This window comes from Limimaricola sp. (assembly GCF_016125575.1).
In the GTDB taxonomy this organism is placed as follows: domain Bacteria; phylum Pseudomonadota; class Alphaproteobacteria; order Rhodobacterales; family Rhodobacteraceae; genus WGLM01.
On sequence record NZ_WGLM01000007.1, the window covers coordinates 1 to 112,708 of the forward strand.

111 protein-coding genes, 2 tRNA genes and 3 pseudogenes (1 of these 116 cut by a window edge) are annotated in these 112,708 nt (G+C 66.6%); 75 read left to right on the forward strand and 41 right to left on the reverse strand.

What is annotated here, in order from left to right; all coding sequences use genetic code 11:
* A partial coding sequence (locus GC146_RS17065) for a CRTAC1 family protein (protein ID WP_291841305.1) occupies positions 1-554 on the forward strand: 554 nt, incomplete at its 5' end.
* 102 nt (positions 555-656) lie between these two features.
* Here the strand turns inward: GC146_RS17065 and GC146_RS17070 are convergent.
* Positions 657-2,015 carry a cytochrome c peroxidase gene (locus GC146_RS17070; protein ID WP_291841306.1) on the reverse strand — a complete coding sequence of 453 codons (1,359 nt, stop codon included), beginning with the start codon at positions 2,013-2,015 and terminating at the stop codon, positions 657-659.
* A gap of 138 nt (positions 2,016-2,153) precedes the next feature.
* Between GC146_RS17070 and GC146_RS17075 the strand changes: the two genes are divergently transcribed.
* The 8 genes from GC146_RS17075 to GC146_RS17110 all read left to right on the forward strand — a co-directional run bounded on the left by GC146_RS17075 (position 2,154) and on the right by GC146_RS17110 (position 13,603).
* A complete protein-coding gene (locus GC146_RS17075; RefSeq protein WP_291841307.1) occupies positions 2,154-2,915 on the forward strand; it encodes a hypothetical protein in 762 nt (253 codons plus the stop codon).
* A 64-nt stretch (positions 2,916-2,979) separates the two neighbouring features.
* Positions 2,980-4,851, forward strand: a complete 1,872-nt coding sequence (locus tag GC146_RS17080; RefSeq protein ID WP_363241802.1) for a DNA polymerase Y family protein — start codon at positions 2,980-2,982, stop codon at positions 4,849-4,851.
* Between the two features lie 194 nt (positions 4,852-5,045).
* The gene (locus tag GC146_RS17085; protein ID WP_291841308.1) at positions 5,046-8,375 is read left to right on the forward strand and encodes an error-prone DNA polymerase; all 3,330 of its coding nucleotides are present in this window, start codon (positions 5,046-5,048) and stop codon (positions 8,373-8,375) included.
* 183 nt (positions 8,376-8,558) lie between these two features.
* Positions 8,559-10,022, forward strand: a complete 1,464-nt coding sequence (locus GC146_RS17090; RefSeq protein ID WP_291841309.1) for a circularly permuted type 2 ATP-grasp protein — start codon at positions 8,559-8,561, stop codon at positions 10,020-10,022.
* Positions 10,023-10,967 carry an alpha-E domain-containing protein gene (locus GC146_RS17095; protein ID WP_291841310.1) on the forward strand — a complete coding sequence of 315 codons (945 nt, stop codon included), beginning with the start codon at positions 10,023-10,025 and terminating at the stop codon, positions 10,965-10,967.
* Between the two features lie 19 nt (positions 10,968-10,986).
* Entirely contained in the window at positions 10,987-11,787 is an 801-nt protein-coding gene (locus GC146_RS17100; RefSeq protein ID WP_291841311.1) for a transglutaminase family protein, read from the forward strand.
* A 12-nt stretch (positions 11,788-11,799) separates the two neighbouring features.
* Positions 11,800-12,531, forward strand: coding sequence for a proteasome-type protease (locus GC146_RS17105; RefSeq protein ID WP_291841312.1), 732 nt, complete (start codon positions 11,800-11,802; stop codon positions 12,529-12,531).
* A gap of 121 nt (positions 12,532-12,652) precedes the next feature.
* Complete coding sequence (locus GC146_RS17110; RefSeq protein WP_291841313.1) at positions 12,653-13,603, forward strand: hypothetical protein; 951 nt, start codon at positions 12,653-12,655, stop codon at positions 13,601-13,603.
* Between the two features lie 5 nt (positions 13,604-13,608).
* On the opposite strand, the gene GC146_RS17115 is transcribed toward GC146_RS17110, so the two are convergent.
* Entirely contained in the window at positions 13,609-13,848 is a 240-nt protein-coding gene (locus GC146_RS17115) for an Lrp/AsnC ligand binding domain-containing protein (protein ID WP_291841314.1), read from the reverse strand.
* Positions 13,849-14,009: 161 nt separating this feature from the next.
* On the opposite strand from GC146_RS17115, the gene hisB reads away from it, so the two are divergent.
* Complete coding sequence (gene hisB, locus GC146_RS17120) at positions 14,010-14,597, forward strand: imidazoleglycerol-phosphate dehydratase HisB (RefSeq protein ID WP_291841315.1); 588 nt, start codon at positions 14,010-14,012, stop codon at positions 14,595-14,597.
* A complete protein-coding gene (hisH, locus tag GC146_RS17125) occupies positions 14,594-15,235 on the forward strand; it encodes an imidazole glycerol phosphate synthase subunit HisH (RefSeq protein WP_291841316.1) in 642 nt (213 codons plus the stop codon). The genes hisB and hisH overlap by 4 nt, the downstream gene beginning before the upstream one ends.
* On the opposite strand, the gene GC146_RS17130 is transcribed toward hisH, so the two are convergent.
* Positions 15,232-15,624 carry a DUF2147 domain-containing protein gene (locus GC146_RS17130; RefSeq protein WP_291841317.1) on the reverse strand — a complete coding sequence of 131 codons (393 nt, stop codon included), beginning with the start codon at positions 15,622-15,624 and terminating at the stop codon, positions 15,232-15,234. The two genes, hisH and GC146_RS17130, sit on opposite strands and share 4 nt — an antisense overlap.
* Positions 15,625-15,759: 135 nt before the next feature.
* On the opposite strand from GC146_RS17130, the gene hisA reads away from it, so the two are divergent.
* The 3 genes from hisA to GC146_RS17145 are packed head-to-tail and all read left to right on the forward strand — an operon-like array spanning position 15,760 to position 17,609.
* Positions 15,760-16,479 carry a 1-(5-phosphoribosyl)-5-[(5-phosphoribosylamino)methylideneamino]imidazole-4-carboxamide isomerase gene (gene hisA, locus GC146_RS17135; RefSeq protein ID WP_291841318.1) on the forward strand — a complete coding sequence of 240 codons (720 nt, stop codon included), beginning with the start codon at positions 15,760-15,762 and terminating at the stop codon, positions 16,477-16,479.
* 60 nt (positions 16,480-16,539) lie between these two features.
* Positions 16,540-17,301, forward strand: coding sequence for an imidazole glycerol phosphate synthase subunit HisF (gene hisF / locus GC146_RS17140; RefSeq protein WP_291841319.1), 762 nt, complete (start codon positions 16,540-16,542; stop codon positions 17,299-17,301).
* Entirely contained in the window at positions 17,298-17,609 is a 312-nt protein-coding gene (locus GC146_RS17145) for a phosphoribosyl-ATP diphosphatase (protein ID WP_291841320.1), read from the forward strand. The genes hisF and GC146_RS17145 overlap by 4 nt, the downstream gene beginning before the upstream one ends.
* Positions 17,610-17,681: 72 nt before the next feature.
* Here the strand turns inward: GC146_RS17145 and GC146_RS17150 are convergent, their stop codons facing one another.
* The gene (locus tag GC146_RS17150; RefSeq protein WP_291841321.1) at positions 17,682-18,104 is read right to left on the reverse strand and encodes a CoA-binding protein; all 423 of its coding nucleotides are present in this window, start codon (positions 18,102-18,104) and stop codon (positions 17,682-17,684) included.
* 227 nt (positions 18,105-18,331) lie between these two features.
* Complete coding sequence (rlmB, locus tag GC146_RS17155; RefSeq protein ID WP_291841322.1) at positions 18,332-19,108, reverse strand: 23S rRNA (guanosine(2251)-2'-O)-methyltransferase RlmB; 777 nt, start codon at positions 19,106-19,108, stop codon at positions 18,332-18,334.
* A gap of 165 nt (positions 19,109-19,273) precedes the next feature.
* Between rlmB and GC146_RS17160 the strand changes: the two genes are divergently transcribed.
* Positions 19,274-19,357: transfer RNA gene (locus GC146_RS17160), tRNA-Tyr, on the forward strand.
* A 41-nt stretch (positions 19,358-19,398) separates the two neighbouring features.
* Positions 19,399-20,319, forward strand: coding sequence for a cytochrome c oxidase assembly protein (locus tag GC146_RS17165; RefSeq protein WP_291841323.1), 921 nt, complete (start codon positions 19,399-19,401; stop codon positions 20,317-20,319).
* Here the strand turns inward: GC146_RS17165 and GC146_RS17170 are convergent.
* From GC146_RS17170 to GC146_RS17185, 4 genes are all read right to left on the reverse strand, one after another.
* Complete coding sequence (locus GC146_RS17170; RefSeq protein WP_291841324.1) at positions 20,316-20,930, reverse strand: SCO family protein; 615 nt, start codon at positions 20,928-20,930, stop codon at positions 20,316-20,318. The genes GC146_RS17165 and GC146_RS17170 overlap by 4 nt on opposite strands.
* The gene (locus GC146_RS17175) at positions 20,923-21,093 is read right to left on the reverse strand and encodes a hypothetical protein (RefSeq protein ID WP_291841325.1); all 171 of its coding nucleotides are present in this window, start codon (positions 21,091-21,093) and stop codon (positions 20,923-20,925) included. The genes GC146_RS17170 and GC146_RS17175 overlap by 8 nt, the downstream gene beginning before the upstream one ends.
* Before the next feature lie 24 nt (positions 21,094-21,117).
* Complete coding sequence (locus GC146_RS17180) at positions 21,118-21,576, reverse strand: copper chaperone PCu(A)C (protein WP_291841326.1); 459 nt, start codon at positions 21,574-21,576, stop codon at positions 21,118-21,120.
* Positions 21,577-21,659: 83 nt separating this feature from the next.
* Positions 21,660-24,167, reverse strand: a complete 2,508-nt coding sequence (locus GC146_RS17185) for a heavy metal translocating P-type ATPase (RefSeq protein ID WP_291841327.1) — start codon at positions 24,165-24,167, stop codon at positions 21,660-21,662.
* Between the two features lie 185 nt (positions 24,168-24,352).
* Between GC146_RS17185 and GC146_RS17190 the strand changes: the two genes are divergently transcribed.
* From GC146_RS17190 to GC146_RS17250, 13 genes are all read left to right on the forward strand, one after another.
* On the forward strand, positions 24,353-24,553 hold the full coding sequence (locus tag GC146_RS17190) for a heavy-metal-associated domain-containing protein (RefSeq protein ID WP_291841328.1): 201 nt from the start codon (positions 24,353-24,355) through the stop codon (positions 24,551-24,553).
* 9 nt (positions 24,554-24,562) lie between these two features.
* The gene (locus GC146_RS17195) at positions 24,563-25,249 is read left to right on the forward strand and encodes a hypothetical protein (protein ID WP_291841329.1); all 687 of its coding nucleotides are present in this window, start codon (positions 24,563-24,565) and stop codon (positions 25,247-25,249) included.
* Between the two features lie 108 nt (positions 25,250-25,357).
* Positions 25,358-25,738 (forward strand): DsrE/DsrF/DrsH-like family protein, encoded by a 381-nt coding sequence (locus GC146_RS17200; protein ID WP_291841330.1) that lies wholly within the window; start codon positions 25,358-25,360, stop codon positions 25,736-25,738.
* Positions 25,739-25,766: 28 nt separating this feature from the next.
* Complete coding sequence (locus tag GC146_RS17205; protein ID WP_291841331.1) at positions 25,767-26,522, forward strand: 4Fe-4S dicluster domain-containing protein; 756 nt, start codon at positions 25,767-25,769, stop codon at positions 26,520-26,522.
* A gap of 53 nt (positions 26,523-26,575) precedes the next feature.
* Positions 26,576-27,952 carry a heterodisulfide reductase-related iron-sulfur binding cluster gene (locus tag GC146_RS17210; RefSeq protein ID WP_291841332.1) on the forward strand — a complete coding sequence of 459 codons (1,377 nt, stop codon included), beginning with the start codon at positions 26,576-26,578 and terminating at the stop codon, positions 27,950-27,952.
* Positions 27,949-29,001: an FAD-dependent oxidoreductase gene (locus GC146_RS17215; protein WP_291841333.1), complete on the forward strand. Its 1,053-nt coding sequence runs from the start codon at positions 27,949-27,951 to the stop codon at positions 28,999-29,001. The genes GC146_RS17210 and GC146_RS17215 overlap by 4 nt, the downstream gene beginning before the upstream one ends.
* Positions 29,001-29,888 carry a hypothetical protein gene (locus GC146_RS17220; RefSeq protein ID WP_291841334.1) on the forward strand — a complete coding sequence of 296 codons (888 nt, stop codon included), beginning with the start codon at positions 29,001-29,003 and terminating at the stop codon, positions 29,886-29,888. Before GC146_RS17215 ends, GC146_RS17220 begins: the two co-directional genes overlap by 1 nt.
* Complete coding sequence (locus GC146_RS17225) at positions 29,875-30,621, forward strand: 4Fe-4S dicluster domain-containing protein (protein ID WP_291841335.1); 747 nt, start codon at positions 29,875-29,877, stop codon at positions 30,619-30,621. Before GC146_RS17220 ends, GC146_RS17225 begins: the two co-directional genes overlap by 14 nt.
* A complete protein-coding gene (locus GC146_RS17230; RefSeq protein ID WP_291841336.1) occupies positions 30,621-31,559 on the forward strand; it encodes a CoB--CoM heterodisulfide reductase iron-sulfur subunit B family protein in 939 nt (312 codons plus the stop codon). Before GC146_RS17225 ends, GC146_RS17230 begins: the two co-directional genes overlap by 1 nt.
* Entirely contained in the window at positions 31,556-32,029 is a 474-nt protein-coding gene (locus tag GC146_RS17235; RefSeq protein ID WP_291841337.1) for a hypothetical protein, read from the forward strand. The genes GC146_RS17230 and GC146_RS17235 overlap by 4 nt, the downstream gene beginning before the upstream one ends.
* A gap of 1 nt (position 32,030) precedes the next feature.
* The gene (locus GC146_RS17240) at positions 32,031-32,471 is read left to right on the forward strand and encodes a glycine cleavage system protein H (protein ID WP_291841338.1); all 441 of its coding nucleotides are present in this window, start codon (positions 32,031-32,033) and stop codon (positions 32,469-32,471) included.
* A 40-nt stretch (positions 32,472-32,511) separates the two neighbouring features.
* Positions 32,512-33,006, forward strand: a complete 495-nt coding sequence (locus GC146_RS17245) for a DsrE/DsrF/DrsH-like family protein (RefSeq protein ID WP_291841339.1) — start codon at positions 32,512-32,514, stop codon at positions 33,004-33,006.
* Positions 33,007-33,021: 15 nt separating this feature from the next.
* On the forward strand, positions 33,022-33,249 hold the full coding sequence (locus tag GC146_RS17250; RefSeq protein WP_291841340.1) for a sulfurtransferase TusA family protein: 228 nt from the start codon (positions 33,022-33,024) through the stop codon (positions 33,247-33,249).
* 127 nt (positions 33,250-33,376) lie between these two features.
* Here GC146_RS17250 and GC146_RS17255 read toward each other — a convergent pair whose 3' ends face one another.
* Positions 33,377-33,616, reverse strand: a complete 240-nt coding sequence (locus tag GC146_RS17255) for a HypC/HybG/HupF family hydrogenase formation chaperone (RefSeq protein ID WP_291841341.1) — start codon at positions 33,614-33,616, stop codon at positions 33,377-33,379.
* Positions 33,617-33,763: 147 nt separating this feature from the next.
* Here GC146_RS17255 and GC146_RS17260 point away from each other — a divergent pair, with 147 nt between their 5' ends.
* The 11 genes from GC146_RS17260 (at position 33,764) to GC146_RS17310 (ending at position 45,231) form a co-directional block, all read left to right on the forward strand.
* Positions 33,764-34,267: a hydrogenase maturation protease gene (locus tag GC146_RS17260; protein WP_291841342.1), complete on the forward strand. Its 504-nt coding sequence runs from the start codon at positions 33,764-33,766 to the stop codon at positions 34,265-34,267.
* Positions 34,257-34,664, forward strand: coding sequence for a hydrogenase expression/formation C-terminal domain-containing protein (locus tag GC146_RS17265; RefSeq protein ID WP_291841343.1), 408 nt, complete (start codon positions 34,257-34,259; stop codon positions 34,662-34,664). The genes GC146_RS17260 and GC146_RS17265 overlap by 11 nt, the downstream gene beginning before the upstream one ends.
* A complete protein-coding gene (locus tag GC146_RS17270) occupies positions 34,657-35,748 on the forward strand; it encodes a hydrogenase small subunit (RefSeq protein WP_291841344.1) in 1,092 nt (363 codons plus the stop codon). Before GC146_RS17265 ends, GC146_RS17270 begins: the two co-directional genes overlap by 8 nt.
* A complete protein-coding gene (locus GC146_RS17275) occupies positions 35,745-36,419 on the forward strand; it encodes a nitrate reductase (RefSeq protein ID WP_291841345.1) in 675 nt (224 codons plus the stop codon). Before GC146_RS17270 ends, GC146_RS17275 begins: the two co-directional genes overlap by 4 nt.
* Before the next feature lie 16 nt (positions 36,420-36,435).
* Positions 36,436-38,172, forward strand: coding sequence for a nickel-dependent hydrogenase large subunit (locus GC146_RS17280; protein ID WP_291841346.1), 1,737 nt, complete (start codon positions 36,436-36,438; stop codon positions 38,170-38,172).
* Positions 38,173-38,183: 11 nt separating this feature from the next.
* On the forward strand, positions 38,184-39,440 hold the full coding sequence (locus tag GC146_RS17285; RefSeq protein WP_291841347.1) for a (Fe-S)-binding protein: 1,257 nt from the start codon (positions 38,184-38,186) through the stop codon (positions 39,438-39,440).
* Between the two features lie 119 nt (positions 39,441-39,559).
* The gene (locus GC146_RS17290; RefSeq protein ID WP_291841348.1) at positions 39,560-40,693 is read left to right on the forward strand and encodes an acetoin utilization protein AcuC; all 1,134 of its coding nucleotides are present in this window, start codon (positions 39,560-39,562) and stop codon (positions 40,691-40,693) included.
* Positions 40,677-41,717, forward strand: coding sequence for a radical SAM protein (locus GC146_RS17295; RefSeq protein ID WP_291841349.1), 1,041 nt, complete (start codon positions 40,677-40,679; stop codon positions 41,715-41,717). The genes GC146_RS17290 and GC146_RS17295 overlap by 17 nt, the downstream gene beginning before the upstream one ends.
* Positions 41,714-42,808: a geranylgeranyl reductase family protein gene (locus GC146_RS17300; protein WP_291841350.1), complete on the forward strand. Its 1,095-nt coding sequence runs from the start codon at positions 41,714-41,716 to the stop codon at positions 42,806-42,808. Before GC146_RS17295 ends, GC146_RS17300 begins: the two co-directional genes overlap by 4 nt.
* A gap of 10 nt (positions 42,809-42,818) precedes the next feature.
* Positions 42,819-44,111, forward strand: a complete 1,293-nt coding sequence (locus tag GC146_RS17305) for a radical SAM protein (protein ID WP_291841351.1) — start codon at positions 42,819-42,821, stop codon at positions 44,109-44,111.
* 31 nt (positions 44,112-44,142) lie between these two features.
* Positions 44,143-45,231, forward strand: a complete 1,089-nt coding sequence (locus GC146_RS17310) for a hypothetical protein (RefSeq protein WP_291841352.1) — start codon at positions 44,143-44,145, stop codon at positions 45,229-45,231.
* 4 nt (positions 45,232-45,235) lie between these two features.
* Here the strand turns inward: GC146_RS17310 and GC146_RS17315 are convergent, their stop codons facing one another.
* On the reverse strand, positions 45,236-48,373 hold the full coding sequence (locus GC146_RS17315) for an efflux RND transporter permease subunit (RefSeq protein WP_291841353.1): 3,138 nt from the start codon (positions 48,371-48,373) through the stop codon (positions 45,236-45,238).
* A 14-nt stretch (positions 48,374-48,387) separates the two neighbouring features.
* Positions 48,388-49,770 (reverse strand): efflux RND transporter periplasmic adaptor subunit, encoded by a 1,383-nt coding sequence (locus GC146_RS17320; protein WP_291841354.1) that lies wholly within the window; start codon positions 49,768-49,770, stop codon positions 48,388-48,390.
* A 156-nt stretch (positions 49,771-49,926) separates the two neighbouring features.
* Between GC146_RS17320 and GC146_RS17325 the strand changes: the two genes are divergently transcribed.
* The 6 genes from GC146_RS17325 to GC146_RS17350 all read left to right on the forward strand — a co-directional run bounded on the left by GC146_RS17325 (position 49,927) and on the right by GC146_RS17350 (position 57,785).
* Complete coding sequence (locus GC146_RS17325) at positions 49,927-50,493, forward strand: 2-oxoacid:acceptor oxidoreductase family protein (protein WP_291841355.1); 567 nt, start codon at positions 49,927-49,929, stop codon at positions 50,491-50,493.
* A complete protein-coding gene (porA, locus tag GC146_RS17330; RefSeq protein ID WP_291841356.1) occupies positions 50,486-51,661 on the forward strand; it encodes a pyruvate ferredoxin oxidoreductase in 1,176 nt (391 codons plus the stop codon). Before GC146_RS17325 ends, porA begins: the two co-directional genes overlap by 8 nt.
* A complete protein-coding gene (locus GC146_RS17335; RefSeq protein ID WP_291841357.1) occupies positions 51,661-52,719 on the forward strand; it encodes a thiamine pyrophosphate-dependent enzyme in 1,059 nt (352 codons plus the stop codon). Before porA ends, GC146_RS17335 begins: the two co-directional genes overlap by 1 nt.
* Position 52,720: 1 nt before the next feature.
* Entirely contained in the window at positions 52,721-54,412 is a 1,692-nt protein-coding gene (locus tag GC146_RS17340; protein WP_291841358.1) for an FAD-dependent oxidoreductase, read from the forward strand.
* 244 nt (positions 54,413-54,656) lie between these two features.
* Positions 54,657-57,047, forward strand: coding sequence for a phosphoenolpyruvate synthase (gene ppsA / locus GC146_RS17345; protein ID WP_291841359.1), 2,391 nt, complete (start codon positions 54,657-54,659; stop codon positions 57,045-57,047).
* A 75-nt stretch (positions 57,048-57,122) separates the two neighbouring features.
* Positions 57,123-57,785, forward strand: coding sequence for a hypothetical protein (locus GC146_RS17350; RefSeq protein WP_291841360.1), 663 nt, complete (start codon positions 57,123-57,125; stop codon positions 57,783-57,785).
* Here GC146_RS17350 and GC146_RS17355 read toward each other — a convergent pair whose 3' ends face one another.
* From GC146_RS17355 to GC146_RS17365, 3 genes are read right to left on the reverse strand one after another with little or no spacing between them, the layout of a single operon-like run.
* Positions 57,786-59,375: a DHA2 family efflux MFS transporter permease subunit gene (locus GC146_RS17355; protein WP_291841361.1), complete on the reverse strand. Its 1,590-nt coding sequence runs from the start codon at positions 59,373-59,375 to the stop codon at positions 57,786-57,788.
* 10 nt (positions 59,376-59,385) lie between these two features.
* Positions 59,386-60,570, reverse strand: coding sequence for an HlyD family secretion protein (locus tag GC146_RS17360; RefSeq protein WP_291841362.1), 1,185 nt, complete (start codon positions 60,568-60,570; stop codon positions 59,386-59,388).
* The gene (locus GC146_RS17365; RefSeq protein WP_291841363.1) at positions 60,567-61,040 is read right to left on the reverse strand and encodes a MarR family transcriptional regulator; all 474 of its coding nucleotides are present in this window, start codon (positions 61,038-61,040) and stop codon (positions 60,567-60,569) included. The genes GC146_RS17360 and GC146_RS17365 overlap by 4 nt, the downstream gene beginning before the upstream one ends.
* 179 nt (positions 61,041-61,219) lie before the next feature.
* Between GC146_RS17365 and GC146_RS17370 the strand changes: the two genes are divergently transcribed.
* Entirely contained in the window at positions 61,220-62,365 is a 1,146-nt protein-coding gene (locus GC146_RS17370; protein ID WP_291841364.1) for a serine hydrolase, read from the forward strand.
* Position 62,366: 1 nt separating this feature from the next.
* Here GC146_RS17370 and GC146_RS17375 read toward each other — a convergent pair whose 3' ends face one another.
* On the reverse strand, positions 62,367-62,801 hold the full coding sequence (locus GC146_RS17375; RefSeq protein ID WP_291841365.1) for a DUF2306 domain-containing protein: 435 nt from the start codon (positions 62,799-62,801) through the stop codon (positions 62,367-62,369).
* A 269-nt stretch (positions 62,802-63,070) separates the two neighbouring features.
* Between GC146_RS17375 and GC146_RS17380 the strand changes: the two genes are divergently transcribed.
* From GC146_RS17380 to GC146_RS17395, 4 genes are all read left to right on the forward strand, one after another.
* Positions 63,071-63,493 (forward strand): GtrA family protein, encoded by a 423-nt coding sequence (locus tag GC146_RS17380; protein WP_291841366.1) that lies wholly within the window; start codon positions 63,071-63,073, stop codon positions 63,491-63,493.
* 161 nt (positions 63,494-63,654) lie between these two features.
* Positions 63,655-64,689 carry an NAD-dependent epimerase/dehydratase family protein gene (locus tag GC146_RS17385; RefSeq protein ID WP_291841367.1) on the forward strand — a complete coding sequence of 345 codons (1,035 nt, stop codon included), beginning with the start codon at positions 63,655-63,657 and terminating at the stop codon, positions 64,687-64,689.
* A complete protein-coding gene (locus tag GC146_RS17390) occupies positions 64,670-66,469 on the forward strand; it encodes a hypothetical protein (protein WP_291841368.1) in 1,800 nt (599 codons plus the stop codon). Before GC146_RS17385 ends, GC146_RS17390 begins: the two co-directional genes overlap by 20 nt.
* Positions 66,466-67,437: an SUMF1/EgtB/PvdO family nonheme iron enzyme gene (locus GC146_RS17395; protein WP_291841369.1), complete on the forward strand. Its 972-nt coding sequence runs from the start codon at positions 66,466-66,468 to the stop codon at positions 67,435-67,437. The genes GC146_RS17390 and GC146_RS17395 overlap by 4 nt, the downstream gene beginning before the upstream one ends.
* 99 nt (positions 67,438-67,536) lie before the next feature.
* On the opposite strand, the gene GC146_RS17400 is transcribed toward GC146_RS17395, so the two are convergent.
* Positions 67,537-69,240, reverse strand: coding sequence for a hypothetical protein (locus GC146_RS17400; protein WP_291841370.1), 1,704 nt, complete (start codon positions 69,238-69,240; stop codon positions 67,537-67,539).
* Between the two features lie 440 nt (positions 69,241-69,680).
* On the opposite strand from GC146_RS17400, the pseudogene GC146_RS17720 reads away from it, so the two are divergent.
* From GC146_RS17720 to GC146_RS17415, 4 genes and pseudogenes are all read left to right on the forward strand, one after another.
* Positions 69,681-69,854: pseudogene (locus GC146_RS17720) on the forward strand (helix-turn-helix domain-containing protein); the annotation flags it as partial.
* Between the two features lie 39 nt (positions 69,855-69,893).
* Positions 69,894-70,265 (forward strand): BCCT family transporter, encoded by a 372-nt coding sequence (locus tag GC146_RS17405; RefSeq protein ID WP_291841371.1) that lies wholly within the window; start codon positions 69,894-69,896, stop codon positions 70,263-70,265.
* A 167-nt stretch (positions 70,266-70,432) separates the two neighbouring features.
* A pseudogene (locus GC146_RS17410) lies at positions 70,433-70,635 on the forward strand (transposase); the annotation flags it as partial.
* A 326-nt stretch (positions 70,636-70,961) separates the two neighbouring features.
* Positions 70,962-72,107 carry a hypothetical protein gene (locus tag GC146_RS17415; RefSeq protein WP_291841372.1) on the forward strand — a complete coding sequence of 382 codons (1,146 nt, stop codon included), beginning with the start codon at positions 70,962-70,964 and terminating at the stop codon, positions 72,105-72,107.
* A gap of 90 nt (positions 72,108-72,197) precedes the next feature.
* On the opposite strand, the gene GC146_RS17420 is transcribed toward GC146_RS17415, so the two are convergent.
* The 3 genes from GC146_RS17420 to GC146_RS17430 form a co-directional block, all read right to left on the reverse strand.
* Positions 72,198-72,845 (reverse strand): helix-turn-helix transcriptional regulator, encoded by a 648-nt coding sequence (locus GC146_RS17420; RefSeq protein ID WP_291841373.1) that lies wholly within the window; start codon positions 72,843-72,845, stop codon positions 72,198-72,200.
* 236 nt (positions 72,846-73,081) lie between these two features.
* Complete coding sequence (locus tag GC146_RS17425; RefSeq protein WP_291841374.1) at positions 73,082-74,035, reverse strand: hypothetical protein; 954 nt, start codon at positions 74,033-74,035, stop codon at positions 73,082-73,084.
* 134 nt (positions 74,036-74,169) lie between these two features.
* On the reverse strand, positions 74,170-75,201 hold the full coding sequence (locus tag GC146_RS17430; RefSeq protein WP_291841375.1) for an ROK family protein: 1,032 nt from the start codon (positions 75,199-75,201) through the stop codon (positions 74,170-74,172).
* Between the two features lie 420 nt (positions 75,202-75,621).
* On the opposite strand from GC146_RS17430, the gene GC146_RS17435 reads away from it, so the two are divergent.
* The 5 genes from GC146_RS17435 (at position 75,622) to GC146_RS17455 (ending at position 81,269) form a co-directional block, all read left to right on the forward strand.
* Positions 75,622-78,210, forward strand: a complete 2,589-nt coding sequence (locus tag GC146_RS17435; protein WP_291841376.1) for an ATP-binding cassette domain-containing protein — start codon at positions 75,622-75,624, stop codon at positions 78,208-78,210.
* Positions 78,210-79,199, forward strand: coding sequence for an ABC transporter permease (locus tag GC146_RS17440; RefSeq protein WP_291841377.1), 990 nt, complete (start codon positions 78,210-78,212; stop codon positions 79,197-79,199). The genes GC146_RS17435 and GC146_RS17440 overlap by 1 nt, the downstream gene beginning before the upstream one ends.
* Before the next feature lie 95 nt (positions 79,200-79,294).
* Positions 79,295-80,254, forward strand: coding sequence for a rhamnose ABC transporter substrate-binding protein (locus tag GC146_RS17445; RefSeq protein WP_291841378.1), 960 nt, complete (start codon positions 79,295-79,297; stop codon positions 80,252-80,254).
* 62 nt (positions 80,255-80,316) lie between these two features.
* A complete protein-coding gene (locus tag GC146_RS17450) occupies positions 80,317-80,967 on the forward strand; it encodes a nucleoside/nucleotide kinase family protein (protein ID WP_291841379.1) in 651 nt (216 codons plus the stop codon).
* 228 nt (positions 80,968-81,195) lie between these two features.
* Positions 81,196-81,269: transfer RNA gene (locus tag GC146_RS17455), tRNA-Gly, on the forward strand.
* A gap of 87 nt (positions 81,270-81,356) precedes the next feature.
* Here the strand turns inward: GC146_RS17455 and GC146_RS17460 are convergent.
* From GC146_RS17460 to GC146_RS17490, 7 genes are all read right to left on the reverse strand, one after another.
* Entirely contained in the window at positions 81,357-82,778 is a 1,422-nt protein-coding gene (locus tag GC146_RS17460; RefSeq protein WP_291841380.1) for a HAMP domain-containing sensor histidine kinase, read from the reverse strand.
* Between the two features lie 145 nt (positions 82,779-82,923).
* Positions 82,924-83,643 carry a hypothetical protein gene (locus GC146_RS17465; protein WP_291841381.1) on the reverse strand — a complete coding sequence of 240 codons (720 nt, stop codon included), beginning with the start codon at positions 83,641-83,643 and terminating at the stop codon, positions 82,924-82,926.
* Between the two features lie 90 nt (positions 83,644-83,733).
* A complete protein-coding gene (gene modC, locus GC146_RS17470) occupies positions 83,734-84,822 on the reverse strand; it encodes a molybdenum ABC transporter ATP-binding protein (protein WP_291841382.1) in 1,089 nt (362 codons plus the stop codon).
* Positions 84,819-85,505, reverse strand: a complete 687-nt coding sequence (modB, locus tag GC146_RS17475) for a molybdate ABC transporter permease subunit (protein ID WP_291841383.1) — start codon at positions 85,503-85,505, stop codon at positions 84,819-84,821. The genes modC and modB overlap by 4 nt, the downstream gene beginning before the upstream one ends.
* Positions 85,502-86,242 carry a molybdate ABC transporter substrate-binding protein gene (modA, locus tag GC146_RS17480; RefSeq protein ID WP_291841384.1) on the reverse strand — a complete coding sequence of 247 codons (741 nt, stop codon included), beginning with the start codon at positions 86,240-86,242 and terminating at the stop codon, positions 85,502-85,504. The genes modB and modA overlap by 4 nt, the downstream gene beginning before the upstream one ends.
* A 65-nt stretch (positions 86,243-86,307) precedes the next feature.
* Positions 86,308-87,468 carry an acetoin utilization protein AcuC gene (locus GC146_RS17485; protein ID WP_291841385.1) on the reverse strand — a complete coding sequence of 387 codons (1,161 nt, stop codon included), beginning with the start codon at positions 87,466-87,468 and terminating at the stop codon, positions 86,308-86,310.
* A complete protein-coding gene (locus GC146_RS17490) occupies positions 87,422-87,982 on the reverse strand; it encodes a glutathione peroxidase (protein ID WP_291841386.1) in 561 nt (186 codons plus the stop codon). Before GC146_RS17490 ends, GC146_RS17485 begins: the two co-directional genes overlap by 47 nt.
* A gap of 84 nt (positions 87,983-88,066) precedes the next feature.
* On the opposite strand from GC146_RS17490, the gene GC146_RS17495 reads away from it, so the two are divergent.
* The 4 genes from GC146_RS17495 to GC146_RS17510 all read left to right on the forward strand — a co-directional run bounded on the left by GC146_RS17495 (position 88,067) and on the right by GC146_RS17510 (position 91,172).
* Positions 88,067-88,540 carry an NUDIX hydrolase gene (locus tag GC146_RS17495; protein WP_291841387.1) on the forward strand — a complete coding sequence of 158 codons (474 nt, stop codon included), beginning with the start codon at positions 88,067-88,069 and terminating at the stop codon, positions 88,538-88,540.
* 65 nt (positions 88,541-88,605) lie between these two features.
* The gene (locus tag GC146_RS17500; protein WP_291841388.1) at positions 88,606-89,025 is read left to right on the forward strand and encodes a DUF1178 family protein; all 420 of its coding nucleotides are present in this window, start codon (positions 88,606-88,608) and stop codon (positions 89,023-89,025) included.
* Positions 89,026-89,036: 11 nt separating this feature from the next.
* Entirely contained in the window at positions 89,037-89,687 is a 651-nt protein-coding gene (locus GC146_RS17505) for an SDR family oxidoreductase (RefSeq protein ID WP_291841389.1), read from the forward strand.
* 246 nt (positions 89,688-89,933) lie between these two features.
* Complete coding sequence (locus GC146_RS17510; protein ID WP_291841390.1) at positions 89,934-91,172, forward strand: aspartate kinase; 1,239 nt, start codon at positions 89,934-89,936, stop codon at positions 91,170-91,172.
* On the opposite strand, the gene GC146_RS17515 is transcribed toward GC146_RS17510, so the two are convergent.
* Positions 91,169-92,101 carry a LysR substrate-binding domain-containing protein gene (locus GC146_RS17515; protein ID WP_291841391.1) on the reverse strand — a complete coding sequence of 311 codons (933 nt, stop codon included), beginning with the start codon at positions 92,099-92,101 and terminating at the stop codon, positions 91,169-91,171. The two genes, GC146_RS17510 and GC146_RS17515, sit on opposite strands and share 4 nt — an antisense overlap.
* Positions 92,102-92,205: 104 nt before the next feature.
* Here GC146_RS17515 and GC146_RS17520 point away from each other — a divergent pair, with 104 nt between their 5' ends.
* Positions 92,206-92,484, forward strand: a complete 279-nt coding sequence (locus GC146_RS17520) for a DUF4242 domain-containing protein (RefSeq protein WP_291841392.1) — start codon at positions 92,206-92,208, stop codon at positions 92,482-92,484.
* Between the two features lie 42 nt (positions 92,485-92,526).
* On the opposite strand, the gene GC146_RS17525 is transcribed toward GC146_RS17520, so the two are convergent.
* Positions 92,527-93,192, reverse strand: coding sequence for a TetR/AcrR family transcriptional regulator (locus GC146_RS17525; RefSeq protein ID WP_291841393.1), 666 nt, complete (start codon positions 93,190-93,192; stop codon positions 92,527-92,529).
* A gap of 89 nt (positions 93,193-93,281) precedes the next feature.
* Between GC146_RS17525 and GC146_RS17530 the strand changes: the two genes are divergently transcribed.
* The 3 genes from GC146_RS17530 (at position 93,282) to GC146_RS17540 (ending at position 96,825) form a co-directional block, all read left to right on the forward strand.
* Positions 93,282-93,980: an NAD(P)H-binding protein gene (locus tag GC146_RS17530; RefSeq protein ID WP_291841394.1), complete on the forward strand. Its 699-nt coding sequence runs from the start codon at positions 93,282-93,284 to the stop codon at positions 93,978-93,980.
* Positions 93,981-94,074: 94 nt separating this feature from the next.
* A complete protein-coding gene (gene ptsP / locus GC146_RS17535; RefSeq protein ID WP_291841395.1) occupies positions 94,075-96,318 on the forward strand; it encodes a phosphoenolpyruvate--protein phosphotransferase in 2,244 nt (747 codons plus the stop codon).
* A gap of 123 nt (positions 96,319-96,441) precedes the next feature.
* On the forward strand, positions 96,442-96,825 hold the full coding sequence (locus GC146_RS17540) for a DUF4260 domain-containing protein (protein ID WP_291841396.1): 384 nt from the start codon (positions 96,442-96,444) through the stop codon (positions 96,823-96,825).
* Here the strand turns inward: GC146_RS17540 and GC146_RS17545 are convergent.
* Complete coding sequence (locus GC146_RS17545) at positions 96,803-97,609, reverse strand: EcsC family protein (protein WP_291841397.1); 807 nt, start codon at positions 97,607-97,609, stop codon at positions 96,803-96,805. The two genes, GC146_RS17540 and GC146_RS17545, sit on opposite strands and share 23 nt — an antisense overlap.
* A gap of 4 nt (positions 97,610-97,613) precedes the next feature.
* Positions 97,614-98,129 (reverse strand): N-acetyltransferase, encoded by a 516-nt coding sequence (locus GC146_RS17550; protein WP_291841398.1) that lies wholly within the window; start codon positions 98,127-98,129, stop codon positions 97,614-97,616.
* 82 nt (positions 98,130-98,211) lie between these two features.
* Here GC146_RS17550 and GC146_RS17555 point away from each other — a divergent pair, with 82 nt between their 5' ends.
* Together GC146_RS17555 and arr are read left to right on the forward strand one after the other, a co-directional pair.
* Positions 98,212-98,817, forward strand: a complete 606-nt coding sequence (locus tag GC146_RS17555) for a flavin reductase family protein (protein WP_291841399.1) — start codon at positions 98,212-98,214, stop codon at positions 98,815-98,817.
* Positions 98,818-98,962: 145 nt separating this feature from the next.
* Positions 98,963-99,383, forward strand: a pseudogene (gene arr / locus GC146_RS17560) (NAD(+)--rifampin ADP-ribosyltransferase).
* A 15-nt stretch (positions 99,384-99,398) separates the two neighbouring features.
* On the opposite strand, the gene GC146_RS17565 reads toward arr, so the two are convergent.
* Positions 99,399-100,982, reverse strand: coding sequence for a SulP family inorganic anion transporter (locus tag GC146_RS17565; RefSeq protein ID WP_291841401.1), 1,584 nt, complete (start codon positions 100,980-100,982; stop codon positions 99,399-99,401).
* Between the two features lie 131 nt (positions 100,983-101,113).
* On the opposite strand from GC146_RS17565, the gene GC146_RS17570 reads away from it, so the two are divergent.
* From GC146_RS17570 to GC146_RS17580, 3 genes are all read left to right on the forward strand, one after another.
* Positions 101,114-102,625, forward strand: coding sequence for a hypothetical protein (locus tag GC146_RS17570; protein ID WP_291841402.1), 1,512 nt, complete (start codon positions 101,114-101,116; stop codon positions 102,623-102,625).
* Positions 102,626-102,723: 98 nt separating this feature from the next.
* Complete coding sequence (locus tag GC146_RS17575) at positions 102,724-103,608, forward strand: S-methyl-5'-thioadenosine phosphorylase (RefSeq protein ID WP_291841403.1); 885 nt, start codon at positions 102,724-102,726, stop codon at positions 103,606-103,608.
* Positions 103,605-104,135, forward strand: a complete 531-nt coding sequence (locus GC146_RS17580; protein WP_291841404.1) for an adenine phosphoribosyltransferase — start codon at positions 103,605-103,607, stop codon at positions 104,133-104,135. Before GC146_RS17575 ends, GC146_RS17580 begins: the two co-directional genes overlap by 4 nt.
* 143 nt (positions 104,136-104,278) lie before the next feature.
* Here the strand turns inward: GC146_RS17580 and GC146_RS17585 are convergent, their stop codons facing one another.
* A complete protein-coding gene (locus tag GC146_RS17585; protein WP_291841405.1) occupies positions 104,279-105,685 on the reverse strand; it encodes an FAD-binding oxidoreductase in 1,407 nt (468 codons plus the stop codon).
* Between the two features lie 134 nt (positions 105,686-105,819).
* Between GC146_RS17585 and GC146_RS17590 the strand changes: the two genes are divergently transcribed.
* Positions 105,820-106,401 carry a YceI family protein gene (locus GC146_RS17590; protein WP_291841406.1) on the forward strand — a complete coding sequence of 194 codons (582 nt, stop codon included), beginning with the start codon at positions 105,820-105,822 and terminating at the stop codon, positions 106,399-106,401.
* 3 nt (positions 106,402-106,404) lie between these two features.
* On the forward strand, positions 106,405-106,947 hold the full coding sequence (locus GC146_RS17595; protein WP_291841407.1) for a cytochrome b/b6 domain-containing protein: 543 nt from the start codon (positions 106,405-106,407) through the stop codon (positions 106,945-106,947).
* A 15-nt stretch (positions 106,948-106,962) separates the two neighbouring features.
* Here the strand turns inward: GC146_RS17595 and GC146_RS17600 are convergent, their stop codons facing one another.
* From GC146_RS17600 to cyoE, 8 genes are all read right to left on the reverse strand, one after another.
* Positions 106,963-107,547: a GNAT family protein gene (locus GC146_RS17600; protein WP_291841408.1), complete on the reverse strand. Its 585-nt coding sequence runs from the start codon at positions 107,545-107,547 to the stop codon at positions 106,963-106,965.
* On the reverse strand, positions 107,547-108,815 hold the full coding sequence (locus GC146_RS17605) for a pitrilysin family protein (RefSeq protein WP_291841409.1): 1,269 nt from the start codon (positions 108,813-108,815) through the stop codon (positions 107,547-107,549). Before GC146_RS17605 ends, GC146_RS17600 begins: the two co-directional genes overlap by 1 nt.
* Positions 108,812-110,200, reverse strand: coding sequence for a threonine synthase (thrC, locus tag GC146_RS17610; RefSeq protein ID WP_291841410.1), 1,389 nt, complete (start codon positions 110,198-110,200; stop codon positions 108,812-108,814). The genes GC146_RS17605 and thrC overlap by 4 nt, the downstream gene beginning before the upstream one ends.
* Positions 110,201-110,205: 5 nt before the next feature.
* Entirely contained in the window at positions 110,206-110,877 is a 672-nt protein-coding gene (locus GC146_RS17615) for an SURF1 family protein (protein ID WP_291841411.1), read from the reverse strand.
* Between the two features lie 92 nt (positions 110,878-110,969).
* Positions 110,970-111,773, reverse strand: coding sequence for a cytochrome c oxidase subunit 3 (locus GC146_RS17620; RefSeq protein WP_291841412.1), 804 nt, complete (start codon positions 111,771-111,773; stop codon positions 110,970-110,972).
* Positions 111,774-111,793: 20 nt separating this feature from the next.
* On the reverse strand, positions 111,794-112,435 hold the full coding sequence (locus GC146_RS17625; protein WP_291841413.1) for a cytochrome c oxidase assembly protein: 642 nt from the start codon (positions 112,433-112,435) through the stop codon (positions 111,794-111,796).
* Positions 112,435-112,662, reverse strand: a complete 228-nt coding sequence (locus tag GC146_RS17630; RefSeq protein ID WP_291841414.1) for a hypothetical protein — start codon at positions 112,660-112,662, stop codon at positions 112,435-112,437. Before GC146_RS17630 ends, GC146_RS17625 begins: the two co-directional genes overlap by 1 nt.
* 3 nt (positions 112,663-112,665) lie before the next feature.
* Positions 112,666-112,708, reverse strand: partial view of a heme o synthase gene (gene cyoE / locus GC146_RS17635; RefSeq protein WP_291841415.1) — the final stretch only. Its footprint extends 890 nt past the window's final position; the window shows 43 of its 933 coding nt (coding positions 891-933); its start codon lies beyond the right edge, outside the window — the gene reads right to left on this strand; it ends in the stop codon at positions 112,666-112,668.

Genomic DNA, 112,708 nt, shown 5'->3' on the forward strand with positions numbered 1-112,708 from the left:
ATGCCCAGTTCGGCGATATCGACAACGACGGGCGCGCCGATCTCTTCATCGCCAAGGGCAATGTCGACCAGATGCCCTCCAACGCCATCCATGATCCCAACAACCTGCTGATGCAGCAGGCCGATGGCAGCTTCGTGGAAAAGGCCGATGTCGCGGGCGTGGCCACCATGGCGCGCTCGCGCGGGGCGGCGCTGGCCGATTTTGACGGCGACGGCCTGCTGGATCTGGTCGTCGTCAACCGCCGCGCCCCGATGGAGCTTTACCGCAACATCACGCCGGCCACCGGCCACTGGCTGGGCATCGCGCTCACCCAGCCCGGCGGCAACCGCGATGCGATCGGCGCCGTCGTCACCGTCACCGCGGGCAATCTCGTGCAGGACCAGCAGATCAGCATCGGCGGCGGCCATGCCGGCGGCCAGGCGATCCCGCTGCATTTCGGCCTTGGCGGCGCCACGGCGGCCAGCATCACCGTGCGCTGGCCCGACGGCACGACCAGCCCCGCGATCCCGGCCAGGCTCGACAGCGTGATGAGCATCGCGAAACCGGCGGGCTGACCGACCGACCTGCCGCCTTTGCCTTGCAAATATCCTCGGGGGGTGAATGCCGAAGGCAGAGGGGGGCAGACAGCCCCCATGCCCGGCCAGTCTCTGGCCAGCTTAGTCCTTGCGCGCCACCGTCAGCCCGCTCGGCACCGCGTCGGGCACGCCCAGCCGGCTGACGCCCGGATCGTCCAGCGCGCCCAGGAAGGCCACGATATCGGCCACCTGCGCATCGCTCAGCTTGACCGGCGTCACCTTCACCGCCGCCGCGATCGCGGCGACCTCGTCGGGATTGTCCATCGCCGTCCAGTCCTTGACCGGCAGCGCCGGCAGGATCGCCTGGCTGCGATCGTAATCGGCCAGCGCGGCGACCGGGTCGGCATGGGCGCGCACGAAGGCCGCGAGGTCGCGATAGGCGCCGTCATGGCCCCAGGGCCCGGTCTCGGTGACGTTGCGCAGGCTGGGGGTGCGGAAGGCGTAGAGGTCTTCCGGCCGCCCGGTCACGCGGTAGCGCCCCTCGTCGCGCACGGTGGTTTCGAAACGCGCGCCCTTGCCGGGGCCGAATTGCGGCATGCCCATCGCGTGAAAGGCCTGATCGGACTGGAACTTGCCCGAATGGCAGGCCGAACAGCCCGCCTCGCCGTAAAACAGGCCCATCCCCCGCGTCTGCGCCGGATCAAGCGTGCCGGTCCCGCGCAGGTAGGCATCGAACGGACTGGCATCGGCCCGCCATTCATAGGCCACGAAGGCCGCGATGGCGTTGGAGATGTCGGTGAAGGCGATATCGCCCGCCCCGTGGACCTTGTCGGGATAGACCGCCTCGAACTGGCTGACATAGGCCGGGATCGCGGCGACGCGCCGCGCGATCAGGTCCCATGCGCCGCCCGGCCCGGTGAAGATGCCCTGCCGCACGACGGTGGAAATCTCGTTTTCCTGATAGTGTCCCGCCATCTCGTCGGGGCTGACCTCGGGGAACATTGCCTGGGCGGACAGGACACTGGCAAAGCCCTGCACCATATCGTCGTCAAGCGGCGTGCGCAGGCCGCTGGGCTTGGAAGGGTCCGCCTCGATCCGGCCATCGGCGAAGAGCACGGTGAATTCCTTGGCGCCGAGGTTGAACAGCGCCTGCGCGTTGCGCGGCACCCGCTGCTCGGGCATGTTCTCGGGGTCGGCCACGCGCGCGGGGCCAAGGCCCTTGCCGCCGTCGCCGATGCCCAGCGACACGCCGTCGGACGTGCCGAAGGCGGGGTTGTGGCAGGTCGCGCAGGAGACCTCGCGGTTGCCCGACAGGATCGGGTCGTAGAACAGAAGCTGGCCCAGCTTCGCCTCGTCCAGCCGGACCGGCGCGTAATCGGCATCGGTGATCGGCGGCGGCAGGTTGGCGGGGCGCGCGGGCGCGGGCGCATCGGCGGCCAGCGCCGCGCCTGCGGCGAGGGCCAGTGCCACCGCGCCGGCCAGTTGTCCGATCCGCTCCATCCCGATGCCCTCCACGACGTTCGGGGCAAAGCATGACACCGCCCCAGCGGCACCGCAACAGCCCTGAAGGGATTTGACGCGGGCCGGGGTGCGGGCTAGAACAAAAGAAGAACATAAACCAGATCGAGACTCGCCCCCGTGCCGCCTTCCGCCGCCCTTCCCCCCGCGCTTCGCGCCAGCCTGCAGGCCCGTCCCGGCCCGGCCGCCGTGACGGAAGAGGCCGCGACGCTGGCCCCGACGCTGGCCGAAGTCTTTGCCGTCACCGCCGCCGATGCCGCCGTGACCGGTTTCGTGCTGGCGCGGCTGACAGCACAGGCGGCGCAAGAGGCACGGGGCGGGGCAAGCGGCGGCCACCCCGAGCCCCGGCCCGAGACCCGGCCCGAGGCCCGCCCGATCCTGTGGGTGCAGGACCGCCTGTCGCGGCGCGAGGCGGGGGTGCCCTGCCTTGCCGGCCTTGGCACCACGCGGCTGTTGCTGGTCGAGGCGCGCCAGCCGCGTGCGGCGCTCTGGGCGATGGAAGAGGGGTTGGGGTGCGGCGCGCTGGCCGGCGTGGTGGGCGAGATCTGGGGCGACCCGGCCGTGCTCGACTTCACCGCGACCAAGCGGCTGGCGCTGCGCGCCGAGGCGCAGGGCGTGCCGGCCTGGCTGATCCGCCGTGCCGCCACGCCCGCCCTGAGTGCTGCGCGCGAGCGCTGGCGGGTGGCCGCACTGCCCGCCGAAGCTGATCCCGATGACCTGCGTGCGCCGGGGGCGCCGCTGTGGCGGGCAGAGCTGTTTCGTGCCCGCTGGCGCCGCCCCGGCGCATGGGTTGCCCGGCCGGTATCCGGCGGGCTGGTGATGGAACACGGCACCGACGCGGGCGCGGCGCAGACCGCCGCCCCGCAGGCCGCGCGCGCCTGAGGCCCGCGATGCCGCGCCGCGCGCCCCTATGCTGGCCCAAGCCCTGGTCCGGAGGCCGCCCGCGATGAGCGCCGAGGACAAGCTGCCGGTCCTCGCCTTTGCTCGGCCCGCCCGGCCCGCCGCATCTGCCACACCACCCCCCGCAGCCGCCCCGCAGCGGCAGCGCCGCGCAGCCCTGCCCGCAGACCTCGCCCGCGCCATCGCCGCGCTGCAGGGTGCGCTCGAGGCCGAGCTTTGCCGCCCGCGCGCGCAACCCGACCTGCCCGCGCGCGCCAGCAGCGATGAGGCGGAGGAAGACAGCTTTTCCCCCGTGGGCGAACCCCGCGCCCGGCCCGGCATGCCACGGCCGCATGCCATCACCCGGCGCGGCGAGGACGAGGACAAGGATCCGCTGGCCCGCCGTCTCACCGCTATCCACCTGCCGCGCTTTGCCATCGAACGCTGGCTGCGGCTGGCCGAGCGGCAGGGCGAGGCGGTCAGCGACGAGGCACCGCTGGCGCTGGCCGTCGAGGGGCCGCACGGCCCGGTGATCCACGACATGACCCGCGCCGCGGCGCAGGCGGGCGTGGTCCATGGCGCGCGCGTGGTGGACATGCGCGCACTTTGTCCCGGCCTGCGGGTGGAGTTCGCCGATCCCGGCGCCGAGCGCGCGGCGCTGGCGCGGCTGATGCTCTGGGCCCGGCGCTGGTGCCCGTGGAGCGCGGTCGACGGCATGGCAGGCGGTGCGGCCGGGCTGATGCTCGACACCACCGGGTCCGACCACCTGTGGGGCGGCGAGGCGGGGATGCTGCGCGAGATCGAGGCGCGGCTGGCCACGCTGGGCCTCGGCGCGCGGCTGGCCTGTGCGCCCACGCAGGGCGCGGCATGGGCGCTGGCGCGGCTGTCGGGCCCGCGCGCGGTCTGCGGCGCGGCGGAACTGCCCGCGCAGGTGGCGCCGCTGCCGGTCAGGGCGCTGCGGCTGGGCCCCGACACGGTGCTGCTGCTGCAGCGGCTGGGGCTGAAGACGGTGGGCGATCTGGCCGCGGTGCCGCGCATCTCGCTGGCGCGGCGGTTCTCGCGCGCGGCCCCGGCAGAAAACCCGCTGATGCGGCTCGACCAGATGATGGGGCGGCTGGCCGAACCGCTGGCCTCGCCCGACGACCCGCCACGCTTTGCCGTCGAGGCGCGGCTGGCCGAGCCGGTGCAGGATCCGGGTGCATGGCTGCCGGGCCTGTGCGAGGAATTATGCGCGGCGCTGGCCGCGGCGGGGTTCGGCGCAAGGCGGCTGACACTGACGGTCTATCGCAGCGATGGCGAGGTCTCGTCGCTGGGCGTGGCCACCGCCCGGCCCAGCCGCGACCCCGCCCACCTGCGCCGGCTTTTCGATGACCGGCTGGAGCGGATCGAGCCCGGCTTCGGCTTTGACCTGATCACGCTGGACGCGCCGGTGGCCGAGGACATGAGCGCGGTGCAGCGCCGCCTTGACGGCGGCGTCGATGCCGAGGCCGACCTTGCCCGGCTGATCGACCGGCTGAGCGCGCGGCTGGGCGCGGGCGCGGTGCGGCGCCCCGCCCCCGGCCTCAGCCACATTCCCGAACGGCGCGAGGGCTGGCAGCCCGCGTTGGCGGGCGGAACCACGCTGCCCCCCACCCCGGCCCCGCCCGGCCGCCCGCTGCGCCTGTTCAGCCCGCCCGAGGAGGTGCGCGTGGTCTATGCCGTGCCCGAGGGCCCGCCCGCCCAGTTCATCTGGCGCCGGGTGACGCACCGTGTCGCCCGCTTCGCCGGGCCCGAGCGGATCGCGCCGGAATGGTGGGCCGACCGCCCCGGCACCCGCCTGCGCGACTACTGGCGGATCGAGGACGAGGCAGGCCGCCGCTTCTGGATCTACCGCGAGGGCGTGCTGGGCGACGGGCGCGGGGACGTGCCGCGCTGGTTCGTCCACGGGGCTTTCGCATGACGGCGCGCCGCGGCCAGACAGGGCAGAGGGGGCGCTGCCCCCGCGCGCGTGCCGCGCGCCCCCCGGAGTATTTCCGGCCAGAAGAAGCCCGGGCCGGCACGCCCCTTCTTCTGGCGTCAAATACTCCGGGGGGAGGCGCCGGCACGGGGCCGGGGGGCAGCGCCCCCCTGCGCCGGCCATGACGGGAGGCGACGATGCCCGAGAATGACCACCAGGTGCCACGCCGAACTTTGCCGGAGGATGGCAGCTTTACCCCCAACCCGCGCGCGCCCTTCGTCGAACTGGGGCTGGCGAGCTGCTTTTCCTTCCTGCGCGGGGCGTCGGACGCGGTGGACCTTGCCCGGACGGCCTGGGCGCTGGGCCATGACGCGCTGGGCATCGCCGACCGCAACAGTTTCGCCGGCGTGGTGCGGCTGCATGTCGAGGCGAAAAAAGCGCACATCCGTCCACTGATCGGCTGCCGGCTGGTGCTGACCTCGGGCGAGGCCTTTCTTGCCTATCCGCGGGACCGTGAAGCCTATGGGCGGCTCTGTCGCCTGCTGTCGAAGGGCAAGATGCACAACCCCGACGGGCGCTGGCAGGCCAAGGGGGTCTGCGACATCACGCTGGCCGATCTGGCCGCCCATGCCGAGGGGGTGATGCTGATCGCGCTGCCGCCCGACGATCTGCAGGGGTTCGCTCGCGCCTTGCCGGGGCTGGTCAAGCAGTTGCCGGGGCTGGGCTGGATCGCCGCGGCCTATCTCTACCGCGGCGATGACCGGGCGCGGATCAACCGGCTGGACCGGTTGGCCACACGGCACGGGCTGGCGCTGCTGGCCACCAACGACGTGCTCTATCATGCACCCGAGCGGCGGCCGCTGCAGGATGTGATGACCTGCATCCGCGAGCATTGCACGCTGGCCACCGCCGGCGCGCGGCTGGAGCCCAATGCCGAGCGGCACCTCAAATCGCCCGCCGAGATGGTGCGCCTCTTCTCCGAATGGCCGCACGCGATCCGCGCCACCCGCGCTGTGGCCGACCAGTGCCGTTTCGACCTTGAGGAATTGCGTTATGAATACCCGCGCGAGGTGGTGCCGGGCGGCCGCAGCCCGCAGGATTACCTGGAAGAGTTGACATGGGCCGGCGCCGCCCGGCGGTACCCCGAGGGGGTCCCCCCCGCCACGCATGCAGTATTGAAAAAAGAACTCGCGATGATCGAAAAGCTCGACATTGCGCGGTATTTCTTGACGATTCACGACATCATCCGGTTTGCCCGCCACGAGGTCAGCCCACCGATCCTGTGCCAGGGCCGTGGCTCGGCGGCCAATTCGGCGGTCTGCTACGTGCTGGGCATCACCGCGGTCGATCCCGCCCAGCACCAGCTGCTGTTCGAGCGTTTCATCTCGGAAGAACGCAAGGAGCCGCCCGATATCGACATCGACTTCGAGCATGAGCGGCGCGAGGAGGTAATCCAGCATATCTACGCGAAATACGGCCGCGACCGGGCGGGTCTTTGCGCCACGGTGATCCATTACCGCCCCCGCTCGGCGATCCGCGAGGTGGGCAAGGCGATGGGCCTCGGCGAGGACGTGACGGCAGCGCTGGCGAAAACCATCTGGGGCTCTTGGGGGCGCGAGGTCGGGGCCGACCACGTGGCCGAGGCGGGACTGGACCTGACCGACCCGCTCTTGCGCCGCACCATCCTGATCGCGCAGCAGATGATCGGCATGCCGCGTCACCTTGGCCAGCACGTGGGCGGCTTCATCCTGACCGAACGGCCGCTGACCGAGACGGTGCCGATCGGCAATGGCGCCATGGCCGACCGCAGTTTCATCGAATGGGACAAGGACGACATCGACGCGCTGGGCATCCTGAAGGTCGACATTCTCGCGCTGGGGATGCTGACCTGCATCCGCAAGTGTTTCGACCTGATCGAGGCGCATTACGGGCGCCGCTACGACCTTGCCACGACACCCAAGGAAGATCCGCGCGTCTATGACATGCTGTGCAAGGGCGACAGTATCGGCGTCTTTCAGGTGGAAAGCCGGGCGCAGATGAACATGCTGCCGCGGCTGCGCCCGCGCCAGTTTTATGACCTGGTGATCGAGGTCGCCATCGTGCGGCCGGGGCCAATCCAAGGCGACATGGTGCATCCCTACCTGCGCCGCCGCGCGGGCGAGGAGGCGGTGGACTACCCCAGCCCCGCCCCGCCGCACGACCCGGCCGAGCTCAAGACCATCCTCGGCCGCACGCTGGGCGTGCCAATCTTCCAGGAACAGGCGATGAAGATCGCCATCGACGCCGCACAGTTCTCGCCCGCCGAAGCCAACGAGTTGCGCAAGGCGATGGCGACGTTCCGCTCGACCGGCACCATCGGCAAGCTGGAGGAGAAGATGGTCGGCCGGATGGTGGCGCGCGGCTATGACCCGGATTTTGCCAAGCGCTGCTTTGACCAGATCAAGGGCTTTGGCGAATACGGATTCCCCGAAAGCCACGCGGCAAGCTTTGCCTTGCTGGTCTATGTCTCAAGCTGGCTGAAATGCCACTACCCGGCCGCCTTTGCCGCAGCGCTGCTGAATTCCCAGCCGATGGGGTTTTACGCGCCGGCGCAGATCGTGCGCGACGCGCGCGACCATGGCGTGACGGTGCATGGTCCCGACGTGAATTTCTCCGACTGGGACAACACGCTGGAACCACAGGCCGAAGGCGGCTTTGCCCTGCGCCTTGGCCTGCGGCAGGCGGGCGGGCTGCGGGCAGATCACGCGGCGCGGATCATGGCGGCGCGCGAGGCACCCTTCCGCGACATGGACGACCTCAAGGCGCGTACGCACCTCACGGCGCCCACCCTGCGCCGGCTGGCCGAGGCTGATGCGCTGCGCTCGATGTTTCTCGACCGCAGGCAGGCATTGTGGGAGGCCAAGGCCCTGCGTGACGCGCCCGACCTGCCGCTTTTCACCACCACCCGCGACGAGGGGGCCGAGGTGCCGGTGGCCCTGCCCGCGATGCCGCGCGCCGAGCAGGTGGTGGCCGATTACCAGACGCTGCGCCTCAGCCTGAAGGCCCACCCGATGGCCTTCCTGCGCAAGAGCCTTGCCGCGCAGGGCTACATCCCCACCGCCGCGCTCAGACAGGCGCGCCCGTTCCAGAAGGTGCGGCTGGCGGGCCTCGTGCTGGTGCGCCAGCGCCCCGGCAGCGCCAAGGGCGTCTGCTTCATCACGCTGGAGGACGAAACGGGCGTCGCCAACCTCGTGGTCTGGCCCAAGGTGATGGAGGCGTTCCGCAAGGCCGTGATGCAGTCGCGCCTGCTGGTGGTCGAGGGCTATGTCCAGCGCGATGTCGAGATCATCCATGTCGTGGCGACCCGTCTGAAGGACCGCTCTGACGCGCTGGTGCGGCTGGCGCCAGAGGGGCTGGCCCCGCCGATTGCGCGTGCCGACGAGGTGGCCCGCCCGCTGGCCTCGCCGCTGGCCGACCCGATGTCCACCGCCCATGCCCGCCACCCGCGCGATGTCCGCGTCATCCCGAAATCCCGCGACTTTCACTAGGCCCCCGGGCATCGGCCCTTGCCGCCAACCTCTTCATCTTGGCCCAAATACCTCGGGGGAGGCCCGGCACGGGCCGGGGGCGGAGCCCCTGCAGCGCCTGAAAAACAGGCAAACGCCCCAAATCGCGCGCAGCACGACAATCTTCCGATTGTGCTGGCGACACCGGGCCATATGATCGGGGGCATGGAACAGTCGCAATCCAGTCAGGGCCAAACCCAGTCACAGTCGCAATCGCAGACTTTCGACGAGATGTGGGGCCGCGAGAACCTGTTGCGCCCGCCCTATGCCGATCTTGCCGACTGGATCGAGCATGAGGACCCGCGGCGCCTGCGCAAGAAACAACGCGAGGCCGAACAGGTGTTCCGGCTGACCGGCATCACGTTCAACGTCTACGGACAGGCCGCCGCGGCCGAACGGCTGATCCCGTTCGACATCATCCCGCGCATCATCGCCGGGCGCGAATGGGCGCGGCTGGCCCGCGGGATCGAGCAGCGGGTGCGCGCGATCAACGCCTTCCTGCACGACATCTACCACCGGCAGGAGATCGTCCGCGCGGGCCGCCTGCCCGCCGAGATGGTGGCGCGCAACGACGCGTTCGAGCCGAAGATGATCGGCGTCACACCGCCCGGCGGTGTCTACACCCATATCGTCGGCACCGATCTGGTGCGCACGGGTGACGATTCCTTCTACGTGCTGGAGGACAACGCGCGCACGCCTTCGGGTGTCAGCTACATGCTGGAAAACCGCGAGACGATGCTGCACATGTTCCCCGAGCTTTTCAGCCGCAACCATGTTCAGCCGGTGTCGAACTATCCCCGTGCGCTGCGCCGGTCGCTGGCGGCCTGCGCGCCGCCGGCCTGCACCGGCACCCCGCGCGTCGCGGTCCTGACGCCCGGCATCTACAACTCGGCCTACTACGAGCACAGTTTTCTTGCCGACAAGATGGGCGTCGAACTGGTCGAGGGCCATGACCTGCGGGTTGTCGATGGCCGCGTTGCGATGCGCACGACCCAAGGCTACCAGCCGATCGACGTGCTCTATCGCCGGATCGACGACGCCTATCTAGACCCGATGAATTTCAATCCCGAAAGCGCGCTGGGCGTGCCGGGCATCATGGATGTCTACCGCGCAGGCGGCATCACAATCGCCAACGCGCCGGGCACCGGCGTGGCCGACGACAAGGCGATCTACAGCTACATGCCCGATATCGTCGAGTTCTATACCGGCGAGAAGGCGATCCTGCAGAACGTCCCCACCTGGCGCTGTTCAGACCCGTCCTCGCTGCAATACGTCCTCGACAACCTTGCCGAGCTGGTCGTCAAGGAGGTGCACGGCTCGGGCGGATACGGGATGCTGATCGGCCCGGCGGCCTCGAAAAAGGAACTGTCGGAGTTCCGGCGCAAGCTGATGGCGCGGCCCGGCAACTACATCGCCCAGCCCACGCTGGCGCTGTCGACGGTGCCGATCCTGACCAACGCGGGCCTTGCGCCGCGCCATGTCGATCTGCGGCCCTTCGTGCTGGTCAGCCCTGCGGGGATCGACATTACGCCGGGGGGGCTGACGCGGGTGGCGCTGAAGAAGGGCAGCCTCGTGGTCAACTCCAGCCAGGGAGGTGGCACCAAGGATACCTGGGTGCTGGAAGAATAGATGCTGGGAAAAACCGCCGGCGGGCTCTACTGGATGTTCCGCTACCTTGAAAGGTCCGAAAATACCGCGCGCCTGATCGCGGCGGGCCAGCGCATCGCGCTGACGCGCTCGTCCAGCGCCGACGACGAATGGATGTCTGTACTGCAGACCGCCGCCGTCGAGCAGGGATACCTCGCCGCCTATGACGGAGAGGTCAGCCGCGACAACGCCATCGACTGGCTTCTGCGCGATCGCGACAACTCTTCAAGCGTGATGTCCGTGATCGAGGCCGCGCGCAACAATGCCCGCGTCGTGCGCACCGCGCTGACCCGCGAAGTCTGGGAAAGCGTCAACGAGGCATGGATGACGCTGAAGGCGGCGCTCGCGCGCAAGGTCCCTGAACGCGACCTGCCGGAGGTGCTGGCGCTGATCCGGCAACGCACCGCCTTCGTGCGGGGCGCGATGACCGGCACAATGCTGCGCAACGACATTTACAACTTTGCCCGCATCGGCACGTTCATCGAGCGCGCCGACAATACCGCCCGGATTCTCGACGTGAAGTATTACGTCCTGCTTCCCTCGGCCATCGGCGTGGGAAGTGCCGTCGACAACGTGCAGTGGGAATCGATCCTGCGTTCGGTTTCTGCCGAAGGCGGGTTCCGACTGACCTATGGTCAGGACGCCCGCCCGCGCGAGATTGCCCAGTTCCTGATCCTCGACAAGCGGATGCCGCGCAGCCTGTCGTTCTGTGCCGACAAGATTCGCGACAACCTCGGTTATCTGGTGGCTGATTACGGCGACCGGATGAAAAGCCACGACATGGCCGACAAGATGTGCCTGAACGTCATGTCCCACGGCGTGGACGAGATATTCGAGCTTGGCCTGCACGAGTTCATCCAGGGTTTCCTCGGCAACGTTGCCGAGTTGGGCGGGCAGATCGAGATCGACTATCGGTTCTCGGCGTGAGTGAGCGGGGGAAATCACGATGCGCCTGACGATCAGCCATGTCACCAGTTACAACTACGATCAGCCTGTGCCCTATGCGCTGCAGCAACTGCGCCTGACGCCCAAGACGACGCCCGCCCAGAAGGTGGTGGACTGGCGTATCGAGGTGAGCGGGGGCACGAAGGAGCTGAGCTTTGAAGACGCGCATCGCAACACCGTCACGCTGATTGGCTATGAGCCGGGCGCCACTGCCGTGTCGATCCGGTGTTCGGGCGAGGTGGAACTGAGCCAGACCCATGGCGTGGTGGGCGCCCATGGCGGCTTCATGCCGCTGTGGATGTTCGACCGGACGACCGCACGCACCCGACCCGGGCCGCTGGTGCGCAAGTTGGTGCAGGGGCTGGACCCGGATCTGGAGCCGCTCCCGCGTCTGCACGCGCTGATGGGTGCCGTGCATGGGGCAATCGAGTATGTGCCCGGGGCCAGCCATGTCGACACGACCGCGGAAGAGGCGCTGGCCGAGGGCCGCGGTGTCTGTCAGGACCATGCCCATGCCTTTATCGCCGCCGCCCGCGCCATGGGCGTGCCTGCTCGCTATGTTTCGGGCTATCTGATGCTGACCGACCGGGTCGAACAGGACGCGACCCACGCCTGGGCCGAGGCGCATGTACCGGGACTGGGCTGGGTCGGTTTCGACGCCGCCAACGATGTTTGCCCCGATACGACCTATGTCCGTGTCGCAACAGGGCTGGACTATGCCGAGGCTGCGCCTGTATCAGGAATGCGCTTTGGCGCGGCAGGCGAGAAGCTGTCGGTGCAAGTGCAGGTTCAGCAGCAGTAGCAGGCGGATCAGATGACCTATTGCGTCGGTATGCGGCTGGACCGCGGCCTTCTTTTCATGTCCGACACCCGCACCAATGCGGGGCTCGACAACATCTCGACCTATCGCAAGATGTTTTCCTTCGAGACACCGGGCGAACGGGCGATCACGCTGCTGACGGCTGGCAACCTTGCCACGACGCAATCCGTCATCTCGATGCTGGAAGAACGCACCAAGGCGCCGGGCGACCGGGCGCCGTCGATCCTTGAATCACCCTCGATGTTTCAGGTCGCGCGGCTGGTCGGTCAGACGCTCCGCGACGTGATCGCCGACAATGCGCAAAGCGGCGCACGTGCGGATTCGTCGTTCAACGCCTCGATCATCCTTGGCGGGCAGATCAAGGGCACGCCCCCGCGACTGTTCATGATCTACCCTGAGGGCAACTTCATCGAGGCAGGCGATGCCACGCCCTATTTCCAGATCGGCGAAACGAAATACGGCCGCCCCATTCTAGTCCGCGCTTACGAGCCATCGATGAGCTTTGAGAAGGCGGTCAAATTGCTGCTTGTCAGCTTTGACTCGACGATCAAGGCCAACCTGTCGGTGGGTCTGCCGCTTGATATGCAGATTTACGAGACTGACAGCTACAAACTTGGCCTGTCGCGCAGGATCGGGGCGGAAGACGCCTATTTCCAGACGATTTCCAACGGTTGGGGCGCTGCGCTGAACATGGCCTTCGACAGCCTACCGGACGTGACTCTGTAGCCTGACCCGCCCACCGGGGAAATCCTTGCGTGCAGCGGCCATGCAGGTCACTCTGGGGCGGTAAACGTCGAACAGGGTATGCGACATGTGGGACTTCAGCGTAGCAACAGCCATGGGCGTCATGCGGCGGACGGCACCGTACCTGATGTTCCGGATCATCGTCTATTTCGCCATCGCGGTCGCTTACGTCCTTGCCACCGGCACCGGCGCCGGTCTGGGCTGGGGCATTGGCCATTTCGGTGACGAGGGCGTCGTTGCAACCTCGACCTTCTATGGCGGCCTTTTTGGCTTCGCGGTGGTCGCGGGCGTGCTTTATTTCCTGCGCGAATACATCCTTTACGTTGTGAAGGCCGGGCATATCGCCGTCATGGTCGAGTATCTCGATGGCCGTGACCTGCCCGATGGTCAGGGCCAGATTGCCTATGGTCGGCAGATCGTGACCGAGCGATTTGGCGAGGCTTCGGTCCTTTTTGGCGTCGACCAGTTGGTCAAGGGCGTGATCCGCGCGATCACCGGACTGGTGCAGGGGCTGATGAATTTCCTGCCGATTCCTGGCCTTCAGAACGTGATGGGCGTGGTACGGGCCTATCTGCGGCTTGCCGTGGGGCTGGTCGACGAGGTGATCCTTGCGCACGGGATCCGTACACGGGCCACAAATCCGTGGGCCTCGGCGAAAGAGGCGCTGGTGCTTTACGGCCAGAATGCCGGGCCGATGTTGCGCAACGCGGCTTGGCTGACCCTGTTCACCTACGGGCTGGCCTTCATCGTGTTTCTCGTGATGCTCGCGCCGGCGGCAGCACTGGTCTACCTGATTCCCGGGGCATGGTCTGCGGGTGGCGTGATCTTCGCCATCGTCTTTGCATGGGCGGTCAAGGTCGCGCTGATCGAACCGTTCGCGATTGCCTGCTTGTTGCAGGCCTACTTCAAAGTGACAGCGGGCCAGACGCCGAACCCCGAATGGGAGGCCAAGCTGGACAGCGCCTCGTCCAAGTTCAAATCGCTTGGTGAGCGGGCCGTGAACTGGGCCTCGGGCGGCCGGGCAGCGGCCGCGCCCTCCGGGAACGAGGGCTGAGCAGCTCAGAACGCCTTGAACGTCAGCGTCGTCAGAGACCTTTCGATCCCTTCGATATCAAGCAGGTGGTCGTTGATGTACTTGCCGATATCCTCGCCCGCCGGGATGTAGAGCTTCATCAGCAGGTCATATTCGCCGCTGGTCGAGTAAAGCTCGGAATGGATTTCCTTCAGCGCGATGGCATCGGCCACGCGGTAGGTGGTGCCGGGCCGGCAACGGATCTGGACGAAAACGCAGGTGGTCATGGGGGCCTCGCAGGTTCTTGGCGCCACAAGACCACGGACCGCGCGCCTCCGCAATCTTTCGTGCCGAAAGGGCACAAGGCCCCCGATTTCGCCGCGCCGCCGCTTGGCCCCGCGCGCGCTTGGCCCTAGAAGGGCTGCGCAATCCTGAAGGAACAATGCCGATGCGGACCGCCACCGTCACCCGCACCACCGCCGAAACCGAGATCACCGTCAGCGTGAACCTCGACGGCACCGGAACCTACGACAACGCCACCGGCGTGGGGTTCTTCGACCATATGCTGGACCAGTTGGCGCGCCACGCGCTGATCGACATGACCGTGCGCGCCAAGGGCGACCTGCATATCGACGATCACCACACGGTGGAGGATACCGGCATCGCGCTGGGCCAGGCGCTGGCGCAGGCGCTGGGCGACAAGCGCGGCATCCGGCGCTACGGCGAATGCGCGCTGCCGATGGACGATGCGCAGGTGCGCTGCGCGCTCGACCTGTCGGGCCGGCCCTACTTTGTCTGCAACCTCGCCCTGCCCACGCCCAAGATCGGCACCTTCGATACCGAACTGGTGCGCGAATTCTTCCAGGCGCTGGCGACGCATGGCGGCATCACCCTGCACCTCGACCAGGTGCACGGGTTCAACAGCCACCACATTGCCGAAGCCGCGTTCAAGGCGGTGGCGCGCGCGCTGCGCATGGCGGTCGAACCCGATCCGCGCCGCGCCGACGCGATCCCCTCGACCAAGGGCGCGCTGTGAGCCTGACGGTCCTTGTCGATTACGACAGCGGCAACCTGCACTCGGCGCAAAAGGCGTTCGAGCGGATGGCCGCCGAAACCGGCGCGGGGAGCGTGCTGGTCTCGTCCCGCCCCGAGGACGTGGCCCGCGCCACCCGCGTGGTGCTGCCCGGCGACGGTGCCTTTCCCGCCTGCCGTACCGCCCTGCATGCCGTGCCGGGGCTGGCCGAGGCGATTGTCGAGGCCGTCACGGTGCGCGCCGTACCGTTCCTGGGCATTTGCGTCGGCATGCAGATGCTGGCCACCACGGGCCATGAATTCACGCCCACGCCCGGCTTTGGCTGGATCCCCGGCGACATCCGCCGCATCACGCCCGCCGACCCCGCGCTGAAGGTGCCGCATATGGGCTGGAACGATCTGGTCATCGACCATCCGCACGCGGTTCTGGAGGGCCTTGAGACCGGCGATCACGCCTATTTCGTGCATTCCTACGCCATGACGGTGGACAACTCCGCCCACCGTCTGGCCCATGCCGACTATGCCGGGCCCGTCACGGCCATCGTGGGCCGCGACAACATCCTCGGCACCCAGTTTCACCCCGAGAAAAGCCAGGCGACCGGCCTGCGCCTGATCGCCAACTTCCTGCGCTGGCGGCCCTAGTTCACCCGCGTCCAGGTTCCGCCATCACGGCAGATGAAGAAGACGCAGCCCGAGACGGACAACGTGTTGCCTTCCAGGTGCAGCTTGGAATCGTAGGTCTTGTTGCGGTCGGGCGCCCAGATCTTGCCGTTTCCATAGTTGCCGTTGCCTTGGGCCACCATGTTCCAGATGATCTGTTTGCCGATATTGTCCGAGGCCATCGGCTTGCCATCCGGGCCGAAGGATTGCGTCAGCACACCGCAAAACTTGTCGCCGCAGGGCGCCACCTGAATATAGCCGAAATTGCCATTGTCATCGGGCTTGGTCTGCCAGGTTCCTTCCAGCGGATCGGCAAAAGCTGCACCCGCCATCGCAACCAGCGTCAGCCCCGCAAACACGATCTTCTTCATTGCAATCTCCTCCCTGAGATGGTCCCCAATCTGCGCGCACGACCCCGTCACGATCAAGCATGACGTGACGGCGCGCCATTTGCATCCGCGCCCGGCCCGTGCAAAACCGGCCCAGCACCGGACAGGAAAGCCAAGATGATCCTCTACCCCGCCATCGACCTCAAGGACGGCCAAGCCGTGCGCCTGCTGCGCGGCGAGATGGAGGCCGCAACCGTGTTCAACGACGATCCGGCCGCACAGGCGTGCAGCTTTGTCGCGGCGGGCTGCCAGTGGCTGCACCTTGTCGATCTCAACGGCGCCTTCGCGGGCCACCCCGTCAATGCCGCAGCGGTCGAGGCGATCCTCGCCGCCTGCCCCGGCACGCCCGCGCAGCTGGGCGGCGGCATCCGCGACATGGCCACGATCGAGGGCTGGCTGGCCAAGGGGCTGACCCGCGTCATCCTCGGCACCGTCGCAGTGGAAGATCCCGACCTCGTGCGCGAGGCGGCCATGGCCTTTCCCGGGCAGGTGGCCGTGGGCATCGACGCGCGCGACGGCAAGGTCGCCACGCGCGGCTGGGCCGAGGAAACCAGCCTTGGCGTCACCGACCTTGCCCGCCGGTTCGAGGATGCGGGCGTCGCCGCGCTGATCTACACCGACATCGGCCGCGACGGGGCGATGGGCGGGCCCAACATCGCCGCCACCGCGGCGCTGGCCCGCGCGGTCGCCATCCCGGTCATCGCCTCGGGCGGCGTCGCCTCGCTGGACGACCTGACGGCGCTGCGCGACACCGGCGTCATCGCCGGGGCGATCTCGGGCCGGGCGCTTTACGATGGCGCCATCGACCTGGCCCAGGCGCTGGAGGCGCTGGGCTGAGGCCGCCCCTTCCCCCGTCGCCGCGCAGCCGCTAAGGGAAAGGCCAAGGAGCGCGCCACCATGCTCAAGACCCGGATCATTCCCTGCCTCGACGTGGCCGATGGCCGCGTCGTCAAGGGTGTCAACTTCGTCGATCTGATCGACGCGGGCGATCCGGTCGAGGCGGCGCGCGCCTATGATGCTGCCGGCGCGGACGAGCTGTGCTTTCTCGACATCCACGCCACGCATGAAAACCGCGGCACGATGTATGACCTTGCCACCCGCACGGCCGAGCAATGCTTCATGCCGCTGACGATCGGCGGCGGGGTGCGCACGCCGGAGGACGTACGCGCGCTGCTATTGGCCGGCGCCGACAAGGTCAGCTTCAACTCCGCCGCCGTGGCCGACCCGGACGTGATCGCGCGCGCCGCTGACCGCTTTGGCAGCCAGTGCATCGTCTGCGCGATTGACGCGAAAACCGTGGCCCCCGGCCGGTGGGAGATTTTCACCCATGGCGGCCGGCGGGCGACAGGCATCGACGCGGTAGAGTTTGCCCGGCTGGTGGCCGAAAAGGGCGCGGGCGAGATCCTGCTGACGTCGATGGACCGCGACGGCACCAAGGCGGGCTTCAACCTTGGCCTGACGCGCGCGGTGGCCGACGCCGTCGACATCCCCGTCATCGCGAGCGGCGGCGTCGGCACGCTCGACCACCTCGTCGAGGGCGTGACAGAGGGGCATGCCAGCGCCGTGCTCGCCGCCTCGATCTTTCACTTCGGCACGTTTTCCATTCCCCAGGCCAAGGCCCACATGGCCGCCGCCGGCATCCCCGTGAGGCTGACATGAGCATCAATGCCCTCGCCGCCACCATCGCGGCCCGCAAAACCGCCGACCCCGCCAGCAGCTGGACCGCCGCGCTGCTGGCCAAGGGCCCCGAGAAATGCGCCGAGAAATTCGGGGAAGAGGCGGTGGAGGCAATCATCGAGGCGGTCAAGGGCGACCGCGCCCGCCTGACCGCCGAGGCGGCCGACGTGATCTATCATTTGCTGGTGATGTGCGCCGCCCGCGATGTCACGCTGGCCGAGATCGAGGCGGAACTGGCCCGTCGTGATGGAACGTCTGGGCTAGCCGAGAAAGCCGCGCGGACCCCCTGATCGCTTCATCTTGGCCCGAAATACCTCGGGGGGCGCGCAAAGCCGCGCGGGGGCAGCGCCCCCTCTACGGTCTCAGCCGATCAAACGCGGATACTCGATGGCCGGGCAGCGGTCCTGCACCACGGTAACGCCTCGCGCGCGCGCTATTTCAGCACCCTCTTTGCTGACCACGCCCAGTTGCATCCAGACAGTGCGCAGCCCGGGCCAGCGCGCCAGCGCGGCCGTTACCACGCCGGGCACAGCATCGGACGCGCGGAAGATGTCCACCATATCAACTTCTTGGGGCACTTCGGCAACACTGGCATATACCGCCTCGCCCAGCAGATCTTGCCCTGCCAGACCGGGGTTCACAGGGATCACGCGATACCCTTTCGATTGCAGGAACCGCATCACACCGTGACTGGGCCGGGCGGGGTTGGCCGATGCGCCGACAAGGGCGATCAGCCGGGTTTCAGTCAGGATATCGCGGATCGCGGCGTCATCGGGATTCTGCATCCTTGCCCTTCTGCGGATAAAAAAGCGCCCGGGGGTTAGCCGGGCGCAAGGTGTGGAACGAGGGACAGTGAACCGAGGACGCGCAGGTTCCAACGCGCGCCCTCACGTGACAATTTAGACACTCGCCTTGAGAAAAGAAGAGGGTGTGACAGATTCGTGATTGATCTGCTTTCGCCGGCAAAAAGCCGCTCGGTCGAAAACCTCCTCATCCTCCGCATCACCCTGGCCTACCCCCGTGCGGCATAAAGCGCGACCGCCGCCGCATTCGAGACGTTGAGCGAGCCGAATCCCCCCGCGGCCGGGATCCGGACCAGAGCGTCGCACGTGTCGCGCGACCGTTCGCGCAGCCCCGGCCCCTCGGCCCCCATGACCAGCGCAACGGGCCGGTTGCGGCGGCCCTCCAGCGCCTGCTCGATCGTCTGTTCCGCCTCACCGTCGAGGCCCAGCACGACAAATCCCATCGCCTTGAGCTCTTCCATCGTGTCGGCAAGGTTGCGCACCCGGACGTAAGGTTGCCGTTCCAATGCCCCGCTGGCGGTCTTGGCCAGCGCCCCGGTTTCGGGCGCGGAATGGCGCTGCACGCCAACCACCGCACGGGCACCGAACACCTCGGCGGAGCGCAGGATCGCGCCAACGTTATGCGGGTCGGTCACACGGTCAAGCAGCACGATCCGCGGCGGCATCGGACCCGGACCAAGCGCGATATCCTCGATCTTGCCCCAGTCCAGCGGCTTGACCTCCAGCGCCGCTCCCTGATGGACAGAGCCGGGGTCAAGCGGCACCGGGAACTTGCGCGCATCCGCGATCTCGGGCGTCATGCCGCTGGCGGCCACCGCATCGGCCAGCTTGTCGGCGGCGTTTTGTGTCAGCACCAGCCGCAGCCGCGTGCGGCGCGGGTTCATCAGCGCGTCGCGCACCGCGTGCAGCCCGAAAAGCCACAGCGTTTCGGCCGCCGCCGCGCGCCGGGCCTGTTCCTTTTCGATGACCCATTTGGGCTTCTGCATCGGGCCGATCTCCTTGTCATCCGCCCCCTTGATGGGCCGTGCCGCGGTCAAGCGCAAGCCGCGGCGCACCGGCCGCCCCGGGCGGGGATTTTCCTGTTGACGCCTTCTGACCCCCCGAGTATCCAGCGCCACGTCTCGCGCCCCCCTCGGGCCGGCGCGCAGGATGGGCGACGAGCTGCAAGGTGCGGCAGCGGACTGTAACTCCGCCGGGGAGACCCACGCCTGGTTCGATTCCAGGGTCGCCCACCACTGCCCCGCAAATGAGTGTCGTCTGACCGCGAGGGACTTCAATGGGCCCGACTGTCACCGCTACCCCCGCTACCGGCACGCCCGATCGTGGTGCCACAATTGCCTACGCGCTGATTGCACTGCTGGGCTGCGCGCTGTGGCTGGTCTCGACGCGCTATCCCGGGCACATGCCGGTCATCGGGCCCTACGAATTTTCATGGCCGATCTATCTTTGCGTGACACTGTCAGGCCTCTGGTTTCAGCGCGGCCTTGGGCGGCTGGCCCCGGCCTCACGGCCCGGATGGCTGCGGCAGGTGGCGTTCTGGGCGGGTCTCGCAGTGATCTGGATCGCCACGCAGACCGGGTTCGAATACCTCGCGCAGCGGATGTTCTTCATCAACCGCATCCAGCATGTCGGCATGCACCATGTCGGCCCGCTGCTGCTGGCCGTCAGCGCCGGCGGCCCGGCGATCATGGCCGGCGCGCCGGCGTGGCTGGTCAGGATTGTCGCAGCGCGTCCGGTAGCGGCCGCTTACCGCGTGCTGCAACAGCCCGTTCTGGCCGCGGTCCTTTTCGTGGGCCTGTTCTGGTTCTGGCTGATCCCGCCGGTGCATTTTCAGGCCATGCTGGACCCGCGGCTTTACGCGCTGATGAACGCCTCGATGATCGTCGACGGCATCCTGTTCTGGGCGCTGGTGCTTGATACCCGGCCCGCGCCGCCCGCGCGCGTGCGGTTCGGCTATCGCGCGGCGCTGGCTGTGGCGGTGATGTTCCCGCAGATGATCCTTGGCGCGCTGATCACCTTCGCCACGACCGATCTCTTTCCCTACTACGCCTATTGCGGGCGCTATTTTGCCTCGGTCAGCGCGGTGGCCGACCAGCAGATCGGCGGCATCGTGATCTGGATCCCTCCCGCGATGATGAGCGTGATCGCCCTGCTGGCCGTGCTGGGCAACATGCGCCGCGCGGGGGCCGACCTTTAGGCCATCGCGGCGATGCGGCGCACGTCGCCCGCGGCGCCGTCGATATCGGCCGTGGCGTCGGCGAATTCCGTCCAGATCACCCGCGCCTTGCCCTGCCCGTCGAAGACATAAACGGTCTTGCCATGTGACACCGCGTAATCCGTCGCGCCCGGCGCGTGCGGCGCTACCTTGTAGGTCACGCGGTAGCGCCGGGTGACATCGGCCAACTGGTCGGGCGTGCCGATCAGCCCCGTCGCGCGGGGCGTGAAGGCCGCGACGAACTGCGACAGGGCCGCGGGCGTGTCGCGGTCGGGGTCCACGGTCACGAAAAGAACGGACAGCTTCGCGGCATCGCCGCCCAGCTTGTCGGTCAGCGCGACCATGTTGGCCAACGTCAGCGGGCAGATGTCGGGGCAATAGGTATAGCCGAAGAATAGCGCCACGACCTGCCCGCGAAAATCGTCCTGGGTCAGGCCCTTGCCGTCACGCGCGCGGCTGAGGGAAAAGCGCAGGTCGGGCAGCGCGCCCGACACGTCGGTGCCGTACCAGTCCTGCGGCTTGCAGCCCGCAAGCGCCAGCGCGCCACCGCCCAGCAGCGCCAGCGCGGCCCGGCGGCTGGGCCCCTCAGACATGGCCGTAGGCGACCAGCACCGCCACCCCGACCGCGCCCGCGAGAAAGACCAGCGCCACGCCCACCAGCACCAGCGCCAGAGTACGGTTCGAGGCGCGGGTATCGGCGCGCATCTCGGTCGCGGTGCGGGGGGCCGCCTCGGCGGTGGTGTCGGTCTCGGTCATCTCAGGGCTCTCCGGGTGTTGGGTTCAGCCGCCGGGGCCGCGCGCGGTGGCGGCCAGCACCGGCACCTCGACATCCAGCGTGCCGCCGCCCGCGAAAAGCAGCGTCAGCGGAAAGCTGGTGCCTTCCTTCAGCGGCTGGGCAAGGTTCATCAGCATGACGTGGATGCCCCCCGGCGCGATCTGCAGCGTGGCGCCCGGCGCAATCACCAAATCACCCGCGGGGCTCATCGAGGTGGTGCCGCTGGCGTCGGTCTCGGTCTTGTGGATCATCGCCATGGCGGCGGCGGGCGTGCGTGCGCCGGTCAGCGTGACAGGCTCGGTCCCGGTATTCTTCAGCACCATGTAGGCGGCCGCGGGGCGTCCCGCGATCAGGCTGGCGCGCGCCCAGGGCGCCTCGACCGTCAGGTCGGCGACACCGGCCTTGGCCAGCGCCGGCACAAGCAGCGAAAGGGAAACAAGCAACAGGGCAAACAGGCGTTTCATGGCAGCCTTCACGGGGTTGGTTCGATCGGGGCGGACCGAATACCCGCAGGCGCGCAGTGTCAACCGGCAGATTGTCGCGCGGGTCAGGCCGGGCGATGGGCAGGCGCGGCGCGGCGGGCGGGCGCGGGGCGGTCCGGCGGCGATCCGGGTAGCGCACCCGCCCGGCGCAAGCGCAGCGCGTTCGAAACCACCAGCACGCTCGATGCCGCCATCGCCCCCGCGGCCAGCGCGGGGCTGAGCATCAGGCCGAAGGCCGGGAACAGCGCACCCGCCGCGACCGGGATCAGCACCACGTTGTAGCCGAAGGCCCAGCCGAGGTTCTGGCGGATGTTGCGCATCGTCGCGCGGCTGACGGCGGCGGCGCGCGCCACGCCGCGCAGGTCGCCCGCCATCAGCACCACGTCGGCGCTGTCGATGGCGATGTCCGTGCCGGTGCCGATGGCCAGCCCCACGTCGGCCGCGGCCAGCGCCGGGGCGTCGTTGATGCCATCGCCCACGAAGGCCACCGCGCCGAACTCGTCCTGAAGGGCCTTCAGCGCCGCGACCTTGCCCTCGGGCAGCACGTCGGAGACGACCCGGTCGATGCCCAGCCGCGCGGCCACGGCCTCGGCCGGGGCGTGGCCGTCGCCGGTGATCATCGCCACCTTCAGCCCCAGCGCGTGCAGCGCGGCGATGGCCTCGGGCGTGGTGGACCGGATGCGATCGGCGACGCTGGCCACCGCCACCGCCTGCCCTTCGACCGCGATGAAGAGGGGCGACTGGCCCTGCGCCTCGATCTCGGCCGCGGCGGCGGCAAGGCTGTCGGTGGCGATGCCCTCCTGCGCCATCAGCCGCGCCGCGCCGACCAGCACCTTCTGCCCCTCGACCTCGGCGGCGACGCCGAAACCGGGGCGCGCGGCAAAGCCCGTGGCGGCAGGCAGGGCGATGTCCCGCGCCGCGGCCGCGCGCACCAGCGCCTGGGCGACGGGATGTTCCGAGGCGGCCTCGGCCGCGGCGGCAAGCCGCAGCGCGCGGCCCTCGTCCTGCCCCGGCGCAGGCGTCAGCCGGGCCAGTTCGGGGCGCCCCTCGGTCAGCGTGCCGGTCTTGTCGAGCGCGACGGCGCGCACGCCCGCCAGCGCCTGCAAGGCATCGCCCTTGCGAAAGAGAACGCCCAGTTCCGCCGCGCGGCCCGTGCCCACCATGATCGAGGTGGGCGTGGCCAGCCCCATCGCGCAGGGGCAGGCGATGATCAAGACCGAGACACCGGCCACCAGCGCGTGGCCCAGCACCGGCGAGGGCCCGAAGACCAGCCAGGCCAGCACCGTTGCGGCAGCGGCCGCCAGCACGGCCGGCACGAACCACGCCGTCACGCGGTCCACCGCGCTCTGGATCGGCAGTTTCGCGCCCTGCGCCTGTTCGACCATCGCGATGATACGCGCCAGCATCGTGTCGGCCCCCACCGCCGTTGCGGTAAAGACCAGCGTGCCGGTGCCGTTGATCGTGCCGCCCACGACCGCCGCGCCCGGCGCCTTCTCGACCGGGACCGGCTCGCCCGAGATCATGCTTTCGTCGATATAGCTTGCGCCCTCGTCGACCGTGCCGTCGACGGCCACCGTCTCGCCGGGGCGGACCTGCACCTGTTCGCCGGCGCGGATCTCGGCCACGGGCACCTCGACGAAGGCGCCATTGCGGCGCACCCGCGCGGTCTTTGGCCGCAGGTTGACCAGCCGGGCGATGGCGGCGCCCGTGCGCCCCTTCGCCCGCGCCTCGAGCGTCTTGCCCAGCAGGATCAGCGTGACGATCACGCCCGCGGCCTCGTAATAGACGGCGACGGCGCCGGGCGGCAGCAGGCCGGGCGCGAAAGTGGCCACGGTGGAATAGCCCCAGGCGGCGGAGGTGCCCAGCGCGACCAGCGCGTTCATGTCCGGCGCGCCCTTTAAGAGCCCCGGAAAGCCCTTGCGCAGGAATTGCCGTCCCGGCCAGGCCAGAACGGTGGTGATCAGCACGAATTGCAGGACCCAGAACGCCTGCTGCCCCACCGCACCGACGATCGCGTGGTGCAGCGGCGGAAAGAGGTGCCCGCCCATCTCGGCCAGGAAAACCGGCAGCGTCAGCGCGGCGGCGATGAGCGTCAGCCGGCCTTGCCGCGCGGCCTCGGCGGCCTTGCGGTCGCCCGTGGTCTCGGCCGTGGCGGCATGGCGGCGGGTGGGATAGCCGGCCGCCTCGGCCGCGGCGATAGCGCGTTCGACCGCCGCCTCGCCCCCCAGCACGTCAAGGTCGGCCCGTTCCGAGGCAAGGCTGACATGGGCCGACAGCACGCCCGGCACCGCGGCCAGCGCCCGTTCGACCCGGCCGACGCAAGAGGCGCAGGTCATTTCGGAGATGTCGAGCGTGACGTGGCGCGGCGGCGCGGGATAACCGGCCTCATTCAGCGCGGCGACGGCGCGGGGCAAGGCTCCGGGTTCGGCGGCGATGCTGGCCGTCTCATTGGCAAGATTGACGCTGACATCGCTGACACCGGGCACAGCGGCCAGCGTCCGCTCGACCCGACGCACGCAGGAGGCGCAGGTCATCCCGTCGATTTCGAAGGTCAGCCGGTCTGCGGCACTCATCACGGTCTCCATCGGATCATCGGCCCCATCGCATCCCGCTGCGCGTCAAAGGTCAAGCCATGCCGCGATGCCGCCATGGGCGGTGTTAGAAACGATATAGGGTTTTTGAGATGTTTTTCGAGCCCACCCCTTGACCTTCCCCGGGACAGGGCCCTTCTCTAGCCATGATTTCAAGGAGACCCGAGATGACCACGTTCGTCGTTCCCGACATGAGCTGCGGCCACTGCAAGGCGGCGGTGGAAAAGGCGGTTGCAAAGCTCGATGCGCAGGCCCGCGTTACCGTCGATCTGGACACCAAGATTGTAGAGGTCGAGGGCACGCCGACGCCCGAAGCGGTGGTGGCGGCGCTGGATGCCGAAGGTTACCCGGCCAGCGTCCGCGCCTGACGCGCGGCGATGAAAACCCTCTGCGTGATCCAGCACACCGAGGCGGAATACCTCGGCCTGATCGAGGATCACCTTGAATCGCGCAACATCCGCTTTGCCTACAAGCGGCCCTTCACCGAGGGCGGCACGCTGCCCACCTCGCCCGATGGCTTTGACGGGCTGGTCCTCTTGGGTGGCGGGCCCTACGGCGTGGTCAGCGGCGACCTGCTGCCCTCGCTCAGCCACGAATTGCGGCTGACGCGCGCCTTTCTTGCCGCCGGGCTGCCGGTGATTGGGCTGGAACTGGGCGCGGTGCTGCTGGCCGTAGCCGCGGGCGGCGGCGCGGCAGAGGCGCCGTTGCGCTTTGCCGTGACCGAGGCCGTCGCGCGCGCCCCCGGCCTGCTGGAGGGGCACCTGCCCGACCGTTTCCCGCTGGGCTGCTACCTGCGCGACGCGCCGGTCCTGCCTGCGGCGGCCGAGGTGCTGGCCGCCGACGCGGACGGCACGCCCCTTCTCTTTTCCATCGGCAACAGCCTTGGGTGCCTGGGTCATCCGGGGATGAAGCGCGGCATGATCGAAGACCTGATCATGGAATTCGTCGACACGCCCGACGACACCGCCGAAACCCTTGCTGCGCTGGGCCGCGCGCAGGGCGAGATTGCAGAGGCGCTAAGCCGTCTGATGGTCGGCCTCGTGGCCCATGCCCGCCTGATGTAACGGGCCTGTCGCGATCTTCTGACAGCGGCCTGTCAGGAAATCGTTGCACATTAGAATATTGGCATATACAGTTTTAAGGACTCAGCAGGTGGACCTTGGGAGGGGCACGTGGCAAGCAAGCTTATCATCGTGATGGTCAACACGGATCCGCGAAACGGCGAGGAACTGGGTGCGCCCTTTTTTCAGGCCACCGTTGCCGCGGCGATGGATTACGAAGTTGATGTGATCTGCACCGCGACTGCGGGCCAGTTGATGAAGAAGGGCGTTGCCGAAAAGCTTTTCGTCAAGCCCGGCTCGCCCAAATCGGTCTACGACTTCATCAAGGACGCGCATGAGGCGGGAGCAAAGTTCTACTGCTGCTCGCCCAACCTCGACCTCTTTGACATGACCGCAGACGACCTGATCCCCGAATGCTCGGGCATCGTGGGCGGGGCCAAGGTGATCGAGGACATCATGGAAAACGATGACGCGAAGGTGCTGACCTACTGACAACAGGGGCATCCTTGGGAGGGGATCCGTGACCGCACATGCCAAGATTGCGCCACCGCCGATCAGCGATCCGATCTCGGACAAGCCGGTGGTGCCTTACGAAAAGCTCGAAGAAATCTTCGACGACATCCGCAACCACGCGGTCTACGACAGCGAGATCCACGGTTGCCTGAACTGCGGCATCTGCACCGCCACCTGCCCCAGCGCGCATTACTACGACTATTCCCCGCGCGAGATCGTCCAGCTTCTGTGGACCGAGAACCTCGAAGGCATCTACGACGCGATGCAGGAAAAGATCTGGGCCTGCGCCCAGTGCTATACCTGCGCCGCGCGCTGCCCGTTCGAAAACTCACCCGGTGGTCTGGTGATGATCATGCGCGAGGTTGCCATCAAGCACGAGATGGAAAGCGCCAAGGAGGTGCTGCGCCCGTTCAGCCGCGTGCTGCTGAAGGTTGTCTCGACCGGCAACCAGCTGGCGCCCAACATGATCACCAAGGAGGCGTTCCCCGACTGGGGGCCGAATGTCAGCCGCATCGATGCGCCGCTGATGATCCTGCGCAAGGCCATTCCGATGCCGACGATGCACACGCTGGACACCGCGTGGGTGGTGAACCTCAAGACCTCGGTCGAGCTTTACACGATCTGGGAGGCCACCGGGGTTCTCAAGCAGCTTGAAACCGTCGACCCCAACCTCTTCGACGTCGTCAGCGACGTGATGGAGGAAAAGCGGGACGAGTGGGAAGAGTGGCTGGAAGAGCAGGAAGACGAGGACGACGAGGACTGATCGCGCGCCCCTGCCCCGGCGGGCGGCGCGGCGTTTTGGAGGAGTGACCCGACATGGCAGACAAGACCGAACCCGAGACCCGGCGCGGCGCCTTTGGCGGCTTTGGCGCCGAATGGCAGCCCAGCCGGCTGAACCCCGACGAGGCGCGCCGCGCGACCGACTGGGTCGAGGCCAAGATCGACAAGCGCGCCCTGCTGACCGGCAAGGACCGCAAGGAAGACGTCCGCGACATCATGTGGCAGCTGGAGAAAGAGGGGGAAATCAAGGTCCACCGCATCTCTGATGTCCATGAGCCGGTGATGGCCAAGACCCTTTACGGCTGGGACAAGAAGATCCCCACCAACAACCTGTGGCACCACAAGTCTTGCGGCCAGTGCGGCAACATCCCCGGCTACCCTTCCTCGGTGCTGTGGCTGATGAACAAGATGGACATCAGCTATCTCGACGAGACCGACCAGACATCCTGCACCGCGTGGAACTACCACGGATCGGGCATCGGCAACGTCGTGTCACTGGCCGCCGTGTTCCTGCGCAACTTCCACCAGGCCTATGTCAGCGCGAAATCGCAGGGCCTGCCCGAGGGGACGTATTACCCGCTGGTCCATTGCGGCACGTCCTTCGGCAACTACAAGGAAATGCGCCATTTCCTGATGCATTCGGCCGAGCTGCGCGAGGAGGTCAAGACGATCCTTGGCAAGCTGGGCCGGCTGGTCGATGGCAAGCTGCTGATCCCCGAGGAAATCGTGCACTACTCGGAATGGCTGCACGTCATGCGCCACCGCATCGCCGAGCGCCAGACGATCGACGTCAGCCACATCCGCACCACCGTCCACCCGGCCTGCCACGTCTACAAGATGGTACCGGAGGACGTGATCTACGACGACACGGTGATGGACGGCAACCGCGTGGCCGTGACCACGGGCCTCTTGCAGACGCTGGGTACGCAGGTCATCGACTATTCGACATGGTACGATTGCTGCGGTTTCGGCTTCCGCCACATCATCGGCGAGCGGGAATTTACCCGGTCCTTCGCGATCGACCGCAAGATCAAGGTCGCGGTGGAAGAGGCGCGGTCGGACGTGATGATCGGGCATGATACCGGCTGCATCACCACGCTCGACAAGAACCAGTGGATCGGCAAGGCAGTGGGCAAGGTTTACGCCCTGCCGGTGATGGCCGATTGCCAGTTCGCCGCGCTGACGCTGGGCGCGCACCCCTACAAGCTGGCGCAGCTGCACTGGCACGCCTCGCCCTTCGAGACGCTGCTCGAGAAGATGGGCATCGATTGGGAAAAGGCCAAGGCCGAGTTCGAGGGCTACCTCGACGAGGTCAAGGCCGGGCGGATCGAGACCCTTTACGATCCCAAGCGCGCGATCACCTCGGGCCCCGGCTACGTGAAACCCAAAGCCCTTGCAGGAGCCGACAAGTGACGAAACCCGTTCTGATCGTCGGCGGTGGCCCCGCCGGCCTGTCCGCCGCCCATGCCCTTGCTTCTGCCGGTCGCAATGTCGTGCTGGTGGAAAAGGAAGACCGCCTTGGCGGCGCGCCGATCCTGTCGGGCTATGCCCGGCTGGTGCCCAGCCATGAATGGGCCAAGGATGCCATCGGCGGCATGGTCGCCCGGGTCGACAACCACCCACTGGTGGACGTGCGCCTGAATGCACAGGTGCAAAGCTTCGACGGCCAGCCCGGCGCGTTTGTCGCCACGCTGAAGGACGGCACGAGTGTCGAGGCGGAAACCGCGATCCTGACCACTGGCTTCACCCATTTCGACAGCCTCAACAAACCCGAGTGGGGCTTTGGCACCTACCCCGACGTTGTGACCACCGTGCAGGTGGAACAGATGATCTCGTCGGGCGCGGGCATCCGCTGCCCCTCGGACGGGCGGGTGCCTGACCGGGTGGCGATCCTGCTTTGCGTGGGCAGCCGCGACCGGCAGATCGGGCGCGAATGGTGTTCCAAGATCTGCTGCACGGTCAGCGCCAACATCGCGATGGAAATCCGCGAGATGTCGCCCAAGACGAACGTCTACATCTACTACATGGATATCCGCACCTTCGGTCTTTACGAGGGCGAGTACTACTGGAAGAGCCAGGAAGAGGCGAAGGTCAAGTACATCAAGGCGCGGATTGCCGAGGTGACCTCTGACGGCAAGCGCCTGCTGGTCAAGGGCGAGGATACGCTGGTCAAGCGGCCGATCTCGATCCCCTTCGACATGGTCGTGCATGCCATCGGGATGGACCCGAACGTGGACAACATGACGATCTCGTCGGTCTTCGGGGTGGAGCTGAACAAGTACCAGTACATCGCCAAGCCCTCGACCTATGCACACCTCGCCGAAACCTCGCGCCCGGGCGTGTTCGTGGCGGGTGCCGCGACCGGCCCCGAGACCATCGACGATTCCATCGCGCAGGGGCAGGCGGCGGCGATGGCTGCGCTGAACTACGGCAGCGCGCTGGTTGGCAAGGCGGCCGAGTGATGTTTGGCCTGTCGCGCAAGCCGGAGGTTCCACAGGCCCCCACCGGGCCGGTGCTGGACCTGTCCGGCCCGCGGCTGCGCCGCGCGTTCGAGCATCTGACCGAAAGCGCCGAACCCACCGGCGGCGTCGAACGCTACGTCACCGCCCTGTCGCTCAAGGCCAGCCTCTTCGAAGAGGTGCTGGGCAAGGGCCGGGTGGCCGAAATGTCGGAGCCCGAGTTCCTCGATCTTTGCGCCTTCGTCACCCCCGCCCGGCGGCGGGTAGGCGGCTGGCTGGCCGAGAACGGCTTTGCCGCGATGCGCGCGCGGCTGTCGCTGCTCTTGAAGGGCTGGTCCGACACCGGTACGGTCGATGCGCGGCTGGCCGAATTCGTGGGCTCCTTCCCCGCCGACAAGGCACATCGCTGGACCCGCGACCTTGCCGCCGAGGTGCTGCATTTCACCGCGCCCGACCGCTACCCGCTGATGACGCGCTGGATCTGGGACGCCCGCGTCGGCACCGGCGTGCTGCGCGAGATCTGGTTTGCCGATGACGTCGATGCCGCCAAGATCGACGTGGCCGACGATTTCGCCGCCTTCCGCACGCTGGCCGACGAGATCGAGGGCTTTTTGCGCGACAACGGCGTGTTCCGCGACCTGCCCTTCTATGCCGACCTGCTGATGAGCCATGTCTATTCGGCCTACATCAACGATCGCGGCGGCCAATACCTGCGCTCGGACTTCCAGACCCACGGCGACCCGATGACCCATACCCGCCGGATGCTGGGCCTCGATGCCGTCGATACCGAAACCGGCCGCACCCGGCTCAAGCTGATCGACGGATCGGCGCATGTGCTGGGCGCCGTTCCTGCCCTTCCCAGTCAAGAGGCGCCCGATGCCCATTCATGAAAAGACGCTGATCCGCCCCGAGAACCTCGTCACGCACGAGCATCTCGAGATCGACGGCGTGGACGTTTCGGGCCACTGGTCGACGTTCATCGAGAGCCGCGCCGTCACCGACTACAACGAGAACCTGCAGGAAGAGATTTCCGCGCTGGCGGGTGGCGAGAACATCCACCGCTGCTGGCAATGCGGGTCCTGCACCAATGCCTGCACGGTCAACGCGATCAACCCCGACTTCAACCCGCGCTACTGGATCTACCTGATCCGGATGGGGATGGAGGAGGAACTGCTGCGCGACAAGGACATCATCTGGCAGTGTGTCAGCTGCAACAAGTGCACCTATGCCTGCCCGCGCGACGTGGTGCCCGAAGGCGTGATGAAGGCCACCGCGCATTGGCTGGAACTGAAGGGTCACACGCCCGAAAGCCCCTCCACCATCTTCGATGACGGCTTCTCGCAGCAGGTGTTCGACACCGGCAAGATCGAGGACAGCCGGGTCATGCGCGGCTTCTTCAAGGGCACGGGCCAGTCGCTGACCCAACCGTGGCTGGTGGCGATGGTCACCGGGCTGATCAAGCGGTTCCCGCTGTTCTACCTCATCCGCATGGGCTGGCAGACTGTGTTCCGCCCGAAAACCCGCGGCTGGGGCCGCGCCAGCCGCGCCATTCACGAATATGTCGAGGAAGTCGAAGCCGCCAACCGTGCCGCTTTGGGCCTTGATGCCAAGGGAGCGAAGTGATGCCGAAGGACCTCAAGGACCCCAGCCTCAAGAAGGTGGCCTATTACCCCGGCTGCGCGCTGGAGGGCACGGGGCACGCCTACAACAAGTCGACCAAGGCGGTGGGCAAGGAACTGGGCCTCGACCTCGTCGAATTGAAGAACTGGAACTGCTGCGGCGCGATGGAGGTCAAGAACATCGACCCCAATATCCAGACCTACCTTTCGGCACGCAATCTTAGCATTGCCGAGGACATGGGGTTCGACACCGTGATGGCGCCCTGCAACGGCTGCTATCACAACCTGAAAAAGGCCGAATACGACCTGGCCAATGACGAGGGCTCGAAAGAGGTCAACGCGCGGCTGTCGGGCAAGGCTGGCCATGCCACCTACGCGCCAGGCAAGGTCGAGACGATCCATTCGCTCGACTGGATCAAGCGCGCCATCGGCGAAGAGGAGTTGTCCAAGCGCGTCAAGAACTCGCTCAAGGGCCTGAAAATCGCCAACTACTACGGCTGCATGTATTCCCGCCCGCGCCACATCTTCCCCGAAAAGGACAAGGGCGAGGGTTCGGAAAGCACGTCAAAGCCGCATTTCATGGACGATCTGCTTGCCGCTGCCGGGGCCGAGAACGTGGATTATCCTCTGAAGACAGCGTGTTGCGGCGGCGCGCATACGCTGTCGGACAGCGATACCTCGACCAAGCTGGTGCTGAACCTGCTGACCACCGCCGAGGCCTGCGGCGCTGACGTGATCGCGACGGAATGTCCGACCTGCCATACCGGACTTGAGATGCATCAAATACGGGCCGAGAAGGTTCTTGGTAGAAAGACCAATGTGAAGATCCTCTATTTCACGCAGCTCCTCGGCATGGCGCTGGGACTTTCGGCGGGCAAGGTGGGCGTGAACGAGAACTTCTCCGACAGCCGCGCGCTGTTGAAGGAAAAGGGGTTGGGATGACGCGAACGCCGCTCAGCATCGACGCCGTGGAGGAGAGGGCGCAGGCGATCGTCGCCGCGCCCGACGCCGCCTTGCGCGCCGCGCCACTGCAGACTGCGGCCGAAATGCTGGCGATGGGCGAAGACGTGCTGGAGGCATGGCTGGCCGCCAAGGGGCTGGAGCCGACCGACCGCAAGGTCGAGGGCTTTCGCCTGTTGGGCCTGCACCGACAGGCCGCCAAGGGCGATCCCAGCTTCAACGCCTGCCGCGAGACCTGCCGCGAACTGGTCTGGCATCACAACCTTGTCGCCGCCGATCCTGCCGGGCCCGACACGCCGCGCACCCTGCGTATGGGCGCGATGGTGCTGACCCATCTGGCCCTCTTCATCGGCGGCAAGCTGCAGACCGCCGGCCTTGGCGAATTCTGCTGTTCCTCGCGCCCGCTGCGCGCGGCCGAGCCTTCCCGAAATGAACCAGTGTTGGAGACCTGAGATGCCTGTTGTGCGTGGTTGCGACCTTCCCGATGACCTGCTTTACGACGTGCCCAACAATCTGTGGTATCGCGACCTTGGCGATGGCACCTACGAATGCGGGATGACGATGATCGCCACCGGCATGGCGGGCCAGCTTGTCGCCTTCACCGCCAAGAAACCGGGCAAGACGATCGCCGCCGGCAAATCGGTGGCCACGATCGAATCTGGCAAATGGGTCGGCCCCGCCAAGATCGCCTTCGAGGCCGAGATCACCGAGGCCAACGACGCGCTCAGCGCCGACCCGAAGCTGGCCAACTCCGACCCCTACCACGCGGGCTGGATGGTCAAGCTGAAGCCGACCGACCCCGGCGCGGTCAAGGACCTGACCCCCGGCACGGCCGTGGCCGGCCCCTACGAGGCCAAGATGGCCGCCGACGATTTCGCAGGCTGCGCAGCCTGAGCCATGCGCTAACCGCCGGGCATCCGGCAAGGAGGACCATATGGGTTCCGAGAACAACGCCAAGTCGATGTCGATCATCGTCACCAAGGGCACGCTCGACTGGGCCTATCCGCCCTTCATCCTGGCCACCACCGCCGCAGCGATGGGCCTTGATGTGACAATGTTCTTCACCTTCTACGGGCTGACGCTGCTGAAGAAGGACCTCAACCTCAAGGTCAACCCGCTGGGCAACGCGGCGATGGAAATGCCGGTCGGCGGCGGGCACATGGCGATGCCCAACATCCTGGCCGCAATGCCGGGCGCCACCGCGCTGACCACGGCGATGTTGAAGAACATGACCAAGAAGAAGGGTGTCGCCTCGATCGAGGAACTGCGCGAACTGGCCGTCGAATCCGACATCAACATGATCGCCTGCCAGATGACGATGGACCTCTTCGAGTACAAGCGCGACGACATGATCGACGGGCTGACCATCGGCGGCGCGGCAAGCTGGGTGGAAGTGGCCACCAAGAGCGACATCAACCTTTATATCTGACAAGGGAATAACGACATGGCCGACCAACTGCTCGATGCCAAGGGCCTGAACTGCCCGCTGCCCATCCTCAAGGCCAAGAAGGCGCTCAAGGACATGGCGACCGGCGCCACCCTCGAAATCCACGCGACCGATCCCGGCTCGGTGGCCGATTTTCAGGCTTTCTGCCGCACGACGGGCAATGAGCTTGTCAGCCACGAGGTGGCCGACAAGATCTACAAGTTCGTGATCAAGCACACCGCCTGAGCGGGCTCGCCCCGCGCCCGGCCGCCTTTGCCTTCCAAGTATCCTCGGGGGGTGAAGGCGCGGCACGCGCCGGGGGGGGCAGACAGCCCCCCTGCCCCGCCATCCGGGAGGCCCGCCGCGCCCTGTCTCAGCGCGGGGCCGCGTCGGCCTCGGCGAACATCTCGTCGTAAAGCGCCCAGGCATCGGCGGCTTGCGCGGCGGTCATGGTCTGCAGGGCCTGCCCGCCATGAACCATCAGGTAATCGCCCGGCACGATCCGCTCATGCTGCAACAGGAAGAGGCTGACCACGCGCTCGGCCCCGCGCGCCGCGCAGCGGGCGCGCATTCCGTCGATCGAGACAACCTGCATCGGCACGGCAAGGCACATGGCGGTCCTTTCACTTGGCCCGCAAGGCTGGCGGCGATCCGCACGGCCCCGCCTTGATTCAGATCAATTCAGATATGAGGATGTCTGCTAGTGTTTCCGTCAAGACCTGTGGGCGCGTAACTGCCCCGGGCGTGTCGGGAGGGTGCGATGATGCTGTCGGGAGACATGGCCGCAACGCTGGCTCCGGACGCTTTGATCCTTGGGATCGGCAACACACTTTTGCAGGATGATGGCATTGGCGTTCACCTTGCCCGCGCGCTGGAGGCTGCGCCGGGCGGGCTGCGCCTGCGCGTGGTCGATGGCGGCACCGTCGGCCTCAGCCTGCTCAACGAGATCGAAACCGCGCTGCCGCTGGTCGCACTTGACGCGATGGAGATGGAGGCACCTCCGGGCACCGTTTGCCTTTTCACTGGCGCGGCGATGGACCGCCAGTTGCTGGGGCGCAAGACGACAGCGCACGAGGTGGCACTAGCCGACCTGATGCAGGCCGCGTCCTTTGCGGGGCGCCTGCCCACGCGGCGTGCGCTGCTGGCAGTGCAACCGGCACAAACGACCTGGGGCCTTGCCCCGACGGCCGACGTTGCCGCGGCGATGCCGCAGGCGCTGCAACTGGTTCTGGACAAGGTCAGGGAGTGGCGCGATGGCGCATGACGCAGGCACCGGGGCCGCCCTGACAGGCATGGTCGACAGCCTGATGCAGGAAGTGGCCCGCGCGCTGACGGCGCTGGCCGAAACCGGCACCCGCGCCGCGATCGACCTGCGCAGCCTGCCGCTGACACCGGCCGACCGGGACCAGCTCGCCGCCCGTCTGGGTCGGGGCGAGGTGGCCGCGACGCTCGACGTCGGCGGGCGCACCGAGGTCTGGGAAACCGCCTATGCCGGCGTGTGGTGGCAGCGGCACCTTGGCGCGGGCGACCACGTGGCGGGCGAGACGCTGGAAATCACCCCCCTGCCCGACATCCTGCAAAGCCACGCGGATGACATCGCCGCCGCCGCGCTGCGGCTGGCGCGCGACCTGCACGACACGAAGGAGACCGCCGATGCCTGACACCGGACAAGACCGGCCCACCCTCGGCGACAGCCTTGCCGCGCGAGGCATTTCGCGCCGGTCGCTGCTGAAATACGCAGGCTACCTCGCCGGCCTGATGGCGCTGCCGCCGATGGCCTCGCGCGCGATGGCCGAGGCGCTGGCGGGCGCGGGGCGCCAATCGGTCATCTGGTTGTCGTTCCAGGAATGCACGGGCTGCGTGGAATCGCTGACGCGCTCGTTCAGCCCGACGATCGAGGACATGATCTTCAACCTGATCTCGCTCGACTATTCCGAAACCCTGATGGCTGCTTCCGGCACCGCCGCCGAAGAGGCGCGGCTGGCCGCGATGGAGGCCAACAAGGGCAAGTTCATCCTTGTCGTCGATGGCTCGGTCTCGACCCGCGACGACGGGATCTATTCGACCAATGCCGGCAAGACCAACCTTGCCGTCCTGAAGGAAACCGCGGCCGAGGCGGCGGCGGTGATCTCGGTCGGCACCTGCGCGGCCTTCGGCGGCATCCCGGCGGCCAGGCCCAACCCGACCGGCGCTGTGCCTGTCTCCGAGATCGTGACCGACAAGCCGGTCGTCAACATATCGGGCTGCCCGCCGATCCCCGACGCCATCGCCGGGACCATCGCCTATTTCATCACCTTCGGGAAATTGCCCGAGCTAGACCACCTGAACCGGCCACGGGCCTTCTTCGGCGACAGCATCCACGACCGCTGCTATCGCCGCCCCTATTACGACAAGGGCCTTTTCGCGAAATCCTTCGATGACGAGGGCGCGCGCAATGGCTGGTGCCTTTACGAGGTCGGCTGCAAGGGGCCGGTCACCTACAATGCCTGCGCCACGCTGAAATGGAACGGCGGCGTCAGCTTCCCCATCCAGTCGGGCCATGGCTGCCTTGGCTGTTCCGAACCGGGGTTCTGGGACCAGGGCGGGTTCTACAAACCGCTATCGGCCTCGGTCATGGGCAACAACGCGGTCTTGGGCGGGGCGGCCGCTGCGGGCCTTGTCGCGGGGGCGGCCAGCGTGGCGATGGCCCGCCGCCGCCGCGCCGCCGCCATGGCCGCGGCCAGCAAACCGGGAGAGACGAAATGACCGTGATGGGGATGAGCCTTCTCGATTTCGCGCGAGGGCCCGCGATCAACACCGCGATGGCGGTCTTCGTGCTGGGGGTTCTGTGGCGCCTCGTCTCGCTGCTGGGCCTGCCCCGCAGCGTGGACCGGTCGCGCCCGAAGGCCGGCGTGCCCTCGGCACCGATGGCGGCCCTTGCCGGCATCTGGCGGCACATGGGCACGCCGCGCGGCTTCGGCCCGATGTCGATGTTCCAGGTATTCAACGGCTGGATCTTCCACGTGGGCCTGGCCGTCATCGTCTTCGGTTTTGCCCAGCACATGCTGTTCCTGAAGGGCCTTTTCGGGCTGTCCTGGCCAGTGCTGCCCACCAGCGTGATCACGCTGGCGGCCTATGTCACGCTGGCCTCGCTGGTGGCGGCGCTGGTGCGGCGGATGACGCACCCGGTGCTACGGCTTCTTTCAACCGGGAACGATTACGTCTCGTGGCTGGTCACGGTGCTGCCCGTCGTCACCGGCCTGTTGGCCGTCAGCCACCTTGGCGCGCGCTATGAAACGCTGCTGGCGCTGCACATCCTGTCCATCGCACTGCTGCTGGTCTGGTTCCCCTTCGGCAAGCTGATGCATGCCTTCCTTGTCTTCATCACCCGCGCAGAGACCGGCATGACCTATGCCCGCCGCGGCGTGAAAACCTGAACGAAAGGCCCAAGCCATGACCGAGCGCGTCGTCGTCGACCCGATCACCCGTATCGAGGGTCACCTGCGCATCGAGGCGGAAACCGCCGCCGATGGCACCATCACCAGCGCGTTTTCCTCGGGCACGATGGTCCGCGGGATCGAGCTGATCCTCAAGGGCCGCGACCCGCGCGAGGCCTGGGCCTTTGCGCAGCGCATCTGCGGCGTCTGCACGCTGGTCCACGGCATTGCCAGCGTGCGGTCGGTGGAAAACGCGCTGAACTACCCGATCCCGCCCAACGCGCAGCTGATCCGCAACCTGATGATCGGGGCGCAATACGTGCATGACCACGTCATGCACTTCTACCACCTGCATGCGCTCGACTGGGTCGATGTCGTCTCGGCCCTGTCGGCCGATCCCGCGGCCACCTCGACGCTGGCGCAGTCGATCTCGGCATGGCCGAAATCCAGCCCCGGCTATTTCGCCGACGTGCAGAAGCGGCTGAAGACCTTCGTCGAACAGGGGCAGCTGGGCATCTTCGCGGGCGGCTACTGGGGCCACCCGGAATACAAGCTGCCGGCCGAGGCGAACCTGATGGCGGTGGCCCATTACCTCGAGGCGCTCGACTGGCAGCGCAACGTCGTGCAGATCCATACCATCTTTGGCGGCAAGAACCCGCATCCGAACTTCGCCGTGGGTGGCGCGCCCTCGCCCATCAGCAACGACGGCGGTGGGGTGTCGGCCACCGCGCTCAACGTCACCGGCCTGCAAGAGATAAAGGCCGTCATCGACCGGATGAAGACCTTCGTCGAACAGGTCTACCTGCCTGACACGCTGGCCATCGCGTCTTTCTACAAGGACTGGTTCGCGCGCGGCGAGGGCATCGGCAACTTCATGACCTATGGCGATTTTCCCAGCGCCGGGATGGACGACCCGGCCAGTTGGCTGATCCCCTCGGGCGTGATCCTGAACCGCGACCTGTCCAACATCTTGCCGGTGGACATGAACGATCCCTCCGAGATTCAGGAATTCGTCAGCCACAGCTATTACGACTATGCCGCGGGCAAGGGTGCCGGCCTGCACCCCTACGCGGGCGAGACGGCCTTTGCCTATGACGGGCCCAAGCCCCCGTTCGACCAGTTGAACGTCGAGCAGGGCTATTCCTGGCTGAAATCGCCGCGCTGGAAGGGTCACGCGGTCGAGGTGGGGCCGCTGGCGCGGGTGCTGATGCTTTACGCCAAGGGCCACGCGCCGACGGTCGAACTGGCCAATTCGGCGCTGAAACAACTGGACCTGCCGCTGACGGCGATGTTCTCGACCATGGGGCGCACCGCGGCGCGCACGCTGGAATCGAAGATCGTCGTGGACCAGATGCAGGGCTGGTACGACGCGCTGGTGGCCAACATCAAGGCCGGCGACGTGGCCGTGCATTCCGAGGCGAAATGGGACCCCGCGACATGGCCCGCCAAGGCGCAGGGCGTGGGCTTCATGGAGGCACCGCGCGGCGCGCTGGGGCATTGGATTGTCATCGAGGATGGCAAGATTGCCAATTACCAGGCTGTGGTGCCCTCGACATGGAACGCCGGCCCGCGTGACGCCACGGGGCAGGCAGGGCCCTACGAGGCGGCACTGGCCGACCGTCACACCCTGCACGATCCCAAGCAGCCGCTGGAGATCCTGCGCACCATCCACAGCTTCGATCCCTGCATCGCTTGCGCCGTGCACGTCGTGAACCCGGCAGGCGAAGAGCTCATGCAGGTCAAGGTCAGCTAGGAGGCATCCCGATGAACGCGCCCGCCCCGATCGACGTGAAGGCCGCCACCCGCGCCTTCCTCGCCCAGACCGAAGAGCACATGAACGCCTATCTGGAGGCCTGCGTGCATTGCGGCCAATGCTCCGAGGCGTGCCATTTCCACAAGGCCTCGGGCGATCCGCGCCACACGCCGGCCTACAAGCTGTTTCCCATCGCCAAGGCCCAGCGCGCGCAGAAATGGCCGCTGAAATGGCTGGGCCTTGCGCCGGCCATCACCGAAAAGGACCTGGCCGAGTGGGAAGAGTTGATCTTCGACACCTGCACCATGTGCGGCCGCTGCACCGAGGTCTGCCCGATGGCGATCGACATCGCCTCGATCGTGGGTCAGGCGCGCAAGGCGTTCGTGGCGGCGGGGCTGGGGCCTGCGGACCTGTTGCAGGCGGCCGAGAACTCGCGCGATCATGGCAGCCCGCTGGGCCTGACGCCGGAAAAGCTGGTCGACCGGGTGGAGTGGCTGGCCGATGACGACGAGGTGGACATGCCGCTCGACAAGGAGCGGGCCGAGGTGCTGCTGACGGTCTCGTCCATCGAGGCGATGAAATACCCGCAATCGCTGTCGGCGATGGCGAAGATCCTCAACCATGCTGGCGTCGACTGGACGTTTTCAACGACCGGCTACGAGGCCACGAATTTCGGCTATCTCTCGGGCAAGGCCGACATCGCCAAGGTGATGATCCAGCGCATCCTCGATGCCGCCGAAAAGACCGGCGCCAAGACCGTCGTCATCCCCGAATGCGGCCATGCCTATGGCGTGCTGCGCTGGGGTGCGGCCAACATCATCGGCCGGCCCCTGCCTTTCGAGGTGCTGCACATCACCGAATACATGGCCAAGCTGAAACGCGCCGGAAAGCTGAAGCTGAAGCCCTACGACACGCCGATGACCTATCACGACCCCTGCCAGATCTCGCGCCGCGGCGGCGCGACCGAGGATGCGCGTTACCTGCTGGACGGGTTTGCCACCCATTTCACCGAGATGGCCCCGACCGGCGCGCATAACTGGTGCTGCGGCGGTGGCGGCGGCGTGCAGGCGATGAGCCGGGCCGCGCCGCTGCGCCACAAGGTGTTCCAGATCAAGATCGACCAGGTCGCGGCCACGGGAACCGATACGCTGGTCTCGGCCTGCGCCAACTGCCGGCTGACCTTCGACGAAAGCAAGACCGCCCTGCACTGGGAGGGCAAGCTGGAAAGCATCGTCGAGATCATCGCCGATCACCTTGTCGAGGACTGATCGCGCGCGCCGTCTCTCGGCCTTGACGTTCCGTCCGTCCGGCGACATTGTATGTGGAAGATGACATATTTCGGAATTGCGAGAGGAGCGCGCCGGAACCCGTCATCGACAGGGGGAGCATGGCCGCCACGTTCATCAGCAGCCGGATCTATCTGGAACCCGGATACCCGGGCAACCATCCGCTGGCGATTGCCCGCCTCGCCCCGGTGATGGGCCTGTGCCGTGCGCTGGGCTGGCTGGACGACGGCGCTTATGCCGAATGCCCCATCGCCACCGACGCGCAACTGGCCCGCTTTCACGACGCGGCCTACCTTGCAGCCTTTGCCGCGGCCACCGAACGCGGGCGCGCCACCGCGCAAGAGCGCGCGCGTTTCGGCCTTGGCAGCATCGAGAACCCCATCTTTGCCGGCCTGGACGCACGCGCGCGCGCCTCGGTCGGCGGGTCGATCCTGGCGGCCGAGATCGCGCTGAAAGGCGGCATCGCCTACCATCCGGGCGGCGGCACCCATCACGCGATGGCGGACCGGGCCAGCGGGTTTTGCTATTTCAACGACCCGGTCTTTGCCATCCTGCGGCTGCTGGATGCCGGCCTGACGCGTGTTCTTTACGCCGACCTCGACGCCCATCACGGCGACGGGGTGCAGGCGGCCATGGCCCACGATCCGCGCGTGATGACGCTGTCGGTGCACGAGGACGGGCGTTGGCCCTTCACCGGCGGCGCGGGCGACCGGGGCAATGGCCATGCCCGCAATTTCCCCGTCCCCCGCGCGATGAATGACAGCGAATTCGCCTGGCTGATGGACAATGCCCTGCTGCCGCTGGCGCGCGGCTTTGCCCCGCAGGCCGTGGTGGTGACGGTGGGCGCCGATGCGCTGGCGGGCGATCCGCTGTCCTCGCTGGCGCTGTCGAACGGCGCGCTGTGGGAGGCCGTGATGGCGCTGACGCGGCTGTCGCCGGCCTCGGTCATCCTTGGCGGCGGCGGCTACAACCCCTGGACGCTGGCGCGGGCCTGGGCCGGGCTGTGGGCGCGCCTCTCGGGCCAGCCCGTGCCCGACGACCTGCCGCCAGCCGCGCGCGCGGTGCTGGCCCCGCTGTCCTGCGATCTTGTCGACGAGGACGAGGTGCAGCCGGCCTGGCTGACCACGCTTGCCGACGCCCCCAATCCCGGCCCCGTCCGCCCCGCCTTTGCGGCGCTGGCGCGCGCCGCCCTGTCCCCCGATCCCGCGGAGTTGCCCCATGTCCGACTGGCTTGACCGTCTTGCGCAGATCGAGGCGCTGGAAGACCTTGCATTCGACGCCGCCCTGGTGGCCGAGATGCAGGCCGCCGCGCCCCTGACCCATCGCCGCCCGATCCGGTTTTCCACGCCCACCTTCAAGGAATACCAGGGCGCCGAGATCCAGGGCTGCGGCAAGAACAGCTTTCCCGCCTTCTCGATCACCGGCGGGGCCTGCGCACTGGACTGCGATCATTGCCAGGCCAAGATCCTGGAACCGATGATCGCGGCCACCCGGCCCGAGGTACTGGACCAGAAGGTGCGCGACCTGATCCTGATGCAGGATTTGCAGGGCTTCCTGCTGTCGGGCGGGTCGAACCGCCGCAACGAGATCCGCTATGAAAAGTTCTATCCCGTCATCGAGGGGCTGAAGCGCGACTTCCCGCATCTGAAGGTCGCCATTCACACCGCGCTGACGGATGAGGCGGCGGCCAAGCGGATGGAGGCCGCGGGCATCGACACCGCGATGATGGACGTGATCGGCTCCGACGACACGATCCGCGAGGTCTATCACCTCGACCGCCCGGTCGAGGATTTCGAGGCGACGCTGGCCGCCCTGACCGCGACGAAAATGGAGATCAGCCCCCACATCGTCATCGGTCTGCATTACGGCGAGATCCGGGGAGAGGCCCGCGCGCTGGAGATGGTCGCGCGTTATCCGGTGAACGCGCTGGTGCTGGTCGTGATCATGCCGTTCTACGCCCGGCCCGGCACCTTCCGGACACCGTCGACGACGGATGTGGGCCGCATCTTCCTGCAGGCGCGGCATGCGATGGGCGAGCGACAGGTGCTCTTGGGCTGCGCCCGGCCCGCGGGCACGCACAAACAGGTCACAGATGCCTACGCGGTGATGGCCGGGCTCGACGGCATCGCCTTTCCGGCCGATGGCGCGGTGGCCACCTGCGACGCGGTCGGGCGCGCCTTCACGCAGGAAAACGCCTGCTGCTCGATCAAGATCGGCTCGCGCACGGCGCTCGCCCCGGCGCGGACCTGCGCGGCATGAGCACGACCGCCACGCCCGACCTGCTGGTCTGCGGGCTTGGCCCGGCAGGCGCGGTGGCGGCCACGGTGGCGGCGCGGGCGGGATTGCGCGTGCTGGGCATCGACCGGCGCCGCGTGCCCGGCCTGCCCGTGCAATGCGCCGAGTTCGTCCCGGCCATGCTAGGCGGCGACGTGCCCGCCGTGCTGGCCGCCCAGCGGCAGGCCATCGCGCGGATGGACACCTACCTTGGCGCGGGCGTCGAGGTGACGCCGGATTTCCGCGGCCGGATGATTGACCGGGCCGATTTTGACGCGGCCCTGGTGGCCGAGGCGCGCGCCGCCGGGGCCGAGATCCGCATGGACACCCTGCTGCGCCGGATCACGCCCGAGGGCGTGGCAGTGCTGGCCGATGGCACGCAGTTCGCCGCCAAGGCGATCATCGGCGCGGATGGTCCGCGTTCGGTGGTGGGCGCTGCCATTGGCGCGCCCAACGCGGACGTGGTGGAATCGCGCCAGATCACCGTTGACCTGCTGCGCCCGCATGACGGCACCGACATCTTCCTGCGGCCCGAGATCGCGGGCGGCTATGAGTGGCTCTTCCCCAAGGGCGAGCGTGCCAACCTTGGCCTTGGCGTGGCCCCGCAATACCGCGACCGGCTGAAGCCGCTGCTGGAGGCGCTGCACGCGCAACTGGTGTCTGAGGGTCGGGTGGGCGCCACCATTCACGCCACCACTGGTGGCGCGATCCCGGTGGGCGGCATGACAGGCCCTGTCGGTCGCCTTGGTGCGGTGCCCGTCCTGCTGGCAGGCGACGCTGCGGGTCTGACCAACCCGGTCACCGGCGCGGGCATCCCTGCCGCCGTCACCTCGGGCCAACTCGCAGGCGAGGCCGCCGTTGCCCTGCTGGCAGGCGACGCCGACGCGCGCGCCGATTATGCCGAGGAACTGGACGCGCTTTACGGCCGCTCGCTGGCGCTGGCCCGCGACCGCCGCCGCGCACTGATGGCGCGCTACGCCACGGGCGAACCACCCGGCCCGGCCGCGCTGCGCCGCGCCTGGATCGCCTATCCCGAATACTGGGCCGAGGCCCGCACCACTGCCCCCGCCGCCTGAGGAGTACGCCATGACCTGCCTGAAACCCGAAAATGCGCAACCCGGACGGACCGGCGCGGACGGGCGCGATTTCAACGCCTACGAGGTGATGGAGCCCCGCATCCCCGGCGTCGTGCCGGCGCCGATGAAGAACGGCCGGCCCGTGAAGGAGGCCAACCGCGCGCCCGAGGGGCTCTACAAGCCCAACTACAACATCCTGACGCCGCACATGCGCTCGCCCGACTACGTGCAGATGTCGACCGCGGCGGCGATCACGATGGGGCTGGTCGAGGGCAAGATGCATGGCTGTTCCTGCACCCGCTGCCTCAACCTCCTGCTGACCTACCCCGAGGGCTGCCGCGCCAACTGCGCCTATTGCGGGCTGGCCCGCCACCGCGAGGCCGAGCGTAACTATGCCGACCGCAACTTCATCCGCGTCGACTGGCCCGCCGTGCCGATGGACGAGGTGGTGGACCGCGTCGCGCGCGACGTGGCGGGCAGCCCGTTTCACCGGATGTGCATTTCGATGATCACCCACCCCAATTCCGACGAGGACACCGTGACGGTGCTGAAGAAATGGACCGACCGGATCGACCCCGACGCGATCCCGATCTCGATCCTGTCTAACCCCACCACGATGACGCGCAATGACGTGCAGGTGCTGCGCGACATGGGGTCCGATATCTTCACCGTGGCGCTGGACGCCGCCACGCCCGAACTGTTCGACCGCACCCGCGGCAAGGGCGTGCAATCGCCGCATACCTGGAAAAAGTACTGGGAAATCATGCTGGAAGCGCGCGACATCTTCGGGCCGCAGAAGTTCGGTGCGCATATCATCGTGGGCATGGGCGAAACCGAATACGACGTGATGAAGGTGGTGCAGGATCTGGTCGACTTGGGCGGGCACAGCCACATGTTCTGCTTCTTCCCCGAGAAGGGCAGCCTGATGGACCACCTGCCCGCCACCCCGCGCGATCAATGGCGGCGCGTGCAACTGGCGCGCTACCTTGTGGATTATTGCGGCGTGCGGATCGAGCAGATGACCTTCGACGAGAACGGCCGCATCGTCGATTTCGGGATGCCGCAATCCGAGCTGTCGGTGATCATCGACGCCGGCATCGCCTTCCGCACCAGCGGTTGCCCCGGCAAGTTCGCCGATGATATCTCGGCATGCGACAGGCCCTATGGCGACAGCCCGCCCTCGAACATCGCCAGCTACCCGTTTGCCCCCAAGGAGGTGGACCTGCGCAAGATCCGCAGCCAGCTGGCGATGGAAAAGCCCGGCGAAAGCTACACGCCGGGCGAGGAGTTCGACCTGCTCTGACCCACAGGCGCGCCACCGAAAGGACCCCACCATGACCAAGCCCTTCCGCGTGATCGACACCGGCATCCGCCCCTGCCGCGAACAGATGGCCTTCGACCAGGCGCTGATCGAGGCGCACAAGACGGGGGCGGTGCCCGACACGGTGCGCTTCCTGCAATTCCCGCCCTCGGTGCTGGTAGGCCGGCATCAGGCGATCAGCCAGGAGCTGAACCTGCCGGCCTGTCGCGCGGCGGGCGTGGGCATCGGGCGGCGGATCACCGGGGGTGGCGCGCTGTACCTCGACGAGGGGCAGTTCGGCTGGGAGTTGGTGTTCCACAAGGCGACGCTGGGCATCTCCAGCCTGGGCGATCTGGCGCGCGAGATTTGCGAAGCCGCCGCCGACGGGTTGTCACGCCTTGGCATCGCCGCGCGTTATCGGCCCCGCAACGATATCGAGGTGGACGGCCGCAAGATTTCCGGCACGGGCGGGTTCTTCGACGGCGATACGCTGTTCTATCAGGGCACCGTGCTGGCCGATATGGACGGGGCCAAGATGACCTCTCTGCTGAACATCCCCGCAGCGAAACTGGCCAAGCACGGCCAGACCAGCGGCGCGCAGCGGGTGGTGACCCTGCGCGAGCTCTTCGACGGCAAGCCGCCGCCGGTGGCCGAGGTCAAGCAGGCGCTGCTGGAGGGCTTTGCCGCGCGACTGGGTATCGCGCCGGAATGGGGCGAGATCACCGCCGGGGAAGAGGCCGCCGCGAGGGCCATTTTCGCCGAGGAGATCGGCACCGACGAGTTTGTGTATGGCATCGACGACCCGACCCGCCCGGCTGACGTGCGCATCGGCGCCCATACCGGCGCGGGCGGCACGGTGACGGCGCATGTGCGGCTGGAAGGCCCCCGGCAGGACCGCATGCGCGAAATCGTCATCACCGGCGATTTCTTTGTCACGCCGCCCCGCATCATCGCCGATCTGGAGGCAGCACTGCGTGGCGTAACCGCCGCCGAATTGGCCGAGGCCGTGACGGCGTTTTTCGGCGCCTCGCAGGTGGGTTTGCTGACGGTCGCGCCACAGGACTTCACGACGGCGATCCTGAATGCCGTCGCCGGCGAGGTACAGGCCAAGGCCGACACCTGACGCGCTATTGGGCCGGCGTTCCTTCGGCCTTGATCGCCGCGGCGCGGGTCAGTTCCTTTTGCAACAACACCTCTTCATGCGCACGCGGTTTCGAAAGGCGGGCAAAGATCAGGTAGGTCGCTGGCGTCAGGTAAAGGGTCGAGACGGCGGCGAAGCCCAGCGCGCCCACAATCACCCAGCCTAACGCTGACCGCGCCTCGGCCCCCGGCCCGGTGGCCAGCACCAGCGGCAGCGCGCCAAGGATGGTGGCCAGTTTCGTCATCATGATCGGGCGCAGGCGGATCGCGCTCGCCTGCTCGATCGCCTCACGCACGGCAAGGCCCTGATCGCGTAACTGGTTGGCGAACTCGACCACAAGGATGCCGTTCTTGGCCATGATCCCCACCAGCAGCACCAGCCCGATCTGCGAATAGACGTTCAGCGTGCCGCCCGTCAGGATCAGCGCGAAAACCGCGGCCGCAAGGCCGAACGGCACCGTCACCATGATGATCCCGGCGCTGACGAAGCTTTCGAATTGCGCGGCCAGTACCAGCAGGATTACCAGCGCGGCAAAGCCGAAGGTCACCGCCAGCCCGTTGGCGTTCTGGCCGATGGTGGCGGCCTCGGCCAGCGGAACGATTGAAACACCCGGCGGCAGTTCCGGCAGCAGCAGCGCGCGTGCCGCCTCGTAGGCATTGCCGATCGGGAAGCCATCGCTGAGGCCCGCGGTAATATCGACGGCGCGACGCTGGCTTTCGCGGCTGAGCGAGGGGGCCGCGGCGCTTTCCGAGATCGACACGATCGAGGACATCGGCACGAAGCGGCCATCGCCAGTGCGGGCAAAGATGTTTTCCAGATCCGTGGGGTCGTTGATCGGCTGGCTCGTCGATTGCAGATAAATCGGGTAGGTCGTGTCGTTGAAGTTGACGTTGCCGATGGACTGGCCGTCCAGCATCGCCTGCAGGCTGGCGCCCACACCGGTGATGTCGATGCCCAGCTGGTCGGCGCGGGCGCGGTCGATCTGCACCTGCACCTGCGCCTGCGTGGTGTCATAGCTTGACCGCACGTTGCCAAAGCGCGGGTCGGCCTGCAGCGCCTTGACGCTGGCGGCGGCGGCCTGGCCCAGCACGTCGTAATTGGTGCCAACGAGGGCGAATTGCAGGCCGTTGCCGCCGCCCCTGATGCGCAAACTATTGGGCGAAATCGCGAAGGCGCGCACCCCCGGCACCTGCGAGATCAGGCCGTTGATCTGGCCGGCGATGGCCTGCTGACTGCGGCTGCGCTGATCCTCGGGCACGAGGCTGACCAGCATGAAACCGCGGTTGGTGCTGCCGCCGAATCCAGTGATGGAAAAGACGTTTGAAATCTCGCCGCTGGCCTTGATCGGCGCCAGAAGCTCCTCGATCCGGCTGATCTGGGCATTGGTGTAGTCAAGGCTGACGTTCTGCGGTGCCTGCACTATGACGGCGATGCGGCTGCGGTCTTCGGGCGGGGTCAGTTCGGTCCTGATCGTGGGAAAGGCAAACCACGCGATCGCGGCAAACAAAGCAGCGGCCGCCAACACCGCCAGCGGCGCGTTCAGCGCGCCGTGCAGCGTGCGGGCGTAGAACCTTGCCAGCATCATGCCGAAACGCGCGATAAGGCTGGGCTTGCGGCCCGCTTCATGTCCGCCATGCGCCACCGCGCGCGCCGCCATCATCGGCGTCAGCGACAGCGCCACCACCGACGAGACCAGCACCGCCATCGCCAGCGTCAGCCCGAATTCGCGAAACAGGCCGCCCACCTGCCCCGGCAGGAACGAGATGGGGATGAAGACCGCCGCCAGCGTCACCGTCGTGGCCAGCACCGCGAAATAAACCTCCTGTGTGCCCAGCACGGCGGCCGCGCGAGGGCCAAGTCCAAGGCTGCGCTGGCGCACGATGTTCTCCAGCACGACGATCGCGTCGTCCACCACGAGGCCGGTCGCCAGCACCAGCGCCAGCAGCGTCAGGATGTTGATGGAAAAGCCCGACAGGTAGATCCCCGCCAGTGCGCCCGCCAGCGCGATGGGCATCGAGACGGCCGGGATCAGTGTCGCGCGCCAGTCGCGCAGGAAGACGAAGATGATCGCGGTCACGACAAGGATAGAGATCACCATCGAGCGGATGACCTCGCTGACCGCGCCCCGGATGAAGACCGCGTCGTCGGAATTGACGGTTATCTTGACATCTGGCGGCAGCGAAGGGGCAAGCGCCGCGATGGCGGCGTGGATGCCGTTGGAAATCGCGATGGTATTCGATTGCGCCTGACCGATGATCGACAGGCCCACGCCCGCCTTGCCCTCGGCGTTGATCCGGGTGCCGCTGGAATTGGGCGCCAGATAGACCGATGCCACGTCCGACAGCTTGACCCCGTCCTTGACCTGCAGCCCCATCGCCTGGCCAAGGTCGGTGATGCTGGCCGAGGCGCGCACGATGATGTTTTGGTTGGTCGCGTTGAGCGTCCCCGCCGGTACGTCGAACGAGATCTTCGCAAGCGCCTTTGAAACATCGGCCAGTGTCAGCCCCCGCGCGGCCAGCGCATCGGGCCGGATGTCGACGGTCAGGATCTGTGCCGCATCGCCGGCCAGCTGCACGTCGGCCACGCCGTCGACCGCCAGCAGCGGATCGAGGATCGTCGCATTCACAAGGTCGGTCAACGGCCCGATGCTCAGCTTGTCGGATGTCACCGACAGCCACATCACGCCCTGCGCGTTGCTGTCGGCCTTGACCACTGTGGGTGTCTTGGCATCGGCGGGCAGCGAGTTGGCGACCCGGCTGATCGCGTCGCGCACGTCCGACGCGGCAATATTGATGTCGGTCGATCCGCTGAACTCCACCGTCGTGCGGCCACGGCCGTAGCTGGAGCTTGAGGAAACCCCGCTCACCCCGTTCACGCCCGCGATGGCGCCTTCAATGACCGAGGTGATCTCGGTATCCACGGTTTCAGCTGCCGCGCCGGGAAACTGGGTGTTGATGGTCAATACCGGGCGGCTGACATTGGGCAGCTCTTGCACCTGCATGCCAAGAATGGCGGCGATGCCCGCGACGAAGATGATCGCGTTCAGCACGAAGGCCAGAACCGGCCGGCGCACGAAAAGCGCCGCCAGTAGCGCACCCTGCTGAGAATTCTTGTTCTCGGCCATGACCGCGCGCGCCCCTAATTGCCGCTTGCGGGCGCGGCCGCGGCGGTGGTGCCACCTGCCCTGTTGCCCGTTCGCCCACCCGATTGCGGCCCCGATTGCGACCCTGGCCCAGGTGCCTTGGCCGCAGAACCACCGCCGGCCTGCTGGCCCCCCGCAGCGTCGGCCGGGGGTGCGCCTTGCACCTGAACCGTGGCGCCCGGCGACAGCCCGGCCAAACCTTCGGTCACCAACATGTCGCCCACCTTTACCTCGCCTGCGACAAGCACGCTGTCGGTGTTGCGCTGTACGATACGCACCGGCACCTTTTCGGCCTTGTCGTCGACGACACGCCAGACATACGAACCGTCGGTCCCCCACTGGATGGTCAGCGGATCAACCGCGATGAAGCTGTCACCGGGGAATTTCAGCGACACGGTAAAGGCCATGCCGGGGCTCAGGCGTCCGTCGGCATTGGAGACCTCGGCCTGCACCTGAAAGGTACCGCTGGCCGGGTCGATCCGGTTATCAATGGCGCTGACGGTTGCATCAAGCGAGAGCTGCGGCAGGGCCACCGGCACCACCTGCGCCGGATCACCAAGGCTGACCTTGCCCGACAGCCGCTCGGGCAGCCAGAAATTGATGCGCAGCTTGGAGCTGTCGACGATCGTGGTGAGCGCCGTTTGTGCCGTCACATCGGTGCCCACGCCCACCTGCAGGATGCCGACCGTGCCCGCGATGGGCGCGGTGATGGTGCGGTCGGCAAGGTTCTTCTCGGCGGTACGCAGGTCGATCTCGGCGCTTTTCGCGGCCAGTTCGGCAGACTGGATCTGGCTCGCAGGCACCGCATTTGTCTGGCCCAGTTGTTGCGTGCGTGCCAGCGTGCGCTGGGCGTCGTCAAAGGTCAGCCGCGCCTTGTCGAGGGCCAGTTGCTGAACATCCATGTCGAGTTGCGCGATCACATCGCCGGGCTTGACGACCGTGCCGGCCTGAACCGGAATGGCCTTCAGGGTGCCACTGACCTCGGGCAGCACGGTGACCGACTGGATCGCCTCGCCCGAGCCCAGCGCCGAGACCTTGTCATTGATGATCTCGCTGGTTGCCGCTTTCAGTACCACGGTCGATGCGCGCGAGAACCGGCCGAAACCACCCCCGCCCGGCCGACCGCCGCCACCGGGACCCGCCGCTTCCTGAGCGGGAAGGGTAATGCCCACAGCCTCCAGCGGCCCGGCAAGGCCGATCTGGCGGGCAATCCCGACGGCCCCGGGAAAGAAGGCAATCCAGAGCGCGCCCATCACGGCAACCACAACCAGAGAAATCAGAACCTGTTTCCAAAGCGACATGAAATTACGACTTTCCGAGAGAAGCCCCTCATAGGTGGTCTGGATGGCGCCGCTGTCCAGAGCCGGCGGGTGCAGCAAGTCAGCATTGGCCCCGTCTCATGGTGCCGTCAAGCCGGGCCAGCCCGGCGGGACCCAGCTTGCCCGATCACATCCACGTTGCCGCCCGCGGTCGCACAGCCCGGTTCTTGACCCATGTCAATGGCGGGTCTGCCGTCGGCCGCTAGGCTGCCTTCCATGATCGAGATTCGTATTCATGGACGTGGCGGACAGGGCAGCGTTGCAGCCGCCTACCTGCTGGCCTCTGCCGCCTTCGAGGCGGGGTTTACCTGTCAGGCCTTCCCAAGCTTCGGGGCCGAGCGGCGCGGCGCGCCGGTCACCTCCTTCGTCCGGATCGACAGCGTGCCGATCCAGTTGCGCGCGCAGATCCGCGCGCCGGATTTCCTGATCGTGCAGGACGACACGCTGCTGCTGGACCACGGCATTACCGCGGGGCTGAAACCCGGCGGCGCGATGCTGGTCAATTCCGGCCGCAGCGCCGAGGATGTCGAAAAGGCCTTTGCCTGCCGGGCCTTTTGCGTGCCGGCCACCGCGATGGCGATCGAAGAGATCGGCAAGCCCATTCCCAACACCGCGCTGCTGGCCGGCTTTCTCGCGCTGACCGGCCTGCTGCCCCCCGCGGCGCTGGCAGCGGCGCTGAAAGGCCGGTTCAAGGGCGACACTCTGGCCCATAACCTGACCCTGATCGACCGGGCCGCGGCCGCCGTACCGCAGGGCCTGTGGAAGGAGCCCGCCGATGCGTGAAGCCCTCGAAGGCAGCCTGGCCATCGCGCGTGCGGTGGCGCTGTGCAAACCCGACGTTGTCGCCGCCTACCCGATCACGCCGCAGACCCATATCGTGGAAAACCTCTCTCGCCTCGTGGCCGAGGGCGAGATGCATACCGAGTTCGTCAGCGTGGAATCCGAGTTCTCGGCGGCCTCGGTTGTGCTGGGTGCGGCCGCCGCCGGTGCGCGCGCCTACACCGCCACTGCCAGCCAGGGCGTGCTGTTGATGGCCGAAGTGCTGTTCAACATTGCGGGCCTGCGCATTCCGCTGGTCATGACGGTGGCCAACCGCGCGGTCAGCGCGCCGCTGTCGATCTGGAACGACCACGGCGACAGCATGGCGGTGCGCGATTCCGGCTGGATCCAGCTGCATTGCGTCGACAACCAGGAGGCGGTCGATACCACCATCCAAGCCTTCCGCATCGCGCAGGAAACCGAGTTGCCGGTGATGGTCTGCATGGACGGCTTCGTGCTGACCCACACGATGGAGATCATCGATATGCCGTCGCAGGAAGAGGTCGCCGGCTGGCTGCCGCCCTTCGACTTTGCCCGCAAGCTCGACCCGACGGACCCGAAATCCTTCGGCATGCTGGTGACGCCCGAGTATTTCGCCGAAATCCGCCACGCCCACCACGCCGCGATGACCCGCGCGCTGCCGGTGATCGACCAGATCGACAGGGACTGGGCCGCCCTGACCGGGCGCAGCAGCGGCGGCCTGCTGGAGGTCGAGGGCGATCCGGCCGCCGAAGTGGGCATCCTCGCCATGGGCTCGACCGTCGGCACACTGCGCGCCGGCATGGCCGCGCATGCCGAGGCCGCCGGCCCCGCCCGCATCATCAAGCTGCGCGCCTTCCGCCCCTTCCCGGCCGAGGCGCTGCGCGAGGCGGTCAAAGGGCTGAAACACCTCATCGTCATCGACCGCGCGATCTCGCCCGGCCTGGGCGGCATCGTCGGGACCGAGGTGGCGGCCGTTTTGGCCGACATGGCCGACCGGCCCCGCATCCACAACCACGCCATCGGGCTGGGTGGCCGCGACATCCCCGAGACGATCTACGCCGACCTGATGGCCGCCATTCGCGACCCTGACGCGCCGGCCTTCTCGGTCTTTGACGTGGACCTCGAAAAACTGGCTCCGGAGGACCGCTGATGACCGACGAAACCCGCCTGAGCGAGTTGCGCGCGAAATTCGGCCGCGTGCCGCCCGCCCCCGATGAACCCTCGCCCAAGCCCCTGACCCTGCGCGAAAAACAGCCGCGGTTCGAGGGGCTGGTCAGTGGTCACCGCGCCTGTCAGGGCTGCGGCGAGGCGCTGGCCGCCCGGCTGGTGATGGAAAGCGCGGGCCCCGACGTGATGGTCGCCAATGCCACTGGCTGTCTGGAGGTCTTCACCACCCCCTGGCCGCAATCAGCCTGGCACGTGCCGTGGATCCATTCGCTCTTCGAAAACGCGCCCGCCGTCGCCTCCGGCATGGAGGCCGCGATGAAGGCGCAGGGCAAGAAGACCAAGGTGTTGGCCTTCGGCGGCGATGGCGGCACCTATGACATCGGCTTTCAGGCGCTGTCAGGGATGCTGGAGCGCTATCACAACATCCTTTACGTCTGCTACGACAACGAAGCCTACATGAATACCGGCATCCAGCGGTCCTCCTCGACACCGCATGCCGCGTCCACCACCACATCGCCCGCGGGCAAGGACCGGATGGGCAAGCGGCACCTGAAAAAGGACCTGCTGTCGATCATCGCGGCGCATCACGTGCCCTATGCCGCCTCGGCCTCGGTCGCCTTTCCGGCCGACCTGCAGCGCAAGGTGCGCTATGCGATGGGGATCGAGGGGCCGACCTTCATCGTCGTTCATTCGCCCTGCCCGCTGGGCTGGAAACACGCCAGCGCCCTGACCATCGAGGTGGCGCGCCGCGCGGTGGAATGCGGCCTTTTCCCGCTGGTCGAACTGGAACGCGGATCGCTCAGCAACGTCATGCCGATCCGCAGCCCCCGCCCGGTGCGCGACTATCTTGAGGTTCAGGGCCGCTTTGCCCACCTGATGAAGGACAAGGACCCCCGCGCCGAGAAGGAGCGCGACCACCTTCAGGCGCTGGCCGATTACAACATCGCCACGTTCGGCCTTGCCGGCGCGGCGCAGGATGCCAACGACACGGGCGGCGCGGCCGCCGTGGGCCGTGGCGGTCCGCTGGTGGGAGGGATGTAAGATGGCCGTTCTGACACGCGGCGCCTACGCGCTGCCCGGCACCTCGCTGGATTTCAAGACCGGCAACTGGCGGTCCACCGAAGTGCCCGCGCATGTCCATGCCAAGGCGCCCTGCCACGGTGCCTGCCCGGCAGGCGAGGACCAGCAGGCCTGGTTCGGCCTGCTGCAGCAAAATAACCTTGAAGGCGCGTGGCGCGAACTGGTCAGCGCCAACCCGCTGCCCGCGATCACCGGCCGCGTCTGCCCACATCCCTGCGAAACCGCCTGCAACCGGGTGACACTGGACGGGGCGCTGGCGATCCACAACGTCGAACGCTGGCTGGGCGACCGGGCGATCGAACATGGCTGGGCCTATCCCGCGGCCGCCCCCGCCGCCGATGCGCCGGTCGTTGCCATCGTCGGCGCGGGGCCCGCGGGCCTGTCGGCGGCGTGGCATTGCGTGCGCCTTGGCCTGCGCGCCGAGATCTTCGAGGCGTTGCCCGAGGCTGGTGGCCTGCTGCGCTCGGGCATTCCGCCGACACGGCTGCCCCGCGACGTGATCGACGCCGAAATCGAGCGGCTTCTGGCGGTGCCCGGCATCACGCTGAACCTGCGCGCGCGGCTGGGCCGCGATGTCACGCTCGATGGGCTGCGGCGCAGCCATGCCGCGGTGCTGCTTGGCCCCGGCTGCCAGGAGGGCAAGGACTGGTCGGTGCAGGGCGCGGTGCCGGTGGACCTGCACGAGGGGTTGGCGCTGCTGCGCGAATTCATGGACGTGGGCGCCTTCCCGCCCGGCGACCGGGTGATCGTGCATGGCGGCGGCAATACCGCGATGGACCTCTGCCGGATGCTGAAACGGGCGGGCGCGGGCCATGTTACGCTGGTCACCGCCTCGGGCCTGCCCGGCCCCGAGACCGACCCCGGCGACGTGATCAACGTCGTCCCGCGCGAGCTGGAAGAGGCGCTGGAGGAAGGTGTCGAGATCATCGCGCACGCCACCATCAACCGGCTGATCATGAAGGGCAGCAAGGTGACCGGCGTCGAGGTGGTCAGCCTGCGCAAGCTGAAGGGGGCCGACGGGCGCACCAAGCGTGTCAGCTTCGAGGGGACCGAGCGGGTTCTGCCGGTGGACCTTGTCGTGCCTTGCGTGGGCGAGCGGGTATCGCCCGAGGGGCTGGAGGGGCTGTTGCGGGGCGGCTATCTGCGGTCGGTCGATGCCTGGGGGCGGCTCGCGGCGGACGGCGTGATTGCCATGGGCGACGCGCGCGGCGACCGCGGCACCGTGGCCGAGGCGATTGGCGACGGGCGGCGCGCGGCACTGGCCGCGGCGGCCCTTGTGGCCGGTGCGCCCGAACCGCAGGAGGATGCGCGCGAGGTGCTGCAGGCCAATGCGCTCAACACCCGCTATTACCCGCCCCGCGCACGCAGCGCCGCACCCAAGCTGCCGGTCGAGGCGCGCACCTTCGAGGCCGAGATCGAGGGCTGCATTGGGTCTGACGCGGCGTTGGCCGAAGCGGCGCGCTGCCTCTCCTGCGGCAACTGTCTGGCCTGCGACAATTGCTGGACCTTCTGCCCCGACAACGCGGTGATCAAGACGGTGGAACTGGCGCGCGACGGCTCGCACTACGTCTTCGATCTCGACTATTGCAAGGGATGCGGCCTTTGTGCCGCGGAATGCCCGACCGGATACATCCAGATGGTCGCCGAAGCCTGATCCGGCCCGGCGGCGAAGATTGTCTTTTTCTGCTTTGGCTGCCCGATCATTTCAAGATATTATCGGGACGAATTGTCATTTTCAAACATCCTGCCCGTGACGGCCGTGCGCTGGCATCCGGCCCTCTCCCGCGCTCCCCGGCCCCCTGCGCGAAGCTTTTCCGCGCTTTGATCGGTGTCAATTCGCCGGCCCGGCACCCGGTGCATCATCCCCGCGACGGCAATTTCAGTTTAGCGAGGATCCGATGTCGAAAAATACCGTGAACGTGATGTGGTTCGAAACGCTCGCCCGCAAGGACGTGGCGCTGGTGGGGGGCAAGAACAGCTCGTTGGGCGAGATGGTCCAGCAACTGGGGGCCAAGGGCATCCGCGTGCCCGACGGCTTTGCCACCACCGCCGATGCCTACCGTGCCTATGTGACCTACAACAAGCTCGATGAACGGATCGAGGACGCGATCGGGCGCTGGCAGGATCACAAGATCAGCCTGCATGAAGCTGGCAACGAGGTCCGCAAGATGATGCTCGAGGGCGACTGGCCCGCCGACATCGAGGCCGATATCCTTGAAAGCTACCGCGAATTGTCGCGCCGCGCGGGTACCACCGACATGCCCGTCGCCGTGCGGTCTTCGGCCACCGCCGAAGATCTGCCCGATGCAAGCTTTGCGGGCCAACAGGAAACCTACCTTAACGTCCGTGGGGAAAAGGCGGTGCTGGCGGCCTGTCGGCGCTGTTTCGCCTCGCTCTTCACCGACCGGGCGATCACCTATCGCCAGATGAAGGGCTTTGGTCACGAGAAGGTCGCACTGTCGATCGGGGTGCAGCGGATGGTGCGGGCCGATACCGGCGGGTCGGGCGTGATGTTCTCGATCGACACCGAATCGGGCTTTGACAAGGTCGCGCTGATCACCGCCGCCTGGGGTCTGGGCGAAAATGTGGTGCAGGGCGCGGTCAACCCGGATGAATACGAGGTGTATAAACCGCTTCTGGGCAAACCCGGCCTGAAACCCATCGTGGAAAAGAAGCTGGGCGCGAAAGAGAAGAAGATGATCTACGCCGGCCAGCAGGGCGGCGATACCAAGAACGTGCCGACCTCGAAGGCCGAGCGCGCCGCCTGGGTGCTGAATGACGACGAGATCATGGAACTGGCCCGCATGGCCGTGACCATCGAGGACCATTACGGCCAGCCGATGGACATGGAATGGGCCCGCGACGGCGAAACCCGCGAGTTGTTCATCGTGCAGGCCCGTCCTGAAACGGTACAATCACGGGCGGATGCGGGCGCGATCAAGTCCTACACCGTCAAGGCCGCCGGCAAGGTGCTGGTCACCGGCCTGTCGGTGGGCGCGGCAGTGGCGACCGGACGGGTCAGCATCATTGAAAACGCAAAGGATATCGACAAGTTCGTCGATGGGTCGATCCTTGTGACCTCCACCACCGATCCCGACTGGGTGCCGATCATGAAGCGCGCCAGCGCCATCGTGACCGACCACGGCGGGCGCACCAGCCATGCCGCCATCGTCAGCCGCGAACTGGGCCTGCCTGCGATCGTCGGCACCGGCAACGCCACCCATATGCTGCATGACGAGCAGGAGGTCACGGTCAACTGCGCCGGCGGCGACGAGGGCGTGGTGAACGAAGGTATCGCGGCATTCGAGGTTGAGGTGCTGCGCGTCGATGACGTGCCGAAGACCAAGACCGGCATCATGCTGAACATGGCCAACCCCTCGGCCGCGTTCCGCTGGTGGCGGCTGCCTGCCGATGGCGTGGGGCTGGCGCGGATGGAATTCGTGATCAACAACGCGCTGAAGGTCCACCCGATGGCGCTGGTCCATTTCGACACGCTGAAGGACGAGGCCGCCAAGGCCGAGATTGCCGAGCTGACCAAGGGCTTTGCCGATAAGACCGAGTTCTTCATTGACGGCCTGGCCCGCGGCCTCAGCCAGATCGCCGCGGTGGTCTATCCCAAGCCGGTGATCGTGCGGATGTCGGACTTCAAGACCAACGAATATGCCGAGCTTCTGGGCGGCCGCGAATTCGAGCCCAAGGAAGAAAACCCGATGATCGGCTTCCGCGGCGCGTCCCGCTACTACGCCCCGGCCTATCGCGCGGGTTTCGCGCTGGAATGCAAGGCGATCAAGCGGTTGCGCACCGAGATGGGGTTCGACAACGTCGTTGTCATGATCCCCTTCTGCCGCAGCCCCGACGAGGCCGACAAGGTGCTGGAAGTGATGAAGGAAAACGGGCTGGAGCGCGGCAAGGACGGCCTGCAGGTCTACGTGATGGGCGAAATCCCGGCCAACGTGATCCTGGCCGAGGAGTTTGCCAAACGGTTCGACGGCTTCTCGATCGGGTCCAACGACCTGACGCAGCTGACGCTGGGGGTCGACCGCGACTCGGGCGAGTTGGCGGGGCTTTTCGAGGAATCGAACCCCGCCGTGCTGTGGATGATCGAAAGCCTGATCGCGCGGGCACACAAGGCCGGCGCCAAGGTCGGCCTTTGCGGACAGGCACCCAGCAACGACCCGGCCTTTGCCCGCCTGCTGGTCGAGGCGGGGATCGACACGATCTCGGTCACGCCCGACAGCTTCGTCGCGGTCAAGCGCCACGTCGCGGCGGCCGAGGCTGGCAAAGGCTGAAGCACCTCCGGCCGGGCGCACTGGTCAGCCGCGCCCGGCCCGCTATGTTTTCCCGCAACCGACAAGGCGGGAGGCATGACGATGGACAGGATCACCCGGCGCAAGGCGCTGATGGGCGGAGCGGGGCTGGCGGCACTTGGTGCGCTCGGCGCCCGTGCGGCGCGCGCCGATGACATGCCGCCCGGCTTTCGCCGCGTCGCCACGCAATACATCGCCTCGCTGGCGGGCGACAACGAGGCGTCGGGCGGCGGGGCACAGACTTGGGGCCTCTGGCGCCAAGACCCCGGCCCCCGCGGCGTCTGGCTGCGCCTTTTCCCCGCAGTGCAGGCTGCAGGTGGGCTGACTCTGGCCGGCTGGCGGTTCGAAGCGAAGGACTGGTGGATGGAGGAACACGGGCTGATCATGGAAAGCCCCGAGTTTCCGTTGCCGCCGGGCCGCTACCTCGTGACCGGCGGGCGCGAAGCAACGACGGTGCTGACCGTCGCGCCCCCCGACGCCAATGGCGATCAGCACTGGGATTTGGCCAATGGCGTCACCATTGGCGAGGTCACCCACCTCGCCTGCCGCTCGGCCCGCTACACGCCAGAGACGGCCGACGGCACCTGTTCACCCGCGCAGGCCAACAAGGCAGCCTTCCCGGTGATGCCCGGCGGGACGATGCCCTCCGTGCCGGGCTGCACCAAGCGCGACTATGCCGTGCTTTTCGTCATCGGGGTCGAGGACAGCGCGGCGAGCTGATCACTCCATCGCTGCCGCGGCCGCCCCGTGCCCGCCGCCCGCCGGCTGGGCCTTGGGCTTGCGCAGCATCGCCGCCAGCGGAATCGCGGCCAGCGTGACCATCATCATCAGCCAGAAATCGTCGATATAGGAAATCATCAGAGATTGCTGGTTCACCAGCCCGTCAAAGACCTTGAGAAAGGTGGGCGAGGTCGCCAGCTGCGCCACGGGCACATGCGCGGTCGCGGGGTTCTGCGCGGCAAAGCTTGATGTCAGCGACAGGAGCTGACCGTTCGTGGCCGTTATCGACTGCGACAGTTCGGAATGGTTCACTTGGATATTCCGCGTCAGCACGACCGTCACGACAGAAATGCCGATGGACGAGCCGATGTTGCGCACAAGGCTGAACAGGCTGGTCGCATCAGCCCGGTATTTCGGGTCGAGCGTGGCGAAGGCCACGGTTGAAAGGGGCACGAAGACAAGGCCAAGGCCCAGCCCCTGCACGATGCCCGAAGTGATGATCAGCTGCGAATCCATCTGCGGCGTGAACCCGGTCATCGCGTAAAGCGAGGCCGCGGTGACCAGCAGGCCGGCAATGACGAGGATGCGCGCATCCACCTTCCGCACCAGACGGCCGACGATGATCATCGAGATCATCGTCCCCACCCCGCGCGGTGCCATCACGAGACCTGTCGAAATTGTCGAATAGCCGAAGAGCTGCGCCAGCATCGGCGGCAGCAAGGCAAGGCTCGACAACAGGATGATCCCGATCACGAAGATGAAGATCAGTCCGGTGACGAAATTGCGGTCGGTGAAGATGTGCGGGTCGATGAAGGGCGAATCCCACGACGTGAGGATATGGACGACGAACACCCAGAAGCCGGTTACCGACAATGCCAGTTCAAGCCAGATTTCCAGCGAAGAGAACCAGTCGACCGAACCACCCCGGTCAAGCAGCAATTGCAGCGCGCCTACGCCAAGCGACAGCATGGCAAAACCGAAGAAATCGAACCCTCGCAACCGTTTGGCCGCCGCCGGCAGGTAGGCCGTGCAGCCCAGCGTTGCGATGATACCCACCGGCAGGTTGATGAAGAAAACCCAGCGCCAGTTGAAGCTTTCGGTCAGCCAGCCGCCCAGTGTCGGCCCGATGATCGGGCCCACCATGATGCCCGCGCCCCACATCGCCATTGCCTGCCCGTATTTCTCGGGCGGGTTGATGTCGAGCAGGAAGGTCTGGCTCAGCGGCACGATCGCCGCGCCGAACAGGCCCTGCAGCAGCCGGAACGTCACCATTGACCCCAGCGACCATGACACGCCGCAGGCCATCGAGGTGGCCACGAAGCCGACGATGCAGGCGATGAACACCTGCTTGCGCCCGAACCTGTCCGAGATCCAGCCCGTGACCGGCGTCATGATCGCCGCGGCCACGATATAGGACGTCAAGACCCAAGTGATCGTATCCTCGCTCGCGCCAAGGTCGCCCGTCATCGAGGGCAGCGCGACGTTGGCAATGGTGGTGTCCAGCACCTGCATGATCGTCGCCGCCATGATCGACAGCGTGATCAGGCCACGGTGCGGCACTTCCAGAGTGGCACGTCCGACATCACTCATGATCCGCGCCTCAGCCCTTCGTAAACGCGGCAGGAAGCAGGTCGGACAGGTGGCGGATCCGGCCGGTATCGACCGAAACCTTCGCGCTCATACCCGAACGCATCGCTGTGCCGGCGGGCACGTCATCCAGCACGATGCGCACCGGAATGCGCTGGGTCACCTTCACCCAGTTGCCAGTCGCGTTCTGCGCCGGAAGAAGCGAGAATTCTGCGCCCGTGCCCGCGCCGATCGCGGCGACATGGCCGTGGAACACCTGACCGGGATAGATATCAAAGCTGACTTCGGCCGGCTGACCGACCGAGACATGACCCAGCTGTGTTTCCTTGAAATTCGCGTCGACCCACGAATCGCCGGTTTCGACGAGGGTAAAAACATCCGAGCCCGCGACCACGAACTGCCCCTTGCGGAAGGAGGCGGCCTGATAGACGACGCCGTCCGCCGGGGCGGTCACGGTGGCAAGATCGAGGTTGTATTGCGCCTTGTCACGGGCCGAAAGCGCGGCCAGCACCGAGGGGTGATCGTCGGTCTTGATGTCGGCATTGCCGCCCAGCGCGGCCAGTGCGCTGTTGGCATTGGCCTGCGCCGTCACCAGCTGTTCCGAGGCGACCTGCGCCGCGTGCTGGGCATCCTGAACGGCAGTGGCGGTGGCCACGCCCTTGTCCGCCAGCGCCTGCTGACGGGCCAGTTCGGATTTGTAATAGGCGGCCTGATCCTCGGCGACCTTCTCTTGCGCCTGCGCCACCACGTAGGCGGCGCGCATCTGCGCCACGCCTAGACGCGCGCTGGCCAGCGCCGCATCGGCCTGCGCAAGCGCGATCTTGTAGGGCGCGGGATCGACCTGAAACAGCACATCGCCTGCCTTGACCGGGTGATCGTCGCTGACATTGACGGCAACGACGCGGCCCGACACATCGGGCGCCACGGACAGCAGCGCCTGGTGCAGGTTGGCGTTCTCAGTCGTCTCGTAGCGACCGCTGTTCAGCCAGTAGAATCCGCCGCCGGCAATCATCGCGGCGGGCACCAGCAGCATCAGGATGCTGCGGCGGCCACGGCCCTTGCGCGGGGTCGCGGCATGGGGGGCCGGCGCCGGCGCAGGCGCTGCGGCCTTTTCGGCCTCGGGCGCCGGGGCTTTCGCTTCGGCGGCGTCGGGCGTGGCTGTCTTGGCGTCGGTCTTCAGCGAAGTCACGGTGTTCATTCAGAATTCCCTGCGTTCATCGGTGCCGCGGCAGCCGCGGCGGAAAGGTTTTCGAGGACAAGGTCCAGCCCCGCGACAAGGCGACGCCGGTCTTCAAGCGAAAGACCCGCCATCGCTTCGTCATAGACCGTTGTCGCCACCGACTTGATGTCGGCAAAGGCGGCCTCGGTCTTGGCGGTCGGCACGACAAGGCGGATGCGCTTGTCCAGCGGATCGGCCTCTCGCGTCACCCAGCCGGCCTCTTCCATCCGGTTGACGAGGCGCGAGACGCTGATCGGCTCGACCTCCATCAACTCGGCAAGGCGCGCCTGTGTCGCCCTGCCCTCGCGCGTCAGCCGCACCAACAGGCGCCACTGGGCCGAAGACAGGCCAAGCGCGCGGCCATGCACCTCGAACCGCTTACGCAACAGACGCGCGCAGTCGTGGAGCAGCAGACCAAATCTCTCGAGGCCCTCGGTTTTCATAAGCATCGCATATAATAAGCATGCTTACGGCGGCAAGGGCCCGAATGCCGATGAATGACAGCCATGCAGCCGGTGCAACCCTCGGCAAGCACCACCCTGCGACGACCAACATCAAACCGATTTACCGTTTAACGCGGCGGGTTTACCATCCGTGGCGTTGGACCACCGCCCCGGAACCGGCATCCATGTTCACGTCGACGCGAATTGGCCGTTACATCCTCTGGAACCGGCCCACAAGCCACGATCATAACCGCTTTCCCGGCCTGCCCCTCGCCCCGGCCAGCAAGGCCCGGCCCCTTCCCGACCACCCCACACCGGTCCGTTTCGGACCCGTCACCTTGCGCGGCCCCGCTGGCCCGGAAACAACCGATCTCGTGCCGCTACTTGAACGGACCGGAACCAGCGCGCTTCTGGTCCTCTCGCGCGGTGCTGTGGCGTTTGAGTGGTATGGCAACGGCGGCGGGCGGCACACGCCGGGGCGCTGCTTTTCGGTGACCAAATCCTTTGCCTCGGCGCTATTGGGCATCGCGATTGCCGAGGGCGCGCTTGGCGGTCTCGACGCCACCCTGGCCGACTGTCTGCCAGAGCTGCAGAACGACCCAAAGGGCGCGCTCAGTCTGCGGCATCTGATGGAAATGCGCTCTGGCATCCGGTTTGTCGCCGGGCCGCTGCCGTGGTCGGATGACGCGATCTGCTATTTCTCGCCCGATTGCCGCGCGGCCGCGCGACGGGCGCCGGTAACCGATCCGGTCGGGGCCTTCTTTCACTACAACGACTATCACCTCTTTCTGGTTGGCATGATGCTGGAACGCGCGACGGGCATGCCGGTGCAGGACTTTTTCGCGCGCCGCCTCTGGCAGCGGATCGGCGCGGAATACCCGGCCTCGCTGACCATCGACAGTCGCCGCTGCGGCTTCGTCCACCTCGAAAGTGGTCTGAACGCCACCGCGCGGGACCTGGCGAAGTTCGGCCAGCTTTACCTGCAGAAGGGCCAGTGGGACGGCGCGCAGATCGTATCGGCCGACTGGGTGCGGGACACCACCAGCCCAGAGGGCGCGCGGCGCGATCCCGACTGGTTCCGCTTTTACAAGGACAAGCCTTGGGGCCGCGTCTTTGCCTCTGGCCGCGTCTTCTACAAGCGGTTCTGGTGGGGCCACGAGGTGGGCCCCGATGATTGCGATTTCTTCGCGATGGGGGCGCTGGGCCAGCACATTTATGTCAGCCCACGCCATGACACCGTCATCGTTCGCCTGTCCGACCGTTTTCCCAAGGGCATGTGGTGGCCGCCGGTGTTCCGGCAACTGGCCGAACAGGCCTCCAGCGCCGGCTAGGTCAGGCGCCGGTGCGGGTGCAGTCGCCGTGCGTGCTGACGGTGCCGAAGACCACGTCATGCATGATCCGCCCCGGCGACAGGGTAAAAATGCCTGCCACCACCAGCGCGCCCGCGAAGAGCAGCGTCATCGTCCGCTTGTGCCGGCCAACGCGGTGGGCGCGGGCATGGGCCACCCCCATCGGCAGCGCGATCAGCGTGACCAATGACAGGCCGTGGATGATGCTGAACGGGCCGAAAGTGCAGATCGTGTGGATCAGGAAAGACGAGGCCGCGACCACGGCCATCAGGATCACCCAGATCCAGCCGATGGTGCGGTGCGGCAGGGTGCCCTTGGGCGCTGCAAGCTGGATCAGGCCCAGTACGAAGGCGGCCATCGCGGCAACAGCGTGAACAATCACGTAAGACGGGGCGGCCAGAAGGGGAGCGAGCGTCATGATCAGATCTCCACGCAAATTTCAGACCGCCAGCGCGGTCACTAGGGGCGAAGATTGATCCACCTCAGTCTCACCTCGCGCTCAACTCACGTTTTCGTGATAACGACGTCCGGCAGGATCGCCGTCCCATCGTCAGGATGATCGGGAGCGGATCGGCATGGGCCAAACCAGCTCCACGACACCTGAATCCGGGGGCAAGCGGCAGTTGCGCGAAACGCGCACGCGGCTTATGGCAACGCCAACGCGGCCCGCCACGAGGATCCACGCCCTTGACCGCCCTGCTCAGCCCTCGCGCCCTTGTTCTGCGCTATGCCGCCTTTGCCGCAGTGGCGACGCTGGCCAATCTTGCCGCGCAGCGGCTGGTGCTGCTTTTCGGGCCGACGGACCTGTGGCTTGCCCCGGCCATCGCGGTGGGCACCGGCGTGGGACTTGTGGTGAAATACCTGCTCGACAAACGCTGGATCTTCTTTGACCGCAGCGCAGGTGCGGCCGCGCATGGCCGCCGCTTCGGCCTTTATACCCTGACCGGCGTCGTCACGACGCTGATCTTCTGGGGCGCCGAGGCGGGCGCGTGGGCGATCTGGCACGACCAGACCATGCGCGAGATCGGTGCACTGGCGGGCCTGGCCTGCGGCTATGTCCTGAAATACCGGCTGGACCGCCGTTTCGTCTTTCGCGCCATCGTGGTCTAGTCCACGCCGAGCAGGCCAGAAATCGACCATTTCCAACACGATGCGCCCGAAGCGCCCTTGATCTGTGGTCGCCGGCTGGGGCAATCTGGCAATCGTGCCTTGGGGGTGTGCGGTCCGGTGGCACGACATTGTATGGTTGTGCCGCCAAGGTCGGGGGAAAGATGCACTACCTGATCACAGGCGGCGCAGGGTTCATGGGGATCAACCTGATCCGCTATCTTCTGGCCCGGGGCGCGCAGGTGACCAGCTATGACATCGCCCCCTTCAGCTTTCCCGAGGCCGACCGCGTGAGAGTGCTGACAGGCGATATCCGCGACGCCACGCTTCACGCCGATGCGATGCAGGGCGTGGACGTGGTGGTTCATTGCGCGGCCGCCCTGCCGCTTTTTTCGCCTGCCGAAATCGCCTCGACCGAGATCGAGGGCACGCGGGCGTTGCTGGTTTCGGCGCAGGCGGCCGGGATCGACCGCTTCGTGCATATCTCGTCAACCGCCGTCTACGGCGTGCCCGACCATCACCCGATCATGGAGACTGACCCCTTGGTCGGCGTCGGCCCCTATGGCGCGGCCAAGATCGGCGCCGAGGCCGCCTGCGAAAGCGCCCGCGCGCAGGGCCTTTGCGTACCGGTGCTGCGACCCAAGTCTTTCGTCGGGCCGGAGCGTCTGGGCGTATTCGAACTGCTTTACGGCTTTGCCGCAGATGGCCACAACTTCCCGGTTCTGGGACGCGGCAACAACCGATACCAGCTTCTCGATGTCGAGGATCTTTGCCAGGCGGTTGAGCTTTGCGCGACAGGTCCGCGTCCAACGGTCAACGACACGTTCAACGTCGGGGCCGCGCGTTTCGGAACCTTGCGCGAAAGTTTTCAGGCGGTGCTGGATCGGGCGGGCTTCGGCAAACGGGTGGTTTCGCTGCCTGCCGGCCCGGCCATCATGGCGCTGCGCCTGCTGGAGGCGCTGCACCTGTCGCCGGTCTACAAGTGGGTCTATGCCACCGCCGCGACCGAAAGCTTCGTCAGCATCGACAAGATCACGCATTTGTTGGGATTCGCGCCGCGATTTTCGAACGAAGATGCACTTATCCGCAATTTCGACTGGTATGTGGCACATCGAGACTCGATTCGGTCTGCGGTTGGCGTGACCCACCGTGTCGCATGGAAAAAGGGGGCCCTCAGCCTTGCGCGTTTCGTCCTGTAAACCTCTGACTCCTGCGCGGTCGCGGGCCATCCTGCCACTTGCCGCGCTTGCGATTGCGCTGTCCGGGTCGGCCCGCGCGGAACAGGCCGACAGCGCCGTCAGCGCCACCCGTGCGGCGGAACTGGCCGCGCAGATGCAGGATTATGAGGCGGTGCGCGCCAAGTCGATTGTCGAATTGCAGCCCTTCCGCGCAACCCAGACCGCGCGACTGGCCGCCAGCGATACCGCCGTTACCTTCATCTCGCTCAATCCCAACATCAATTCGTGGTTCCTGTTGCAGGTCGGCGCGATCGGCTGGGGCGGGCCGCAGAACTGGCACCTTGAAAACCCCGATCCGCAAACGCAGGCGCTTAGCCTCGTGCCGGGCGCGGTGCCGATGCTCAAGATCTCCAGCCCATCGGGCGATACGCTTTGCGACCTGTTGGCCGACAATTCCGCGGCCCTGAACGCCGCGCGCAATACCGGCGTGCCCTATGCGCCGATCTGCGACGGCAAACTTTACTTGCGCAACCCCTCGTCGGGCAGCCGCTCGATGCTGGAAGCGGCCACCGATTTCCTGCGCGACAATGTCTGGGGCGGCGATCAGCTGGTCAACTTCGTGAAGTCGACCTTCTACAAGGACGCCTTCGTCGTGACCGCCGAACAGGTCGCCTCAAGCGCCGGCGGGGCCGAAAACGTGGGGCCGGGCGCTGCGGCTGTTGATCCGGCGTTGGGCGCGCGCCCGGTCGTTTCGACCCAGATCGGCCTTGGCCTGGATGGTGCGCCGGACGGCCGGATGACCATGGGCCTGTGGTATCCGGTCACTGGCGTGCCGGGCGTCTTCGGCAGCGTGATCCGCCCCGGCGTCGTCGATCCTGCGGTCGAGCGCGGCCGCGCCAACCGGCTGGACGGCGTGGAATCGGGCGCGCTTGATTACATGGTCGGCATTGACCTGTCGCTTTACGACATGGGCTTTGGCCTTGGCACCGATCATCCGCGCGTCGACTGGTCGGAACGTCCGCCCTATTCGGTCCATCCGCCGGGGATGCCGGGGCCGGACGGCATCGGTAACTCCAACCCGCTGGTGCGCTTGGGCATGATCAGCCCGGCGCAATCCCAGCGCACGGTGGCGGCCTTCATCGGCGGGTTCAAACGAAGCCACGGCGCGTTCAAGTACGGCGACATGGCCACGCTTAACTACGGCTCGCATTACGGCTTCATCGAGGAAGGCACGATTTTCTCCAAGCTGCAGCCGGGATTGTCGACCTTCTACCAGTTGGCCGACGGCACGCTGGACATGAAGACATGGACCGAGGCCGATAACGCGCTTTTGCCGCAGATCGCCTTTGCCCGGCAAAACGGCGTGCCACTGCTGGAGCGTGACCCCGAGACGGGCCTTGGCCTGCCGGGCGAGCGGGTGACACTGTGGGGGCCCGGCAACTGGTCGGGCTCGGCCAATGCCGATCTGCGCACCCTGCGCTCGGGCATCTGCATGCGCAGCTTTGGCGGCAAATCCTATTTGCTCTTCGGCTATTTCTCGTCGGCGACGCCGTCGGCGATGGTCCGGGTGTTCCAGTCCTACGGTTGCAGCTACGCGATGCTGCTGGACATGAACGCGCCGGAACTGGCCTATTTCGCCGTCTACGTCCACCATCAGGGCCAGATCTACGTCGAGCACCTTGCCCCCGGCATGGCCGCGACCGACAAGACCAGCCGCAATGGCACGCCGATCCCGCGATTCCTGGGCTTCCCAGACAGCCGTGATTTCTTTTACATGGTCAGGAGGGGGACTGGTCCGTGAGGCGTTTGCTCGCACTCTGTTCGGTACTGGCAGGTCTGGCCGGAGCGGCCGGAGCGCAAACGCTTCAGCAAAACAACGCGGTCCTCTTCGACCAGTTACAGCGCGTGCATCACCTGACGCCGCAGCAGATGGACGCGGTGCGCGATATCTTTGCGGGCAACCCGATCATCGGACAGGGAAACCCGGCCGTCACCCGGCACCCGATGACACCGGCCGAATGTGCCGCACGCATCCCCGGCGGCCCGGCGAGCTATTCCAATCCCCGGTTCGAGCGGATCTGTGGCGGGCCCTACATGGCGCCGCTTTATGACCCGGACACGCAGCGCCCCGAGGACGCGACCTCGTGCATCGACATGTTCGAGTTTCCAGATATCCCCTGCACCTACCCCGTTGTCTGGGTGAAGGCGCGCGAGGCGGCCGAGATCTGTGCCGCCGAGGGCAAGCGAATCTGCGACGCGCATGAATGGGAGGGCGCCTGCCAGGGCGAGCTTGACCCGCCCGATTACACCTTTGGCGTCAGCGTCGAGGCGCAACGGGCGATCCACAACTCTCGTGACGCCGCGACGGCGCGCTGGAGCTATGGTCCGGCCTATCAACGCGGAGTCTGTGCCGCGGATTCCAGCAAGACCCCTGGCTGCAACGGCGGCAGCTTTGCCGGCTGCGGGTCCAACACCTATCCAACCGGGAGCTTTCCCGACTGTCACAGCCCGTTGGGCGTCTACGACCTGAATGGCAACGCGGCCGAGCACATGAACCTGCCGCTCGCCCCCAGCCAGATGGCCAGTGCCGGGTCTACGACGCTGGGCGTGACCGAAATGAAGGGCAGCTGGTTCATCTTCGACAAATTCCGCGCCCATCCGGACTGGTGCCGCTGGCGCGCACCATTCTGGCACGGCACGCAGGTGATGAGCACGGCCAGCCACGAGAACTACCACCTCGGGTTCCGCTGCTGCAAAACGCTGGGCTGAGGCCGTTTGACGGGCAGGGTGCCGCCTGTTTCCTAACAGCCGGGGGCTGGATTTACTCCGCGACCAGATCGCGAAGGGCCCCGTTGCCAGCCCGCATGCTCAGTTCGAAAGCGAGGCGAGCAGCCCGTAAGCGTTGGAGATCGGCCCCTCGCGGCTGATGATCCCGGAAAGCTGGGGATCAGCAAGCACATCGGCCAAGGACATCGACCGGCCGTTGACGATGGCCGTATCGCTGACCAGCCGCAACCCGTGGCTGTAATCGGCATAGCTGGCCTGATGCACGGTGCTCAGCGGCTGGATGGGCTGGCCGTTGGTGCGGTGCCAGCCATAGATCGCGACCTTGCCGCGCGCCGAAAGCAGCCGGTTGGTCAGCACGATGTCCTTCTTCTGCCCGGCGGTCAGCTGTTCGCCCGCACCCGCCGCCGCGCCCAGTTGGGCCGAAACGGTCTGGTTGTGGCGGGCCAGATAGGCGGTCGAGGTCATCTGCGCGCCCGCGGGCATCGGCCGCGGCGGCAGGTGGTTTTGCGCCTGCGCGTAGATCGCGTCGACCATTGTCGTCGTCGGCAGCAGGAAATGAAACCGTTGCGCAATCTTGGCGGCCGCCGGCAAACCCATTGGCATGCGTACGAAATCAGCGTCGTCGCCGATGGCAAGATAGTCGGGCATGACGCAAAGGGTGATCGTCACGCCGCGGCCATCAGCGGTGGTGCCGCTGAAATTGACAGGTGTCAGGTTGCGCAGGAAGGATGGGATATTGCCGCTCAGCACCTGCTGGACCACGGCGGCGTCACGGTCGGGCCCCCAAAGGTTGATCACGCTTTTCAGGAATTCGCTGCCGGTGAGCGCGCGGCCCGGACGGGCCGGGATCGCCGCATCCATCGCACGCGAGCAGGCACCGCGCACCGGCTGGCCAAGGCCCAGCAAGGTGCCAAGGCTGCGCGCGGGCGGCGCGGCGCTGGTCGTGGCGGCGACAGGCGTAATCACGGCTTCGGCAGGCGCCGCTTGCGGCGCGGGGCTGGCGGGGGCGGCCGACACGATCGCGACGGCGGGTTGGGCGACCAGCGCGGCGGGACGTTCCATCGGACGCATGACGGCGACCTCCACGGCGGGTTGGATGGCCGGGCGCGTGGCGGCGAGGGCCAGCGTTGCGGGCCGTTCCGCGGGGCGCAGCAGCGCGACGGCGGGCGTTGCCATCGCGGGCGCCGAGGCAAGGCCCACGGGCCGCTCGGTCGGGTGCAATGCCGCCGTCAGCCCGGCAATCACCGTCTGATCGGGGATGATCGTGCTGCCGGGGCGCGCCTGCGGATGCAGAAGAGCTGCCAATCCGGGCGCCGCGACTGACGGCCGGGCGACCGGCACCATGTCAGAGGCGGTGGCCACGGTCACCTCGGGCGCCACCGCCGGCCGAGACAACGGGTGGGGCAACGGCTGGGCGGTGCTTGCCACGGCGACGGCTTCGGACTGGGCAAAGGTTTCGGGCAGCCGGACGGCCGTGGCCACCATGCTATCGCCGATGGGCAGCGCGCGCGCGGGGGCCGGGCTTGTCTCGGGCAGCGGGGCCTGCGGCGCATCGATGCGGGCGACGACGATCGGCGCGAGCGCCAGCGGGGGCGCGATCGCCGTCATCACCTGCGGCGGCACCGGGCGGGCCAGCGGCGCCGACGAGGTCAGCAGGATGGGACGCGCCAGCGGCCTGATCGACTGGGTCAACGCGGCCTGACCGCGCGGCATGATCACGGTGACAACGCCCGCACCTGCGATCAGCGTAAGGGCCGCAACGGCCGCCATGGCGGATGTTTTCATTCCGATCCCTCGTCAACTTGTGCACAGCTTACACTGCACTCGTTAAAATTCGATAGCGGCGTCTTTGTCCCCGGTTTGACCCCAACGTCAAGCCAACCCCCCTTTGCACGCGCGGAAACCCGCCCAGACGGCGGCTGCCTTCCGCCGCCCCGCCAGTAATCCCGGCGCTCTTGATGCGGAAAGCATGGACAGATGATTGGCCCCTGCCCTGCGCGTCAAATCAGTGCCGACATTTCATTCAGGACGCAGCCGGAGCCAAATTGGGCAGTGCGCGCGAGAATGTGGCAAAGGCATTTATCCATTTAGGATTTCTACTTGATCGGCACACGCCAGCCTCACCCCTTCCACTGAAGAGGCATTTGCATTCGCCAGGCCCGTCTTGGACGATGAGGTCGAACGTTGTTCCCTGACGAGTTGGAACTGCCCGAATTGATGACAGGATCGTACGGTTCACGGTCGCAGAATCGCGGCTTCTGGCGTTCCTGTCGCGCCATCCCGGGCAAACCCTGCCCCGCGGACAGAAGGTCGAGGCCATCCATGAAGGCGGCAGCATCCGGACCGACCGAAGCGTCGATTTCCTGATCAATCGGCTGCGGCGCAAACTGGGCGATGACCCGCGCGAGCCCGGTTCCCGCCCGGAGGGCGCGATTGCGGTGGAGGGCCCGCTGACCGGGATCGACCTGGCTGGGGCGCACCGCGACACCGGGCTGGCATTTGCACGCGCGCTGGTCGTGTCGCTTTCGGACACTCTGGGCGGGCCGGTCAGGCTCGATCCCGACCATATCCCCGGCCGCTGGAGCGATAGTGCTGAAGGCGAGACGCTGATGCATTCGGGCCTGCGGGCGCTGGTGATGGCAGGGGTGACTGGCGCGATCATGGCAGCAGGCGGGAACGCCGCGATCCGCGACGCGATGATCGTCGGCGCCGAGCCGTTCTCATTCGTGATGACGTTGATGCTGCTGGCGATCGTGACAATCTTGCGCGGCAGCGATCCCCGCAAGGACCACGCTCAGGGGCTGGGATGAGGCAGGGCAAGTCTGACTATCAAACCCGCCAAGGGCGGCCCACATCCCGGTGCGACCTGCATCAACAAGGTGAAAGCCGATCGGCCGGCCGAAGTCGTCGCCTGGGGTCAGGGCCCATTTATTCCCGATGGTGAGCGTGATTCATGTTTCGAAAAACGAGCCGTGACATGTCTGTTCTTTATCTGACCGATGCACAAATGGCGCGTCTGGAACCCGATTTCCGAAGTCTTATGGCAAACTTCGGGTCGATGACAGAGAGGTTCTGGGCGGGGTAATTTACATCAATTGCAATTGCTTGCGTTGGCGTAACGCGCTGAAAGAAAACGCTTCCCAGAAGACACCCTACAACCGATGGAAGTGCTGGAGCGATACACGTATCGCGCGGCGGCTTCATCTCGGCGGCTCAGCGTCCCGGCCGGACTGCATAAGCGGCCCGCGACTACGGTCCAAAAGACCTCAAACGTCCAAACCCCATGAGGCGCGCAAGCTCATCGCAGACCTAGTTTGTGCGGTTTCATGGCAAGGTGCCACAGGGGTAATCGCCGCAAGAAGCAGGTCCACCTGCAGCTGCGACCTTTCCTAACATTCCTGAAACCAGAGTGAATATTCCCGTCCAAACAGACGGGGCATCGACGGGCGTATCAACCTATCCCGGCCGGAACGCTCACAACGGATTGGAGGGAAAGAAGGTTGAAAATGCTGCTATTCTTGAAAGAAAAGTCCGTCACCAGCATGCTGGGCGCGTTGGCGGCGTTGTCCATCGTCATTCTCAGCGCGACAGGCGCCCAAGCCGAGAACGGCCCGACGCCAAGTGCGGCGGATCTGGATACGGCCCTTGGTCATTGTACGAGTTTCGCAATGGCCAATGCCAAGTACATCTCCACGCCCGCGCCGGAATTCTGCTCTTGCGTGGTCTCGGGCCTGACGGATTCCACGCAGAACTCCGACAGCGCGGCTCTGATCGGGTTGATGGCGGCGACCGCGCCTGACGAGAATGGCCAATGGGGGTGGTTCAGACCGCAAAGCCTTGCGGCCGCGTTGGGCGAGTCCCGGGATGTTCAGACGCTTTCAATGTCCATTCGTGCCGGACTCAATCGGTGTGGCGCAGGCGAAGCCTACGTCCCGTTCTCGCAGTCGGCAGCCGCTGCTGACGATAGCCATGTTGCCGCACCTGTCCGGGATCGCGCGCAGGCGCATTGCGTCTCGGCGATGAAGACGCATGGCGACAAGGTCCCTTATCCAGATGCGATGTGCGGCTGCATGCTCGACGCGGTTGATGCCAAGTTCAGCCCCACCGAGGCAGTCGCCGTGATCGGTGCCATGGCGGATGATCCGCCGGTGGCGGGGCATTGGCAACAATGGACTCGGCCAACGGGCCTGGCTGTGGCCGGGAACCTGTCCCACGAGGCCGCCAGCGCGCTGTCGCAAAAGGTTCGGCAACAGCTCGGCTCGGAGACCCAGAGGGCATGTGTCGCCGCCAAACCATCAAATGCGGCAGCCCCCGCAAACACCTCGGCCGAGCACTGCGCCGACGAGTCATGCTTCGCTGACGCGTTCAGCCATTGCAAACCGGCCAACTATGACGACTCGGTCGAGGGCCTTGGCGCCGTGCAGCTTGAAGTACTGGCAGACTCGGCAGCCGACGCTGCGCATTGCCGGATAAGCGTCAAATTCTTGGAAACCCCCAATCCCGCATGGATCGGCAAGCCGCTGACAATGACCCTGGACAGAGGCCAGCCATTCGGGCCCCAATACAAGGCCGGGGTCACTGCCTGCATGACGTCGGACGGGGCTGAAAGCTATGACTGTGCCGGGCCCCTGCTGGATACGATCCAACACTAGGCCCAACGCCCTTTGAACCGGCGGTCGCGCCTTCCCTCTGCGGCGCCGGGGCAAGAAGCCGCCCCCGTCCGAACGACGGGGGCGATTGCATCACAGCCCCGACGCTCCGGGGGTGATCAAGGGAAGGCCGCACAACATCAGGGCAATCAACTCTGCCTGTCGGCTGGTCTGGGTCTTCTGGAACAGGTTGCGCAGGTGAAACGCCACGGTCGTATTTGAAACCTGGAAATGCTCGGCGATCTGGTCCTTGCGTCGCCCCTCTGCGAGGGCAAGCGCAATTCGGGTCTCGGTTTCGGTCAGGTCGAAGAGATTGGCGACAAGATCTTCAGGAAGTTCGAGGCCATTGCGCTGCGGATCTGTCACAAACAGGGCCAGCCTGAAGCGGCCGTCAGTCGTCTCAGGGATCGGCGAGGCCAGCAACAGAAGATCGCGCTCGCCCGTGGGGCGTGGCAGCGCAAGGCCCGAGGCTGATGAGGGGCCCGCCCCGGCCCCTGCTCCTGACTGTGCTGCGCCGCTGGACCGGGTGAACGAGCGGAAGATATCGCGCAACTTCCTTGCCTCGGCGGCGGCCCCTATCCGAACCCGGTCATCGATCGAGATGCCATCGCGCTCAGGGGTCAGATCCCGGGCGATGGCATTTGCAAAGATCACCCTTTCGTCTTCGTCCAGCAGCACGATCCCGATTGCCAAAAGGTCAAGGACCCGAAGCTCTGCATGCTGTTCCTCGTTCTTCGTCATAGGCGTTTTACTAACATAAATCAGTGCCCTCGACCATTCACCGTCAATCCAGAGATGACCGGCGGGGCGAGAAATCAACTCTTCGTCCAAGGTATCGCACCCGGGCCGAGGCCTTGAAGGCAGGCACCTGCAATCGGAGACCCGTCCATCAGGACGGGTCAAACCGGCGACGGGTTTGCCTCAATGTGGGGAGGTATCGACGGCGCACCAAAGATCGCCATAGCAAGGCTGGCTGTTTATTTGGCCATCCGACGCCAGTCGATGGTGCCCGGCCCGGCCTGCCGGCGCTGCAACCAGACGTCCGAGATTGCATCATCGCGGACATGGCCCTGATGCAGCAGGCCGTCGATACCGACATCCTGACCAAGCACATTCCTCGAAATGACGATTGTCATCTGCACCGGCGCATAGTCCGCCATGTAGGCCCTCAATCCGTCAGGCGTGGCGCGGCGCATCAGGGCGTCGGCGACCTTGGCCGGGGTGGCGTTGATGCCGTCGCTTGCTTTGAACGACACCTCGTTTGGTTCAACTGGCGGCAACGGTGTCCAATCGCCATCCGGACCGGACACGGGCTCCAGCGCGAGGCAGGATGTGTCAAAGCATTGGGCCGCGGCGGCCTCCGCATCGCTCATCACATGCCGCGCGGCCAGATCGATTGACGAGCGTGTCCCCTGAACGGGCTGCATGGCAAAGCGCCACGTCACGTTCGGCCCGATGCCGAATTCGCTTTCCGGCCCCACGGGAACCCCGGGATAGTCCTTCATGGTTTGCTCTCGCAGGACGGGGCCAAGATTGAAACGGCTGATCTCGATCAGGTCGGTATAGGCTTCCGGGTATTCAGGGCTGGCCGCGACGCGCCGGATCGTGACGCGATAACGCACCGACTTGAGAGGTTTGTCTTCCTTTTCAACCATCAGAATGGCCCGGACCACGGAACTGATGGCGTGATCCGGCGGAAAAACCGAATCCTGCGGGGCATTGGGAAAGCGCGCTTTTGAGTACCAGTCATCGCTCAACAGTGACTGGGGATCGATCGTTTCGAATCCATCACCGGTGACGAAGTCGCTCTCGATCGCCTGCTGATGCGCCGCAACATCTTCGGGCAGGACAAGCGCGCCCGCCGGGGCAGCCACCATCAGGGAAAGAAGCGCGGCAGAAAGGCTAAAAGGCAGAGACGGCGCCGTTTTCATGCGATGCTCCCGTTTGCTGGCAGTCCGGTCGTGTTGGTTGCCGGCAAGATTTTGCAAGCCGGCCAAACAACCTTAGCGAGACGGCCAACGGGGCATCACCGTTCAAACGAACAGGGCCGCGCCGCGCAAACGGATCAGGCCCCCAGCGCCCGATTGTTAAAGGCGTATTCGGCAACCAGCGGCAGCGTGGCTGCACCAACCGCGCGGGCCATTTCACCCCATCGGCCGGCCACGACATCGGGGCGCTCGACGCCTTGCAGGTCCATCGTATCGAAGATGACATTGACGTCGTGAACTATCCGGTCCCGAATATGTTCAGGAAATGCGCCGTCGATCACGACAGACTCGAAGTCGATGACCGCAAGGGAAGAGACTGCACCATGCGCCAGTGCTTTCGCGGTATCGGCGATCCAGACATCAACCAGATCCGGATACCGGTCCCAGCCTTCGGGGCTGTTCCAGATGTCATAACGGTCACCGCCCGCCGCCTCGATCATCTGTTCCAGAACGAAGATCGACGCATGGTCCATCAGGCGATTCTTGCCCGGCGACCCGTCCGGCACCCGCAACGGGCCGAAGCCTCCGGCATTTCCGGTGCGACCCAGAAACACTTCTGAATCCAGCACGATGCCACCACCAACAATCGTGCCGACGAAGAAGTAGATCAGGTCCTCGGTCTTGTCATGCGAGCCGAACATCAATTCGGCACGGCACGCGGCTGTGCCATCGTTTTCGACCAGCACTTGCCAGCTTCCGATCTGCGACAGCGCGGCGGCGATGTCGAAGTCGCGCCAAAGGTCCATTTCGGATTGCGGCGCGGCCATCTCGCCGGCCCAGCTCCACAGCTCGTTGGGGATCGCCACGCCGAAACCCGCCACGGCCTCGGGGGCCACCTTTGCCTCCGTCAGCACTGGCGACAGCGCATCCTCGACGAAGGCCATGCAACTGTCAGGTGTGGGATAGGTATGAAATTCCGAGCGGCTGGCGCGGATGGTGCCGGTAAAATCGAGGATGATAAGGTCATAGCTGCGCCGGCCAACCTTCAGTCCAAGATAGAATCGGGCGTCGGGATTGATGCGGGCCGGTATCGAGGGCTGACCCAGTTTGCCCCGTTCGGGCTCGCCACGCAAAAGCAGGTTTTCGGCCTCAAGGCTGCGGAAGATCATCGAGACGGCATTGGGGGAAAGTCCGGTGGCCCGGGTCGCTTCGGCCCTCGTCAGCCAGCCATTCCGGCGGACCAGATGAAGGATGACGCGTTCATTATGGTGGCGGACGGCAACCTGGTTCGAGCCGCGAATCTTTGCGTAACCATTTGTTGTTTTTGAGTTTCGTCTGCTCATTTCGCTCCTGCTTGGCCAGCCAGACGGCCCTGTGAAATCACAGAGCGAGGTTATTGCGTAATCTGCGCCGGTCCACAGGGCAAGCCTGCCGATGGCGGCTCCTTTAATTACTTCACTATGAATTAGTATTGACTCTGAGGGTTCCATACAGTCCCTTTTTACCCGGAGGACGCGGGTCAGAGGGCCGCGAGGGAGGAGATTCTTGCGTTGCAGGGCCCCATGGGTCCGCACGCGGATTTGAGCATCATGACCGAGATCGACCCAACATCGGCGCAAGAGGCGCGGCCTGCAGAACAGGTCCGGCTGATTGCGCTGCACGATGTCAGCAAGACCTTCGGCGGCACCGTCGCGGCCAGCCATGTCAGCCTTGACGTTCAGCCAGCCGAAGTACTGGCGCTGCTGGGCGAGAACGGCGCGGGCAAAAGCACCTGCGTGAAGATGATGTGCGGCGTGCACCGGCCGTCGAGCGGAGAAATCCTTGTCCGGGGCCAGCCACAAAACTGGCATTCGCCGCTTGATGCGCAGCAGGCAGGTATTGCCGTCGTCCACCAGCACCCGGGCTTGTTTCCTGACCTCAACGTCATGGAAAACATATTCTTCGGGCGCTTTCCGAAGAACTCGGTCGGGATCCTCAACCGTGGCCTGATGTACCGCAAATCCGCCGAGCTGCTGGAAACCGTGGGCCTTTCGGTGCGTCCCGACGCGATGCTTCGAACGCTCAGCGTATCCGAGCAGCAACTGGTCGAAATCGCCAAGGCGCTGTCAACCGAAGCCGACGTGCTGATCCTTGACGAGCCCACAGCCTGCTTGTCGCATCGCGAAGTCGAGAAGCTGTTCACCGTCGTCCGCAGGCTCAAGCAAAGCGGGGTGGGCATCGTCTTTGTCGGTCACAGAATGGACGAGGTGTTCGGCATCGCGGACCGCATCTCGGTACTGCGCGACGGCGCGCTGGTGCGCACCGCGACAGCCCAGGAATTGTCGCGGCAAGAAGCCATCAACCTGATGGCCGGCCGGGAATTGCTCGCGTCCTTCCCAGAGCGAGGGCATGAACCCGGTGATGTGGTCTTGCAGACCGAGGGCCTATCGGTCGACGCCGAATTCGAGGATATTTCACTCTCTGTCAGGGCCGGCGAGATCTTCGGCATCGGCGGGCTGGTCGGCAGCGGGCGGACGGAATTCGCCACGACCCTGTTCGGTGTCCATCGGCCCAGCCGGGGCCAGATCCTTATCGACGGCGCGCCAGTTGACATCCGGTCACCGCAAGAAGCGATGCGGCACCGGATCGCCTACGTCTCGGAAGACCGGCACGCCAAGTCGCTGATCATGGACTTCCCGATCCGGGTGAATGCCTCGCTCGCGATCCTGCGGTCATGCACCAGCTACGGACTGCTGCGCCCGGCAAAGGAAATCTCGCAGACACGCAGTTATCTCGAACGTCTCAAATTGCGTTTCGCGTCCTACGAGCAAGAGATTTCGGGCCTTTCCGGGGGCAACCAGCAGAAGGTCGCCCTCTCGAAATGGCTGGCGACGCAGCCGCGGATCCTGATCCTGGACGAACCGACACAAGGCATCGACGTCGAGAGCAAGGCCGAGGTCCACGCGATCATTGCTGACCTCGCGCGCGCAGGTATGGCGATCATCCTGATTTCGTCGGAACTGCCCGAACTGATCGGCATGTGCGACCGGATTGCGGTCCTCCGGGAAGGCCGGATGACCGCCCTCTTCAATGGGGCGGAGGCAGATCCTTCGACGGTACTGAAGGCTGCAACCGACGATGCGTCCGGGTCCACAGTAGGCGACGCGTCCCCTACCGAAGCGGCGCCAGCCGACCAGACTGCCGCCCGGTCTTCCATGCGCGCCTTCGCCGAATCCGTCTTCCTGAGGCGAGAGATGGGGCTGGTCGTAGCGATCCTTGCCATTGTGATCCCGGTCTCGCTGATCAATCCGCGCATGCTTAGCGGTACCAACATCAACTCGCTGTCGATGGACGCCGCATTACTGGGCTTCGTGGCGCTGGGTCAGATGCTTGTGATCCTGACCCGCAATATCGACCTGTCGGTCGCGTCGGTGATCGGGATCACAGCCTACGCCTCGGCGTTGTTCATGCATAACAATCCGCAAATGCCCGCAATCGCCGCCTTGGCTGTCGCGATGTGCCTCGGCGGCGGCCTTGGCGTGATCAATGGACTGATCGTTGCATATGGAAAGGTGCCCTCCATCGTCGCGACACTGGGAACGATGTCGGTCTATCGCGGCCTCTACAGCATGTGGGCCAATGGCGATCAGATCAGCGCCGACGAGGTGCCGCAACACTGGCTGGACCTTGCAGGTAGCCAGATCCTCGGCATCCCGGTGATCGTGCTCCTGTCGATCGCAACGCTCGCGGTCGCGGCATTCCTGCTGCGGCGGACCGAGTTCGGTCGCGAACTCTACGGCGTGGGATCCAACCCGGCCGCCGCTGATACGATAGGCGTTCCTGCAGCCCGACGGGTCTTTGCCGCCTTCGCCTTTGCGGGTGTGCTTGCCGGCCTGATGGGCGCGCTTTGGGCCTCGCGCTATGCCACGGTCGATGCGCGTGTCGCCTTTGGCTACGAGTTGACCGTGATTGCCTCCGTCGTGGTAGGCGGCGTCGCGATCCGGGGCGGCTCCGGCACGGTTTTCGGCATCGCGCTGGGCGTCATCACCCTTCTGGTGATCCGCAATGGCCTCAGCCTTGTCCGGGTCGATCCGCTCTGGCTGCAGGGGGTCTATGGCCTTGTGATCCTCGCCGCGATCACGGTCGACGCCAACATTGCCGCCCGGAACGAACGCGCACTCAAGCGGAGGGCGTTGTGATGAAACTGCCAGCCTGGCTATCCGCATGGGATGTCTTCATCTGCCTCGTGTCACTGGCCGTCGCGCTTTACGGGTTCGCGGTGGTTCCCAACTTTGGCACTGCTTTCAACATCTCGCAGGTGATTGCCGGCGTGTCCGAGCGTGCGCTGATCGCGCTGCCGATGATGTTGCTGCTGATCACCCGCGACATTGACCTCTCGGTGGCCAGCACGCTGGCCCTCACAAGCGTGATACTCGGCCTCAGCGTGCAATCCGGGATGCCGCTGGCCCCTGCCATTGGTGTAACCCTTGTGGCCGGGGCGATCCTCGGGGCGTTCAACGGCGTGATGTCAACGTGGGTCGGCCTGCCTTCGCTGGTGGTCACGCTGGGCACGATGGCCCTGTTCAGGGGCATTGGCTATGTCCTGCTGGGGACAGGCTCGGTCAACATCCTGCCCGCCGCGCTGACCGATTTCGGCTTTCTCAACGTTGGCCACCTGCCGCTTCCGCGTACCATCCTGCCGTTCCTGATCATCTTGCCGGTTTTTGCGGTCATCGTTCACGCCACGCCGCTGGGACGGCGCATTTTCGCAATCGGGGGCAATCCGGAAACGGCCCGCTATTCGGGCATCAACGCTGACCGGATCCGCTTTGGGCTGTTCGTGTTTTCCGGCGTCATGTCGTCCATTGCCGGGATCACTTACACGGCCCGCCTTGCCAATGCCCGCGCCAACAATGCCTTCGGCATGGAACTGGACGTCATCACCATCGCGATGCTCGGAGGGGTCAGCGTGTTTGGTGGCAAGGGGGGCGTGGTTGGCGTGGTCGGCGCGCTGAGCCTGATCGCCCTGATCCGCAACCAGCTTGGCATCAGTGGTGTCGGCGGCGATGCCCAAAGCACCGTGATCGGCATGCTGCTGATTATCGCGCTGCTGGCCGGCAATGTCTCGCCGCTCCTGTCGACCATGTTCCGCAGGCGTTTTGGCGCCAGCAGAGACTTGCCGCGGTAACGACGCGGCATTCAATGCCAGGGTTTCTGGCAAAATCAGTGGAGGAAATAGTTATGCATAGAAGAACATTACTCGCGACAGCCTGCAGTCTTGCCTTGGTTTCGGCCAGCGCTCTGTCGGCACAAACCTGTGCCGATGGGCCAGTCACCGTGGGCTTCGTGCCGAAACTCGACACCGACCCCTACTTTCAGGTTGCCGGGAAGGGCGCCGAGCAGGCGCAAGCCGAAATTGGCGGCAAGGTCGTTCAGGCCGCCCCCAGCCAGGCAACCGCCGAGGCGCAGATCGAGTTCATCAACAACCTCGTCGCCCAGCAGGTCGGGGTCATCGCGATCTCGGGTAACGATGCGAATGCCGTCGCACCGGCGCTGAAGCGGGCCATGGCCAACGGGGTCAAGGTGATCTCTTACGATTCCGATGTCGCGACCGATGCCCGCTCGCTCTTCATCAATCAGGCACTCGGCTCCAGCCTCGCCTCGATGATGCTGCAATCGATGTCCGAGATGATCGGTGGCGAAGGAAAGTTCGCCATCCTGTCCTCGACACCGACGGCCACCAACCAGAACGCCTGGATCGACCAGATGAAACAGGAGATGGCCTCCAACCCCGCCTACAAGGGGCTGGAGCTTGTGCAGGTCGCCTATGGCGAAGAGAGCGAGCAGATCAACCAGCAGCAGACCATCGCGCTGGTGCAGGCCTATCCTGACCTCAAGGGCATCATCGTGCCAGCCGGCATCGGACTGCCCGCGGCGGCCCGTGCCCTGGAAGAAGCCGGCATGACAGGCAAGATCAAGCTCACCGGACTCGCGCCGGCCAGCCTGATCCGCAAGTACATCGCCGACGGCTCGGCCCAGGATATCTGGTGGAACGTCTCTGACCTTGGCTATCTGGCCTACTATGCCGCGCAGGCGCTGGCCGACTGCAAGATCACTGGCGCCGCGGGCGAAACTTTCGATGCAGGTCGCCTTGGCTCCTACACCATCGGCGAGAACGGCGAGGTCGTTCTTGGGCCAGCAAAGATCGTCACCCCGGCCAATCTCGACGAATTCAAGTTCTGACGGATTGGAACTTTCGCGCGCCGGCCCTCTCCCGGCCGGCGCGCGGATCTATACCACAAGCCATGACAATCACGTACTTCTCACCGGCCGAACTCGATGAACTTTGCAGACCCATCGAACAGGCTCTTGCAGGTCGAGACCGGTTGATCGTGGCGATCGCGGGCGCGCCGGGAAGCGGCAAGTCAACGCTAAGCCATATGCTGGCCGATCACCTCAGCGAACCCACGAACGACGCCAAACGGGCGATCGTCGTGCCGATGGACGGCTTTCATTTCGACGATATCGTGCTTCGGGAGCAGGGCACCATCGAGCGGAAAGGGGCGCCATACACCTTTGATACCGGCGGGCTGAGGGCTTGCCTTGAGAGGCTTCGCGAAAATCGCGAGCCGGAAATTGCGGTCCCCGTCTTTGACCGGGACATCGAGATCGCCCGCGCCGGCGCGCGCCTGATCCCCCAGACCTGCAAGATCGTTCTGGTTGAAGGCAATTACCTGCTGCTCGACGAGCCGCCTTGGCACGATCTGCAGCAAATCTACGACGTGACTTTCATGATCCGGGTGCCGTTCGACACGCTTGAGGCGCGTCTTGTGAAGCGCTGGATCGACAAGGGCCTGTCGAGACCGGCAGCAACCAATCGGGCCCGGGACAACGACCTGGTCAACGCGCGACGGGTGATCGAAGCGTCTGGTCATGCGGATATCGTCGTGGGTTGATACGGTATTTCGATGAGGCGCTCCCGGTGTGAGCCTGCCGATCCGGAGAAGCAGATCGCCAAGATCATCAACCAGTTGTTGAGAAGACCTGGCCAACTGCCGAAGGGCCACTCCGCCAGCATCGTCACCGAGAAACTGGCGCTTGCGATAGGTCGCTCCCCTCGTGGTTTCGCACCTGACGCCCGACTTGACCCCGCTACGCGCCTGAAATACGAAGCGAGCAAGGTCGCGGGCGTTGTGTAATGGTAAGACCCTTGCCTTCCAAGCAAGAGACGCGGGTTCGATTCCCGCCGCCCGCTCCAGAATTTTCCACCAGACTTGATGAATGAGCGTCTTGCCCGGGGGCAATGACGATCGGCACCCCTGCGACGGGCGCCGGTAATTTCGGCTCAGTCGTCGGCCAATGGCAGGTCGAAAAAGAACGTCGTGCCAGGCCCGTCGTTCTTGCGATAGTCGATCGTGCCGCCATGCGCCTCTACGATCTGTTTGGAAATGTTCATGCCAAGGCCGGTTCCCGCGGTGCCACGGTTTTGCGATGACTTGACCTGGCTGAACATGTCGAAGACCAGCTCGCGCTTGTCCTCGGACAGCCCGACACCGCGGTCGATCACCTCGATCCGGGCCCGGCCCTCGTGAACCGTCAGCTTCACTGTCACCACGCCACCGGGATGCGAAAACTTGGCGGCGTTGGACAGCAGATTTGACATCACCTGGTCGAGCCGCCGTTCGTCCCCATGGATCACCACACTCTGTCCGCCATGTTCGGCCACGGCCTCGAAACTGACGTCCAGCGGGATGGCGTAGGGGCCGTTCACCTCGCAGGCGCGTTCAACGAAATCCCATAATTCGATGGGCGCGTTATCAAACACCATCTTGCCAGCCTCGATCTTCTGCAGGTCGAGGATGTCGTCAATGAGGTTGGACAATCGAGTACAGTTCGACTGCGCGATGCCAAGCAGTCTTTCAAGGGCGGGAGTCAGCGGCCCGGCAGTCCCCGAAGCCGCGATGCCGACCGCGCCGTTGATCGAGGTCATCGGGGTGCGCAACTCGTGGCTGACGGTCGACAGAAACTCGGTCTTGGCCGTCGATGCGACCCGCGCCCGTTCGGCCAGATCGCGCAGTTCGACCATCTGGCGGATCTGCCGCTGATACGCTCCCAAGAAGACCTGCGAAACCTTGATGATGAAAAGCAGCACAACCACGCTGGTGAAAAGTTCCAGCCATTCGGGCGAATGCAGGCCGGCGCCTGTCCTCAGAACGTCAAAGATCGGGATCGCGACGAAAGCTGCCCCGTAAAGGACCAGCCGCGTCAACAGCAGGGTAACCACCTGACCTTCGTTCATCGCGGTAAAGATCGAGCCCGCAAGCAAGAAGAAAAGCGGCATGAAATGCGTGGCCGCCGGTTCCGAGAACGCGATGGAAAGCGTGAAGCAGACGACGATTGACGAACTCAGCACGGTGGAAAGGGCCAGCAGGGCAAAGTTTCGGCGCACCGTCGGCAGGTCGGGCGAGGAATCGCGAAACACCTGCCGGTGGATCACGCGGTCAAGGCATTCACTGATGACAACCAGGATCCCGATGACGATCGAGATACGCGGGTCATAGTAGAAGGCGGCAAGGCTTAGCCCTGCCACGTAAATGATCAGTCGCTGGCGGAACTGCATGTCGCCGCTGCGCGCATAATCTCGCATCTGGGTCTGGATCAGAGCGGGGGATTCCCCCAGGAAAAGGACGTCCGATGACCCGTCCAGATCACTCTGGTCGAGGTCACTGTAGCTGACGGCAGTATCGTCGCTCGCTGCGGCCTGCATGGTCGGATCCTCAAGGGCATGTTCGGCAGGCTTGGCGACCCGCTCTCATGGTTGAAGCACGATGGGTGAGTTGCAACCGACAATGCAAGAGGCCGGTCGTGAAGACAAGCATGCGCTTGGCTCGCCGGGCCCCGGCCTGCCCGGATCAGCTACCGAAAAAATGCAGCGCCGCGCCATTCTCGACGATGATGGTCCCGCCGATCCAGAGCGCGGCGCAGCCAATGGCCACAGTCGTGCCGGTGCGCAGCCAGTTGGCTCCGCGCTGCGCCAGAAGCAGTGGAAAACTCGCCATTGTCGACAGCGCCGCCATCCCGGCCATCGAGCCCACGCCGAAGATTGCGAAATAGGCCAGCGCCTGCCAGACCGAGTCCGTCGCGCTGACCGTCATCACCAGCAGCGCGCCCGAACCCGCCGCGCCGTGGATCAGGCCCACGCCCAACGCCTTGAGGTTGGTCTTGCGGTGGCTGTGGTCATGCGCGGCGCGCGCGTGCGGCACCGTCTCGCCCTTGTGGGAATGGGCGTGCAGGTGCGGGCCCGCGCCGTGGTCGTGGACATGGATATGGACGCGGTCGCGGTGCAGCCGCCACAGCGTCTGCAGCCCCAGACCCACGATCATCACCCCCACCGTGAATTCCAGCCCCGCTTGCACCGTGCCCGAAATCGTCATGCCCAGCACCACCACCGCGGCGCAGAAGAAGAACAGCGACAGCGTGTGGCCCAGCCCCCAGAAGGCCCCGCGCGCGATCAGCGCCGCGCGGCCGCCCTTCTGCGCCAGCATGTTCGAGACCGCGGCAAGGTGATCGGTTTCCAGCGCATGGCCCATGCCGATGACGAAACCCAGGGGAAGAATGGCGGCAAAACTCATGATCTCTCCTCGGGCACACAATGCGGAGCGGTGCGAGCCTGCGCCAATCCCCGTTCCTGTCACGCCAACATCACGCCGGTGGTCGCGGCGTCAAGACCCATCGCGCGCGGGCGCCCCGGCCGCCGTGCCCGGATCGCCCGGTGCCATTGCAGTGGCCTTGACCACGGCAAAGACGCGGGCACCGGGCCGCAGGTCCAGCTTGACGGCGGAACGGCGAGTGACCCGCGCCAGCAACTGCGCCCGCCCCACCGATAAGCCCACCGCCACGCCGCCCGGCACATCCGCCAGCGCCGTAACCTCGACCTCAAGCACATTCAGCGCCGACAGACCCAGAGGAGCGACACCGGCAAGGATCACATCCTCGGCCGCGATCCGCACAGTCAGTCGCGCACCGGGCCGCCCAACCCGTCCCGGCAACAAAAGGCGCCCCCCATCGAAGTCAACTTCGGTCAGGTCGTCGCCGCTGTCATGGCCAACCACCCGGGCCGAGATCACCGCACCGGCCCCCCGATCACCAAACAGGTGGGCCGCGGCTGGGTCGGCCAGCACCTGCGCTAGCGGCCCCGCACGCAAGACCCGACCGCTGTCGAGCAATACCAGCGTGGTGGCCAGACGCGCCACCTCGGCCAGCTCGTGGCTGACGTAAAGCATCGGGATGCCCACCTCGTCGCGCAGGCGTTCCAGGTGGCCCAGCACCTCGGCCCGCCGCGGCGCGTCGAGCGCGGCCAGCGGTTCGTCCAGCAACAGCATCTCGGGCGCGCTCATCAGCGCGCGGCCCAGTGCGACGCGCGCCGCCTCGCCGCCCGAGAGGGTGCCGGGCCGCCGCTCCAACAGGGCGCCGATCCCCAGCAGGTCGATCACCCGCGCCTCGTCATGGGTGCCGCCGTAGCGCAGGTTGGCCAGCACGCTCATGTGCGGGAAAAGCCGCGGTTCCTGAAAGACATAGCCGATCCGGCGGCGCTGCGGCGGCAGGTTGGTGCGCCCCGCCTCGAACAGCACGCGGTCGCCCAGCGCGATACGCCCGCGCTGTGGCCGGACCAGCCCCGCCACGGCATTGACCACCGTCGTCTTGCCCGCGCCTGACCGCCCGAACAGCGCCGTCACGCCGCCCGGCGCCTCGAAGGTCGCCTCGATCGAGAACGCCCCCGCGCGATGGCCGATGTCGACGGACAGGCTCATTTCCGGGCCATCCGCGCCGCCAGCATCTCGGAGGCCGCCAGCGCCGCCGCCGCCAGCACGACCGAGACCGCGGCAAGCCGCAGCGCCACAGGCTCGGCTCCCGGCACGTCAAGCGCGGCGCTGATCGCCAGCGGAATCGTCTGCGTCTGGCCGGGAATGTTCGACACGAAGGTGATCGTCGCGCCGAATTCGCCCAGCGCCTTGGCAAAGCCCAGGATCGCGCCCGCCAGCAGGCCAGGCAGGATCAGCGGCAGCGTGACGGTGGCGAAGATGCGCAGGCGGCTGGCCCCTAGCGTGGCCGCCGCCTGTTCCAGTTTCGGGTCGACCGCCTCCAGCGCCTGCCGGATCGCGCGCACGCTCAGCGGAAAGGCCATCACGGCCGCGGCGACGACCGCGCCGGTCCAGCGAAAGGCCAGCACTAGGCCCAGCGCCTGCTCCAGCGCCGCGCCCAGCGGCCCGCGCCGCCCCAGCAGCAGCAACAGGCCATAGCCGGTGACGACCGGCGGCATGATCAGCGGCAGGTGCACCAACACGTTCAGCGCCTGTCGCCCGGCAAAGCGCCCCCGCGCCAGCGCGTAGGCCGCGGCCAGCGCGAAAGTCAGGCTGACGGCCGTGGCCCACAGCGCCACGACCAGCGACAGGCGCACCGCCTGCCATTCGGCGGGACCAAGCCAGCCCGTCACGGCGGCGGTGGCGGCGCAAAGCCCGCCGCGGTGAAATCGGCCAGCGCCGCAGGGCCTTGCAGAAAGCGCAGCAGGTCCGCCGCCGCGGGCGCGCCGCCCCTTATCCGGGCCGCGTCGTAGACGATGGCCGCGTGCGTGCCGTCGGGAAAGGTCGCCACCACGGCGACCTTCGGTTCGGCCCTGGCATCGGTGGCATAGACCACGCCGAAGGGCGCCTCGCCCCGCGCGACCAGCGCCAGCGCCGCACGCACGTTGTCGGCCTGCGCCACCTGCGCCGCGACTGCGTCCCACAGGCCCAGCGCGCTCAACGCGGCCTTGCCGTATTGCCCCGCGGGCACCGCATCGACCGTGGCCATCGCCAGCTTGCCGTTGCCCAGCCGCGCGGGCAGGTCGGACAGCGCCATCGGCGCGGCCGGCGCGGTCGCGACCAGCACCAGCGTGTTGCACAGCAGGTGAACGCGGCTGCCCGGCACGACCAGCCCCTCCCCTTCAACCCTGTCCATCCAGGCCGTGCTGGCCGCGATGAAAAGGTCCGCCGGAGCGCCCGCCGCGATCTGCCGCGCCAGCGTCGAAGTGCCCGCGTAGGACACGGCGACGTGGCTACCAGTCTCGGCCGCCCAGGCCGCCGCCGCGGTGTCGAGCGGGCCACGCAGGCTGGCCGCGGCAAAGATCGTCAGGTCCGCGGCCCTCAGCGGCGCAGCGAGGACGGTCAGGATCAGGGCGAGGGCAAGGCGCAAAGGGGCCTCCTTCCAGCGGATGGTCCGTGCCGATGTATCACCGCTTGGCCCGGCCCGCGCAAGGCTCAGGCCCAGGCACGCCGCCGCCCGGCCAGCACCGCCGCCCGCGCGCGCAGGTCCGCGCCGATGGGCCCGTCGCGGGCCGGATCGCGAAGGGTGGTCAGCCAATGCGCCTCGGCCCGCCGCGCGCGCCCGCGCACGTCCCATGTCAGCGCGCGTAGCACTGCCTGCCCCGCCTCGGGCAACTGGTCGGGTATCTCGGCCCCCGCCAGCGTCGCCCAGACCCCGGTCCAGAGCCGCCCGACCGACCACGGGTTGTAGCCGCCCCCGCCCAGCACGAGGTAGCGGGAGCTGAGCGGGCGAAGTGCCGCCACCACCGCCCAATGGGCATTGTTCGACAGCGCCAGGCGCGATTGCGGGTCTTCGGCCACCGCGTCGGCCCCGCATTGCAGCACCACCGCGTCGGGCCGGAAATCCGCCACCAGCGGCAGGATGACCTGATCCAGCACCAGCGCCATCTCGGTATCGTTGAAACCCGCGGGCACCGGCAGGTTGTGCACCTGCCCCGCGCCGCAATCCTCCAGCCGGCCGGAGCGCGGCCAGCGGTTTTCCTCGTGCACCGAGATCATCAGCACCTCGGGGTCTTGTCCGAATGCCGCCTCGACCCCGTCGGGATGATGCGCGTCGATATCGACATAGGCCACGCGCGCCGCGCCGTTGCGCCGCAGCGAGAGGATAGCCAGCACCGGGTCGTTGAAATAGCAAAAGCCGTTGGCACGGTCGGGCAGGCCGTGATGGGTGCCGCCGGCGGGCGAATAGATCACCCCGCCGCCTGCCAGCAACTCTCCCGCAAGGATCGCGGCACCGCAGGCCGTGGCCGGGCGGCGAAACATCTCGGCAAAGACCGGGTTCGAGGGCGTGCCAAGGTGATGGCGCGCGCGCACCGCGTCGCTGACCGCGCCTGCCGCCTCGGCCGCCTGCACCGCGGCAATGTAGTCGTCGGTGTGAAAGGCCCTGAGCGCGGCAGGCTTGGCGCGCGGACTGGTGATGAAACGCTCCGGCCCCAGCCAGCCCAGAGCGCGCGACAGGTCCATCACGGTCGAGACGCGCGGCACCCGCAGCGGGTGCCACGGCCCGTAGCACGAACCGCGGTAGATTTCAGAGCCGATGAAGCGCGGCTCAGCCGCCAACGCCCGCCGCCCCGCCCAGCGCGGCCTCGATCGCATGGGTGATCGCGGGGCCGGTGGGCCGCGCGAGCGAGCCCCAGGTGGCAATCACCTGCCCGTCCGCCCCGATCAGCACCTTGTTGAAGTTCCAGCCGGGAACGAATCCGCGGTTCGCTGCCAGCCACTGATAGAAGGGCAAAGCCTCGGGCCCCTTGACGTGGCTGATCGTGGTCATCGGCAGCGTCAGGTTGAAATTCGCGGTGCAAAACTCTTTGACTGCCTCGCCATTGGCCAGTTCCTGCTGGAAATCGTCCGACGGGATCGCCAGCACCACCAGCCCCTTGTCCTTGTAGGCGTCATAAACCGCCTGCAGATCGTCGTATTGCGGCGTGAAGGCGCAAAGCGAGGCAGTATTGGCCACCAGCACCGGGTGCCCGGCATAGTCTTTCATGTCGATCTTGCCGCCGTCGATCGAGTCGAAGCTGAAATCGAAGGCACCTGCCGCCGCCGCCAGCACAGGTACGACAGCAATGACAACTGCCGCACAAACCCGCGAGATGATCTGACCTTTCACTTGCTCCTCCCCATGCTGTCCTGTTTCAATCAGGCGAGTCGGCGCCTGCCCGGCTTTCACATAGTCCGATCAGCCGCCGCGCCAATGTCCCTTCAGACGCCGACACAACTGCCGCTTCGCCTGCGCCGCGGGGCCAAGACCACCGCGCGGACGCAGTTCGCCGCGCTGTGCTTTCGCGTGGTCGCCGACAGCGCGCAGATCTGCCTTGTCACCAGCCGCGGCACCGGGCGCTGGGTCCTGCCCAAGGGCTGGCCGATGCACAAGCAGACCCCGGCCGAGGCCGCCGCGACCGAAGCCTGGGAAGAGGCCGGGCTGACCGGCGACGCGATCGACCTTTGCCTTGGTGTCTATTCTTACATCAAGCCGCGCGACCGCAGCCGCACGCCCGTCATCGCGCTGGTCTATCCCGTCCACGTCACGGCCGTGCATACCGAGTGGCCCGAGCAGCACCAGCGCAAGCGCAAGTGGTTCCCGATCGACCAGGCCGCCGCCAGGCTGGCCGAGCCGGAATTGCGCCAGATCGTTGCCACCTTCGATCCGCGCATCCTTGGCCGCTGACCCTTTCCGGGGCGGGCCGCCTGCCCTATGTTCCCTGCACAGGCAAGGAAAACCGACGCGACATCATGATCCGCTACGCTCTGAAATGTGACCGCGACCACCGCTTCGACAGCTGGTTCGCCTCCGCCGATGCTTATGACGGGCTTTCGCGGGCCGGGCAGCTTGCCTGCGCGGTCTGTGGCTCCGGCAAGGTCGAGAAGGCCGTGATGGCCCCCTCCGTGGCCCCCGAGACAGCCCCGCAAAGGCCGCTGTCGGCCCCCGCCAGCCCTGCCGAACAGGCGCTCGCCGAGTTGCGCCGCCGGGTCGAGGCCGAGGCTGATTACGTCGGCGACAGCTTTGTCACCGAGGCCCGCGCCATTGCCGGTGGTGACGCACCCGACCGCCCGATCTGGGGCGAGGCACGGGCCGACGAGGCCCGGGCGCTTGCGGCCGAAGGCATTCCCGTGGCGCCCCTGCCCTTCACCCCGCGCCGCCGTAGCAACTGAAAGGCTCTCCCATGACAACGCTTATCACCGGCGCCAGCCGCGGCGTGGGCCGCGCGCTTGTCGATCACCTGACAGCCGCGGGCGAGACGGTGATCGGCACCTGCCGCACCGCGCCCGCCGCGGGCTGGCTCGCCCTCGATGTCACAGACCCCGATAGCATCGCCGCGATGGGTCGGGCGATGGAAGGCCGCCCGCTCGACCTGCTGGTCTGCAATGCGGGCATTTACCTCGAAAAGGGCCAGCGGCTGGAGGACGGCTTTCCGTCCGCGATGTGGGCACAGACCTTTGCCACCAACGTCACCGGCGTCTTTGGCACCATTCAGGCGCTGCTGCCCAACCTGCGCGCGAGCCAAGGCGCAAAGATCGCCATCATCTCCTCGCAGATGGCCTCCGACACCCACGCGCCCGGCGGCAGCTATATCTACCGCGCTTCCAAGGCCGCCGCGCTGAACCTTGGCCGCAACCTCGCCGCCGATCTGGCGCGCGAGGGGATCAGCGTCGGCATCTACCACCCCGGCTGGGTGCAGACCGACATGGGCGGCCGCAGCGCCGACATCACCCCGGCCGAGGCCGCGCGCGGCCTTGCCGCCCGCTTTGCCGCACTGTCGCCCGCCACGACCGGGTGTTTCGAAACCTGGGACGGCCGCCCCCACCCGTTCTGACGCCCCCGCTTCTTCTGGCCCCAAATACCTCCGGGGGAGTCCGCGCCAGCGGACGGGGGCAGCGCCCCCTGAACAGCCCGGATATTGCGATTGACCCAGTGCGTCACGGAAAATACAATAATTTCAAATACCTGAAGATATACCCGCATGGGACCGGCGGCACGCCTGCCGCACGTCGCCGCAAGGCACATTGCCCTTGCCCGGCAACCCGCATATGAGAAGCGCCGATTCTTGCCGGGACACCCCATGCCTACCCTCGTGATGAAATTCGGCGGCACCTCCGTCGCCAACATCGACCGGATCGCCCGCGCAGCCAAGCGCGTGGGGCTGGAGGTCGCCAAGGGCTACGACGTGATCGTCATCGTCTCGGCGATGTCGGGCAAGACCAACGAATTGGTGGGCTGGGTCGACGAAACCTCGCCCCTTTACGACGCACGCGAGTATGACGCGGTGGTGTCGTCGGGCGAGAACGTCACGGCCGGGCTGATGGCGCTGCGGCTGCAGGAAATGGATATCCCGGCGCGCAGCTGGCAGGGCTGGCAGGTGCCGCTGAAGACCAACAGCGCCCATGGCGCCGCGCGGATCGAGGAGATCCCGACCGAGAACATCAACCGCAAGTTCGCCGAAGGCATGAAGGTGGCCGTCGTCGCGGGCTTCCAGGGGATCAGCCCCGAGGGCCGGATCACCACGCTGGGCCGTGGCGGGTCGGATACCACCGCGGTGGCCTTTGCCGCGGCCTTTGGCGCGGAGCGGTGCGACATCTATACGGATGTCGACGGCGTCTATACCACTGACCCGCGGATCTGCGACAAGGCGCGCAAGCTCGACAAGATCGCCTTCGAGGAAATGCTGGAACTGGCGTCGCTGGGCGCCAAGGTGCTGCAGACCCGCTCGGTCGAGCTGGCGATGCGCTACAAGGTGCGCCTGCGGGTGCTGTCGTCATTCGAGGAACCGTCGGACACGGCCGGCACGCTGGTCTGCGACGAGGAGGATATCATGGAAAGCAATGCCGTGGCCGGGGTGGCCTATTCGCGCGAAGAGGCAAAAGTGACGTTGCTGGCAGTGGCCGACCGCCCCGGCATCGCCGCCGCCATCTTTGGTCCGCTGGCCGAGGCCGGCGTCAACGTCGACATGATCGTGCAGAACATCGCCGAGGACGGCCGCACCGACATGACATTCTCATGCCCGGTCAACGAGTGGATCCGCGCCGAGAAGGCCGTGAAAGAGGCCGCGGCGTCGGGCGCGATCTCGTTTCAGGATCTCGTGGTTGACCACGACGTGGCGAAGGTTTCGGTCGTCGGTATCGGGATGCGCAGCCATGCGGGCGTCGCGGCGCAGATGTTCAGGGCGCTGGCCACCGAGGGGATCAACATCAAGGTCATCACCACGTCCGAGATCAAGATTTCCGTGCTGATCGACCGCAAGTACATGGAACTGGCCGTGCAGGCGCTGCACGACGCCTTCGACCTCGACAAGGCCGCCTAGGCCAGCGGTACGCCCAAGACCGCCGGTACCTCGGCGGCAAACCGTCTGCTTTCCGCGACGATCCAGTCGCGAAACGCCCGCATCGGCCTGTTCAGGCTGCGCCGCGCCGGCCAGACCAGCCGATACCTGTAAGAGGACTGGATCACGTATTCAGGCCCAAGAGGCGCGACAAGGTTGCCGCTGAGCAAATCGTTGTAGCATTCGGTCAGCCCACAGATCACAAGGCCACTCCCGCCGATGGCAACCCGAAATCCGCCAGTTTGCTGCAGCGGGCCCGGACTGTCACACCGCAGCCCGTGCCGGTCGATGATTGCGCTCCAGCCAATCCATTCCGGATCGGTCGTTACCTCGTAAAGCTGGAACAGCGGCACGCCCGTCAAATCTCTGGTCCGGGGCGACAGACCAAACCGCTCGGCGACAGCGGGCGTGCAGACAGGGAAATAGGCGCTGCCATGCAGGTTTTCGGCCGCGAAGTCGTGCCCGGCCTCGCGCGAAAACCGTATCGCCATGTCGATATCGCCCTTTGCCAGATCGACAAGCGCGACGCTGATCTCGTAGCTGACCTCGATACGGGGATAGCGCTGGTGAAAGGCCGGCATCCGCTGGGCCAGCCAGTCGTCCAGCATGAAATGCGACATCGTCACCTTCAGCCGATCGGTGCCGGCGGCCGGCCGCAATTCGCCCAGCACCTCCTCGATCTGGCCAAACCCCTCGGTCAGCCGGGCCGCCACGGCCAATGCGACCGCGGTAGGCCTGACCCCTTGCGGCAACCGCTCGAACAACTTGACGCCGAGGAACTCTTCAAGGCCCCGGATCTGCTGGCCAATCGCGGCAACGGTTACACCCAACTCCGCCGCAGCGGCGGTGAATGTGCCGTTGCGCAGGGTCGCTTCCAGCGCGCGCAGGGCGTTGAGGTGCGAAAGCTTCATCGCACGACTATAGCAGAGCTTTAGTCCCCGGAAGAAAAACTGAGATGACCTTCCGGCCATCGCGATGGCAGCCTTGGGTGCATCCAACCCGAAAGGACATCCCCATGACCCTGAAGAAATACGTCATCGAACGCGATGTTGTCGGTATCGGCGCGATGAGCGCCGACGAACTGTGCTCCGCTGCGGCCACATCCAACGCCGCGTTGGCGGAGCTGGGCCCAAAAGTGCAGTGGAGCCATTCCTACGTCGCGGGCGACAAGACCTTCTGCATCTATTTCGCCGAAGACGAGGATGCGATCCGCGAACATGCCCGGATCAGTGGTTTTCCGGCCAATGTCATCACCGAGATCCAGACGATCATCGACCCGACGACAGCAAACTGACCCTGCGGCGAGACCTCTCCCAGGGTTTGCGGCCGCCTTCGGTCAGCCGGTCGAGCGCAAGCTGCGCGCCAGCCCGTCCAGAAGCAGGTCGAGGCCAAACGTGAAATCCTGCAGACCGTCATGGCGCCCCGCTGCCACCTCCGCGGCCAGCGCGCGCAGCGTCGGAAAGACGTCTGCCGGTATCAGGTGCAGGTTTTCGCGCGCGGCGCGGGCATAATCTGCCGGATCGAAGGGAAAGTTCAGCCGCTGCAGCGTGAAGCCGTGGATGTGACTGTCCATTGCATTCCATGCGTGATCGGCCTGCGGCAGGCTGAAACCTGCCGCCACCAGCGCCGCCAGCGTGCGCTCGACATAGGCCAGCACGTGCGGCCCGCTATGCGGCAGTGACAGCCAGACTTGCGAGGCCCACGGATGCGCGATCAGCATGGCATAGGTCGCCAGACCCCGCGCACGCATGCCTGCCACCCAGTCACGCCCGCCCGGCGGCCAGTCGATGGTGCCCACCACGTGGTCGAGCATGCCCATCAACAGGTCGTCCTTGTTGTCGACGTGATTGTAAAGCGACATCGCCTCGACCCCCAGCGCGCGGGCCAGACGCCGCATCGACAATGCGTCGATGCCTTCCGCATCGGCCACGGCAACGGCACCTTCAAGGACCCGCGCGCGCGTCAGTGGCGCGCGCTTGCCCGACTGTTTTTCTGTGGTCATGCCCGATTCTCCTCTTGCTATACTTACAATGTAAGTTTAAGGAACGGCAAGAACCTTACACTGTAAGCATTGTTGAACTGGAGATATTCATGAAAAAGATCTGCATCGTCGGCATTTCCGGCAAACTGGGCCAATACTTGACCGAACACGCGCTGGCGCGCGGCTACGAAGTGCGCGGCGTCTGCCGCCCCGAAAGCGTGGACAAGCTGGCGCGCTTTGGCGACCGCATCACCGTCTTTCCCGGCAAGACCAACGACCGCGCGGTGATCGCCGAAGCGGTCAAGGGCTGCGATGGCGTGCTGGTGGTGCTGGCCCCCTGGGGGGTGCAGCGCTATGCCTCCGGCACCGCGCAGGCGGTGATGGATTTCGCCGAACCCGGCGCACGATTGGTGTTTTCGTGCGGCTGGCACATCAGCCTTGACGGCAAGGATGTCTATTCGCTGAAGCTGCGGCTGATCGTGGGGCTTTTCGGGCCCATCGCGCGTCTGCTGCGCTTTGCCGAACTGGACGACCAGGTGCGCGCGACCGACCTGATCTTTCAGTCGGACAAGGACTGGACCGTGGTACGCGGCAGCAATCTGGAAGAAGGCGAAAGCGAGGGCCTGCCGGTTTGGGCAGAGCATGTGGGCGACCCTGTTTTGGCCAGCAACCTTACCCGGCGGACCGACTTTGCGCTATTCATGGTCGCGGCGCTGACCAACGACAGCCTGATCGGAAAGGCACCGGCCATCGTCAGTCGCGCCGCGCCCTCCGCACAAGCGGCGCAAGAACAGGCAGTTGCGGCCTGACCTGCAAGGCAGGACTCCGCCGACTTGCCATTGACCCTCCCCAAGCGTCGCCAACTCCCCTATAGCAGGGGTTAGGGGACGACGGGGAGCCGGCATGGCCGATCGGATCGAAAGCGACAGCCGCAAGCTCTTGGGCCGGCTGCGCGATGCACTGGCCGAGGACAGTGCGGGACAGGCGCGCCTCAACAGGATCGTCGGGCTGATCGCAGACTCGATGCAGACAGAGGTCTGCTCGATCTACCTCTTCCGCGATACCGAGACGCTGGAACTCTGCGCCACTGAAGGTTTGCAGGCCGAGGCCGTGCACCAGACGAGGATGCGGCTGGGCGAGGGCCTTGTTGGCCGCGTGGCCCGCGCCAAGACCGTCACCAACACCGCTGACGCGCCGGGCGAAAAGGGCTTTCGCTACATGCCTGAAACGGGCGAGGAACGTTATTCCTCGTTCTGCGGCGTCCCGATCCAGCGGCTGGGCGACGTACTGGGCGTGCTGGTTGTCCAGTCAAAGGCAGCGCGGCTTTTCAGCGCCGACGAGGTCTATGCGCTGGAAGTGGTCGCCATGGTGCTGGCCGAGATGACAGAGCTTGGCGCCTTCGTGGGCGAAGGCGCGGCGCTGTCGGCGCGGCACAAGCGGCCTGTGATGTTCCGCGGCACTATCGGGCAGGAGGGTGCCGTCGAGGGCCGGGTTTACCTGCATGAGCCCCGCGTAACCGTCACCAACCCGATCTCGGACGATCCCGAGGCCGAGGTTGCCCGCCTGCGCGCGGCGGTCGATACGCTGCGCGTGTCGGTCGACCAGATGCTCAGCGACGCCCATGAGGGCGGTGCCGATCAGGTGCAGGTGCTGGAAGCCTACCGGATGTTCGCCAATTCGCGCAGTTGGATCCGACGGATGGAAGAGGACATTGCCAGCGGCTTGTCCGCCGAGGCAGCCGTCGAAAAGGAACAGTCGCTGGCGCGAACCCGCATGGGCCAGTCCGAAGATGCCTATCTGCGCGACCGCCTGCATGACCTTGACGACCTGTCGAACCGCCTTCTGCGTATCCTGACGGGGCAAGGTGCCGATACTGGCGCGGCGATGCCGGAAAACCCGGTACTGATCGCCCGCAACATCGGGCCCGGCGAGTTGCTGGAATACGGCAAGACGCTGAAGGGGATCGTCCTCGAAGAGGGCTCGGTCGGCAGTCATGCCGCCATCGTCGCGCGGGCCTGGGCCATTCCGCTGGTGATCAACGCCAAAGGCATCCTGACTGAGGCGCTGAACGGTGATCCGATCCTTGTCGATGGCGAACAGGGCATCGTCCACCTGCGACCGGATGACAACGTCGCCTCGGCGTTCCGCGACAAGATCGCGATGCTGGCCAAGGCGCAGGAACGCTACGCCTCGGTGCGCGACCTGCCCGCCGAAGCGCGCTGCGGCACCACGATCAGCCTGCACATGAACGCAGGGCTGATGGCCGACCTGCCATCGCTGAAAGGGTCCGGGGCCGAGGGCGTAGGCCTTTTCCGCACAGAGCTGCAATTCCTGATCCGCAACCAGATGCCCCGGCGCAGCGAGCTGTCGGCGCTCTATGCTCGCGTGATGAATGCCGCCGATGGCAAGCGCGTAGCCTTTCGCACGCTCGACATCGGCTCGGACAAGGTGCTGCCCTACATGAAGCCCAACGACGAGCCGAACCCCGCAATGGGCTGGCGCGCGATCCGCGTGGGCCTCGACAAGCCCGGCGTGCTGCGAATGCAGTTGCAGGCGCTGCTGCGCGCCGCCGCCGGGCGGCCGCTGGCGGTGATGTTTCCCTTCATCGCGCAATTGGACGAGTTCCGCGCGGCCCGCGCCGAGATGGACAAGGCGCTGGAACGCGAGGAAATCCTTGGCCACCCCCTGCCCGAAAAGCTGGAGGTCGGCGCGATGCTGGAAACGCCCGGCATGGCCTTTGCCCCCGATGCCTTCTTCGAGGAAACCGATTTCGTCTCGATCGGCGGCAATGACTTGAAACAGTTCTTCTTCGCAGCCGACCGCGAGAACGAGCGGGTACGGCGGCGCTACGACACGCTGAACGTCAGCTTCCTCGCCTTCATCGAGCAGATCGTCGCGCGTTGCGCTGCCATGGGCACGCCGCTGTCGTTCTGCGGCGAGGATGCGGGCCGACCGGTCGAGGCGGTCACCTTGGCGGCCATCGGGCTGCGCAGCCTGTCGATGCGCCCCGCCTCCGTCGGCCCGGTCAAAAGCCTGATCCGCCGGGTGGACATCACCGAGGCCAAGGCGGTGATTGATGCCGCCCGCGACCGGGGCGAGCAATCGGTCCGCGGCGCGATGATGGATTACCTGTCGCGGCTGGGCTGAGGATCCGAACCATGTCCATGCATCTGTGTATGGAGATCATGCAAATCCTGGCAATATACATACCAGATTGCATAACCTAATCTCTGTTTCATCGGCCCGCCCTGGGGCCAAGGGAGACAGACGATGACCGACCTTTCGACCCCTCGTCCCTGTGCCGCGACCGGCCAGCCGCTGCTTTACCTGCGGACCGAAGGTTCGGTTGTTCTGGCCGGGTGCGTTGTTGCCTATGGCCAGTTGGACTACAGCTGGCTGCTGTTCTTCGTGCTGTTCCTTCTGCCGGACCTGTCGATGCTGGGCTACCTGCGCGATCCGCGCACCGGCGCCGCCCTCTACAACATCGGGCATACCTATCTGGTCACGCTGGGTGTTGTCGCGCTCGGCATCGGCCTCGGCTGGCCGCTGATCACCGCCATAGGCCTGATCTGGACCGCGCATGTCGGATTTGACCGGGCGCTGGGCTACGGCCTGAAATACCCGCAGGCGTTCAAGTCGACCCACCTGATGTAAGACGGCCCGCCGCCAGCGCGGCGTGGAAGGCATCGAGAACTTGCGCCTCGTTGAACTCCCGCGACAGCTTGCGCAGGCCGAAATGCACATGCGCCATCTCGGTATAGAAGCGGATGAAGGCAAAATTCGTACCCGCCCCCGCCGCGGCCCCCAGAACCGGCACCGCCTGCGTGGCCAGTTTCTGGCTCAGCACCGCGGCAAAGCGCGGCGCAACCTTGCCCAGCAGCCCGTGCAGCGCCGGGCCGGTCAGGCTCAGCCGCGCGCCGATGAAGGTGGTGTCGACCCCGTCATCCTGCGTGCCCGGTCCGCCGGCACCGAAAACGCGCAGGCACTCGATGCGGGTGGCCTCGGTCGTCGGATCCTCGCCGTGTTCGGCGGCCACGCCCTGGACGGCGCGAAAGATCATCGTGGTGGCGACGGGAAGTTCGGCCAATGCCGTGGGCAACCCGCCAAGCCCGCCCAGCGCGCCCGAGATGGTGGCCAGCACCCGGTGCGCCCGATCGCCGCTGGCAACCTGCGCCCAAGCACCGTCGCGGCTTTTCGCGGCGGCCTGATAGCTGGCTTCAAGTGCCCGGCGCGCGGCGTTGTCGATCTGGCCCCGCACCGGCGCGGGGAGTCGGCGCAGGCCATCCTCCACCTGTCCGCCAACGTAGTTCACCGCACTCATCAGCACGCCGTTGGCCCTGCGCTGGCGTTGCGCCAGGGCGGCCACGGCGGCAGCGCCCGCCTCGGTCAGCGGGCGATCGGGGTTGATTTCCTTCATCTGCGGCGCCTCGACAGTCATCCGATTACAGATGGGAAGGCGCGTCGGAATTGCAATCATCTGCCTTGGTGACCTTGCCGGTCACGCCTGTCCATGCGCCGGGGCTCAGCGCCACACCCAACACCCGGTCAGGGTTTGTCGGCGGCGGCATCTCGACACCCGGCAGGCGAACAAAGCCGAAGCGGCGGTAATAGGGAAGATCGCCCACCAGCAGCACCCGCGCCCAGCCCAGTTGCCGCGCCCGGTTCAGCCCGCGGCGGACAAGGATCGCGCCCAGCCCTTCGCCCTGACGGGTCGGGTGGACGGCGACGGGGCCAAGCAACACCGCCAGCCGACCGCCGATCCGCACCGGCCAGCAGCGCAGGCAACCTGCCAGAATACCCTCCGCATCACGGGCAACGAAGCAAAGCGCACGGATCGGGTCCACCCCGTCGCGCAGCCGGTAAGACGACAGCGCCGTGCGCCCGGGTGCGAAACACAGGTCGTATAGCGCCTCGACCTCCCACCAGTCGTTCGGGGTTTCCTCGGTCAGCTCGACCATCCGCCTGCCTGTCGTTTCGGACTGGTCCCGGACCTACCACGGCGCTAGGTCCCCGGCAAACCGAACACACAAGGAGCGCGCCATGTTCTACCGACCCGAAGAGGGCCACGGCCTGCCGCACAACCCCTTCAATGCCGTCGTCACGCCGCGCCCGATCGGCTGGATTTCCAGCCGTGGCACCGACGGGGCCGACAACCTGGCGCCCTATTCCTTCTTCAACGCGGTGGCCTATACCCCGCCGCAGGTGATGTTCGCTTCGACCGGGGTCAAGCCCGACCGCGACGGCACCAAGGACAGCGTGGCCAACATCCGCGAAACCGGCGTCTTTTGCGTCAACATCGTCAGCTATGCGCTGAAGGACGCGATGAACGCGACATCCGGCCCCTGGCCGCGCGAGACCGACGAATTCGCCCTGGCCGGCCTTGCGCGCGAGGAATGCAGGACAATCGCCTGTTCGCGCGTCGCTGCCGCCCCGGCCGCACTGGAATGCCGGCTGACCCAGATCGTGCAACTGCCCGGCATCTCGAACCTGGTGGTCTTTGGCGAGGTCACGGGCGTGCATCTCGACGATGCCTGCCTTGTCGACGGCACCTTCGACGTGACCCGGTTCAACCCGCTCGCCCGGCTGGGATACAAGGATTATTCGGTGATCCGCGAGGTCTTTTCCCTCACCCGGCCGGGGCAATAGCCAGCGACCTCCGGGCGCAACACCGCAGTCAGGCGGCGGAAAAACCAACCTGCCGCCCTCTGCCTCAGTGTCTAACGGGGCACGGGGCTTGCCGCAAGACGGGCCGGATGCGCCATAAGCCGGGCATCGATTCGCACCTTGGGAGATGTCCTGCCATGTCCGCCGCCACCCAGTTCACGCGCCAGTATTTTCACGGCACCCGCGCCGACCTCGCCCCCGGCGACGAGATCGTCGTCGGCCACCGCTCCAACTTCACCGAGGCCGGCCCGCTGTCCTGGGTCTATTTCACCGCCACGCTCGATGCCGCGATCTGGGGCGCCGAACTGGCCGCCGGGCCCGGGGCAGAGCGGATCTACCTTGTCGAGCCGACCGGCCCGATCGAGGACGATCCCAACGTGACCGACAAGAAGTTTCCGGGCAACCCGACGCAATCCTACCGCTCGCGCGCGCCCCTGCGCGTCGTCGCCGAGGTGACGCGGTGGATAGGCCACCCGCCCGACCGCCTCCGGCAGATGCGCGAGAGCGTCGCGCGCCTGACGGCCGAGGGCGGCAACATCATCGACTGACGGTGGCGGTCCGCGCTAGTGCGCCCCGAGGATCCCCGTGCGCACGTCGTAATCGACCGCCAGCGCGTAATCGGGGTCGTCGTCGCTGTCGATCATCAGGTGCCCGGCGCGGGCCAGCAGGCGGTGACAGTCGCGGCTGAGGTGGCGCAACTGGATGCGCTTGCCCGCGGCCTCGTAGCGCCCGGCCACCGCCTCGATCGCCTGCAACGCCGACTGGTCCACCACCCGACTGTCGCTGAAATCGACGATCACCAGCGCCGGGTCGCCCCCCAAATCGAAGACCTCGCCGAACCCGGCCGCCGAGCCGAAGAACAGCGGCCCCTGGATGCGATAGACCTTCGCGCCCTCCGGCGTGACATGCGTGACGGCATGGATGCGGCTGGCATTGCCCCAGGCATAGGCCAGCGCCGAGACGATCACGCCCACGACCACCGCCGTCGCAAGATCGGTGGCCACCGTCACACCCGTCACCAGCACGATCACGAAAGCATCGGTGCGCGGCACCTTGCGCAGGATGCGCAGGCTGTTCCAGGCGAAGGTGCCGATCACCACCATGAACATCACCCCCACGAGGGCCGCCAGCGGGATCTGTTCGATCACGCTGGAACCGAAGAGGATGAAGGCCAGCAGGAACAGCGCCGCCGCCGTCGCCGCCACGCGCGTGCGCCCGCCGGATTTCACGTTGATCATCGACTGGCCAATCATCGCGCAGCCACCCATGCCGCCGAAAAGGCCCGTCACCCCGTTGGCCAGCCCCTGCGCCACGCATTCGCGGCTGGCACCGCCGCGCTTGCCCGTCATCTCGCCCACGAGGTTCAGCGTCAGCAGGCTTTCGATCAGGCCGATCGCGGCGAGGATCACCGCGTAGGGCCCGATGATGCTCAGCGTCTCCCATGTCAGCGGAACGGCAGGGATGTGAAACACCGGCAATCCGCCCTTGATCGACGACATGTCGCCCACCCGCGGCACATCGAGGCCCAGCCCGATCACCAGCGCCGCGACGATGCCGATCCCCGCCAGCGGCGCCGGGATCACCCGCGTCACCTTCGGCGCGGCCCAGATGATCGCCATCGTCAGCCCGACCAGCCCCAGCATCAGCGCCAACTGCGCGCCCGACAGCCACTGGGCGGCCCCCGGCACGCGGAACTGCTGCATCTGCGCAAGGAAGATCACGATCGCCAGGCCGTTGACGAACCCCAGCATCACCGGGTGCGGCACCAGCCGGATGAACTTGCCCCAGCGCAGCAGCCCCACCGCGATCTGGATCAGCCCCATCAGCACCACGGTGGCAAAGAGGTATTCCACCCCGTGCGCCGCCACCAGCGCCACCATCACCACCGCCAGCGCCCCCGTCGCGCCCGAGACCATCCCCGGTCGCCCGCCGAACAGCGCCGTGATCAGCCCCACCATGAAGGCGGCATAAAGGCCCACCAGCGGATGCACCCCCGCGACAAAGGCAAAGGCCACCGCCTCGGGCACCAGCGCCAGCGCAACGGTCAGCCCCGCAAGAAGTTCGGTGCGCAACCGCGCCGGCGTCAGCGAGAGAGAGTCAACGTTGGAAAGGCGGTCGGCAAACGCCGCCCAGTAGCTGGGTGTCATGAGAGGGCCTGTGCTCGTTTTCTGGCAATTGCGCCGCGCCTACAGGGGAAAGCGGGCAATGTCACCCCGCCACCGCCCCTTGATCGCACTCCCCCGCCCCGCGATAGTCGCCCCATGCCAGAGCGCCGCAGATGAGCCGCATCCGAACCCTGTCCGACGCCGGCCCCCTCAGTGCGGCCGAGCAGCAGTTGGTCGACGCCTGCAAGGCTGGCGAGACTTGCACCCTCGGCGACGGCACCCGCCCCGAAGGCCCAGACCCCGCCCGCACCATCCGCGCCGACCTGCTGCGCTTCCTGATCCTTGGCGGGGATGACGCCTGCAGGGTGGATGAATATGGTGTGGCTCTTCGCGGTGCCTTCATCGAAGGCCCGCTTGACCTCTCCTTCGCCACGGCGCGCGGACGGGCGACGATGGTCGCCTGCCGCTTCGACCAGCCGATCGCGGCGATGCAGGCCAGATTCGAGACTCTAGCCCTCGGCGGCAGCGCGCTCCCGGGCCTGAATGCCCAAGGTGCGAGGATCGCCGGTAGCGTGTTCCTGCGAAAGGGCTTCCACGCCACTGGCACGGTGAGCCTCGCAGGTGCCGAGATCGGCGGGCAGCTGGACTGCGCGGGCGGCAGGTTCGAGGTCAAAGAGGGCGATGCCCTCAACGCACAAGGCGCGCGGATCCCCGAGGCCGTGTTCCTGAGCGACGGCTTCCACGCCACCGGCATGGTGCGCCTCACAGGTGCCGAAATCGGCGGGCAGTTGACCTGCGTGGGCGGCAGGTTCGAGGTGAGAGACGGCGATGCGCTCCAGGCTCAAAGGATGCGCGTCACGGGGAGCTTCTTTTGGCGAAACGTACGTGCCGAGTCGGGCAGTGTCGATCTTGCCGACGTCCATGTCGGCGATCTGGTGGATGATCTGGCAAGCTGGCCACCCGCAGGGCGTCTCTACCTTGACGGCTTCACTTATGACCGGATCAGCGGCGCCTTCACCGATGCGCGCAAGCGGCTCGACTGGCTCGCGCGCGGCACGGTATGGGAGGGGGAGTTCTTTCCCCAGCCCTATACCCAACTGGCGAAGGTGCTGCGCGAGATGGGGCATGAGGCCGAGGCGCGGCGTGTTCTGGTCGAGCGGGAAAGGCTGCTCGACCGCTACCGGATCAAGCGGCTGCGCGCCGAACTGGCCGATCTGCGCGCCCTTTGGGAAACCATCTGGTCGTTCTTGCTGCGCTGGCTGGTGGGCTACGGCTACGCCCCGTTTCGCAGCATCTGGGCGCTGGCCGCCCTGATCGTGATTGCTACGGGCCTTGGCCATCAGGCATGGGAGAGCGGCGATTTCGCCCCGAACTCCGCCATCATCCTGTCCACCGATGACTGGCGAACGCTGGCCGAAGATGCGACCGTCGCCAACCCCGCTAAAGTCTGGTCCGACCCGACCGGCCCGGGCCGCGATTACGAGAGTTTCAATGCCTGGGCATGGGGGACCGATCTGGTCGTCCCGATCCTGTCGCTGGGCCAGACCGAGGCCTGGGCGCCCTCCACCGCGCGGGGGCCGTGGGGGCGGCGCCTCTGGTGGGCGCGCTGGGTGCTGGAGGCGTTCGGCTGGATCGTCACCGCGCTGGGGGCGGCCGCCATCACCGGGATCATTCGCCGCGATTAGAGGCAGGGGGCGCGCGCGCCCGGCCCGCCTGCGCTGCTTGCGGTTGCGCCCCGGCCACGGGGCGGGCAAGACTGGCGTGGAGCAGCGGAGAGGCACAGGTGCAGACACGGTTGGGAATCATCGGCGGCTCGGGCGTCTATGACATCGCCGGGCTGGAAGGGGCCGCGTGGGTCGCCGTGGACACGCCATGGGGCGCGCCCTCGGACCAGATCCTCACCGGCACGCTGGCGGGCCTGCCGATGGCCTTCCTGCCCCGGCACGGGCGCGGCCACGTTCATGCGCCGGCGGACGTGCCCTACCGCGCCAATATCGACGCGCTCAAACGGCTGGGCGTGACCGACATCGTCAGCGTCTCGGCCTGCGGATCGTTCCGCGAGGCGATGGCGCCGGGCGATTTCGTGATCGTCGACCAGTTCATCGACCGCACCATTGCCCGGCCGAAAAGCTTTTTCGGCTCGGGCTGCGTCGCCCATGTCAGCCTTGCCCATCCCACCTGCGCGCGGCTTTCGGACGCGGTCGAGGCCGCCGCGCGCGCCACCGGCACGACGGTGCATCGCGGCGGCACCTACCTGTGCATGGAAGGCCCGCAATTCTCCACCCTGGCCGAATCGCGGATGTATCGCGAACACTGGGGCGCCGACGTGATCGGGATGACCAACATGCCCGAGGCGAAACTCGCCCGCGAGGCCGAAATCTGTTACGCCCCCGTGGCGATGGTCACCGATTACGACAGCTGGCACCCCGACCACGGCAGCGTCGACGTGGCCACCGTGATCGCTACGCTCACCGGCAACGCCCACCGCGCGCGCGAAACCGTGGCGGGCCTGCCGGGCCTGCTCGACCGCGCCCGCGCCCCCTGCCCCTGCGGCTGCGACCGCGCACTCGACCATGCCATCATGACCGCGCCCGACCGGCGCGACCCTGCCCTTCTGGCCAAACTCGACGCGGTCGCCGGCCGCGTCCTACCCCCGGGACCGACATGAAGACCGTCAAGGATTACATCCGCACCATCCCCGACTTTCCCCATCCCGGCATCATGTTCCGCGATGTCACCACGCTCTTTGGCGATCCGCGGGGCTTTCGCATCGCCGTCGACCAGCTTCTGCACCCCTATACCGGCGCGGCGATCGACAAGGTTATCGGGCTGGAGGCGCGCGGGTTCATCCTTGGCGGCGCGGTCGCGCACCAGCTGGGCAAGGGGTTCGTGCCGATCCGCAAGAAGGGCAAGCTGCCCGGCCGCACGCTGAGCCAAGCCTACGCGCTGGAATACGGCGAGGCGGTGATGGAAATCCATGACGACGCCCTGCAACCGGGCGAAAAGGTGCTGGTCGTGGACGACCTGCTGGCCACCGGCGGCACGGCGGCGGCGGGCATCAAGCTGATCGAGCAGTTGGGCGCGCAGGTCGTGGGCTGCGCCTTCGTCATCGACCTGCCCGATCTCGGCGGGCGCAAGCTGCTGGAAGGGCTCGGCATGGAAGTGCACGCGCTCTGCGCTTTCGAGGGCGACTGACATCCGCCGTCCCTTACGGGACGACGGGCCTCCGGCGGGAGTATTTCCCGGCAAGATGAAGCCGTGGGACGCACCCCTTCATCTTGCTCCAAATACTCCCGCCGGAGGCTCCTGCAGCCAAGGCCGGGGGGCTGCGGTGCCGATTACGCGCGCAGCACCGCGCCGGGGTTGAGGATGCCGGCCGGGTCGAGCGCGGCCTTGATCGCCCGCATCATGGCAAGCTTGGCCGGGTCGCCGTAGCGTTCCAAGTCGGCCACTTTCAGCCGGCCAATGCCATGCTCCGCACTGACCGAGCCGCCCATCTCGTGGGTCAGGTCATGTACCAGCGCCTTGACCGCAGGCCGCTTGTCCTCGTCATCAGCGCGGGTCCGGCCTCGCGCGGGAAAGACGTTGTAGTGCAGGTTTCCGTCGCCAAGATGGCCAAAACAGTTGATCCGAAAATCGCCAAGTCGCGCGAGTTCCGGACCAGCCTTGGCGATGAAGTCCGGGATCGCCGAAAGCGGCAGCGAGATGTCGTGCGAGCTGACCGCACCGATGCGGCGGTTGGCCTCGGGGATCGTCTCGCGCAGCTTCCACAGGCCCGCGCGCTGGGCCAGCGTTTGTGCCAGTATCCCGTCGGTGACAAGGTCCGCGTCAGCGCCCGCCTGGTAAAGCTCGGCCAGCGCCGCCTCGGCGGGCAGGCCCGCGGGCAGGCCCAGATCGACCAGCACCATCCAGTCCGGCATCGGGTCAAGCGGCATCTGCGCCAGCAGCCCCGTTTCGGCGAGAAAGTCGAGGCCCTGCCGGTGGATTAGCTCGAAGGCGGAAATGCCCTCGCCCAGTTGTCCGCGCGCCAGCGCCAGCAGATCGAGCGCGGCGGCGGGCGAGCGCACGGCCAGCAGCGCGGCGGCCACCGTCGCCGGGCGCGGCATCAGCCGCAGCGCAGCCGCCGTGATGATGCCCAGCGTGCCTTCGGACCCGATCAGGAGGTCGCGCAGGTCATAGCCGGCATTATCCTTGCGCAGCCGCGTCAGGCCGTGCCAGACCGTCCCGTCGGCCAGCACCGCCTCGATCCCGAGGCACTGCGCCCGCGCATTACCGTAGCGCAGCACGTTGACGCCGCCCGCATTGGTGGCCAACAGCCCGCCGATCCGGGCCGAGCCTTCGGAGGCCAGCGACAGCGGGAACAGCCGGTCCAGCGCCGCGGCCCGGTCCTGCACTTCCGCCAAGATCACGCCCGCCTCGGCGACGATCACGTCCTCGGCCGGGTGGACCGAGCGCAGGCGCGTCATCCGGTCGAGCGACAGGACCACCGGGCGCGGGCCCTCCGGCATGATCTGCCCGCCGACAAGGCCGGTGCCGCCCGACCACGGCACGATGCCCACACGGGCATCAGCGCAGGCACGCACCACCGCGGCCACCTCGTCGGTCGTGGCCGGCGCCACGACAAGGCCCTGCCCTTGCCAGCGCCCGCGCGGCTCGGCCAGGTAGGCGGCCGGATCGCGAAAGGCGGCGGCGGGCAGCAGGCCGCGCAGGCGGGCGGCAAAGGCTTCATCGGCGGGTTGCAGCATCGCTCCCTCTCGGCATCTGCCCGACAAGATATCGCTTCGCATCGGGGGACAAGCCCCCTGCAGGCCCAAATCCGGGCAATCCGGGCCCGCCCGTCGCGCGTATCAGTCTCACACGCCCCGAAAGGACCATGCCGATGCGCCGCCTTGCCTTCCGCCCGCTGCTTGGCCTCTGGCTGATCGTCGCGGCAGCCCTGCCCGCCACCGCCGCAACCCGAAGCTACGCGCTCGAGGCGGCGGGAAGTTCGGTCGCCTTCTCGGTGGCGTTCGGGGCGGACACGATCACCGGGACCATGCCGGTGCTGCGCTCGGACCTGAAGATCGACTTTGCCAATGTCGCGGCCTCGCGGGTGGCGGTGGACCTCGATGTCACGGGTGCCCAGGCCAGCTTTCCCTTTGCGTCGCAGGCCATGAAAGGGCCGCGGGTGCTGGACGCGGCCGAGTTCCCGCAGATCAGCTTCACCAGCACGGCGATTACCCGGGACGGCGACACCGCGCGCATCGAGGGCAACCTGACGGTGCGCGGCGTCACCCGACCCACGGTGCTGACGGCGCGGCTTTACCGTCCTGCCGGCAGCAGCCCGCAGGACCTTGACCAGTTGACGGTCATCCTCGACGGCGCTTTGGCGCGGTCCGATTTCGGCGCGACGGGATGGAGCGACATGGTCGGCGATACCGTGCACCTGACCATAACCGCGCAGATCCGCGCCACGACCTGAGCGATGCGCTGGCGCAACGGACCTGATCGTTTCGGCCTGATCACCCGGATGCTGCACTGGGCCATGGGCCTTGGCATCATCGGCATGCTCGGCTTCGGCACGGTGCTGTCACGGATGCAGCCCTCGCTTGGCAACATATGGCTTTATGGCCTGCACAAGTCGGTGGGGCTTTGCCTGCTGGCGCTGGTGCTGGCACGACTGGCCTGGCACCGGATCAGCCCGCCGCCGGCCAGCCTGACCGAAGGCATTGCGCCATGGCAGGTGGCGGCAGGCCGCTGGGCGCATCGGCTGCTTTACGCGCTGATGCTCGCAGTGCCGCTTGCGGGCTGGATCGGCAGCGCCGCGACGGGGATCGACGTGCAGGTCTTCGGACTGACGCTGCCCAACCCCTTCCCCGTCTCCGAGGCGTGGGACAAGGGCGGGTTCCTGGCCCATGCGGTGCTGACCAAGCTGCTGATGGCAGTCGTCGCGCTTCATGTCGCGGGCGCGTTGCACCGGGCGCTCTGGCATCGCGACGGCACGTTGCGGCGGATGCTGCGGGCCTGACCCCCGGCGACCGGTCTAGCCCACGTCGGTCCTGCCGCGCCGGTCGTGGCGGAGGTTGGCGTAAAGGACGTGGTTGCGCCAGCGCCCGGCGATCTGAAGATAGCTTTGCGCGACGCCCTCGTACTTGTAGCCGCAGCTTTCCAGAAGGCGGCGCGATGGCACGTTTTCCGGCAGGCAGCCCGCCTCGATCCGGCTGAGGTCCATGCGATTGAAAGCATGATGCACCAGCGCAAGGATCGCCTCATGCATGTAGCCCTGCCGGGCATGTGGCGCGCCGATCCAATAGCCGGTCGTGCCTGCCTGCGCCGGGCCGCGCCGGATGTTGTCCAGTGTGATCGCCCCTAGCAGGACCTGATCCTCACGCCGGATCAGGAAGAGCGGCACCGCGGTACCGTTGGCGATGGCGCGCTGCGCCCAGTAGACCCGGTTGGTGAAGGACTTGCGCGACAGGTGGTCGGCAGCCCAGGTCGGCTCCCACGGCTTGAGGAACTCGGCGCTGTCGCGGCGCAGGTCGGACCAGGCACGGTAATCGGAATGGGCGGGGGGCCGCAGCGTCAGCCGCTCTGTCTCCAGCGTCAGCTTCCGCCGCGCCCCCAACATCACGCGGCAAGCCTTGCGCGGATCTCCTCCAGCGTCGGCGCGGCCTTTGCCGGGCCATAAAGCGCCAGCGCCGTCCCGGTCTGGCCCGCCATGCGCGCCGCAAAATCGCGCACATCCGCGGTGGTGACGGATTCGATCCGGTCGATCACCTCGTCGAGCGCGGGAATGCGCTCCCAGATCGACAGCAGGCGTGCCAGACGCTCAGCCCGGCTGGAGGGGCTTTCCAGCCCCATCAGAAGGCCCGCCTTCATCTGCGCACGGGCGCGGGCCACCTCGGCCTCTGTCATGTCGTCGGCGGCGCGTTTCATCTCGTCGATGGTGAGGTTGGCAAGGCCCTCGATCTCGCCTGCCGAAGTGCCGGCATAGATCGTGGTCATGCCGGTGTCGGCGTAGGCCCCGGCCTGCGCGAAGATAGTGTAGCAAAGGCCGCGGTTCTCGCGCACCTCCTGAAACAGGCGCGACGACATGCCTCCGCCCAGCGCCGTAGCGTAGATCTGCGCGGTATAGATCATCGGGTCGCGGTAATCGGGGCCTTCGAGGGCCAGCGCGAAATGCACCTGCTCCAGCGGCTTGATTTCCCGCCGCTCGCCGCCCCTGAACCGGGCCGGTTGCAGCAACTCTGGCGCGCGGGTGACAGGAACCATGTGCCCGAACAGCGCCTCGGCCTGTCGCACAATGGCATCGTGATCGACGGCGCCGGCGGCGGAAAGAACCATTTGCCCGGGCCCGTAATGTTCGGTCACAAAGCGGGTCAGGTCGGTGCGGCCAAAACCGCTGACACGCTCGGCGGGGCCAAGGATGGTGCGCCCGATCGGCTGGTCCGGATAGGCCGCCTCTTGCAGCCAGTCGAAGACGATATCATCGGGCGTATCCAGGGCCTGCCCGATCTCCTGCAGGATCACCCCGCGCTCTACCTCGATCTCGTCCGGCGAAAACAGCGGGTTGAGCAGGATGTCGGCGATCACGTCGAGGCCCAGCGCCACGTCCTCTTCCAGCACGCGGGCGTAGTAGGCCGTCATCTCGCGGCTGGTATAGGCGTTGATATAGCCGCCGACGTCCTCGATCGCCTCGGCGATCTGCAACGCGGTGCGCCGCGCGGTGCCCTTGAAGGCCATGTGTTCGAGGAAATGCGCGATGCCGTTCTGCTCGGCCCGTTCATGCCGGCCCCCGGCCAGCACCCAGATGCCGATGGAGGCCGATTTCAGGCTTGGCATACGCTCGGTCACGATGCGCAGGCCATTGGGCAGGGTGTGCAGTTGGACACTCACGCGCAGATCTTCTCCCGGATCAGGGTTTCGAGCGATGTCAGGTCGTTGGCCACCCGCGTCACCCGTTCCGGCCGGTCATACAGGTCTGCCATGCGCGGGGGAAGGGGGGGGCGTTGCCCGCAGGCCGCCTCGACGGCGTCGGGGAACTTGGCGGGGTGCGCGGTGGCCAGCGTGACCATCGGGGTGGCGCCCAGATGATCCTCGGCCACGCGCACGCCGACGGCGGTATGCGGGCATATCACCTCGCCCGTGGTGGCGGCGATCCGGGCGATCGTGGCGCGCGTTTCGTCCTCGGATACCGCGCCGCTGGCGAAGGTCTCGCGCAGCATTTCCAGCGCACCCTGCGAGATGGTGAACCCGCCCGATTTCTGCAGTTCGGCCATCTGGGCGGCGACCACCGCGCCGTCGCGCCCATAGGCCTCGAACAGCGCGCGTTCGAAGTTGGAGCTGACCTGAATGTCCATCGACGGGCTGATCGACGGCCGCACGCCTTCTTTCTTCTGGATGCCGGTCGTCAGCGTGCGGTGCAGGATGTCGTTCTGGTTGGTGGCCACCACGAGCCGCTCGATCGGCAGGCCCATCCGCCGGGCGATGTAGCCCGCGAAGATGTCGCCGAAATTGCCGGTAGGCACGGTGAAGCTGACGGCGCGATGCGGCGCGCCAAGGCTGACGGCAGCAGTGAAGTAATAAACCACCTGCGCCAGCACCCGGCCCCAGTTGATGCTGTTCACACCCGCAAGGTTCACCCCGTCGCGGAAGGCGAAATCGTTGAACATGTCCTTCAGCCGCGCCTGGCAATCGTCGAAATCGCCATCAAGGGCGAGGGCGTGGACATTCGCCTCGGCCGGCGTGGTCATCTGCCGGCGCTGCACCTCGCTGACCCGGCCATGCGGGAAAAGGATGAACACATCGACATTCGACAGCCCCTTGAACGCCTCGATCGCGGCCGATCCGGTATCGCCCGAGGTGGCGCCGACGATGGTGATGCGGTTGCCGGAACGGGTCAGCGCGGCCTGGAACATCTGGCCGATCAGCTGCATCGCGAAGTCCTTGAAGGCCAGTGTCGGCCCGTGGAACAGCTCCAGCAGGAAATGGTTGGGGGCCAGCTGTTTCAGCGGCGCGCGGGCGGGATGGCCGAAACCGGCATAGGCCCGCGCGATCAGGTCGCGGAACTGCGCCTGGGGGAACGTGTCGCCCACGAAGGGCGCCATCACGCGAAAGGCCACCTCTTCGTAGCTCTGACCGGCCAGCGCGGCGATGTCGCCAGCACTCATCTGCGGCACGGTTTCGGGCACATAAAGGCCGCCATCGCGGGCCAGCCCGGTCATCATCGCCTCTTCAAAGCCCAGCACCGGGGCCGCGCCGCGGGTGGAGACATAGCGCATCGGGCTCAATCCTTTCGTCGCAGGGTCCGGCGGATCAGCAGGACCGTCATCGCGGCCCATGCCAGTGCCATCAGGAACCAGGTGATCGCGTATTGCAGGTGATTGTTCGGAATTCCGAGCGAGTCTATCGGCAATGGCGTCACGCCGAGGTCGTTTGGCGACAGGGCGGAGGCGACGATCATCACGGGATCGGTGCCCAGCGCCACCGACATCGTGGGGACATCACGTGCGAACCAGATGTTCGAGGCGTCCGGCGCAGGTGTGAAACTGTCCTTTTCCTGCGGCCAGTTGAGATTGCCCGTCACCGTCAGCGGCGTCGCCGGGCGCGGCTGATCCTTGTTGGGCTGCGGCACGAAACCGAGATCGACCATGATCTTGCGCCCGTCATCCGTGACGAAGCCCGAGATGATCCGGTAGCCCGGCCCCAGCACCTCGGTCGAGGTCAGCACGTCAAGCTCTTGCCCCGTCGTATGACCAACGACCGTGACCGGGCGAAAGCGGTCCTTGTCGGGGTCGGGCGTGGCGGGCAACGGTGCCGGAGGTGCTGCCATCCGCGCTGCAATCTCGGCCAGCATGGCCTCTTTCCAGTGCAGGCGCTGGACCTGCCAGATGCCCAGCCCGCACAGCACCGAAATGCCGAACAGCCCAAGAAGGACCGGAAAGATCACCCGGCGCATCGGCCAGCCTCCGTGAAAGGGAAACGCGCGAGCCTGCCCGCGCGTTCCAAATTCGTTTTGTCAGTGGTCCCGCAGCGCGGGCCGGCCGCGGCTCAGGCGCTGCCCCAGATGTAAACGGCGGCAAAGAGGAAGAGCCACACGACGTCAACGAAGTGCCAGTACCATGCGGCTGCTTCAAAGCCCACATGCTCGTCCTTGGTGAAGTGGCCCTTGTAGACGCGCAGCAGACAGACGGCGAGAAAGATCGTCCCAATGATGACGTGCGCGCCGTGGAAACCCGTCGCCATAAAGAAGGTTGCGCCGTAGATGTTGCCCGAGAAGCCAAAGGTGGCGTGGCTGTATTCGTAGGCCTGGAAGAAGGTGAAGAGTGCGCCAAGGATGATCGCCAGGATCAAGCCCGACTTCACGTCGTCGCGGTTATCCTCATGCACCAGCGCATGGTGCGCCCATGTCGCCGCGGCCCCCGAGCAAAGCAGGATCAGCGTGTTGATCAGCGGCAGATGCCAAGGGCTGAAGGGTTCGATCCCTGCCGGCGGCCAGACGCCATCGACGGCCGGATAATTCGGCCCCATTGGGTACATCGCGTTCTTGAAGAAGGCCCAGAACCACGCCGCGAAGAACATCACTTCGGACATGATGAACATCATGAAGCCGTAACGCAGGCTGATGCGCACCACCGGCGTATGTTCGCCCGTCTGCGCCTCGCCGATCACGTCGGCCCACCAGCCGTACATGGTGTAAAGCACCACGGCGAGGCCGATCAGGAAGAGGTACGGGCCGTTGTGATGCATCCACATCACCGCCCCGAAGAGCATGGTGAAGGCACCCACCGCCCCGATAAAGGGCCAGACGGATGGGGGCAGAATCTGGTAGTCGTGGTTCTTTTCGTGCGCCATGTCGGTCGTTCCCTGCGGCTTCAGTCTGTTATCGTTGTGGCGGCTTGCGGCGCCGGTGTCAAAGTGGCGGTCATGCCGGGCTCCAGCGCGGCCTCTTGCGCACGGGCCTCATGGCCGGGCGGAAGGTCGATCTGGTAGAAGGTGTAGCTCAGCGTGATCGTGTGGACGTGCTTTGCATCGGGGTCGTTCACGATCGCCGGGTCAACATAAAAACTGACCGGCATCTGCACCCGCTCACCCGGCTGCAAAACCTGCTCGGTGAAGCAGAAGCACTGGATCTTGTCGAAATAGCTGCCCGCGGCATAGGGCGTGACGTTGAAGGCGGCCTGCCCGGCCACTGGCCGGTCGGTGGGGTTGAACGCCTCGAAGAAGGCAAGCCCCGTTTCGCCGATGCGCAGCGTCATCTGCCGTGCGACAGGTTTGAAGCGCCACGGCATGTCGGCCGCGGTGCTGCCGTCAAATCGGATGTTCACGCTCTGGTCGAGGATCACATCGCTCGCGGCTGCCACACGCTCGGTCGCGCCGCCGTAGCCGGTGACGCGGCAGAACCAACTGTAGAACGGCACCGCGGCCCAGGCCAACGCGCCCATCACAACGACAACGCCAACAAGGCCTAGCGCCGTCTTCTGGGTGCCCGGCATGTTGCGGACGCGGTCAAGCATCAGGATTTGCCCCCGGTCCCGGTGGCGCTGGCGGGGGGCAAGGCCGGGATGTTCTGGGGCTGCAGGACATGATCATAGCCCTCAAGCTTGTTCACGTCGCCCAGTTGCATGACCTTGACGACCGTGAGGCCGAAGACCAAGGCAACGAAACCGGCCAGCAGCAGGCCCACGCCCACGTTGCGGCCCAGTCGCCGGGTATGCAGTTCATGCTCGACGTGGATTGCCATTTTTCACCAGCCCCCAAAGCCCATGGCGTGCAGCGCTGCCTCGGCG

Bases quoted from the DNA above. Each gene is read 5' to 3' on its own strand.
- GC146_RS17350 (WP_291841360.1), top strand. From the start codon at position 57,123: ATGACGATGGACAGGATCACCCGGCGCAAGGCGCTGATGGGCGGAGCG.
- GC146_RS17300 (WP_291841350.1), top strand. From the start codon at position 41,714: ATGAGCACGACCGCCACGCCCGACCTGCTGGTCTGCGGGCTTGGCCCG.
- GC146_RS17540 (WP_291841396.1), top strand. From the start codon at position 96,442: ATGACCGACCTTTCGACCCCTCGTCCCTGTGCCGCGACCGGCCAGCCG.
- GC146_RS17260 (WP_291841342.1), top strand. From the start codon at position 33,764: ATGATGCTGTCGGGAGACATGGCCGCAACGCTGGCTCCGGACGCTTTG.
- GC146_RS17340 (WP_291841358.1), top strand. From the start codon at position 52,721: ATGGCCGTTCTGACACGCGGCGCCTACGCGCTGCCCGGCACCTCGCTG.
- GC146_RS17580 (WP_291841404.1), top strand. From the start codon at position 103,605: ATGAAGACCGTCAAGGATTACATCCGCACCATCCCCGACTTTCCCCAT.
- GC146_RS17165 (WP_291841323.1), top strand. From the start codon at position 19,399: ATGGGCCCGACTGTCACCGCTACCCCCGCTACCGGCACGCCCGATCGT.
- GC146_RS17625 (WP_291841413.1), bottom strand. From the start codon at position 112,435: ATGCTTGACCGCGTCCGCAACATGCCGGGCACCCAGAAGACGGCGCTA.
- GC146_RS17310 (WP_291841352.1), top strand. From the start codon at position 44,143: ATGACCAAGCCCTTCCGCGTGATCGACACCGGCATCCGCCCCTGCCGC.
- GC146_RS17305 (WP_291841351.1), top strand. From the start codon at position 42,819: ATGACCTGCCTGAAACCCGAAAATGCGCAACCCGGACGGACCGGCGCG.
- GC146_RS17195 (WP_291841329.1), top strand. From the start codon at position 24,563: ATGAAAACCCTCTGCGTGATCCAGCACACCGAGGCGGAATACCTCGGC.
- GC146_RS17460 (WP_291841380.1), bottom strand. From the start codon at position 82,778: ATGCAGGCCGCAGCGAGCGACGATACTGCCGTCAGCTACAGTGACCTC.
- GC146_RS17360 (WP_291841362.1), bottom strand. From the start codon at position 60,570: ATGAACACCGTGACTTCGCTGAAGACCGACGCCAAGACAGCCACGCCC.
- GC146_RS17595 (WP_291841407.1), top strand. From the start codon at position 106,405: ATGCGCTGGCGCAACGGACCTGATCGTTTCGGCCTGATCACCCGGATG.
- GC146_RS17600 (WP_291841408.1), bottom strand. From the start codon at position 107,547: ATGTTGGGGGCGCGGCGGAAGCTGACGCTGGAGACAGAGCGGCTGACG.
- GC146_RS17175 (WP_291841325.1), bottom strand. From the start codon at position 21,093: ATGACCGAGACCGACACCACCGCCGAGGCGGCCCCCCGCACCGCGACC.
- GC146_RS17365 (WP_291841363.1), bottom strand. From the start codon at position 61,040: ATGCTTATGAAAACCGAGGGCCTCGAGAGATTTGGTCTGCTGCTCCAC.
- GC146_RS17130 (WP_291841317.1), bottom strand. From the start codon at position 15,624: ATGAAGAAGATCGTGTTTGCGGGGCTGACGCTGGTTGCGATGGCGGGT.
- GC146_RS17385 (WP_291841367.1), top strand. From the start codon at position 63,655: ATGCACTACCTGATCACAGGCGGCGCAGGGTTCATGGGGATCAACCTG.
- ptsP (WP_291841395.1), top strand. From the start codon at position 94,075: ATGGCCGATCGGATCGAAAGCGACAGCCGCAAGCTCTTGGGCCGGCTG.
- GC146_RS17465 (WP_291841381.1), bottom strand. From the start codon at position 83,643: ATGAGTTTTGCCGCCATTCTTCCCCTGGGTTTCGTCATCGGCATGGGC.
- GC146_RS17510 (WP_291841390.1), top strand. From the start codon at position 89,934: ATGCCTACCCTCGTGATGAAATTCGGCGGCACCTCCGTCGCCAACATC.
- GC146_RS17255 (WP_291841341.1), bottom strand. From the start codon at position 33,616: ATGTGCCTTGCCGTGCCGATGCAGGTTGTCTCGATCGACGGAATGCGC.
- GC146_RS17615 (WP_291841411.1), bottom strand. From the start codon at position 110,877: ATGCGCCGGGTGATCTTTCCGGTCCTTCTTGGGCTGTTCGGCATTTCG.
- GC146_RS17150 (WP_291841321.1), bottom strand. From the start codon at position 18,104: ATGCAGAATCCCGATGACGCCGCGATCCGCGATATCCTGACTGAAACC.
- GC146_RS17220 (WP_291841334.1), top strand. From the start codon at position 29,001: ATGTTTGGCCTGTCGCGCAAGCCGGAGGTTCCACAGGCCCCCACCGGG.
- porA (WP_291841356.1), top strand. From the start codon at position 50,486: ATGCGTGAAGCCCTCGAAGGCAGCCTGGCCATCGCGCGTGCGGTGGCG.
- GC146_RS17485 (WP_291841385.1), bottom strand. From the start codon at position 87,468: ATGCGATCGAGGCCGCGCTGGGCGGGGCGGCGGGCGTTGGCGGCTGAG.
- GC146_RS17110 (WP_291841313.1), top strand. From the start codon at position 12,653: ATGCGGCGGACGGCACCGTACCTGATGTTCCGGATCATCGTCTATTTC.
- GC146_RS17095 (WP_291841310.1), top strand. From the start codon at position 10,023: ATGCTGGGAAAAACCGCCGGCGGGCTCTACTGGATGTTCCGCTACCTT.
- GC146_RS17370 (WP_291841364.1), top strand. From the start codon at position 61,220: ATGTTCACGTCGACGCGAATTGGCCGTTACATCCTCTGGAACCGGCCC.
- GC146_RS17355 (WP_291841361.1), bottom strand. From the start codon at position 59,375: ATGAGTGATGTCGGACGTGCCACTCTGGAAGTGCCGCACCGTGGCCTG.
- thrC (WP_291841410.1), bottom strand. From the start codon at position 110,200: ATGCGCTATGTCTCCACCCGCGGCGCGGCCCCGGTGCTGGGCTTTGAA.
- GC146_RS17210 (WP_291841332.1), top strand. From the start codon at position 26,576: ATGGCAGACAAGACCGAACCCGAGACCCGGCGCGGCGCCTTTGGCGGC.
- GC146_RS17555 (WP_291841399.1), top strand. From the start codon at position 98,212: ATGTTCTACCGACCCGAAGAGGGCCACGGCCTGCCGCACAACCCCTTC.
- GC146_RS17325 (WP_291841355.1), top strand. From the start codon at position 49,927: ATGATCGAGATTCGTATTCATGGACGTGGCGGACAGGGCAGCGTTGCA.
- GC146_RS17285 (WP_291841347.1), top strand. From the start codon at position 38,184: ATGAACGCGCCCGCCCCGATCGACGTGAAGGCCGCCACCCGCGCCTTC.
- GC146_RS17500 (WP_291841388.1), top strand. From the start codon at position 88,606: ATGATCCGCTACGCTCTGAAATGTGACCGCGACCACCGCTTCGACAGC.
- GC146_RS17225 (WP_291841335.1), top strand. From the start codon at position 29,875: ATGCCCATTCATGAAAAGACGCTGATCCGCCCCGAGAACCTCGTCACG.
- rlmB (WP_291841322.1), bottom strand. From the start codon at position 19,108: ATGCAGAAGCCCAAATGGGTCATCGAAAAGGAACAGGCCCGGCGCGCG.
- GC146_RS17435 (WP_291841376.1), top strand. From the start codon at position 75,622: ATGACCGAGATCGACCCAACATCGGCGCAAGAGGCGCGGCCTGCAGAA.
- GC146_RS17185 (WP_291841327.1), bottom strand. From the start codon at position 24,167: ATGAGTGCCGCAGACCGGCTGACCTTCGAAATCGACGGGATGACCTGC.
- GC146_RS17250 (WP_291841340.1), top strand. From the start codon at position 33,022: ATGGCCGACCAACTGCTCGATGCCAAGGGCCTGAACTGCCCGCTGCCC.
- GC146_RS17070 (WP_291841306.1), bottom strand. From the start codon at position 2,015: ATGGAGCGGATCGGACAACTGGCCGGCGCGGTGGCACTGGCCCTCGCC.
- GC146_RS17570 (WP_291841402.1), top strand. From the start codon at position 101,114: ATGAGCCGCATCCGAACCCTGTCCGACGCCGGCCCCCTCAGTGCGGCC.
- GC146_RS17440 (WP_291841377.1), top strand. From the start codon at position 78,210: ATGAAACTGCCAGCCTGGCTATCCGCATGGGATGTCTTCATCTGCCTC.
- GC146_RS17090 (WP_291841309.1), top strand. From the start codon at position 8,559: ATGGAACAGTCGCAATCCAGTCAGGGCCAAACCCAGTCACAGTCGCAA.
- GC146_RS17585 (WP_291841405.1), bottom strand. From the start codon at position 105,685: ATGCTGCAACCCGCCGATGAAGCCTTTGCCGCCCGCCTGCGCGGCCTG.
- GC146_RS17430 (WP_291841375.1), bottom strand. From the start codon at position 75,201: ATGATCTTCCGCAGCCTTGAGGCCGAAAACCTGCTTTTGCGTGGCGAG.
- GC146_RS17530 (WP_291841394.1), top strand. From the start codon at position 93,282: ATGAAAAAGATCTGCATCGTCGGCATTTCCGGCAAACTGGGCCAATAC.
- GC146_RS17080 (WP_363241802.1), top strand. From the start codon at position 2,980: ATGAGCGCCGAGGACAAGCTGCCGGTCCTCGCCTTTGCTCGGCCCGCC.
- GC146_RS17335 (WP_291841357.1), top strand. From the start codon at position 51,661: ATGACCGACGAAACCCGCCTGAGCGAGTTGCGCGCGAAATTCGGCCGC.
- hisB (WP_291841315.1), top strand. From the start codon at position 14,010: ATGCGGACCGCCACCGTCACCCGCACCACCGCCGAAACCGAGATCACC.
- GC146_RS17280 (WP_291841346.1), top strand. From the start codon at position 36,436: ATGACCGAGCGCGTCGTCGTCGACCCGATCACCCGTATCGAGGGTCAC.
- GC146_RS17375 (WP_291841365.1), bottom strand. From the start codon at position 62,801: ATGACGCTCGCTCCCCTTCTGGCCGCCCCGTCTTACGTGATTGTTCAC.
- GC146_RS17565 (WP_291841401.1), bottom strand. From the start codon at position 100,982: ATGACACCCAGCTACTGGGCGGCGTTTGCCGACCGCCTTTCCAACGTT.
- GC146_RS17265 (WP_291841343.1), top strand. From the start codon at position 34,257: ATGGCGCATGACGCAGGCACCGGGGCCGCCCTGACAGGCATGGTCGAC.
- GC146_RS17270 (WP_291841344.1), top strand. From the start codon at position 34,657: ATGCCTGACACCGGACAAGACCGGCCCACCCTCGGCGACAGCCTTGCC.
- GC146_RS17520 (WP_291841392.1), top strand. From the start codon at position 92,206: ATGACCCTGAAGAAATACGTCATCGAACGCGATGTTGTCGGTATCGGC.
- GC146_RS17275 (WP_291841345.1), top strand. From the start codon at position 35,745: ATGACCGTGATGGGGATGAGCCTTCTCGATTTCGCGCGAGGGCCCGCG.
- GC146_RS17180 (WP_291841326.1), bottom strand. From the start codon at position 21,576: ATGAAACGCCTGTTTGCCCTGTTGCTTGTTTCCCTTTCGCTGCTTGTG.
- GC146_RS17545 (WP_291841397.1), bottom strand. From the start codon at position 97,609: ATGACTGTCGAGGCGCCGCAGATGAAGGAAATCAACCCCGATCGCCCG.
- GC146_RS17170 (WP_291841324.1), bottom strand. From the start codon at position 20,930: ATGTCTGAGGGGCCCAGCCGCCGGGCCGCGCTGGCGCTGCTGGGCGGT.
- GC146_RS17450 (WP_291841379.1), top strand. From the start codon at position 80,317: ATGACAATCACGTACTTCTCACCGGCCGAACTCGATGAACTTTGCAGA.
- GC146_RS17245 (WP_291841339.1), top strand. From the start codon at position 32,512: ATGGGTTCCGAGAACAACGCCAAGTCGATGTCGATCATCGTCACCAAG.
- modC (WP_291841382.1), bottom strand. From the start codon at position 84,822: ATGAGCCTGTCCGTCGACATCGGCCATCGCGCGGGGGCGTTCTCGATC.
- GC146_RS17590 (WP_291841406.1), top strand. From the start codon at position 105,820: ATGCGCCGCCTTGCCTTCCGCCCGCTGCTTGGCCTCTGGCTGATCGTC.
- GC146_RS17515 (WP_291841391.1), bottom strand. From the start codon at position 92,101: ATGAAGCTTTCGCACCTCAACGCCCTGCGCGCGCTGGAAGCGACCCTG.
- GC146_RS17105 (WP_291841312.1), top strand. From the start codon at position 11,800: ATGACCTATTGCGTCGGTATGCGGCTGGACCGCGGCCTTCTTTTCATG.
- ppsA (WP_291841359.1), top strand. From the start codon at position 54,657: ATGTCGAAAAATACCGTGAACGTGATGTGGTTCGAAACGCTCGCCCGC.
- GC146_RS17620 (WP_291841412.1), bottom strand. From the start codon at position 111,773: ATGGCGCACGAAAAGAACCACGACTACCAGATTCTGCCCCCATCCGTC.
- GC146_RS17115 (WP_291841314.1), bottom strand. From the start codon at position 13,848: ATGACCACCTGCGTTTTCGTCCAGATCCGTTGCCGGCCCGGCACCACC.
- GC146_RS17085 (WP_291841308.1), top strand. From the start codon at position 5,046: ATGCCCGAGAATGACCACCAGGTGCCACGCCGAACTTTGCCGGAGGAT.
- GC146_RS17425 (WP_291841374.1), bottom strand. From the start codon at position 74,035: ATGAAAACGGCGCCGTCTCTGCCTTTTAGCCTTTCTGCCGCGCTTCTT.
- GC146_RS17505 (WP_291841389.1), top strand. From the start codon at position 89,037: ATGACAACGCTTATCACCGGCGCCAGCCGCGGCGTGGGCCGCGCGCTT.
- GC146_RS17145 (WP_291841320.1), top strand. From the start codon at position 17,298: ATGAGCATCAATGCCCTCGCCGCCACCATCGCGGCCCGCAAAACCGCC.
- hisA (WP_291841318.1), top strand. From the start codon at position 15,760: ATGATCCTCTACCCCGCCATCGACCTCAAGGACGGCCAAGCCGTGCGC.
- GC146_RS17315 (WP_291841353.1), bottom strand. From the start codon at position 48,373: ATGGCCGAGAACAAGAATTCTCAGCAGGGTGCGCTACTGGCGGCGCTT.
- GC146_RS17100 (WP_291841311.1), top strand. From the start codon at position 10,987: ATGCGCCTGACGATCAGCCATGTCACCAGTTACAACTACGATCAGCCT.
- GC146_RS17420 (WP_291841373.1), bottom strand. From the start codon at position 72,845: ATGACGAAGAACGAGGAACAGCATGCAGAGCTTCGGGTCCTTGACCTT.
- GC146_RS17240 (WP_291841338.1), top strand. From the start codon at position 32,031: ATGCCTGTTGTGCGTGGTTGCGACCTTCCCGATGACCTGCTTTACGAC.
- GC146_RS17415 (WP_291841372.1), top strand. From the start codon at position 70,962: ATGCTGCTATTCTTGAAAGAAAAGTCCGTCACCAGCATGCTGGGCGCG.
- GC146_RS17190 (WP_291841328.1), top strand. From the start codon at position 24,353: ATGACCACGTTCGTCGTTCCCGACATGAGCTGCGGCCACTGCAAGGCG.
- GC146_RS17495 (WP_291841387.1), top strand. From the start codon at position 88,067: ATGTCCCTTCAGACGCCGACACAACTGCCGCTTCGCCTGCGCCGCGGG.
- GC146_RS17550 (WP_291841398.1), bottom strand. From the start codon at position 98,129: ATGGTCGAGCTGACCGAGGAAACCCCGAACGACTGGTGGGAGGTCGAG.
- GC146_RS17400 (WP_291841370.1), bottom strand. From the start codon at position 69,240: ATGAAAACATCCGCCATGGCGGCCGTTGCGGCCCTTACGCTGATCGCA.
- GC146_RS17290 (WP_291841348.1), top strand. From the start codon at position 39,560: ATGGCCGCCACGTTCATCAGCAGCCGGATCTATCTGGAACCCGGATAC.
- GC146_RS17230 (WP_291841336.1), top strand. From the start codon at position 30,621: ATGCCGAAGGACCTCAAGGACCCCAGCCTCAAGAAGGTGGCCTATTAC.
- GC146_RS17525 (WP_291841393.1), bottom strand. From the start codon at position 93,192: ATGACCACAGAAAAACAGTCGGGCAAGCGCGCGCCACTGACGCGCGCG.
- hisF (WP_291841319.1), top strand. From the start codon at position 16,540: ATGCTCAAGACCCGGATCATTCCCTGCCTCGACGTGGCCGATGGCCGC.
- GC146_RS17235 (WP_291841337.1), top strand. From the start codon at position 31,556: ATGACGCGAACGCCGCTCAGCATCGACGCCGTGGAGGAGAGGGCGCAG.
- GC146_RS17630 (WP_291841414.1), bottom strand. From the start codon at position 112,662: ATGGCAATCCACGTCGAGCATGAACTGCATACCCGGCGACTGGGCCGC.
- GC146_RS17295 (WP_291841349.1), top strand. From the start codon at position 40,677: ATGTCCGACTGGCTTGACCGTCTTGCGCAGATCGAGGCGCTGGAAGAC.